This window comes from Xanthomonas sp. 3307, from assembly GCF_014199735.1.
Classification (GTDB): Bacteria; Pseudomonadota; Gammaproteobacteria; order Xanthomonadales; family Xanthomonadaceae; genus Xanthomonas_A; species Xanthomonas_A rydalmerensis.
The window spans coordinates 228,956-343,984 of record NZ_JACHOG010000003.1 but is presented as its reverse complement, the minus strand read 5'-3'; the positions used below and the strand labels follow the sequence as shown (position 1 = coordinate 343,984).

Sequence of the window (115,029 nt, the reverse complement as noted above, 5' to 3'; positions counted from 1 at the left end):
GACCGGCCAGCGCATGGGCCACATGAGCATCGATGGCGAGGCGGGCACCCTGCGCGCCTTCGCCGACCTGCAGGTGGCACGCAAGGTCTTCATCCACATCAACACCACCAACCCGATCCTCGACGCCGGCTCCCCCGAGCGCGCCACGGTCGCCGCGCACGGCTGGGACGTGGCCCACGACGGCATGGAGATCGCACTGTGATCCCGCACCACACAGCCCCTGCGAGACCGAGCCCGTGACCACATTGCTCAGCCCCGAGCAGCTGGAAACCGCGCTGCGCGCGATCGGCGCGCGGCTGTACCACGACCAGCATCCCTTCCACGCCCTGCTGCACAGCGGGCGCCTGAACCGCGGCCAGGTCCAGGCCTGGGCGCTGAACCGCTACGAGTACCAGCGCTGCATCCCGCTCAAGGACGCGGCGATCCTGGCGCGCATGGACGACCCGGCGCTGCGCCGGATCTGGCGCCAGCGCATCGTCGACCACGACGGCAGCGCCGACGGCGAAGGCGGCATCGCCCGCTGGCTGCACCTGACCGACGCGCTGGGATTGGATCGCGAGTTGGTGCAGTCCGGCCGCGGCCTGCTGCCCGGCACCCGCTTCGCGGTGCAGGGCTACCTGCACTTCGTGCGCGAAAAGAGCCTGCTCGAGTCCATCGCGTCGTCGCTCACCGAACTGTTCGCGCCGGGCATCATCAGCCACCGCGTCGCCGGCATGCTGCAGCACTACGATTTCGTCTCGCGCGAGGCACTGGCGTACTTCGAGCATCGCCTGCACGAGGCGCCGCGCGATTCGGACTTCGCCCTCGACTACGTCAAGCGCCACGCCGACACCGTGGAGAAGCAGCAACTGGTGCAGGACGCGTTGCGCTTCAAGTGCGGCGTGCTGTGGTCGCAACTGGATGCGCTGCACTTCGCCTACGTGCAGCCGGGCGTGGCCTGGCCGGACGCATTCGCCCCGGACCCGGCGCAGGCCCCGGCATGAGCGTACTGGACGCCAGCAGCCAGCCACGGCTCGCCGCCGGCGTGCGCCTGCAGCACGACCGCGCCCGCGCGCAGTGGGTGTTGCTGGCGCCGGAGCGGGTGATCGAACTGGACGAGATTGCCCACGCCATCGTCTCGCGCTGCGATGGCAATCGCAGCCTGGCGACGATCGCCGCGGAACTGGCCGCCGAATTCGAGGCCGAGCCGGACGAGGTCGCACGCGACGTGTGCGAGCTGGCGCAGCAGTTGCACGCCAAGCGGTTGCTGCGCGCATGAGCGCGCCGGTGCCGCCGCCGCTGTCGATCCTGCTGGAGCTGACCCACCGCTGCCCGCTGGCCTGCCCGTACTGCTCCAACCCCATCGAACTGGCCGGCCTGCGCGAGGAACTGGACACCGCTGGCTGGCGCTCGGCGCTGGACCAGGCCGCGGCGATGGGCGTGCTGCAGGCGCATTTCTCCGGCGGCGAACCGATGCTGCGCAAGGATCTGCCCGCGCTGGTCGCGCATGCGCGCGCGCTGGGCCTGTACAGCAACCTCATCACCTCCGGCGTGGCCGGCGGCGCGCCGATGCTGGCCGCCCTGGCCGCGGCCGGGCTGGAACACGTGCAGTTGAGCATCCAGGACGCCGACGCCGCCGGTGCCGACCGCATCGCCGGCTACCGCGACAGCCTGGCGAAGAAGCGCGCGTTCGCCGCGGCAGTGCGCGCCCTCGACTTGCCGCTGACGATCAATGCGGTGATCCACCGCCACAACGCCGAACGCGTGCCGGCGATGATCGAGCTGGCGCTGGACCTCGGCGCCGAACGCCTGGAAGTGGCCCATACCCAATACTACGGCTGGGGCCTGCGCAATCGCGCCGCGCTGATGCCCAGCCGCGCGCAGATCGACGCCACTGTCGCCGTGGTGGACGCCGCCCGCCAGCGGCTGCAGGACCGCCTGCACATCGATTTCGTCACCCCCGACTACTACGCGCACCGGCCCAAGGCCTGCATGGGCGGCTGGGGCCAGCGCTTCGTCAACATCTCCCCGCGCGGCGACGTGCTGCCCTGCCATGCCGCCGAGACCCTGCCGGACATGGTGTTCGAGAACCTGCGCACGCGCCCGCTGGCGGCGATCTGGGAAGACGGCGAGGCCTTCGTGCGCTTCCGCGGCAGCGCGTGGATGCCGGAGGTGTGCCAGGGCTGCCCGAAGCGCGAGATCGACTGGGGCGGCTGCCGCTGCCAGGCGCTGGCGCTGAGCGGCGACGCCGCCACGCTGGACCCGGTCTGCGAACGCGCCCCGGCGCACGCCGCGCTGCAGGCGCTGGCGCAGCGCGAGGCCGCCGCGCCGGCACCGGCCTTCGTGTACCGGCGGCCGCCGCGCGCGCCGGCCACAGCCGCCGCCAACGACGACTGAGCTGTCGAGCCGGCGTGGCCGGCGGCAATCTTGCCGGCTACGCGCCGTCACGACGTGCGGCTACATTGCAGCGCATTCCGCTGCCCGGATTGCCGCCACGGCCATTGCGCGCCTGGCTTCCAAGTTGAAGAACCACGGCTTCTTCGGCGCCGGCACCCACGATGGAAAGTACAGGCGGCAAAAAGCAACGTCATTTCGAAAGACGACCGGGGCGCGGAAGCTTTTCCCTCATCCCGAAAACCAGGCGCAGCCATGCAAACCTGCGCAGGCTTCCCTCGTAGAGCACAAGGCACGCGGCCATGCTGAGGAGCAGGATGACGACGTATTTGATCCAGGGCCCCCACGAACACTGGATGACGTAGTAGCCGAGGATGACAATGATCGTCTGGTGCAGGATGTAAACGGGATAGCTGGCGTCTTTCGCCCAGGCAAGCAACCGGTTCGTCCGCGAGAGATAGCGGTAGCCGTAACCGAGAAACACCATCATCCACAGCCAGGTGAAGACATTGGCGCCCACCTGATCGATCAGGGAGTCGTGCTCGATGACCCCCAGACTGAACAGCGAGATCAACAAGAAGAACGCCGCCAGCCCCAGGACCAGCGACCACCTGCGCATATCGGAGAGCCACTTCCAGACACCGGGCATGGATGCCATGAAGTATCCATATACCGTCAGCAGCAGGTATTGGCCGAAGATGTACCAATCGCTGACGAAATTGTGCGTCTCCGGGAACCGCGGCTTCAGCAGGGCTTCGTTGATGCCGAGCGGAATTCCCAGCAGGAACAGCCACGTTCCTGGCACGATCTGCCTTGCGGCTCGCCTCCACCACAGCATCCCGGGAAGCAGCAACAGGACGTACGCGTAGAGGTACAGGATGAACCATAGATGGTGCCAGCCGAAATCCCCGGCCGGGTAGAACTTCAATTGCAGAACGCGTGTCAGGTAGAAATCCAGATAGCGTCCGCTCCATTGTCCATGCAGCAGCCGCTCGTAGTAGATCTGCGGCGGCACGACCAGGAACATGCCGACGATCAGCGGCAAAAGCAGCTTCTTCGTCCGTTCCTGCAGGAACTGCCCGGTACTGCGCCGCTGCAGCGCGAACCACATGCCGGCCCCTGCGACGACGAACAGCAACGGCATGCGCAAGCGGTGGGCGATATCCATCGGCCATTGCAGCGACGGAATGGTCTGGCTGTTGACGATATGCCAGCCCCAGCCGACGAAGATCATCCCGGTATGGAAGAAGAACAGGACGAAAATGGCGATGACGCGCAACCAGTCCAGGAAATCGTAACGCTCCTGCGGGCGTGTGGTGGCAAGCATCGATTGGGCCCCTGTTCTCCGCGATACCGGGGAGCCTGAGCGAACGGCAGCCGGCCAGCAGCGGATTTGGGGTGAAAGGAGGCCCGCCGGGGCGAGGCGGACGCTACCCGCCCATGCGCGCGAACAAGGCGTCGCGATAGCGCCGGCTGAGCCGCAGGGTGCGGCCGTTGCGGAGATGGAGGTCGTAGTCGCCCTTGAACAGCGGCGTCAGCGATCCAATGCAGGCGAGGTTCGCCGCGGCCGACCGGTGGATGCGGACGAAGCGCTGTTCGCCCAGCTGCGCCAGCAGGTCCTGCAGCGTCCTGCGCATCAGATAGGTGCGCGCGGGGGTATGCACATGCACGTAGTTGCCGTCTGCCTCCAGCCATTCGATCGAGGTCGCATCGATCAGCTGTAGCCGCTCGCCATCGGGCACCAGCAGGCGCTCGCATGCAGGGGTGCGCGCGCGTCCCATCGCCACCGCCGCGGCCCCGGACTCGTGCGCGCTGAGCCGCTCGCGCACACGCTGCACGGTCAGCGCGAGCCGGTCGCGGTCGTAAGGCTTGAGCAGGTAGTCGATCGCATTGAGGTCGAACGCCTTCACGGCATGCGCATCGAAGGCGGTCACGAACACGATCAGCGGCGCGCTCGACGGCTCGAGCTGCGCCGCGACCTGCAGCCCAGACAGCGTCGGCATCTGGATGTCGAGAAAGGCCACGTGCGGGCGCTGCTGCTTGATGCACAGGGCCGCGGACAATCCGTCCTCGGCCGATCCGACCACCGCGATGCCGGGCTGCTCCGCCAACCAGCGCTCGAGCTTTTCGCGCGCGGGCGCTTCGTCGTCGGCGATCACGGCGCGGATCATCGCCTGGGCTCCGCCAGCGGGATCGAGACGCGCGCGGCAACGCCGTCGCCTTCGTTACGCACAATCAAGGAGGCGGCAGCGCCGTAGAGGATGCCCAGGCGCGCCCGGCAGGTGCGTAACCCCACCCCGTCCTGCGTCCCCGGCGCCGACGCCGGCAGGGCGGAGCAGGAATTGTGGACCACGATCTCCAGCGAGCCGCCTGCGTGTCGCGCACTGACCGCAATGGCGACGGGCACCAACGTGGGCTCGACGGCATGTTTGAACGCGTTCTCCAGTAAGGGCTGCAGCAGGAGCGCAGGGACACTGGCATCGAGCAGTGTGGGGTCCACCTGCCATGTCAGCGTCACCCGATCGCGGAACCTCTCGCGCATGATGTCCGCATAGCGCTCGAGTGTGCGCAGTTCCGCGGACAGCGGCGTCATCTCGTTCTCGATGGTGCCAAGGCTGGTGCGCAGCAGGTCGCCGAGTGCGGCCAGCAGGCGGTCGGCGCGTTCCACGTCGCTGTGCATCACGGAGGAGACCGTATTGAGCGCGTTGAACAGGAAATGCGGCCGCAGCTGCCCCTGAAGCTGCGCCAGCTGTGCCTCGGCCAGCGCCTTCTGCGTCTGCAGCAGACGGTTCCGCTGCAGTTGCCACTGGTCATGGGACTCGAGTCCGAACAGAATCCCCAGCCACAGGCCGACAAAGACGCTCAGCTTGGTGGTCTCGTACACGAACAGGGAGCGCCAGCCCGGATGCTCGTAGGTGAAGCCCATTGCGGCATAGATCCCGTGCCGCAGCGCATACACCGCCACGATGAAGGTGACGGCGATCACCGGCAACCAGCGCAGGTAGCTGCCGAACCAGATCAGCGGCCGGTCCAGATAGGCCGCATAACGTCCGCGCACGCGCACAGCGAGCCAGATCCAGCCGGTCGCGACCACCGCGGAACTTCCCTCCGACAGCACCCCTTCCCACCAGTGGGTCTGCGGGTTGCTCAGGCGCTCCTGCACGGACACGCCGATCATGAGCAGCCAGAACGCCACCCACAACCCGGTCAGCGCTTTCGGAGTGGACATCGCACCGCTGGCAGCGAGGGCGCCTGCCCGTGGCGGACAAGAGGGCGGGTTCATGATCGGCAAGTGTACCCACGGCGTTCCAGGCGGACGTGCCCTGTGGGGCGAGCGGGACATATGCGGGGCGAAAGGGCCGATTGCGTGGACAAGCGCCGTGGCACCCATCGACCGGCATCTGGCGACGCGAACGGACCCGGGGCTGGGCCGATTGGCCGCCGCGGGCGTCAGACACCGCGCGCTTGCGACTACACTACGGCGCATCCCACTGCCCGGATCCCCGCCATGTCCCTTGCGCGTCTCGCCCCCCTGGCCCTGTGCGCGGCGCTCGCCGTGTCCGCAACCCCGGCACTCGCCCAGCGCACCGTCTCCGGCGATCTGCAGACGCAGATGTCGCCGCAGGAATTCAAGGCCGCCGGGCTGGACAAGCTGTCCCCGCAGGAACTGGCCGCGCTGAACGACTGGTTGCAGGGCAAGGTCGCCAAGGAAACCGCGGTGGCGCTGGAAAAGGCCAAGGAGGAAGGACGCCGCGAGGTGATCACCAAGAACCGCGGCTTCTTCGACTTCGGCAGCGCCGAGCCGATCGAGAGCACTCTGGTTGGCGAGTTCTCCGGCTTCGCCAAGGGCCGCAAGTACGTACTGGCCAATGGCCAGGAGTGGGAGCAGACCGAAGCGGCGAGCCTGCCCGGCGTGCACCGCAGCGCGCCCAAGGTGAAGATCACCCCCGGGATCATGGGCGTGTGGTACATGCAGATCGACAACTACAACACCCGCGCCAAAGTTCGTCGCGTCAAATAGGAACGCGTGTCGTGAACCTGCGTCCGCGGCCGGGTCTGGCCGACGCCTCGCACAGCCTCGCCGATGCGCTGCGCCGGCGCCTGCGCGCCAGCGATGTGTGGTTCATCGCCCTAGCGCTGCTGGTCGGGGTGATCGCCGGCCTGCTGACCCTGCTGCAGAGCAGCCTGGCGCATGGTGCGCAGGCCTGGCTGTATGGCCTGGAGGCCGACGAGCGGCTCAGCGCCATGTCGGACCTGAGCGTGCAGCAGTTGCTGGTGCTGCCGCTGGGCGGGCTGCTGGTGGGCCTGCTCGGCATGGCCGCGCGCGCGCGCAAGCGCCAACTGGTCGACGCCGTCGAAGCCAACGCGCTGTACGGCGGACGCATGTCGATGCGCGACAATCTGATCGTCTCCGTGCAGACCCTGTTCTCCAACGGCGTCGGCGCCTCGGTCGGCCTGGAAGCGGCGTATACGCAGATGGGCGCCGGCAGCGGCTCGCATCTGGGCCGGGTACTGCGACTGCGCCGTGCCGACATCCGCACCCTGGTCGGCGCCGGTGCCGGCGCGGCCATTGCCGCCGCCTTCGGTGCGCCGCTGGCCGGGGCGTTCTATGCGTTCGAGATCGTGATCGGCGCGTACTCGCCGTCGGCACTGGCGCCGGTGGCGGTGGCCTCGCTGGGCGCGGTGTTCGTGTCGCAACTGGCCGGGGTGCAGCCGTACCTGCTGCCGGCCTCGGCGGCCTCGGCGCTGGAGGCGCGCGACTACGTGCTGTACGCGCTGCTGGGCGTGCTCTGCGCCCTGCTGGCGGTCGCGGTGATGCGCCTGATCGGCGCGATCGAACAGGCCATCAACCACAGCCCGCTGCCGCGCTGGGCGCGCCCAGTCGCCGGCGGTCTGCTGCTGATTCCGCTGGCGCTGATCACCCCGCAGGTGCTGTCCTCCGGCCACGGCGCACTGCACCTGGACCTGACCAGCCCGACCTCATTGCGCTGGCTGGGCATCCTGTTGCTGCTCAAGTGCCTGGGTTCGGCCATCTCGCTGGGCTTCGGCTTCCGCGGCGGCCTGTTCTTCGCCTCGCTGTTCATGGGGTCGCTGGTCGGCGGGCTGTTCGCCGGCGTGCTGAATCTCGGCAGCGGCATGGCCCTGGTCGACGGCACGGCCGCGTCGCTGGCCGGCATGGCGGCGATGGCCGCCGCGGTGATCGGCGCGCCGATGACGATGGCGATGCTGGTGCTGGAAGGCACCCACGATTTCGTACTGGCCAGCGCGGTGATGGTCGCCGTGCTGGTGGCCAACACCATCGTCCGCCAGATCTTCGGCTACTCGTTCTCCACCTGGCGCCTGCACCTGCGCGGCGAAACCATCAGGAGCGCGCGCGACGTGGGCTGGGTCAAGCACCTGAGTGCCGGGCGGATGATGCAGAAGGACGTGCATCCGCTGGCCGCCACCACCAGCGTGGCCGAGTTCCGCCGCCGCTTCCCGCTCGGCTCGGGCACCCGCGTGGTGCTGGAGGACGAGAGCGGCCACTACGCCGGCCTGGTCACCCTGGCCGCCGCCTATGCCGACGGCGTCAACGCCGACGCAGCCATCGTCGACTACGCCGGCAACCGCGACGTGGCCCTGCCCGCCGACACCGACGTGGTCACCGCCATGCGCCAGTTCGACCTGACCCAGAGCGACGAACTGGCGGTGGTCGACGAACAGGGCAAGGTGCTGGGCGTGCTCAGCGAAAGCTTCGTGCGCAAGCGCTACGCCGAGGAACTGGACAAGCGCCAGCGCGAGCTGATGGGCGAGCGGGTAGATGATTGAGGGGCGGGGATTGGGGATTTGGGAGTGGGGATTCGCAGCATTCCTGCAGGCTGAAGCGTCGCAGGGCAGCCACCGCATGTCGTAGGAGCAGCTTCAGCCGCGACCGTGTTGGTGCCATGCGTCGCGGCTGAAGCCGCTCTTACCAGCGCAGCAGCAAGATACTGACCGCCTCGGTGCTTGGCACCAAAAAGACGCGCCATTGCAGCGCAAGTAGCTTGTTACTCGACCCGGCGCATTTCTTTTGTGGGAGGGACTTCAGTCCCGACGCATTGCCGCCAGAAGCGTCGGGACTGAAGTCCCTCCCACAACGAGCGACACCGATGCGCTGAACGCGACAGCACGCGACGGACCCGTAGGAGCGGCTTCAGCCGCGACGCATGGCACCCACATGGTCGCGGCTGAAGCCGCTCCTACGACGGTATCGGCACGATTCCACTGCGATCTGCTGCATTCGCAGGAGCGAGAACGACGAATCGTTGCAGGGCGGTTGGCCGTCACCACACCCAGGCGGCCTATCTCTTTTGTGGGAGGGGCTTCAGCCCCGACGCATCGCCGCCTTAGCGTCGGGGCTGCGGTCCTTCCCACAAGAAAGCTGCCAACGCCGGCAGCGCGGTCATCACGGACAACCCGAAAACAGCGCGGAAACCCCGCCACCAATCCCCAATCCCCACTCCCGAATCACCGCAGTCCAGCCACCCGCTGCGCCAGCTTCTTGGCCGAAATGCCCGCGCGGGCACCCAGCTCCTGCGCGAACAGCGACACGCGCAGTTCTTCCAGGTCCCAACGCAGCGCCTGCCACTGTGGATCGCCGCTGCGGCCGGCCGCGGCCGCGTCGGCCAGTGCGTCGACGAAGGGCTTCAGCTCCAGCATGCGCGCCTGGTCGCGAGCCGGATCGCGCTTGGCGCGTTCGGCGCGCAGGATCATTGCCCGCAGATAGCGCGGGAACTGCGCCAGCGCGGTGGCCGGGGTCTCGCGCAGGAAGCCCGCATGCAGCAGCGCCGCCAATTGCGCGCGCAGGTCGTCGAGGTTGCCGCTGGCCCAGCCCATCAGCGGCGATTCCAGTTGCGGCTTCAACTCGGCGGCCGCGCCCATGATCGCCTCGGCCAGCTTCAGCCGCTCCATCGCCTCGCCGAACAGCTGCTTGGCGGCGGCATCGCGACGCTGGGCGAAACTGTCCGCGTCGCGGATCGCCTCCAGCCCCTGCTCCAGCAGCGCATTCAAGGCCGCCTCCACCAGATCCCCGCGCAGGCGTTCCTGCGACTCGATCGCCGCATACAGCAGCCCGGTCTTGGGCGACACCGGCAACTGCTTGCGCGCCTGCTTGACCTTGTCGGCCAGGGCGATCTCCAGCAGCCGGCGCACGCCACGCGGATGCGCCGCCTCGGCCTGCGCACGGTCGGCGAAGATGCGCAGCGCGGCGCTGTCGCCCTCGTCCACCAGGGCCGGATAGGCCGGCACCCCGGCTTCGCCGGGGACCTGCTGCGGGATCGGCGTCGCCGGGAACTCGCGCAGCCCGGTCGCGGCCATGGCGCGGCCGGCCCGCGCGGCGAAGGCTTGCCCGGCGCGTTCGCCGAAGCGCGCACGCAGCGCGTCCAGGTCGCGCGATTCGGCCAGCACCTTGCCGGCATCGTCGCGCAGGCGCAGGTTCATGCGCAGATGCGGCTCCAGCGTGCTCTCGTCGAACTCCAGCGCGCTCAGCGGCGCACCGGTGGCACGCTGCAGGAAGCGCGCCAGCTCGCCGCGGAGATCGTCGGCGCTGGGCTGCGGGAACGCCTCGGAGAACGCACGGGCGAAGTCCGGCGCCGGCACGTAGTTGCGCCGCAGCGCCTTGGGCAGGCTGCGGATCAGCGCCGCCGCCTTGTCGGTGACGAAGCCCGGCGCCAACCACGACAGCCGCGTCGGGTCCAGCGCGTTGAGCAGATGCACCGGCACCTCCAGGGTCACGCCGTCGTCGGCCGCGCCCGGTTCGAACCGGTAGTGCAGCGGCAGCCGCGCATCGCCCAGCGGGAAGTACTTGGGATAACGCTCGGCCTCGCTGCCCTCGCCCGGCAGCAGGTCGGCGAGCGACCAGTGCAGCGTGCGCCGCTGCTCCGGCGCCAGCGCCTTCCACCAGGCGTCCAGGCCGGAGGCGGAGTGGATCTCGCCGGGAATCCGGTCCAGGTACCAGCGCGCCTGCCAGTCCTCGTCGGCGACGATGCCGGCGCGGCGCAGCTTGGCCTCTTCCTCGTGCGCCTGCGCCAACACTTTCTGGTTGTCGGCGACGAAGCTGGCGCGGGTGTTGATCTCGCCCGGCACCAGGCCCTGCCGCACGAACAGCTCGTGCGCGCCGGGCGGATCGATGCGGCCGTAGTGCACCGGCTTCTTCGGCGCCAGCACCAGCCCGAACAGGCTGATCTGCTCGGAGGCCAGCACCTGCCCCTGCGCGCGCGACCAGTGCGGATCGAAATGCTTGCGCGCCAGCAGGTGCGGCAGCTCGGCGATCACCCAATCCGGCTCGATCGCGGCGTTGGTCAGGCCCCACACCTTCTGCGTGTCCAGCAGCGTTGCCGGCAGCACCCACGGCGGCGGCTTGCGGGCAAGCGCCGAACCGGGGAACAGCAGGAAGCGACGCTGCCGCGGCGCCAGGAAATCGCCCTTTTCGGTGCGGTGGCCGACCTGTGTCGGCAGGCCGGCCAGCAAGGCGCGGTGCAACGCCTGGTAGGCCGCGGCGCGCTCGCGTTCGCTGGCACGCGGCGCCTCGCCCGCATCGGCGGGCGCCGGCGCTGGGGTCGGGGCCGCCGCCGACACGGGCGTGTTCGGCGCGCTGCGCCCTTCGCGGGCCAGACGCGCGGCACGGTGCAGTTGCCCGCGGGTGGCGCGCGCCGCGGTCTCGGCATCGCGCGCCGGCGCCGGCGCGGCGGCGCCGGCCAGCAACGGTTGCAGCGAGGCCGCCACCGGTTCCTCGGTCCAGCCCAGCTCCGCGCACAGCAGATGCAACTGGCGGTGCAGTTCGCGCCACTCGCGCATGCGTAGGAAGCCGAGGAAATGCCGCCCGCACCAGTCGCGCAGCTTGGATTGGGTCAGGTCCTCGTGCGCCTGCCGGTAGCCGTCCCACAGGCGCAGGATGCCGACGAATTCCGAGCGCGCATCGGCGAACTTGGCGTGCGCGTTGTCGGCGGCCTCGCGCGCCTCGGGCGGGCGCTCGCGCGGGTCCTGGATGCCCAGGAACGCGGCGATCACCAGCATCGGCCGCAGGCAGCCGTGCTGCTGCGCCGCCACCAGCATCCGCGCCAGCTTCACGTCCACCGGCAGCCGCGCCATCTTGCGGCCGATCTCGGTGAGCTTGCGCAGGCCATGCCGGTCCGGCTCGCCGACCGCCCCCAGTTCCACCAGCTGCTGCCAGCCATCGGCCACCGCGCGCTCGTCCGGCGGCTCCAGGAACGGGAAATCCTCGATCCGGCCCAGCCCCAGCTGCAGCATGCGCAGGATCACCCCGGCCAGGCTGGAGCGGCGGATTTCCGGATCGGTGAACGCCGGCCGCGCCTGGAAATCCGCCTCGGCATACAACCGGTAGCAGATGCCCTCGGCGATGCGGCCGCAGCGGCCCTTGCGCTGGTTGGCGCTGGCCTGCGAGATCGGTTCGATGTGCAGCCGGTCGAGCTTCTGCCGCGGGCTGTAGCGCTTGACCCGCGCATAGCCGGGGTCGATCACGTAGCGGATTCGCGGCACCGTCAGCGAGGTTTCGGCGACGTTGGTGGCCAGCACCAGGCGCCGGCGCGGGCCGGGGTTGAACACCCGGTCCTGGTCGGCATTGGAGAGACGCGCGTACAGCGGCAGTACCTCGGTCTCGCGGTACTTGCGCCGTTCCAGCGCATGGTGCGCATCGCGGATCTCGCGCTCGCCGGGCAGGAACACCAGCACGTCGCCGCGCGGATCCAGCCGGGTGATCTCGTCCACCGCCGCCACGATCGCGTCGTTGACTGAGAGGCCGGGAGTGGGGATTCGGGATTCGGGATTCGCTGAGGCGGTTCGCGGCGAACGTTGGGGCTCGCGCGCTTCTTCCAATCCCAAATCCCCACTCCCCAATCCCGGCTCCTCAAGCGGCCGATAACGCACCTCCACCGGATAGGTACGGCCTTCCACGCTGATCACCGGCGCATCGTCGAAATGCGCGGCGAAGCGCGCGGTGTCGATCGTTGCCGAGGTCACGATGACCTTCAGGTCCGGGCGCTTGTGCAGCAACTGCTTCAGATAGCCGAGCAGGAAATCGATGTTGAGGCTGCGCTCGTGCGCCTCGTCGACGATGATCGTGTCGTAGCTGGACAGCCAGCGGTCGCTGGCGATCTCGGCCAGCAGGATGCCGTCGGTCATGAACTTGATCCGGGTCTGCTCGCCGACCCGGTCGTTGAAGCGCACCTGGAAGCCCACCGTCTCGCCCACCGGCGTGCGCAGCTCCTCGGCCACGCGGCTGGCCACCGCACGCGCGGCGATGCGCCGCGGCTGGGTGCAGCCGATCATGCCGGCGGCGCCGCGACCGGCGGCCAGGCACAGCTTCGGCAACTGCGTGGTCTTGCCCGAGCCGGTCTCGCCGGCGATCACCACCACCTGGTGCTCGCGGATCAGCGCGACGATGCGCTCGGCCTCGCGCGCGATCGGCAACTGCGGGTCGAGGGTGATCGCCGGGTGTTGCGCCGCGCGCGCGGCACAGCGCGCCTGCGACGTCTGCAGCGCCTGCTCGAACGCCGTTTCCAGCGCGGCATTGCCGGGCGCGGCCTGCCAGCGCGACCATAGGCCCAGCAAGCGGCCGCGGTCGCGGGTCAGCGCGCCGTCGATCGCGGCGCGGCGTTCGCGCAGGCGTGCCGGCACGGAAGGTTTTTCGATAGCGTTCATCAATCGGATGCCATTGAACGTTGAATCACAGCACATGCTTTAGTCTGTCTATTGTGACGCCATCTCGTCCGTAACCCCCAGGAGGAACTCCAATGGCCAAGAGCAAGACCCCCGGCAAGACCAAGAACTCCACCAGCAAGGCCCTCGCCGGCCAGCCGCTGGCCGGGCTGGCGCCGTCCGCGCCCAACATCGATATCGGGATCGGCGGCGGCGATCGCAAGAAGATCGCCGACGGCCTGTCGCACTACATGGCCGACGCCTTCACCCTGTACCTGAAGACCCACAACTTCCACTGGAACGTGACCGGGTCGATGTTCAACTCGCTGCACCTGATGTTCGAGACCCAGTACACCGAGCAGTGGGCGGCGCTGGACGACGTCGCCGAGCGCATCCGCGCCCTGGGCTTCAACGCCCCCGGGTCGTACAAGGAGTACGCCGCGCTGACCTCGATCCCGGAAGAGGAAGGCCTCAGCGACAGCGCCGACTGGCGCGAGATGGTGCGCCAGCTGGTGGTCGGCAACGAGGCGGTATGCCGCACCGCGCGCAAGGTGCTCAAGACCGCCGACGACGCCGGCGACGACCCGTCGGTGGACCTGCTGACCCAGCGCCTGCAGACCCACGAAAAGTACGCCTGGATGCTGCGCTCGCTGCTGCAGTAAGCGGTATCGCCCTGCCTGCTTGGCAGGCAGGGCACGCCGAGCTGGGCCAGGCGACGCTGCGCGCGCTCCGTCGCCCGGATTGGGCGTGCATGCCGAGCGCTGCCTTGTCACGCCTGGCTCCCTTGTAGGAGCGGCTTCAGCCGCGACCGGCGCGCATGACCAGGCCCCGTCGCGGCTGATCCCCAAAGGAGCCAAGCGCCGCTCCAACCGGAACCTGCAGGGCGCTAGCTGGGTGCACTGTGGGAGGGACTTCAGTCCCGACGCCTTGCAAGGTCGGGCCAGGCAGGCTTGGTTCGTCACGGCCGCAGGGCAGTTGAATCCTACAGAAAGCCGCACCTTCGCCTGATACCCGCTTGCGGACATCCGGAAGCCAACCGCCCTTGCGCGGCAAGGTATCCTAGACGGATGTCTTCCCCCGCCCATGCCTTGCTCAGCCGCGTCTTCGGCTACGACCAGTTCCGCGGCCCGCAACAGGACATCGTCGAACACGTCGCTGCCGGCCACGACGCGCTGGTGCTGATGCCCACCGGCGGCGGCAAGTCGCTGTGCTACCAGATCCCGTCGCTGCTGCGCGACGGCACCGGTATCGTCATCTCGCCGCTGATCGCGCTGATGCAGGACCAGGTCGAGGCGCTGCGCCAGCTCGGCGTGCGCGCCGAGTACCTCAACTCCACCCTGGACGGCGAGACCGCGCAGCGGGTCGAGCGTGCCCTGCTGGCCGGCGAGCTGGACCTGCTGTACGTCGCCCCGGAACGGCTGCTGACCCCGCGCTTCCTGTCGCTGATCGAGCGCAGCCGCATCGCCCTGTTCGCGATCGACGAGGCGCACTGCGTATCGCAATGGGGCCACGACTTCCGGCCCGAGTACCGGCAGCTCACCGTGCTGCACGAGCGCTGGCCGCAGACCCCGCGCATCGCCCTCACCGCCACCGCCGACCCGCCGACCCAGCGCGAGATCGCCGAGCGCCTGGACCTGGCGCAGGCCCGCCACTTCGTCAGTTCCTTCGACCGCCCCAACATCCGCTACACCGTGGTGCAGAAGGACAACGCGCGGCGCCAGTTGCTGGATTTCCTGCGCGCACACCGTGGCAGCGCCGGCATCGTCTACTGCATGTCGCGGCGCAAGGTCGAGGAGACCGCCGAATTCCTGGCCCGCGAAGGCCTGAACGCCCTGCCCTACCACGCCGGCCTGCCGGCCGAGGTGCGCGCCGACAACCAGCGCCGCTTCCTGCGCGAGGACGGCATCGTGATGTGCGCCACCATCGCCTTCGGCATGGGCATCGACAAGCCCGACGTGCGTTTTGTCGCCCACACCGACCTGCCCAAGTCGCTGGAGGGTTACTACCAGGAGACCGGCCGCGCCGGCCGCGACGGCGAGGCCGCCGAGGCCTGGCTGTGCTACGGGCTGGGCGACGTGGTGCTGCTCAAGCAGATGATCGAGCAGGGCGAGGCCGGCGAAGAGCGCAAGCGCGTGGAACGGCGCAAGCTCGACCAGTTGCTGGGCTACTGCGAATCGATGCAGTGCCGCCGCCAGGTGCTGCTGGCCAGCTTCGGCGAGACCTATCCGCAGCCCTGCGGCAACTGCGACAACTGCCTGCAGCCGGCCGACGCCTGGGACGCCACCGTGGCGGTGCAGAAGGCGCTGAGCTGCGTGTACCGCAGTGGCCAGCGGTTCGGCGTCGGCCACCTGATCGACATCCTGCGCGGCAACGAGGGCGAGAAGATCAAGCAATTCGGCCACGACCAGCTCAGCACCTATGGCATCGGCAAGGACCTGGACGCGCGCGCCTGGCGCGGCGTGTTCCGGCAACTGGTCGCCACCGGCCTGCTGGAGGTGGACAGCGACGCCTACGGCGGCCTGCGCCTCACCGACGCCAGCCGCCAGGTGCTCAAGGGCGAACGCAAAATCATGATGCGCCGCGAACTGCCCAGCCGCGGCCGCGAGCGCGGCGACCGCAGCGGCAGTCCACGTACCGGCGTGCCGGTGCAGGCGCAGGACCTGCCGCTGTTCAACGCCCTGCGCGACCTGCGCGCCGGCCTGGCCAAGGAGCAGAACGTGCCGGCCTTCGTGATCTTCCACGACAGCACCCTGCGCAACATCGCCGAGCAGCGTCCGACCAGCCTGGACGAACTGGCGCGGGTGGGCGGCATCGGCGGCAGCAAGCTGGCCCGATACGGCCAGCAGTTGCTCGACGTGGTGCACGCGCAGGGCTGAGGCGCGGCACAGGCGCCTGCATCGCCGGCCGTCGGCCCTGCGCAGAGCGCCCGCGGCGCCGACAGGCCGGGTTCAACGTGGTATTGATAGCGTCAGCGTCATGGCGGAGCGTTAAACCGGCCCCGCCCGGCCCCTCTCTTCTGGCAGATGCCCGATGAACCGCAGCCTCCTTCTCCTCGCCTGCACCCTGCTTGCCGGCCCGGCCCTGGCCCAGACCGCCGATGCCACCAGCGACAGCGAGGCGGCCAAGCGCAAGCTCGACCTCAGCGTGCCGCAGCAGCCGATCACCTATGCCGATCCCGGCACCAAGGCCGATCCGCCGGGTGCCTACTACGGCGATACCAGCGGCACCTCGGCCTCGGCGCAGAAAGCAGCCGCCGACCAGGCGCGCGCCGAGGCCCTGCAGGCGCAGGCCGACCGCTGCAACGGCGACGTGCACGGCAGCGTCGCCACCGGCATCGGTTATTCCACGCATGGCGGCAACAGCAACTACCAGGCCGCCAATCTGAACCTGTGCAAGACCTCCTACACCGACGACGGCAAGCCGCGGCAGATGGGCATCAGCATCAGCGTCGGCCGCGGCGATGGCCCGGTATTCGGACGCGGCTACTACCCCGGCGCCTACGGCCCGCCGCCGTTCGGCTGGTAAGCGCGGCCAAACGCAGCGCGATACCGCGTCACCAAGCGAGTGCGAGCGTTGCCTGGAAGCTTCGGTCGCGGGCTTTCCTGTTCCGTCCGCAGTCTTCACACCCGGCAGCTCTTCGTGTGTTGCCGGCAGCGCTGTATCCAGCCACGTCCCTGCCTACGCTGTTTCGCAAGTCGACGCGCCCGATCGTGCCGCAATGCCTGCCGCTCTCATTGCAACCGCGACGCGCGCGGTCGCACAAGCGTGCCGGTGGTCACGCTCATGGCTACGGGATCGACCGACTTGCCACCGCACGCGCGACCACGCCGCATCGCGTCTACAATCGCGCTGCACCGCGTTCCGCGCGCGATGGCCACATGCAACAGCGTGCGCCTCGGCGGCGGGCTCCGAGCAGATGTCCCCCTTCATTGGCACCGCTTTCCCCCGAGCTCACGCCATGTCCAACGTAGTCCGGCTGCACAGCGCCCGCGAACGCGAGCAGCGCCTGCACGATGACGTCCTCGATGCAGCCGAGCGCTGCATCGTCGAGAACGGCCTCGGCGCCACCACCTTCGAACTGATCGCCAGTAGTGCCGACGTTTCGTGCAGCGCGGTGCGTCGGCAATTCGACGACAAGCGCAGCCTGGTCCAGGCATTGATGGAACGCGGCTACGAGCGCGCGATCCGCACGATGTGGCTGCTGCAACCGCCACCACACCAGGACGCGACCGCCTTCATCGCCGGTGCCCTCGAAGACTGGCTGGTGACCGACGCCAACCAGCGGCGCCGCCGCCTGGACCTGGAAATGGACCTGGCCGCCGCGCGCGATCCCGAACTGGCGCAGTACGCGCGCCGGCTCAACGTGTCGCTGGTGCAGAACCTGGGCGACCTGCTGCGGCGCATGCTGCGCGACCATGGCTGGAGCGGCAGCGAAGCGGAGTTCCAGGCCCGCGTCTACGCGGTCGCGGCGATGTGCGGCGGCCTGCACATGATGATGACCACCGGCGTGGAGCTCAACCGCATGCACCTGCAGTTGATCCTCAGCGAAAGCCTGGCCGGGATCTTCAGTACCGCGCGCGGATAGCGCGGCTTGGGTCCGCTCGACGCTCGAGCCTCGGGCGTCTACGGCGCGGGACATCGATGAACCACCCGCGTGCCAGCCAGCGCGCGTTCGGGTTGATTGCGTGTACCGCGCATGGTCGACCGCCGCCGATGCACGCGTGGTCGGCGAAGTGGGTGAGCTGCCAGGACGCGATAAGCGGTCAACGAAACATGTCGGTTGATCCACAGCGCGGCATCCGATCACCGATCTCCGCGATCCCAGAACGCAACCGCGTAAGCGCTCAACCCGCATCACCGCCGCACGGCATTGCGCAGAACCGATCAGACCGGCCGCAGACGCCCATGCATGCGCTGCGCCGCACTGCGTATGGCCTGGCCGATCTGTTGCAGGGTCCTGGAACGGACTGCGACGTGCTGCCAGTACAGCGGCACGTCGAGCCAACGCTGCGGGTCGACGACGACGATCTGCCGTTGGCGCAAGGCGGCCGCAAGCATCTGTTCCGGCGCCAGGCACCAGCCCAGCCCACGCGCGGCCGCTTCGACGAAACCGACGGAGGTTGGCAGGTAGTGCATCGGCGGGCTCAGCCGCGAGCGGGTGATGCGGCGCACGAAGCGCGCCTGCAGCGCGTCCTTGCGGTTGTAAACGATCATCGGGGCGCGGGCCAGCGCCGCCGCATCCAGGCCGTCGGCGAAATAGCGGTCGAAAAAGGCCGGCGAGGCGATCGCGCGGTAGCGCATCGCGCCCAGCGGCAGCACATTGCAGCCCTGCAAGGCCTGACCGACGGAAGTAACGGCACCGAGCACCGCGCCACTGCGCAGCAGCTCCAGCGTGTGGTCCTGGTCATCCACGCGGATGTCGAACAGGAACCCGTGCGCGTCGTGCAGGACCGCCAGCGCATCCAGGAACCAGGTCTGCAACGAGTCGTCGTTGACCGCGATCGCGATGCTGCGCGCGGCGGCGCTGCCGGCGGGCGCGGGCAGCAGGTCGGCCACTGCCTCGGTCTCCAAGACCTGCATCGGTCGCACGCTACGCAACAGGCGCTCGCCGGCGGGCGTAGGCCGGCATGGGGCCAGGCGCACGATCAGCACCTGGCCGAGCCGGTCCTCCAGCGCCTTGATCCGCTGCGACACCGCCGACGGGGTCAGCGCCAGGCGGCGCGCGGCGGCCTCGAAACTCCCTTCTTCCAGCACGGCGGCGAAGGCGGACAACTGGGGGTGGAGCAGGTCCATGGCAGCGATACAGATTAGGGATTCTTCACAGCCTACAGAAAAATGAGTTTGGCTAATCATGGCGTGGCGTGCAGCATGCTCGCCCCACCCACCAGGACATCGCGCATGTGGCTGCACGCACTGTTGGCCGGCCTCGTCGCCGGCGCCGGCCTGATCGTCGCGATCGGCGCGCAGAATGCCTTCGTGCTGCGCCAGGGGCTGCAGCGTCGGCATGTCGGCCTGGTCGTAGCCGTCTGCGCCGCCAGCGACATCGCGCTGATCGTCCTCGGCGTATCCGGCATCGGGGCCGTGGTGGATGCCTGGCCGGGCGTGCTGCAGGCATTGCGCTTCGGCGGCGCGGCCTTCCTCGGCGCGTACGCGTTGCTGGCGGCGCGACGTGCCTGGCGCGGCAGTGGCGGCCTGCTGGCGCAAGGCCAGGATCAGCGGAGTTGGCAGCGCGTCCTGCTGACCTGCCTGGCCTTCACCTTCCTCAATCCACATGTCTACCTGGACACCATGGTGCTGCTGGGCAGCCTCTCCACCCGCTACCCAGGACACTTGCGCTGGGCCTTCGCCCTTGGCGCCTGCCTGGCCAGCGTGACCTGGTTCTGCAGCCTGGGCTATGGCGCGCGGCTACTGCAGCCGGTGTTCCGCAAACCCGCTGCATGGCGGCTGCTGGATGCGGCGGTCGCACTGTTCATGCTGGGGCTGTGCGTCTCGTTGCTGCTGCAGCCTTTGGGGTGAGCGACCGGGAGGCGTCGGCGGTCGATACGATGGCTTCCACGCCGACGTCCGAGGCCGTGCCTGCCCTACCCTGGATTGCTCCCCGATTCAAAACGCTCATACCGACCGATGATGGCGTGGTTGCATGCTCTCCGCTGTCCGCCTGCGCGCAGATGAGAAGCGCGCAACAAAAACCCCGGCGCGTGGCCGGGGTTCGGAAGGTGCTGAGGGGTGGCGCGTGCCGCGCCGCCGGGTCAGTCCCAGAAGTTGTTGTAGTCGCGCGCCTTCTTGTCTGGTGCCTGGGAGCTGACCAGTTCGCAGTTGGTCGAGACCGGCGGGTTGCCCGTGTCGATCGAAGCACAGACGAAGCGCGCTAGGTCGCCGAGCTTGGCACCCGTCGCAGGGACGCGAGCACCACCTTTCAGGGTGGTGCTTCCCGCGCCGACTTCAACGACGGTCCCGACGATCTGTGGGCGCATGTCGTCGTCCGGCATGCTGGCAATCGTGAGTTGTTTGCGCACGACCATATAGCGGTCAGATTGGGCGGCGTGGACGGACACGGAAAAAACCGCCAGGACGGCGGTGAAAACAACGGCCTTCGATCGCATAGCAAGCCCCCTGTAGACAAAACCCATGGTAGCAGCTTCATCGCAGCGTTCAGATGCGGGGACATGCGTATGGCATCGGCAGCTTCTGCAAAAGCGCTTCGCCAAGTGCGGCCAAGGACGGCGTCATCGCCGCTGGTCATCGCGTTGCGGCGCACGGCCCCGACGCATCGAAGCCACCATGGGTTCGGAGGACGAGGGCCCAGGCGGCCCAAAATCAAGTCGATGCGGCAACGCGACGAACACGCGATGCCGAGCGTGGAACCAGCGAAACTGCCGGAGTTTTCAGGAGGATTTTCAGGAGGTGGTGAAAAAACCGCCAAAGGCGATACCTAACCCGCTGAGAGGAGTGGTGGGCCGTGATGGATTCGAACCATCGACCAAAAGATTAAAAGTCTTCTGCTCTACCGACTGAGCTAACGGCCCAAAACAAGACCCCGGCGTTGCACCGGGGCGCGTAGTCTACCCCAGGGCGGGGCGTTTCGCGAAATCAGGCGTAGCGGGTCGGGTCGGCGACGCCGGCATCGGCGAAGCCGGCCGCGCGCAGGCGGCAGGCGTCGCAGTGGCCGCAGGCACGGCCGGCGTCGTCGGCGCGGTAGCACGACACGGTCAGGCCGAAATCCACGCCCAGGCGCACGCCCTCGCGCACGATGTCGGCCTTGCTCATGTGCTGCAACGGCGCATGCACCCGCAGCCCGGCGCCCTCCACCCCGGCCTTGGTCGCCAGGTTGGCCAGGGTCTGGAACGCCTCGATGAACTCCGGGCGGCAATCGGGATAGCCGGAGTAGTCCACCGCGTTGACCCCGCAGAAGATGTCTGCCGCTCCGAGTACCTCGGCCCAGCCCAGCGCCACCGACAGCATGATGGTGTTGCGCGCCGGCACGTAAGTGACCGGGATGCCGTCGCCACCGGCGTCCGGCACCTCGATGTCGTCGGTCAGCGCGGAGCCGCCAATGCTGCGCAGGTCGACGTTGACGGTCTTGTGCGCCACCGCGCCGAGCGCCGTGGCGACACGCGCGGCCGCATCCAGTTCGGACGTATGGCGCTGGCCGTAGCGCACGCTCAGGGCATGCACGGCGAAACCCTGCGCACGGGCGATGGCGACAACGACGGCGGAGTCCATGCCACCGGACAGCAGGACAACGGCATTTTTCATTGGGAGGCCGGGATTGGAGATTGGGGATTGGGGATTCGCAAAGCTACAGCACGTGACAGGTGACCGGGAGGGCTTCTACGAATCCCGAATCCCCGATCCCCAATCCCGGCTTCTCAACGGCCCGGCTCGTCGTTCCACAGCAGCTTGTGCAACTGCATCTGGAACCGCACCGGCAGGCGATCGGCGACGATCCAGTCGGCCAGGTCGCGCGCGGTCAGTTCGCTCTTGCTCGGCGAGAACCAGACGGTGCAGCGCGTATCGAGCCGATGTTCGGCGACCACGCCACGCGCCCAGTCGTAGTCGGCGCGACCGCACAGCACGAACTTGATCTGGTCGCGCGCGGTCAGCAACGGCAGGTTCTCCCAGCGGTTGCGATGCGCTTCCTGCGACGCCGGGGTCTTGATGTCGACGACACGCGACACGCGCGGGTCGACCTCGGCGATGTCCAGCGCGCCGGAGGTCTCCAGCGACACGTCGTAGCCGGCGTCGCACAGACGCTGCAGCAGTTGCAGGCAGCGCTTCTGCGCCAGCGGCTCGCCGCCGGTCACGCAGACGTGGCGGACGCCGTGGCGCGCCACCTCTTCGAGGATCGCGTCGATGTCCCACCATTGCCCGCCGTGGAAGGCATAGGCGGTGTCGCAGTAGCTGCAGCGCAGGGGGCAGCCGGTCAGGCGCAAGAACACGGTGGGCCAGCCGGCGCTCTCGGCCTCGCCCTGCAGCGACAGGAAGATCTCCGTCAGCTTCAGGCGGGGCAGCGGGCTTTGGACGATATCGCTGGGAACGGCGGCCATGGCGGGAGAAGAGTGCTCCCGCGACAGCGGCGGCAGCGTAAGGGGCTCAGCGCAACTGCTGGCCGATACGGATCGACTGCAGACGGTCCTGCGCGGTCCGCGCGGCATCGGACCCAGGATACTTCGCGCCGACCTGTTGCAGGGTCTGCTCGGCGTCCTGGACACGGCCTTCGCCGTACTGGGACAGGCCCAGCTTCAGCAGGGCGCCCGGCGCCTTGTCGTGGGTCGGGTAGCGGCCGATCAGGTCCTGGAACTGGGCCTCGGCCAACTGGAAGTTCTTGGTGGCGTAATAGCTCTCGCCCAGCCAGTACAGCGCGTTCGGCGCATACACGCCGTTCGGGTAGGCCTGCAGGAAGCTCTGGAACAGGTTTGCCGAGTCGGCGTACTTGCCGGCCTTCAACGCATCGAAGGCGACGTTGTAGGCCGCCCGCTCGTCGCCGGCGGCCGCCAGGGTGCCGGCGTCGCCGTGCACGGACGGCGGCGGCTCGGCGGCGGCGGCCGGCTTGCCCGCAGGCGCGGCGGGTGCGGCAGCCGGTGCAGCGCCATTGGCCGGCGGCAACGGCGGCGTCGCCCCTGCCCCCGCACCACTTTCGAGCCGGCCCACGCGGCCATCCAGGTCCAGATACTGGTCCTTGATCTGCTGCTTGAGCTGGTCGTTGTTGTGCTGCAGTTGTTCGATCGTGGCCTCCATCGACTGCATCTGCGTCCGCAGCTGGTTGAGCTGGTTCAGGATGTCGGTGTTGGCCTGGGAATTCATGGCCTGCTGCTCGAGCGCGGAAACGCGGTCGGCCAGGCTCGCGCGCTGCGCATGAGCCGGCGCGGCGGCCACGAGGGCCGCCGCGACGATCATCGATGTAAGGACACCGATACGCATCTTTTCTTACTGCGCCGTGTAGACGATCTCGACGCGACGGTTCTGCGACCAGCAGGACTCGTTCGACTCGGTGCAGACCGGACGCTCTTCGCCGTAGCTGACCACGGTCAGCTGCGCAGCCGAGCCGCCGTTGGCCTGCAGCGCCGAGGACACGGCGTTGGCACGACGCTCGCCCAGGCCCATGTTGTACTCGCGCGAACCGCGCTCGTCGGTGTTGCCCTGCAGGGTGATGCGCGAGGACGGACGGTCACGCAGGTACTTGGCGTGGCACGCCATGATCGCCTGGAATTCCGGCTTCACGGCATCCTTGTCCAGATCGAAGTAGACCACGCGCTGACGCAGGCAGGAATCGGTCTCCAGGTCGCCCGGGCCGTACAGACCGGAGGTCGACGGGCCGGTCGGGGCGGTGGTGCCGGTGGTGCCGGTGGTGTCGGTCTGGGGCTGTTCCTTGACCTTCTTGGCGCAGCCGGCCAGAGCTGCAACGGACAACAGCGAAACAAGCAGAACGCGGGTGGTCTTGTTCATGGGGATACCTTGTGGCTCCTGGGCCGATGAGGGGTTCAACAGCGAAATATTAACACCAAACTTACATGTCAACGTGCAGTGCGATACGGCGACCAGGACGGCTCGCGCACGTCGCCATCGGCGAGCACCAGGCGCTGCCGCACGCGGGCATCGGCCGAGACCGCGTACAGCACGCCACGGCCGCCTTCACGCGCCGCATACAGCACCATGCTGGCGTTGGGGGCAAAGCTCGGCGACTCGTCCAGCGAACCGGTCGACAGGGTGCTCCAGCGCGGCGAACCCAGGCTGCGGTCCATCATCGCGATCTTGTAGGTGTTGCCGCTGCCCTGGGCCACGACCAGCTTGTTGCCGTCGAAGGACACGCTCGGGGTGGCGTTGTAGTTGCCCTGGAAGGTGATGCGGGTGGCGCTGCCGCCGGTCGCCGGCACCTGGTAGATCTGCGGGCGGCCACCGCGGTCGGAGGTGAAGTAGATGCTGTTGCCGTCCGGCGCCCAGGTCGGCTCGGTGTCGATGCCGAAGTGGTTGGTCAGCTGGGTCAGCTGCTTGCTGCCCAGATCCATCACGTAGATCTCCGGGTTACCGCTGCGCGACAACGCCAGCGCCAGCTTCTTGCCGTCCGGCGAGAACGACGGGGCGCCGTTGATGCCGCGGAAGCTGGACACCAGCTGGCGGGCGCCGGTGGCGATGTCCTGGATGTAGATGGAGGAGTTGCCGCGCTCGAAGCTCACGTAGGCCAGCTTCTTGCCGTCCGGGCTCCAGTTCGGCGACAGCAGCGGCTCGGCCGAGCGGACGATCGTCTGCGGGTTGTAGCCGTCGGAGTCGGCGACCATCAGCGCATAGCGCATCGCCCCGCCCTTGCCGCTGGCGGTGACGTAGGCGATGCGGGTCCAGAACGCGCCACGCACGCCGGTGATCTTCTCGTAGATGGCATCGGCCATCTGGTGGGCGACGTCGCGCATGGCGTTGGCGCGGGCGGTCATCGCCAGACCGAGCATGCGCTCGCCCTTGCCCACGTCGAACAGTTCGTACTCGACGCGGTAGGCGCCTTCGCCGGCATCCATCACCCGACCGACGACCAGATAGCTCTGCTTGAGCGCGCGCCAGGTGGCGAACTGCACCTCGCTGCCGCGGGTCGGGCGCTCGACGATCTGCGACTCGGGCAGATTGCGGAACTGGCCGGAGCGATCCAGGTCGGCGCGGACCACGGCGGCGACGTCGGTGCTCGGCGGAGTCGCCGATCCCTGGTACGGCATCGGCACGACGGTGATCGGGGTCGCCGAGGCATTGCCGCCAACGATGTCGATTTCCAGGCCCTTGTCCTGCGCGGATGCGGCGAGAGGCAACAACAGGGCGGTAAGAACGGCAAGCCAGCGCGGCAGTTTCTTCATGGTTCGCTCAGCAGGATCGGAAAGGCGCAAGAGATAGCAATGCGCGGGTGAACGTATTCGCAATCATGAACCATCGCCATGTGAAGCCGATGGCAGGACGATCTCCATTATCGCCCATCGCCTGTCCGGTGGATGGCCTGCCGCACGCAAACACATCGGCGGCGGCCGGGCTCATTGGTCCTGGGCGGTGAAGTTGAAGGTCAGAGTGCGCGAGAAAACGGTCTCGAAGCCCCGATAAGGCAGTGGCTGCGCACGCAACACCGCCGCTTCGATCGAGCGCCGGCCGGCCTCGTCGTAGGGACAGTCGGGGCTGACCTTGGCCTCCATCACCTGACCACCGGGAATCTGCGTGATCACGATCTTGCACTTCTGTCCCAGCGGCACCGAATCCGGGCGCACCCACTGACTCAGCACGGCCTGCTGGATCGCCGCGGCGTACTTGGCCTGCAGGTCGGTGTTGGTGCCGTTCTGGCCCGGCGCCTGCTGCGGCGTGGTGGCCGCAGCCGCCGACGCCTTCTTGGCGTTCAGGTCGGCGATCTGCTGCAGCTTCTGCTCGGCCAGCTTGGCCTCGCGCTGGGCCTGCTCGCGCTGCTTGCGGATGTCGGCGATCTTCTTCTGCCGCTCCTCTTCCTGCTGCGCGGCCAGGCGCTGCTTCTGCTCGGCCTCCTGCTGGCGCTTCTGCTCGGTCAGGTCGATCTGTTCCTGGCGGCGCTTGGCCTCCTGCTCCTGCTTCTCCTTTTCCTGGGAGATCGCGGTGCGGGTGGCGCGGTCCTGGTCGACCTTGTCGGGCACCGGGACGAAGTCCTGCGCCTTCTGCTGCTGCGGCGTCGGCGCCTGCTGCGGCTTGGGCGTGGGGAGCGGCTGCGGCGGCGGCACCGTGTCTTCCTCGGCGACGTCCTTGACCGGCTCGGGCAGCGGCTCGGGCAAGGGCTTGGGCGCGTCCTTGACCGCCTTCTGCGCCGAGCGCACGTCGGCGGCCGAGACCACCAGCGAGGCCTCGACCATCGGCGAACCGGCGGCCGGTTCGACCTGGCGCACCGGCGACCACCACCAGGCCAGGAAGAACAGCAGTGCGATCAGCACATGCACCAGCAACGCCAGGGCGACCCCGAAGATCAGCCCTTTGTCGTCGCCGCGGTGCTGCGGCGGGCGGGAATCGGCTTCAGCGTGCATTGTTTCCGGGCTGACTCATCAGGCCGACCTTGGGAACGCCGGCCTGCTGCAGCATGACCATGGTGTCCATGACCAGTTGATAGTTGGAACTGCCGGGCGCGGCGACGAACACCGGCACGTCCTTGTTCTGGCCGACGAAGGCCTGGATCTTCGCCTTCAGTTCCGGCGCGGCGATCTTCTCCGGCTTGCCGTCCTGCAGGGTCAGCGTGTAGTGGCCCTGGGCATCGACGGTGACGATCACCGGGTCCTTCTTGCTTTCCACCGAGCGCGCGGTGGAATCGGGCAGGTCCACGTCCACGCTCAGGCTGAGCAAGGGCGCGGTGACCATGAAGATGATCAGCAGCACCAGCATCACGTCGATGTACGGCACGACGTTGATCTCGGACTTGAGCTTGCGGCGCTTGCGGCGGGAAATGGCGGCAGTCATGCGGGAATCCTGGGAGTCGTGGACAGGCGGGCGACGCTCAGTCGCCGCTGGCCTGGCGCTGCAGGATGGAGCTGAACTCTTCGGAGAAGGTCTCGAAACGCACCGCCAGCCGCTCGACGCGGGTGGTGAAGCGGTTGTAGGCCCACACCGCCGGGATCGCCACGAACAAGCCGATGGCGGTGGCGAACAGCGCCTCGGAGATGCCCGGCGCGACCGCGGCGATGCCCGCCTGCTGGCCGCTGTTGATCATGTCGTGCATGGTCACCATGATGCCGAACACGGTGCCGACCAGGCCCACGTAGGGCGCGGTGGAGCCGATATTGGCGAGCAGTTCCAGGTTGCGCTCCAGGCGGTCTACTTCGCGCGCATAGGTCGCGCGCATCGCCCGCTGCGCGCCTTCCAGCTGGATGCGCGCATCCAGCCGGCGCTTGTCGCGCAGGCGGGCGAACTCGCGGAATCCGGCCTCGAAGATCGCCTCCAGCCCGCCGACCACGCGGTTGCGGTCGGTGGCGCCGGCGTAGAGCTTGCTGAGGTCGGTGCCGGACCAGAAGCGGTTCTCGAAGTCGTCGGCCTCGCGGTTGGCGTTCTTGAACACCTTGCCCTTGCGGAAGATGATGACCCAGCTGATCAGCGAGCCGAGCAGCAGCAGCAGCACGATCACCTTGACCGGCAGGCTGGCCTTGACCATCAGGTCCAGGTAGTTGATGCCGCCGTGGGCGGCAGTGTTGGCGACGGCCTGGGTGGCGGTCTGGGTCACGTCCTGCGGCAGCGCCTCCACCACCGTGTCCTGCAGGGCCAGGAGCAATGCGATCATCCGTCGTTCCTCAGTAATTCGGCTTCAGTGATTTCAAGAACTTTCAATACATCGTGCAGCGCGTCGTCCATGCCGCGCGGGCGGAAGCTGCCGGCGCTGAGCGCCGCCACCCGCACCTGCGCGCGCAACAGCAGCTCCCCGTCGTCGCGGCGGATCGGCTGCGCGAACACCAGGCTGGCGCGCTTGCATTGCGACAGCGCGACGCCGACCTGCAGGGAATCGTCCAGGCGTGCCGGGCGCAGGAAGTCGAGCTGCATCGCGCGCACCGCGAACACCAGATCGTGTTGCAGGCGCAGACGCTCCTGACCATACCCCAACGCCCGCAACCACTCCGTGCGCGCCCGCTCCAGGAAGGCCACGTAGCGCGCGTGGTAGACCACGCCACCGGCGTCGGTATCTTCCCAGTAGACGCGTGTCGGCCAACTGAATAGCCGCGGGGATTGGGGATTCGGGAGTGGGGATTCGCCGCGCAGAGGCGCGTTCGGGTCGATCGCGGTCAAAACAGCGCTCCTGTATCGCCAATCCCCAATCCCGAATCCCGCTTGGGCTGCAAGCCCAAGTGCAGATACGCCTTGTTGGTGGCCATGCGCCCGCGGGCGGTGCGGATCAGGTAGCCCTGCTGGATCAGGAAGGGCTCGATCACGTCCTCCAGGGTCCCGCGCTCCTCCGACAGCGAGGCGGCCAGCGACTCGACGCCGACCGGGCCGCCGTCGAAGTACTCGATGATGGTGCGCAGCATGCGCCGGTCCAGCTCGTCGAAGCCCTCGGCGTCGACCTTGAGCATCTGCGTGGCGGCCTGCGCCACCGCCAGGTCGATCTGCCCGCCGGCGCGCACCTGGGCGAAGTCGCGGACCCGCCGCAGCAGGCGGTTGGCGATACGCGGGGTGCCGCGCGCGCGGCGCGCGATCTCGGCGCAGCCGTCGGCGTTGCAGGCGATGCCGAGGATGCTGGCGGAGCGGCGCACGATCTGCGCCAGCTCGTCCGGGGTATAGAAGGCCAGGCGCTGGACGATGCCGAAGCGGTCGCGCAAGGGCGCGGTCAGCAGGCCGGCGCGGGTGGTGGCGCCGATCAGGGTGAACGGCGGCAGGTCGATCTTGATCGAACGCGCGGCCGGGCCCTCGCCGATCATGATGTCGATCTGGAAGTCTTCCATCGCCGGGTAAAGCACTTCCTCGACCACCGGCGACAGCCGGTGGATCTCGTCGATGAACAGCACGTCGTGCGGCTGCAGGTTGGTCAGCAGCGCGGCCAGGTCGCCGGCCTTCTCGATCACCGGGCCGGAGGTGACCCGCAGGTTGACCCCGAGCTCATTGGCGATGACGTGGCTGAGCGTGGTCTTGCCCAGGCCGGGCGGCCCGAAGATCAGCACATGGTCCATCGCCTCGCCGCGCGCCTTGGCCGCTTCGATATAGATCGACAGCTGCTCGCGCACCGGCTGCTGGCCGAGGTAGTCGTCCAGTCGCTTGGGGCGGATGCTGGCCTCGGCGACCTCATCCTCGCGGGTGGCGCTGCTGGCGATGATGCGGTCCATTTAAAGCCGGGATTGGGGAGTGGGGATTCGGGATTGGTAGCGCAATAGTATCGGCTGTGGGACGGTCTCGGCGCCATGGCCTTGACCAATCCCGAATCCCCACTCCCCAATCCCGGCCGCCGCAGGCGGCCTCAGATCTCCACCTGCGCGCCCAGTTCCACCAGGCGGTTGCCGGGGATGCGGAAGAAGCCGGTGGCGGGGGCGGCGTTGCGGTGCATGACCGCGAACAGCTTGTCGCGCCAGATCGGCATGCCGCGGTTGGCGCTGGCCACGATGGTCTCGCGGCTGGCGAAATAGGTGGTGTCCATCGGGTCGAAATAGATCCCGCCCTGGTCGCAGGAGCGCATCAGCGCCAGCGGCACGTCCGGGGTCTCCATGAAACCGAAGCGCACGTAGACCCGGTAGAACTCGTCGCCGATCGCGTCGATCTTCAGCCGCTGCCCGGCGGCCGCGTACGGCACCTGCAGGGTTTCGACGGTCAGGAACACGTTGCGCTCGTGCAGGACCTTGTTGTGCTTGAGGTTGTGCATCAGCGCGTGCGGCACCACCATCGGGTCGGCGGTCAGGAACACCGCGGTGCCGGGCACGCGCACCGGCGGCGCCAGCATCAGCCCGGGCAGGAAGGTGTCGAGCTTGATGCCGTCCTTGCGAATCTCGTCGTGCAGCAGCTTGCGGCCGCGGCGCCAGGTGCGCATCAGGGTGAACAGGATCAGGCCCAGCAGCAGCGGGAACCAGGCGCCGTCCAGGAACTTGATGATGTTGGCGTAGAAGAACGCGCAGTCCACCGCCAGGAACACCAGCCCGAACAGCCACAGCAGCGGCGCCGGCACGCGCGGGTTGGCCCGCGCGTAGATGATCATCAGCACGGTGGTGATCAGCATGGTGCCGGTGACCGAGACGCCGTAGGCGGTGGCCAGCGAGGTCGAGTCGCCGAAGCCAATCACCGCCACCACCACCAGCGCCAGCAGGCACCAGTTCACCGCCGGCACGTAGATCTGGCCGATGGTGGAATGAGAGGTGTGGCGGATGTGCATGCGCGGGATGTAGCCCAGCTGCATGGCCTGGCTGGCCACCGAATAGGCGCCAGTGATCAGCGCCTGCGAAGCGATCACCGTGGCCGCGGTGGCCAGCACGATCATCGGATACAGCGCCCACTCCGGCACCGCCTCGTAGAACGGGTTGCTGACCGCGGCCGGGTCGCGCAGCACCAGCGCGCCCTGCCCCAGGTAGGTCAGGGTCAGCATCGGCAGCACCAGGAAATTCCACGAGCGCCGGATCGCCTTGGCGCCGAAATGGCCCATGTCCGCGTACAGCGCCTCGCCGCCGGTCACCGCCAGCACCACCGCGCCGAGCACGAACACCGCATGCCAGTTGTGTTCGGCGAAGAAGCGCACGCCCCACCAGGGGTTCAGCGCCTGCAGCACTTCCGGCGCGCGCGCCATGTTGTAGACGCCGATCGCGCCCAGCGCCAGGAACCAGACCAGGGTGATCGGCCCGAACGCCTTGCCCACCCGCTCGGTGCCGTAGCGCTGGGCCATGAACAGCATCCCCAACACCACCAGGGTGATCGGCACCACGAACGGTTCCAGCTTGGGCGCGGCCACCTCCAGGCCTTCCACCGCCGACAGCACCGAGATGGCCGGGGTGATCACGCCGTCGCCGAAGAACAGCGAGGCGCCGAAGATGCCGAGGATGCCGACCACATACATCGAGCGCGAGCCGCCCGGCAGGGTGCGCTGCGCCAGCGCGGTCAGCGCCATGATGCCGCCCTCGCCATCGTTGTCGGCGCGCATGATCACGGTGACGTACTTGAGCGTGACCACCAGCATCAGCGCCCAGAACACCAGCGACAGGATGCCCAGCACGGTGTCGTGGTCCGGGGACAAGCCGTAGTGCGGCGAGAACGCCTCCTTGAGCGTGTACAGCGGACTGGTGCCGATGTCGCCGAAGACCACGCCGATGGCGGTCAGCATTACCCCCAGGCCCGTTTTGGCATGCGGATCGTGGCTGCCCGGGCGGGCGGCGGAACTGGAGGAGCTGGACATGGTGGGAAGAGTAGCGCCAGAACGTGAAGAAAGAGCGGGAGGCCGAGCCGACCGGGCGGTCAGCGCAGGGCCGCTTGCAGGGCCTTGCGGATCACCGTGGCGACCTCGTCGCCGTCGGCGGCGGCGTCGCGCGCCATCTTCGCCGCCTCGGCCGGCTTGTAGCCGAGCTGCTGCAGCGCCACCGTGGCCTCGGAGACCGCGTCGGGGCCCAGTTGCCCGGTCACCGGCGCGCCGCCGCTGAAGTCGGCCGCACGGTCGCGCAGTTCCACCACCATGCGCTCGGCGGTCTTCTTGCCGATGCCGGGGATGCGGGTGAGCGCGGTGACGTCGCCGGCGGTGATCAACCGCGCGAATTCGTCGACGCTGACCCCGGACAGCACCGCCAGTGCGATCTTCGCGCCGATCCCGCTGACCCGCTGCACATCACGGAACAGGCGCCGCTCGCCCTCGCGCAGGAAGCCGTACAGCGACACGCTGTCCTCCTTCTGCGCATAGTGGGTGAACAGGATCACGTCGCGACCGACGTCGGGCAGGTCGTAGAAGGTGCTCATGGGCGCCTCCAGCTCATAGCCCACCCCGCCCACATCGATCACCAGCCACGGCGGCTGCTTGTAGGCCAGGATCCCGCGCAGACGGCCGATCATTGGGCGCCTCCTTGGAGGCGCCGGGATTGGGGATTAGGGATTGGAGATTCGTCAAAGCGGGGCCGGCGCGCACGCGCGCGGCTGTTGCCAATCCCCAATCCCGAATCCCGAATCCCCGCTCCACTCATTTTCTACTCCAAGCCTGCTGCGTGCTGACGCCCAGGCGCTGCGCGGTGGCGCGCACGTGGGCATGGGTGATGGCGACGGCCAGCGCGTCGGCGGCGTCGGCCTGAAGTTTGCCGGTCAGGCTCAGCATGAGACCGACCATGTGTTGCACCTGTTGCTTCTCCGCCGCGCCCTTGCCGACCACGGCGAGCTTGATCTCCTTGGCGGCGTACTCGTGCACGGGCAGCTCGCGCAGCACCGCCGCGCAGATCGCCGCGCCGCGGGCATGGCCGAGTTTCAGCGCCGCGTCGGCGCTCTTGCCCATGAACACCCGCTCGATCGCCACTTCCTGCGGCCGGTATTCCTCGATCAGCGCATCCAGCCCGTACAGCAGGCGCTTGAGCCGCAGCGCGAAATCGCCCTCGCCCAGCAGCAGCAGCGGGGCGTGGTGCACGTGGCGGGTGCGGCCGGCCGCGTCCACGTCGATGATGCCGACGCCGGTGCGCTGCGAGCCGGGGTCGATGCCGAGGATGCGGGTGGTGGTGGAGCCGGGATTCGGGAATCGGGATTCGGGAATCGGGAAAGCAGTGCCCGTGCGGGCAGCGATGCCCGTGGCCGCCATCGACGTCTGCAATGCCTCCGGCATCGGCACAGCGGCCTTCCGGGTCCGGGGTCCCGGGCCACGGGCCCCGGGTTTCATGATGTCAGCCACCGTCACTCAGCGCGGCCTGGTCCACGTTGGAATAGACGTTCTGCACGTCGTCCAGGTCTTCCAGCATGTCCAGCAGCTTGCGCACCTGCACCGCGGTGTCGCCGTCCACGGCGATGTCGTTGTCGGCGCGGAAGGTGATGTCGGCGTGGTCGGGGGACAGGCCGGCCGCGTCCATGGCGTCCTTGACCGCCTGGAACGCCTCCGGCGCGGTCAGCACGTCGATCGCGCCGTCCTCGGGGTAGACCACGATGTCGTCGGCACCGGCCTCGATCGCGGCCTCGGTGATCTTCTCCTCGTCGGCGCCGGCGGCGAAGCTGAGCACGCCCAGGCGCTTGAACATGAAGGCCACCGAGCCGTCGGTGCCCATGTTGCCGCCGCACTTGCTGAAGGCGTGGCGGACGTCGGCCACGGTGCGCACGCGGTTGTCGGTCAGGCAGTCGACGATCACCGCCACCCCGCCCGGGGCATAGCCCTCGTAGCGCACTTCCTCGTACTCCACGCCTTCCAGCTCGCCGGTGGCCTTCTTGATCGCACGCTCGATGACGTCCTTGGACATGTTCGAGGCCAGCCCCTTGTCCATCGCCACGCGCAGCCGCGGGTTGTTGGACGGATCGCCGCCGCCGGCGCGCGCGGCGACGCCGATCTCGCGGATGATCTTGGTGAAAATCTTGCCACGCTTCGCATCGGATGCGTTCTTGCGGGCTTCGATCGAGGGGCCTCTACCCATGGGGCGTTCCGGACAGTTGTAAGGACAAGGCGCAGATTTTACCTGATGCCGCAGGCATCCCGGGGTCCGGCCGCGCCGACGACCGACCGCGCATGCGACCGGCGCATGCAACCCGTTCCCCCGGCGGCGCCCGCTCCAGCGCGCGCGGCCCCGTGCTGCCCATCAATCCTTGGCGGACTGTCTACCCATGCGCGCCACATCGCTGCCAGAACTGTAAGGCCCCACCTGGAGGCTGAACGCGCAAATCGCGCCCGCGTTCCTTCGCACCAAAGGAGATCCCACATGTTCCGCAGCCCCTCCGCCCCCGCCCCGTTCCTGTCGCTGGCCCTGCGCTGCCTGGGCCTGCTCGCCCTCGCCGCCCCGGGCCTCGCCAGCGCCCAGACCGATGCCTTCAGGGGCAGCTACAGGGCCGGCTTCACCACCTATTCGATCAGCGGCCAGGAACCCCGCGCGGCGGGCAAGTACCCGGTCTATGTGCATATCGGCGGGACCGGCGAGAACTACCAGAGCAATTGGGCGATGGCCGCAGTGAATGCCGCGGCGGCCAAGGGCTTCGTGGCCGCCTCGGTGGAGTACGACAACGCCAGCTTCGGCAGTTGCGGCGTCATCGGCAACCGCGCCAAGGCCATCTTCGATGCGCAGAATCTCAACAGCGCCATCGCCCAACTCTGCGCCCGCGGCAAGGCCGATTGCTCCAAGGGCGTGGTAACCGGCGGCCTCAGCCAGGGCTCGATCATCTCGGTGCTGGCGCACGACTACGACCCCCGGGTTGCCGCCTCGTTCGGCCAGGGCACCGGCACGACCTACACCGCCTACTACAACCTGGCGTCCTGCATCGCCGACGGCAACCACAGCCTGCCCTCCGATCGCCTGCGCATCATCAACGGCGAGCGCGACATGTTCGTCGGCGGCACCGAGAACATCGCCCGCACGCAGGCGCAACTGGTCACCGGCCTGCGCTGCGACGGGCAGCAGTCGTGCTTCCGCAGCAACGGCAGCGGCTGGTACGTCGTCAAGGACCGGGAAGTGCAGGACCTGTACGCCGACCACTGCTTCATGGGCTTCGGCGGCTATCCCGGCACCCAGTGCACGGGCATTCTGGTCGACAGCAACTACCGCAGCGGCACCGCCGCCTGGGCGCTCAACCCGACGCTGGACTGGTTGAAGACCTTCGTGACGCCCTGAGGGACGGGATCGCCCCGGCTGGCGCCGCGTCGTGGCGGACACCCCGACGCGGCGCCGGCCGCTGCCGCGGGATGGTCGGTTCCGACAAATCGACTCAGGCAGCGAAGCGTCCGTCGCGCAGGAAGGCGGCGGTCTGCCGCGCGGCGTCCGCCGAGAACAGCAGGCCGCTGTGGCTGGCGCGGACCTGGCAGTGATCGCCAAGACCGGGCACGCGGGTCTCGGCCAGGGCCACGCTGCCGTCGGACTCGGGGCCCAGCGCGGCGAAGCGAGCGCCCAGCCCGCGCGCCACGGTGCCGGCGATCATGCCGACCTCGGCCGGCCCGTCCCAACGCGCCACGCCCTGCTGCAACAGCGCTGCGCTGCGGCCCAGCGCCACGCCGAGCCGCCGCTGCGCCAGGGCGCGCGCGGCGGCACTGCCCGCCAACGGACTGCCCAGGCACACCACGCGGGTCACCGGCAACGAGGGCGCCTGCCGCAAGGCCTGCAACGCGATCAGGCCGCCGAGGCTATGCCCGACCAGGGCCACCGGGCCGGCAACGGCCAGGCGCTCGATGCGCGCGTGCAGCCGCGGCAGCGCGGCCTCGGCGCCGCCGACGGCGGTCGAATAGCCGAAACTGGCGACCCGCCAGCCGGCGCGGCGCAGGCGTAGCGCCAGCGGCAGCAGCCACGGCCGCGCGTTCCAGATGCCGTGCAGCAACAGCACCTGCGGCGCGGCGGCCATCGGCGGCTCAACCGCAGGTGGTGCGGACGATGTGATTGCTGCCATCCAGGAACACATTGAGCCGGTCAAGGCGCAGGTCGCGGGTCACCGCCTGGCCGGGCGCGATCGGCCGCACCACGCCGGCTCCGCTCTCCTTCCAGACCCGGCTCATGGTCGCCTGGGTGGCTTCCTGGCCGACGGCCCAGGCCACCGCGTCGACATTGCAGCGGCCATCGCCCTGCACGGTCGGGCCGGCACTGGCCGGCTGCAACGATGCCGGCGGCGCGCACGCGGCCAGCAGCGGCAGCACGGCGGCGATTCCCATCCACGGTCGGAACATGGCGCGTTCTCCTGCAGGCTGGACAGGCCTGCACTCTAACGCGCCCTCGTTGCCGCGATGTCGACGCGGCGGTGCCGGGACCGTGCCCGGCCGCACGGCGTCAGGCCGCGCGCGGCGGCCGGCGCAGGATGAATTCGAGATCGCGCACCTGCCCCACCGGGAATTCGTAGGTGCCGACCTTCTCGAAGCCGTAGCGCGCATAGAAACGCTGCGCCCCCAGGTTCTCCGACCACACGCCCACCCACAGCGTGCGCGGGCCGTCGCGTTCCAGCCAGGCCAGGGCGGTATCGAACAGCCGCGCGCCCCAGCCGCCGTTCTGGTGTGCGCGCAGCAGGTACAGCCGCTTCAGTTCGCCGTCGCCGGGGCGTACCTCGGCGTGCGGCAGGCCACAGGGGCCGGCCGCGGCATGCCCGACCACCGCGCCGTCGTGCTCGACCAGCCAGATCGCGTAGTCCGGATGCGCCAGCACGACCTGGGCACGCTCCAGCGAATAGGCCTCGTCGAGGAAGGCCTGCAGGTCCTGCGCGGGATACAGATGGCCGAAGGTTTCGCAGAAGGTGGCCGTGGCGATGCGGGTCACCGCCGCGGCATCGTCCGGCGTGGCGCGACGGATGCGCACGGCTCAGCGCGCCGGGTGCGCGGGGTCGGCGTCCTCGACGTCGTCCTCGTCTTCGTCGTCGCCTTCCTCGTCCTCGTCCTCTTCTTCCTCTCCCTCTTCGTCTTCCTCGTACTCGTAATCGTCCTCGCCGAAGTCCTCGCCGTCCCAACGGCCCTCCGGATCCGGCACGAACGCCAGCGGCGCGTTGGCGCCGCTGCCGGCGCGCACCAGCCAGCCGCCGAACACGCGCGCGCGCTGGGTGACGATGGCCTCCATTGCGCCCTCGTTGCCGAGGGTTTCCCACTCCAGATTGAATGCGGTCTCGCTCATGTGTCGGCCTGCGCTACGGTTGGAGGAAAGGAGTCACTGCGTCCGCGGGCGCACCTGCACGTGCACTTCGGCCAGCTGCGCGTCGGCGATCGGCGACGGCGCGTCGGTCATCAGGTCCTGCGCGCCGGTGGTCTTGGGGAACGGGATCACGTCGCGGATCGACTCGGTGCCGGCCATCAGCGCGGCGATGCGGTCGATGCCGAAGGCGATGCCACCGTGCGGCGGCGCGCCGTAGTTCAGCGCATCGAGCAGGAAGCCGAACTTGGCGCGCGCTTCCTCGGCACCGATGCCGAGCAGTTCGAATACCGCGCTCTGCATGTCCGGGCGATGGATGCGGATCGAACCGCCGCCGATCTCGTTGCCGTTGAGCACCATGTCGTAGCCGCGCGACACCGCGGTCTTGGCATGCGTGCGCAACTCGGCGATGTCGTCCACCGCCGGCGCGGTGAACGGGTGGTGCAGGGCGACGTAGCGCTGCGCCTCCTCGTCCCACTCGAACATCGGGAAGTCGGTGACCCACAGCGGCCGCCAGCCGTCGGCGACCAGGTTGAAGTCCTTGCCGGCCTTCAGGCGCAGCGCGCCCATGAAGTCGGAGACCTTGCCGTAGGCGCCGGCGCCGAAGAACACGATGTCGCCGTTGCCGGCGCCGACGTGGGCGAGCAGCGCGGCGAACGCGGCCTCGCCGAAGAACTTCTGAATCGGCGAGCTGATCTCGCCGCTGTCGGCGATCTTGACGTAGGCCAGGCCCTTGGCGCCGTACTTGGCGGCATGCGCGGCGTACTCGTCGATCTGCTTGCGCGAGAGGCTGGCGCCGCCGGGAATGCGCAGCGCGGCGACGCGGCCGTCGGGATCGGCGGCCGCGGCGCTGAACACTGCGAAGTCGCTGTCCTTGACCAGGTCGGCCACGTCGGTCAGCTCCAGCGCGATGCGCAGGTCCGGCTTGTCCGAGCCGTAGCGGCGCATGGCCTCGGCCCAGGTCATGCGCGGGAATTCGGCGTCCAGCTCGACGTCGACCACCTCCTTGAAGATGGCGCGGACCATGGCTTCGACGAAGTCCTGCACGTCGCGCTCGCGGACGAAGGCGAACTCCATGTCGAGCTGGGTGAACTCGAGCTGGCGGTCGGCGCGCAGCGCCTCGTCGCGGAAGCAGCGCGCGATCTGGTAGTAGCGGTCGAAGCCGGCCACCATCAGGATCTGCTTGAACAGCTGCGGCGACTGCGGCAGCGCGTAGAACTCGCCCGGATGCATGCGCGCCGGCACCAGGAAGTCGCGCGCGCCTTCCGGGGTGGCCTTGGTCAGGATCGGGGTCTCGATGTCCTGGAAGCCGCGCTCGTCCAGGTAGCGGCGCAGCGCCTGCACCAGCTTGATGCGGGTGCGCTGCATGCGCTGCATCTCCGGACGGCGCAGGTCCAGGTAGCGATACTTCAGGCGGGTTTCCTCGCCCGGGTTCTCGTGCGCATGGAACGGCAGCGGCGCGGCCTTGTTGAGCACGGTGATGGACGTGGCGATCACTTCGACCTTGCCGCTGCGCAGCTTGTCGTTGACCGCATGCCGCGCACGCACCACGCCCTCGACCTGCAGCACGTCCTCGTAGCCGAGGCTGGCGGCGACCTTGAACACCTCCGCGTTCTCCGGCTCCACCATCACCTGCACGATGCCTTCGTGGTCGCGCAGGTCGATGAAGCACACGCCGCCGAGATTGCGGGCCACGTCGGTCCAGCCGGCCAGGGTGACGGTTTGGCCGATCAGGGTCTCGTCGACCAGGCCGCAGAAGTGGGTACGCATCGCTAGCTCCAAACAGGGGGCGGCCGGCGCAGAAGGCGCCGGCAAGCCCGGTATTCTGCGGCGGCGCGTCGGCGCGGGCAAATCGCGCATGGCTCATCCTGGCTTAAGTTGGCCTGCGGCTATAGTCCGCGCACCATTCACGGGGAGGAGAGAACCCATGTTGAAGCACCTTGGCGGTTGGCTGGTGATCGCCGCACTGGCCCTCACCAGCGCACCTGCGGCGGCCCAGAGCGCCCGCGCCTACGCCCCGCAGGACCTGCGGCAACTGTCGGTCCCCGGCCGGGTCCGGGTGATCGAACGCGAGTACGCCGACCAGTCGCGCGGCCGGCAGATCCCCGACGATCAGCTCGAGTTCTACCTGGACCAGATCGACCGCGGCTGGGGCTTCGGCAACATCCAGCAGGACATCGCCACCTCGCTGCGCGGCAACGGCAGCGGCTGGCGGCAGGAACCGGGTTTCGACGGCCGCACCGTCGCCTGCTCCAGCAACGACCGCCGCCGCCAGCAATGCGCAACGCCGTTCCGCGGTCCAGCCCGGCTGGTCGGCACCCTGTCCGATTCGCCCTGCATCGAAGGCCGCACCTGGGGCTCCGCACCCGGCGTGGTGTGGGTGGACCAGGGCTGCCGCGGCCGCTTCGTCGAAGGCCGCGGCGCACCAGGCGGCAACTGGGGCGGTGGCGGTGGCGGCGTGGCCGGCACTGTGCGCTGCGAAAGCCAGGACCAGCGCCAGCGCGTGTGCCCGACCGGCTGGCGCAACGCCACGCTGGTGCGGCAGCTATCCGACACCCGCTGCATCGAGGGCCGCACCTGGGGGTCGCGCGACGGCGCGGTGTGGGTCGACGACGGCTGTCGCGGCGAATTCGCCGAGGGCCGCGGCGGCGGTGGCTGGGGACCAGGCCGGCCGCCGCTGGACAACGGCTACACGGTGACCTGCAGCAGCGACGACAAGCGCCTGCGCACCTGCGCCTGGGACCGCCGCCAGGGCCGCCCGGTGCTGATCGAACAACTGTCCGGCACCACCTGCGCGGAAGGCCGCAGCTGGGGCTACGAAGGCAATACGGTGTGGGTCAACGGCGGCTGCCGGGCACGCTTCGGCGCGCGCTGAGCCAGGGCGAACGCCGGGCCGCGCGGCCCGATGCATGGCGTGATATGTCGAGTTAGGGGCGGCGCTTGCCGCTCTTTTGGATTAGCCGCGACCGGGTAACGCCTGGTCGCGGCTGAAGCCGCTCCTACGAAGAGCGAAGCGACCGGGCAGTTGGCCGAGGCGCGACTCAGGTCGCCGCAGGCTTAGCTGCGGTGGGCGCCGCGGCGGGCGTGGTCGCCGCCGCGGGCTTGGCCGGTGCGTCGGACGCCGCAGCTGCGGCTGCGGGCTTGCTGTCCCCGCTACCGCCCGTGCTGCCCGACTCGGCGAGGTTGCGCTTCTTGTCGCCGTCCTTCTTGAAGTCGGTCTCGTACCAGCCGCTGCCGGACAGGCGGAACGCCGGCGCGGTGAGCTGGCGCTTGACCGCCTGGGCGGCGCAGGACGGACAGGTCTCCGGATCGGGATCGGACAGTTTCTGCAGGCGGTCGAAGCTGTGACCGCATGCGGCACATTGGAAAGCGTAGATCGGCATGGCGGCAAAAACGCGATAGCAACGGAGGCGGCCAGTATGGGGGCCGCACGCCGGCTTTCAAGCGTCTTCGCTCATGCCGGCCCGGGCTGGGGCCGCGGCGCCGTCTCCGGCACGCCCGCGGGCAGCGTCGGCGCAGGCGTCTCGGACGCCTCCGCCACCGGCTCGGCCGGCGCCTGCGCAGACGCGGCATCCGCCGGTGCAGGCGGCGCCGCTTCCAGCGGACTGACGTCGAAGGGCATGCGCAGCAGCAGCGCCGGCAGCAGCGTGGTCAGGGCCGCGTACAGCAGCAATGCGCCGAACAGCGCGTCGGCGATGGCGAAGCGGTCGCGCAGGATCCCGGCCAGGACCAGGGTGAAGATCAGCGTCGGCGACAGGGCCAGCGACACCCGCAGGCTGCTGCGCGCGCCCTCGCCGAACAGCACCCGCCGCTGCAGCCAGAGGATGCCGATGCGCAGCGGCAGCACGCAGGCGGTCAGGGCCAGGCCCAGGCCCAGCGCCTGCAGGCTCAGCGCCCCGCTCGGCACCTTGGTGCCGGCATTGAAGAAGTAGAACGGCACGAAGAACGAGGCGAACAGGCGCACCGCCTGCAGGTTCTCGTCGGAGGCCAGCAGCGGCATGCGCTGGCGCAGCAGCCGCGCCACCAGCCCGGCGATGAACGCGCCGACCAGGTAGTACACGCCCAGCGAATAGGTGATGTAGGCGGCGATCAGGCCGACCATCACCAGCAGCGAGAACTCCGACCCCGGCGCCTGCGGCGCCACCCAGCGCCCCAGGGCCACGAACAGCAGGGGGAGGCCGACCAGCATCGCCACCAGCGCCAGGCTGGACAGGCCCATCTGCCAGGGATCGCCGGCCTGCAGGATCACGAACAGCGCCGCCAGCGCCAGCAACTCGCCGGCGATGGCCTTGCTGGTGACCCAGAACCGCTCTTCCTCGTCCAGCCCCAGCCGCCCCAGCGACTCGATGATGAAACCGGTGGACGGCGTCAGCAGGGCCAGCGCCAGCAATCCGGCCGCCTGCCACGACAACCCGGCGTAGCGCCAGGCCAGCCAGCCGACACCGAACAGGGTGCCGCCGCGCACCACCAGGTGCAGCAGCAGCGGCCACAAGCCGCGGCGCAGCGCCTTCGGGTCCACTTCCAGGCCGGCGAACAGGAACAGCGAGGAAATGCCGAGCGTGGCCAGCAGGGTCACCACCGGGTCGTGCGCACGCGGCCCCATCGCCAGCATCGCGATGATGCCGAACAGCAGGCAGGTCAGCGGCGCCGGCATCTTGAAGCGCTGCAACGCGCGCGGGATCACCAGCAGGGCGAAGATCAGCAGCAGGTAGATCAGTTCGTGGCTCATCGGGCAGGAGGTTCCAGTGCGGGCCCGCCGGCGGCGGCAGCGGGCGATGATGCCGGTTTGCTCGTGTGGTGCGCCATCACGGCCGGACTCCGGGCGCGGTCGCGCGCCCGTGCTGCGCCGGAGGAGGCTGCACGTCTACGCGAGGACAGGGCCTCGCTGCGAAGAAACCATCGCGCATGCCGGCAGTCGTGCCTGACGCGGGCGCCAACGGCGGCGTCGCACACGCAGCGATTTCGCTGAAGGGCAATCCTAGCGGCCAGCCGTCCACCATCTGGGTGGCGCGCGCCAACGCCCCACGCCCGGAAGGCGGCGCAAGCGCCGCCACGCCGCTTCGCACGCCGCCGCATCGCGCCAGGCTCGTCTTTCATGCCGATTTGCGCATGATGCATGAATTCGCAAGATCGCGGTCACACGCACGAAACCGCTCGATCGGACCATGAGCGCCCCTCACGCAAGCCGCGCACCCGATGACCGTTTCGGCGTATTTCCGCACCCCTGCCCCGACCCTGCTGGCCCTGGCGCTGGCCACCAGCCTCGGCTGCGCCCACGCCGCCGAGGCCAGCGACGGCGCCGACGGCACGGCCCCGTCCGACAGCAGCGACCGGGTCTCGACCCTGGACCAGGTGCAGGTGCTCGGCCAGGCCACCACCTACGCCAAGATCAACGTCAGCAAGGAGGCGCTGGACCGCCAGTTCGCGATGAGCAGCGTCAACGATGCGCTCAACGAACTGCCCGGGGTGATCGCCACCGAGGCCGATGCGTTCGGCTCCTCCGACTGGGGCACCCAGATCAGCATGCGCGGCTTCGTCACCAACCGCGACGACCAGCAGATCGGCACCACCATCGACGGCGTGCCCAACGGCGGTTCGGCCTACGGCGGCGGCGCCAAGGCCAACCGCTTCATCGACACGCTGGACCTGGAGACGGTGGAGGTCAGCCAGGGCACCGCCGACATCGCCTCGCGCTCCAACGAAGCGCTGGGCGGCACCCTCAACTTCCTCACCAGCGAGCCGCTGGACCAGCAGCGCGTGCGCATGGCCTTCGGCATCGGCGACAACCAGGCGCGCAAGTACTACGCGCGCTACGACAGCGGCGACCTCGGCGGCACCCGCGCCTGGGTCAGTGGCTCGCACGCCAGCAACGACGACTGGATCGACGGCAGCGGCCACACCACCCGCGACCACCTGGCCGGCAAGTTCGTCAGCGACCTCGGCGCGTGGACACTCAGCGGCTACCTGTCCTACGACGACGCCAACGAATCGGAATACAGCAGCGTCACCCCGGCGCAGTTCGCCACCGATCCGGACCACGACCTGCTCACCGGCAGGCTCACCGGTATCCCCTACTACGACCAGAACTACCGCTCCGGTTCGCGCGCGCTGCGCAAGAACACCTTCGGCTACCTGCGCGGCCAGTTCGATGGCGGCAACGGCTTCAAGGCCACCCTGACCGGCTATGGGCACGGCATGAAGGGCCGCGGCGACTGGATCCCGCCCTACCTGGTGGACGTCACCAACGACGGCGCCGGGCGTCCGGAATCCGAATACACCGGCGGCCGCACCGTGTACGGCGGCAATGCCCTGGGCAAGCTCTACTTCGTCACCCCGAGCGGCGCGGCCGCGAGCATGCTGCCGGGCTGCGCCGACACCGCGACCCTGCCGGCCGAGTCCAACCCGGCCTGCTATCCGGCCGGCTCGCTGCCGGTGCAGTCCTACCGCCACAGCCACTACGACAACCAGCGCGGCGGCATCACCGCCGACGTGGAATGGGCACAGGACGTCGGCGGGCTGCACAACACCGTGCGCGGCGGCCTGTGGCTGGAACGCTACGACCGCAGCGTCACCCGCGACTGGCACCGCCTGCTCGACGTCGGCACCAACATCGCCTTCGACCACGTGCCGTACTGGGTGCAGTTCAAGGACGACTACCGCACCGACGAGCAGATGTACTACGCCGAGGACGTGATGCGCTATGGCGACTTCGCCTGGCGCGTGGGCGTGAAGCAGTTCTTCGTCGACCAGACCCGCGACCGCCGCATCGGCGACGCCGCGCACATCGAATCGAATTCGCACTCCGATCCGCTGGTCTCCGCCGGCCTGACCTGGACCACGCCGCTCAAGGGCGTGGAGGCCTTCGCCGGCTTCTCGCAGAACTTCGCCGCGATCCCCTCCGGCGTGCTCGGCGAGACCGATCCGCTGGTGCTGAGCAAGGTCAAGCCGGAAACCGCCGACAACGTCGAGGTGGGCCTGCGCATGAGCCGCTGGCCGCTGACCGGCAGCATCACCCTGTACGACATCCGCTTCGACAACCGCATCGTCTACGTGCCGGCCAACTTCGTCACCGGCATCGACTACCTGGGCGAGACCGACGGCGTCTACGAGAACTTCGGCGGCGTGCACGCGCGCGGCGTGGAACTGGCGCTGGGCTACGCCTGGGACAACGGCTGGCGGCTCAACGGCGCCTACACCTACAACAAGGCGACCTACCTGGGCAGCGGCAACGCCGCGCGCGACCAGGCACTGGAGATCGCACCGGGCTCGCAGGTGATCGGCCAGCCGCGGCAGACCCTGGTGCTGTCGGCCGACTGGCAAGGCCAGCGCTGGCACGGCGGCCTGTCCGGCCGCTACCTGGGCCGGCGCTACCTGGACGCGGCCAACAGCGCGGCGCTGGATGCGGTGACCACCTTCGACGCCAATCTCGGCATCGCCCTGGGCGGGCTTTCGCCGCAGTTGCAGCAGGCCAAACTGGACCTGGTGATCAGCAACCTCACCGACAAGCGCTACCTCAACGGCGTGGACGGCAGCGACAGCGCCTTCATCGCGCCACCGCGCACGGTCGGCCTGACCTTCATGGTCGACCTGTAACCGGCGCCGTGGCAGTCTCGCGGCGGCAGCCGATCGCGGCTGCCGTCGTTTTGTGTTTCCCCGGACCGCCATGACCGACCAGACCCGCCGCCGGCTGCTCCGCGCCGGCCTCACCGCCAGCGCCGCCGGACTGCTGCCGCCGAGCATCGCCCGCGCCGCGGCGATCGCCCCGGACGTGCGCAGCGGCACCCTCGACGATCTGCAGCACGTGGTGATCCTGATGCAGGAGAACCGCGCCTTCGACCATTACTTCGGCAGCCTGGCCGGCGTGCGCGGCTTCGGCGACCGCTTCCCGATTCCCGCGCCGACGCTGCCCGGCATCGCCGCGCGCACGGTGTGGCTGCAGCCCAGCGCCGACGGCAGCCGCCCGTTGGCACCGTTCCCGCTGCGCACCGCGCAGAACTTCGCCACCATGCGCGTGCAGGGCACCCCGCATACCTGGCCGAACGCACAGCAGGCCTGGGACCACGGCCGCATGGGCCAATGGCCGGCGGCCAAGCGCGACCACGCACTCGCCCACTACGAACGCGACGACCTGCCGTTCCAGTTCGCCCTGGCCGAAGCCTTCACCGTGTGCGACGCCTACCATTGCGCGATCCAGGCCGGCACCAATCCGAACCGCGTGTTCCTGTGGACCGGGCAGAACGATCCGCACGCCCGCGCCGGCGGCCCGGTCATCGCCAACTCGCACGACAACTTCCCGGAACTGGGCGGCGCCCCGGACGACTACCGCTGGCCCAGCTACGTCGAGGCGCTGCAGCAGGCCGGCGTGTCCTGGCAGATCTACCAGGACATGGCCGACAACTTCACCGACAACCCGCTGGCCGGCTTCGCGCCGTTCCGCGCGGCCTGGCGCGGTGCGCCCGGGCACGATCCGCAATTGCGCGCACGCGGCGTTTCCAGCCGCAGCTTGACCCAGTTGCGCGAGGACGTGCTGGCCGCGCGGCTGCCGTCGGTGAGCTTCATCATCGCCGACGCCGCCGGCAGCGAGCATCCCGATCCGTCCAGCCCGGCGCAGGGCGCGGCCTACACCGCGCGCGTGCTCGACGCGCTGACCGCCGATCCCAAGGTGTGGGCGCGCACCGCGCTGCTGCTGATGTTCGACGAGAACGACGGCTTCTTCGACCACGTGCCGCCGCCGGCCCCGCCCTCGCCCGACCCGTCCTCGGCCGGCGGCTGGGCCGGCGCCTCCAGCATCCCCACCGACGACGAATACCACCTGCACCCGGCACCGGGCGACGCCAAGGCCGACCCGCCGGAGCTGCGCGGACGCCCCTACGGCCTCGGCCCGCGCGTGCCGCTGTACGTGATCTCGCCATGGAGCCGTGGCGGCTGGGTCGATTCGCAGGTCTACGACCACACCTCGGTGCTGCGCCTGCTGGAACGCCGCTTCGGCGTCGCCGCCGCCGGCCTGACCCCGTGGCGCCGCGCGGTCTGCGGCGACCTGCTCGACGCCTTCGACTTCCGCCAGGCCGACACCCGCCCCTTCGTCGCCGACCTGCCGGATGTGCGCGAGGCGGCAGCGCGAGCCGCGGCGCTGCACGAGCATGCGCTGCCGCCGCTGCCGACGCAGTTGCAGGCGCCACGACAGGCGTTCGGCGTACGCCGTTCGCGCGCGCTGCCGTATCGGCCGACGGTGCAGTTGCAGTACGTGCTCGAGCGCGGCGAAGTGCAGTTGCGCATGACCAACACCGGCGCCGCGGCGGTGCTGCACGTCTACGACCGCTACTTGCTGGAGTCGATCCCGCGCCGCTACACGGTGGGCGCCGGTGCAAGCCTGGACGGCACCTGGACCACCTACGACGGCGATTACGACCTGTGGCTGCTCGGCCCCAACGGTTTCCACCGCCACTACCGCGGCGATCTGAGCGCTCCGCTGCTGCAGGCCGACATCGTCCAGGACCCGGACGACGCGCAGACGCTGTGCCTGGTGCTGCGCAATCCCGGCCCCGACCCGCTCAGCGTGTCTCTGGAACCGGCCGCCTATGCGCAGGCACAGCCGCGCCAGCAGGTGACGCTGGCGCCCGGCGCCGAGCAGCGCATGCGCTGGAGCGCCAAGCCGAGCGGCGGCTGGTACGACCTGTGGCTGGTCCAGGACCACGCGCGTCAGCGCCTGGCCGGCCGCGTGGAAACCGGCAAGCCCGGCATCAGCGACCCGGCGATGGGCGGGCCGGCGCGGCTGTATCAGGAGGGCCCGCCCAACTATCAAGGACCGGGACCCGTCTGAGGCGGGCGGGATTGGGGAGTCGGGATTGGGGATTCGTGACAACGTCCGGGATTTGGGATTTGGGATTTGGGATTCGTGAAAGCGCAATCCGCGCGCTGACACGCTTTTGCCAATCCCGACTCCCTAATCCCGGCTCTCAAGCATCCCGATCGTATGCAGCCAGGTCTCCACCAGTTGCGGCCACTGCGCGATCGGCAGGTTCTTGGCGCGCAGACCGAAAGCGTGGCCACCCTTGGCGTAGATATGCATTTCCGTCGGCACGTCGGCGTGGTTGAGTGCGACGAAGTACGCCAGCACCTGCGAGATGCCGTCCACGTAGTCGTCCTGCGCCTGCAGCAGGAAGGTCGGCGGGGTGTCGGCGACGACGCGGATGTCCGGACGCAACGCCAGATCAGTGAAATCGCGGGTGTCGGCGTCCTCGTCCTCGTGCACCCACAGATGGCCCGGGTACACGGCGATGGCGAAGTCCGGGCGGCAGCTGACGCGATCGGCGGCATCCACCAGCGGATAGGTGCGCTGGGCGAAGTGCGTGCTCGCCGCAGCCACCAAGTGGCCGCCAGCGGAAAAGCCCATCACCCCGATCTTGTGCGGGTCCACGCCCCAGGTCGCGGCCTGCTGGCGCACCAGGCCCAGCGTGCGCTGCGCGTCCTGCAGTGCGGTCTGCACCTTGGGGTAGTAACGATGGCCATCGACCCAGGTCGGGCCCGAGTTCGGCACGCGGTACTTCAGCAACACGCAGGTGATGCCGCGCGAGGTCAGCCAGTCGCAGATGTCCGTGCCCTCCAGATCCATCGCCAGCATCTGGTAGCCGCCGCCGGGAAACACCACCACCGCAGCGCCGGTGTTGTGGCCCTGCGCCGGATAGACCGTCATGGTCGGCCGGCTGACGTTGTCGATCCTGGCCCCCGGACCGGCCGTTTCCGGCTTCGGATGCGGCAGGGCGTTCGGCACCGCGCCGGGCCAGATCGGCACCTGCACGTGGCCGGGCGAGGGTTCCCAGACCCGTGCCTGCGCGGCGTGGGCGAACAGCCCGAGGGCGATGGCGAACGAACAGCACACGAATCGACGCATGGGACGCTCCGAACAGGAAGGGACTGGAAGGGACCGCACGATCAGGTGGCACGGCCGCGGCGGCTGTGGCCGTTGGGTACAACGCAGGCGATCGCGCGCGACATAGACAGAATGGCGACGCCGATGATCGCGAGCAGCGTCGAGCAGGAACGGCTGTTGTCGCCTTTTGTGGGATCAGCCACGACGGACCTTCCCAGTAAAGCCCGTCGCGATTGAAGTCAGCCCTACGGAGAGCGACTAGGCGGCGCGCGGCGCCTGCGCCGGCAGCGTGGCCACCACCGCCTGCGCCACCGCTTTCAGCGCCGCATCGCGCGCGGCGCCGTCGACCGTGGCGCCATTGAGATAGGCGGTCAGCAGCAGCGGCGTGGGCCGTCCTGGCGCCCACACGATGGCGATGTCGTTGCGGGTATCGGTGCCGTTGCTGCCGGTCTTGTCGCCGATCTGCCAGCCCGCCGGCAGGCCAGCACGCAGGCAATCCTTGCCGGTGCGGTTGTCGCGCATCCAGCCGATCAGGCGCTGCCGCGAGACGGGTTGCAGCGCCTCGCCGAGCAGCAGGGTGCGCATCGTCGCCGCCATCGCCGCCGGCGTGGTGGTGTCGCGCGGATCGCCGGCGACAAAATCGTTCATGCCCGGCTCGTTGCGATCCAGTTGGGTCTGCGTATCGCCCAGCGCACGTAGGAAGCGGGTCACGCCGGGCGGGTCGCCGACCAGCGGCAGCAGCAGGTTGGCCGCGGCGTTGTCGCTGTAGATCATCGCCGCACGGCACAGCTCGGCCACGCTGAGCGTGCCGCCCACATGGCGCTCGGACACCGGCGAATTCCCCAGCAGATCCGCCTTGCGCACCGGCAGGCGCCGCTCCAGGGTCAGTTCGCCGCGATCGACCCGCTGCAGCACCGCCCCCGCCAATAGAAATTTGAAGGTGCTGCACAGCGGGAAGCGCTCGTCCTGGCGCTGTCCGCCGAGCACCGCGCCGCTGCCGTCGAGCAGGCTCACGCCGAGCCGGCCACCGCTGCGCCGCTCGATCTCGGCCAGTCGCTGCTGTAGCGTTGGCGCCTTGTTTTGCGGCGCTTTTGCCTGCACTGCAGCCACCGCCAGCAGGCTCGCGCCCATGCCCACGCCCTGCAGGAACCATCGTCTCGTCAGCATCGTCCACCTCCGTCGGGAGCCAGGATGATGGCCGCATTGACCTGCCCCCACCAGCGAGGTTATTCAATCGCACCCATGAGCCCAATTGATACCTGGCAATGATCCGTCCGCACCTGCCGCTGAACGCCCTGCGCGCCTTCGAGGCCGCGGCGCGGCACCAGAACCTCACCCGCGCCGCGGCCGAGCTGTGCGTGACCCAGGCCGCACTGAGCCACCAGATCAAGCAACTGGAGGCGCGCCTGGGCGTGGTGCTGTTCCAGCGCCTGCCGCGCGGCGTGGCCCTGACCGACGAAGGCCTGCGCCTGCATCCGGTGCTGACCGAGGCCTTCGACCGCATCGCCTCCACCCTGCAGCGCTTCGCCGGCGGTCGCTATCGCGAGACGCTGAGCGTGGGCGTGGTCGGCACTTTCGCGGTGGGCTGGCTGCTGCCGCGGCTGGACGCCTTCCACGCCGCGCACCCGGGCATCGAACTGCGCGTGTACACCCACAACAACCGGGTCGACCTGGCCGGCGAAGGCCTGGACCTGGCGATCCGCTTCGGCGACGGCGACTGGCAGGGCCAGTACGCCACGCCGGTCCTGGATGCACCGTTCGCACCGGTGTGCGCACCGGCACTGGCGCCGCTGCTGCGCACGCCCGCCGACCTGGCAAGGACCAACCTGCTGCGCTCCTACCGGCTGGACGAATGGCCGCGCTGGCTGCAGGCCGCCGGCGCGCCCGAGGTGCAGGCCGGCGGCCCGATCTGCGATGCCTCGCTGACCCTGGCCAGCATCGCCGCGACCGGCCACGGCGTGGCCCTGCTGCCGCTGCGGCTGTTCGCCCAGGACCTGGATGCCGGGCGCCTGGTATGCCCGTTTCCGACCCGCATCGACCTGGGCCGCTATTGGCTGACCCGATTGCGCTCGCGGGCGGAAAGCGACGCGGGGCGGCGGCTGCGCGAATGGTTGCTGGCCGAGCAGGCCGCACATCCCGACTGAGCGGCAGGGCCAGTGCTGCACGTCGCCTTCCACGCCACCTGCGCACATCCGGCACGTGCCTTGCTACGCCTACCAGCAGGCTTTGACAGCCATGTGAAGATTTTGTGCACTGCCGCTTGGCGGCCGTGCAAGCCCGAAATATGATCCCGGTCGCAGTCGCAGTGTGCGCCGGGGAAGGCGCCTATCGTCCAGGGGGAAACATGTTGATGAACCGTGGTGTCCTGACCACCCGTCCGGGCCTGGTCTCGCGTGACGTCGTGCTGGCCGCCGTACTGGCCTGTCTGTGTGTGCTGCATCTGGCCTATTTCCTGCGCGGTGGCGCCAGCGAATGGCATTGGGCGCTCAGCGCCGCGGGCCTGGCGCTGATGGCGCTCAAGGCCGGCCTGCGACCCACGCCGACCGCCCGCCCCTCACTGAAGAGCCTGCGCTCGCGCACGCCGCTGGACTGGGCAGCGATCGCCGGCGGCTTGCTGGTCGTGGCCAGCGCCGCTGCCTGAGCACCGCAGGCCGGCGCAACGCGCCGGCCGAACCGACCGTCCTCTTCTAGCCGACACACCCATCGCGACCATGGCGCTGGGGCACGTGTGTCACTGCCGCCAGAGCGTCCGCGCTGGCCACGCGCAGCGCCCGGGCCCTGGGCGCTTGCGCATGCCTTGCGGGTGGGGCTTTCCGTCGGCTGGGACAGTGAGGCGTCGGGGCTGAAGCCCCTCCCACAGGGGGTGTGCCCACTCGCGCTCCGGCGTGCCTGGACCAAGCGCGGACATCCACATCGCATGCATGTCCAGCGCACGCCGCAACCTGAGCGCCTGCTACACGGTGGACTTGCCAGTTCCGGTTCCCACCCGCGCCGCCAGCCGCCGGAACGCGTCGCGCTGTGCGGCGTCGGCAAACCATGCCGTCGGCACCACGTCGAACATGCCGTCGTTGTGGTACAGCAGCAACACCCGCGGACTCTCGCGATACCGGACGTAATCGCGCCAGCGGCGGTGTACCTCGCCGTTCGGCCAGGTGATGCGGATGCCCACCTGGTCCCATGCATAGGTGAAGCGATGCCGCAGCGACTCCTGCTGCGCGTAGAGGAACAGCAGCTTGCTCGGCACGACCCAGCCGTACCACAAGGCCAGCCAGATCGGAGCACCGCAACTGAAGAAGACCAGCGCCTCGCCCAGGACGCTCGCCCAGCCACCGCGCGCGTCAGACAACAACAGCAATACGCCGAGCAGGAACGCACCGCCCATCCGCATCAGTGCGCGGCGCAGCTTGTATCGATGATGCAGGCGTTGCGCAGCGCGGAAATCGTCCAGGCGGATGGTGCCGCTGATCATCGTCGTCGCTCCATGAAGGCATGACCGCGCCGGCCGGGCCTGCGGGATGGGGCGTCGGCCGCGTTGCGCGCGGCCGGCCTGTGCGATGCCATCAGGCGCCGTCGATCAACTCCATCCACGCCTGCTCGGCCTGCGCCAGATCGCGCGCGGTCGCTTCGCGGTCGCGGCCCAGCACCGCCATCTTCTCCGCATCGGCATAGCTGCGCGGGTCGGCGAGCTGGCGATCGAGCTCGGCCAGGGTGGCTTCCAGTTCGCCCACGCGCTTCTCCGCGGCGGCCAGCTTGTGCGGGTTCGGCGGCTTCTTCGCCGGCAGCGGCTTGACCGGCGGCGGCGGGGTCGGCGCGGCCTCGGCCAGTTTCTGCTTGGTGCCCTGCGCGGCCGGCCGGGTGCGTAGCCACGCGGCGTAGGCGTCGAGGTCGCCGTCGAACGGCTCCACCACGCCGTCGGCCACGCGCCAGAAGGTATCGCAGACCAGGCCGATCAGGTGGCGGTCGTGCGAGACCATGACGATGGCGCCGTCGAAATCGGCCAGCGCCTCGGCCAGCGCCTCGCGCATTTCCAGGTCGAGATGGTTGGTCGGTTCGTCCAGCAGCAGCACGTTCGGCTGCTGCCAGGCGATCAGCGCCAGCGCCAGGCGCGCGCGCTCGCCGCCGGAGAAGCCGTCCACCGGCTCGAACGCACGGTCACCCGGGAAATTCCACTTGCCGAGGAAGTCGCGGAACGCCTGGTTCGGCGCATCCGGGGCCAGGTCGCGGAAGTGTTCCATCGGCGACTGGCCTTCATGCAGCGATTCCACCGTGTGCTGGGCGAAGTAGCCGATGCGCAGGTCCGGATGGGCGGCGCGTTCCCCTGCAAGCGGCGCCAGCTCGCCCACCAGGGTCTTCACCAGCGTGGTCTTACCGGCACCGTTCGGGCCGAGCAGGCCGATGCGTTGGCCGGCTTCCAGGCCGAAGCCCACGTTGTGCAGAATGACCGCGTCGCTGCCGTAGCCGGCCTCGACATGGTTCAGGCGGATCAGCGAGAACGGCAGTTTGGCCGGCGGCGCGAATTCGATGCGGAACTCGCGCTCGGCGCGCACCGCTTCGGTACCGGCCAGCTTGGCCAGACGCTTCATCCGGCTCTGCGCCTGCGCGGCCTTGCTGGCCTGGGCCTTGAAGCGGTCGATGAAGCTCTGCAGGTGGGCGCGCTCGGCCTGTTCCTTCTCGTGCGCGATTTGCTGCTGGCGCAGTTGTTCGGCGCGCTGACGTTCGAAATCGGTATAGCCGCCCGGATAGAGCTTGGCGCCGCCACCGTGCAGGTGCAGGGTGTGGGTGGCGACGTTGTCGAGGAACTCGCGGTCGTGCGAGATCAGCAGCAGCGTGCCCGGATACTTCAGCAGCCACTGCTCCAGCCAGTACACCGCGTCCAGGTCGAGGTGATTGGTCGGTTCGTCGAGCAGCAGCAGGTCGCTGGGCATCATCAGCGCGCGCGCCAGGTTCAGGCGCACGCGCCAGCCGCCGGAGAACGAGGACACCGCGCGGTGATGGGTCTCGGCCGGGAAGCCGAGGCCGTGCAGCAGCTTGCCGGCACGCGCATCGGCGTCGTAGGCGCCCATCTCGGCCATCTTGGTGTGCGCGGCGGCGACCGCCTCCCAGTCCTCGCGCGCGGTCGCCTCGGCCTCTTCGCTCAGCACCGCGGCCACCGCGGTGTCGCCACCGAGCACGAAGCTCAGTGCCGGGTCCGGCAGCGAGGGGGTTTCCTGGGCGACGCTGGCGATGCGCACCTTGCCGGGCAGGTCGACGTCGCCCTTGTCGGCCTCCAGTTCGCCCTTCACCGCCGCGAACAGGCTGGACTTGCCGGCCCCGTTGCGGCCGACCACGCCCACCCGGTAGCCGGCATGCAGGGTGAGGTCGACATTGGACAGCAACAGCCGCTCGCCGCGGCGCAAGGCGAAATTACGTAGGGAAATCAAGGCAGGGCACTCGGCTAGCGAGGCGGAAGTGTAGCCGCTTCGCCGACGCCGGCCCACCCGGGCGGCGACGCGGCATCGTCCGGGGCGGCACCCGGGGCACCGAGAAAATCCGACCCAGGTCCGTTTTTGTATACGCGCCGGCGTGAAAAACGGATTTCAATCCGATGGCAATCGCTGCACCGCAGCATTGCCCCGCCCACACCGGAAATCGCCAGACCCACGCCAATCCTCCCAGCCACTGGAGTCTCCGCCCGATGACGCAACGCCGCCTCCCCCTCGTCAGTGCCGTCCTGCTCGCGCTCGCCTCCGCCAACAGCCTCGCCCAGTCCCAGCAGGCACCGACCACGCTGGACAACATCATCGTCACCGGCACCCGCATCTCCGACCGCACGGTGGCCGAATCGCAGTCGCCGATCGACATCATCGCGCCCGAGGCGCTGCAGGCCACCGGCGCCAGCGACCTCGCCAGCGCCCTCGGCAAGTTGTTGCCGTCGCTGAACTTCCCGCGCCCGGCGATCAACGACGGCAACGACGCGCTGCGCCCGGCGACCCTGCGCGGCCTGTCGCCGGATGCGGTGCTGGTGCTGCTGGACGGCAAGCGCTACCACACCACCTCGCTGGTCAACTACAACCCCTCGGTCGGGCGCGGCTCGGCGCCGGCCGACCTCAACTCGATCCCGATGTCGGCGATCGCGCGCATCGAGGTGCTGCGCGACGGCGCCTCCGCGCAATACGGCTCCGACGCCATCGCCGGCGTCATCAACATCGTCCTCAAGCACGGTGCCAAGGCCGGCAGCAACAGCGTCGCGGTCAACGGCGGCATCATGGACAAGGGCGACGGCGCGCAGAACGGTATCGACGGCTCCTACGGTCTGGCCTTCGGCGGCGCGGCCGGCGGCGAGGCGCCGGGCTGGGTGCGAGTGTCGTGGAACTACCAGAACGCGATGAACACCAATCGCGCCGAGAACACCGACAAGGCCACCACCCTCGCCGGCGCCGCCAACCCCAGCGGCGTGCCCTACGAGCGCTACGGCGACCCGGCGGTCAAGACCTACCAGGGCTTGGTCAACTTCGGCTATGCGCTCACCCCGCACGTCGACCTGTACGGCTACGCCAACTTCAGCCGCCGCGAGGTGCTGTCCAACGGCTACTACCGCGCCTGGGACAACAGCGACCGCAACGTGCAGGCGGTCTATCCCAACGGCTACCTGCCGCAGATCTACAACCCCTCCAACGACCGCGCCGCGGTGCTCGGCGTCAAGGGCAGCACCGACAACGGCTGGACCTGGGACGTCTCGGCCGACTACGGCAAGAACGACGTCACCTTCGACCTGCGCAACACCATCAACACCAACCTGTACTGGAGCACCGGCGCCTCGCCGACGCGCTTCAACGCCGGCGGCTTCCGCAACGAGCAGAACGCGCTCAACGCCGACTTCAGCAAGTCGCTGGACTGGGGCCTGGCCTACCCGGTGAACCTCGCCTTCGGCGCCGAATACCGGCAGGACAAGTACGCCGTGGTGGCCGGCTCACCCACCTCGATCTACTTCGATCCGAACGCCATCAACCCCGAGACCGGCGCGCCCTACCCCGGCGGCTCGCAAGTGTTCCCCGGCCTGTCGCCGACCGTGGCCGGGCAATTCCAGCGCCACAGCAAGGCGGTGTACGCCGACCTGGAAGCGGACCTGACCGAGCGTCTGTCCGGCGGCGTGGCCGCGCGCTACGAGGACTACAGCGATGCCGGCACCACCCGCTCGGGCAAGCTGTCGGCGCGCTACCAGCTCAACGACGCCTTCGCCATCCGCGGCACCATCTCCAACGGCTTCCGCGCGCCCTCGTTGGCGCAACAGAACTACGCCTCGGTGGTGACCCTGCCGGTGGACGGCGTCCTCAGCCAGATCGGCACCTACCGCACCTCCGATCCGGTGGCCATCGCCCTCGGCGCCAAGCCGCTGGCGCCGGAGAAATCCACCAACTACAGCATCGGTGCGGTCTGGCAACCGGGCGGCGGCTTCAACGCCACCCTGGACCTGTACCAGATCCGCATCTGGGACCAGATCCTGTATTCGGACCAGATCTCGCTGGCCGAGCCGATCGGCCAGGTCAGCGCCGCACAGTTCTTCGTCAACGGCGCCACCACCCGCACCCGCGGCGTGGACTGGGTGAACAATTACCTGCTCGACCTCGACCGCGCCGGCACGCTCAACCTCAGTTTCAGCGCCAACTACAACAAGATCGAGATCCTGGAGATCTCCGATCCGAACTTCGGCCGCGCCAGCCAGGGCCTGCTGACCGATGCCACGCCGCGCACCAAGTACGTGCTCAGCGGCGACTGGAGCCTGGCCGGCTGGACCCTGCACGGCGACGCCACCCGCTACGGCGCCATCACCCGCCGCGGCGACGAGGCCGACGGCAGCCAGGACCAGGGCTTCGCCGCACGCTGGCTGCTGAACCTGTCCACCAGCTATGCCTGGCACGACCTGACCTTCACCGTCGGCGCCGACAACGTCACCAACCAGTACCCGACCCGGACCGCGCTCAACAACATCTACGACGACCGGCCCAACGGCCTGCAGTACTCGCCGCTGTCGCCGTTCGGCTTCAACGGGCGCTACTGGTACGGACGGGTGAGTTACCGCTTCTGAGCGAACCTGGCGGGCGTCGCCGCGACAAGCGGCGACGCCCTGCCACGCGTGACTTCGCGCGGCCAACAGGCCGATGCCGCAGCTGTCCCGATGGGGCGCGGACGCTGCTCGGCCTGCATAGCCGCCTCGCCATTGCGACTGCCGTCCGCTCTCGGCGGCGGCACGCGGCGTTCTGCCGACCCTTAGAACGTAATGGAATAAGAACATGCGCTTGCATCCTGCGACGCAGCACGCATGTTAAAAAATAATTAGACATCCCTGAGGACGCGGCCCGCCGGCCTTGCCGGCCGCCGCGGCCCCGCCTGCCGTTTCGGCACCTGTTGGAGTTTTCATGAACCGTCCGTTGTCGCTGCTGGCGAGCGCCGTGCTCGCCGCCCTCGCCGTCCCCTCCTTCGCCCAGACCGCGCCCGACGCGCCGAGCACGCCCAGCACGCCCAGCACGCTGGACACGGTGATCGTCACCGGCACCCGCGTCAGCGACCGCACCGTCGCCGAGTCGCAATCGCCGATCGACATCATCACCCCCGAAGCGCTGCAGGCCACCGGCACCTCGGAATTGGCGACCGCGCTGTCGCGCGCGCTGCCCTCGCTGAACTTCCCGCGCCCGGCCTTGACCGACGGCACCAGCGGCATCCGCCCGGCGCAGCTGCGCGGGCTCTCGCCCGACCAGGTGCTGGTGCTGGTCAACGGCAAGCGCCGCCACACCTCGGCGATGATCAACGTCAACGGCACCATCGGCCGCGGTTCCTCGGCGGTGGATCTCAACGCGATCCCGATCGCCGCGATCGAGCGGGTGGAAGTGCTGCGCGACGGCGCTTCGGCGCAGTATGGCTCCGACGCCATCGCCGGCGTGGTCAACATCGTGCTCAAGGGCGCCGGCGAAGGCGGCAGCCTGGCCGTGGAGCACGGCCAGTACTCGGCCGGCGACGGCGCCAAGTCGCAACTCTCCGGCGACGCCGGGGTCGGCTTCGGCGATGGCCGCGGCAGCCTGCACGTGGCCGGGCAGATCAGCCAGCAGGACGCCACCAACCGCGCCGGCCCCTACCAGGGCACCGCGCCGAACACCGGCAACTACCCCGGCATCGGCCAGACCACCTTCGTCTACGGCGACCCCAAGGTCGACGCCACCGCGGTCTCGGCCAACGGCGAGTTCCGCTTCAGCGACAACCTCACCGGCTATGCCACCGCGATCGCCAGCAACCGCGACATCACCTCGTTCGCGTTCTACCGCTCGCCCAACCACAACGGCCAGACCGCGCTGCTGGCGCAGGTCTATCCCGACGGCTACGTGCCGCAGATCGAGCAGTACTCCAAGGACCGCTCGCTGGTCGCCGGCCTGAAGGGCAGCACCGCCGGCGGCTTCACCTGGGACGTCAGCTACAACTACGGCTACAACAAGGTCGACTTCCACACCGCCAACAGCATCAACTACAGCCTCGGCGTCGACAGCCCGAGTCGCTTCTACGACGGCGCGCTGGAGTACACCCAGAACGCAGTCAATGCCGACTTCACCCAGCCGCTGGAGTGGGGCCTGGCCTATCCGGTGACGCTGTCCTTCGGCGCCGAATACCGCCAGGAGAAGTGGAACCAGTCGCCGGGCGAGCCGGCCTCGTACACCGGCACCACCGGCGGCGCGCAGGGTTTCGCCGGCTTCGCGCCGCTCAACGCCGTGCATTCGGACCGCCACAACTACGCGGTGTATGCGGGGCTGGAAGCCGACCTCACCGACAAGTTCTCCGCCGGCCTCACCGGCCGTTACGAGGACTACTCGGATTTCGGCAGCAAGACCTCCGGCAAGCTGTCGGCGCGCTACGCGTTCACCGACAAGGTGGCGCTGCGCGGCACTGTCGCCAGCGGCTTCCGCGCGCCGTCGCTGGCGCAGCAGCAGTACCAGGCGGTGACCAGCAGCTACATCAACGGCAGCTTCTTCGAATCCGGCACCTTCCCGGTGAACAGCGCCGTGGCCCAGGCGCTGGGCGCCGCGCCGCTGAAGGCCGAGACCTCGCTGTCCTACAGCCTGGGCCTGGTGCTGCAGCCGGTCGAGCGCCTGTACCTGACCGTGGACGCGTACCAGATCGAGATCGACGACCGCATCCTGCTGTCGTCCAACCTCAACGACGCGGCGGTGCTGGGACAACTGCGCGGGCTCGGCTACAGCAACGTCACCAGCGTGCGTTACTTCAGCAACGCCGCCGACACCCGCACCCGCGGCGTCGACGTGGTCGGCACCTACAGCATCCCCTTGGCGGCCAGCACGCTGGACCTCACCGCCAGCTACGGCTACAGCAAGACCGACATCACCCATGCGGTGACCCAGCCGCAGGCGCTGGCCGCCATCGGCTCGACCCAGACCACCCTGGGCCGCGACGAGATCGGCCGCCTGGAAGACAGCTACCCGAAGGACAAGCTGATCCTCAGCGGCACCTGGAAGCTGCCGAAGTGGGACCTGAGCCTGGCCGCCACCCGCTACGGCGAGTTCACCGTGCGCAATTCGGCCACCGCCACCCGCGACCAGACCTACGGCGCGGACTGGGTGGTCGACGCATCGGCCAGCTTCAAGCCGAGCACGAACTGGACGCTGACGCTGGGCGCGGACAACGTGTTCGACCAATACCCGGACAAGACCGACAACCTGATCAACTCCACCTACGGCATGCTGCCGTACAGCAACTACTCGCCGTACGGCTTCAACGGCGCCTACGTGTACGGGCGGATCAATTACCGCTGGTGATCGCATGAGTGGGCGTCGATCGCGCCTACGTTGAGCGGCATGACGACGGCCCGGGTTTCCGGGCCGTTGTTGTTGGGGCGGAGATTGGGGATTGGGGATTGGGGATTCACCAGCCTGCGACGTTTTCGCCGGCCTGAACTTTTTTGCAGGGGCGGCTCCGGCCACGGCAAGATGCTGTCTATGGGTCGCGGCTGAAGCCGTTCCTGCGGCGCATGGATCGGGCGTCCTTGTGGGAGGGACTTCAGTCCCGACGCATGAAGGTGCCAGGTGGCGTTGGACTTCACTCGTCGCGGCTGAAGCCGCTCCCACAAGCGCCATACGCATGGCTCGCGAGATGCTGCGCTCGTGGTAATCGCGACGCGCCCAACACCGTGCTCTGCCTCGTGCCGCCGCCAGCATCCCGCACATTGCGCTGCGAAAAACGCCACAGCGGCCGCGCGCAGGCACGACCGCGTGCACCACGCCCACGCGTATCGCCGGCATTTTGTCTACGAGGCCTGAAAATCCGGAGATTCGCGCTGCCGCAACGCCTGCAGCGGTGGTTGCAATTGCAACCTCAGCGCTGCCCTTAACGGAATATTGACTCCACTGACATCAACCGGTAATCCCTAGGGAGCGTCGCCGCATCCGCCAGGGGACAGGGGAATGCGCATGCAGCGGCGCCCTTCCCCACTTCTGGAGCCGCCTCCCCCATGACGCGCACGCTCACTCCGCTCGCCCACGCCGTCGCCTTGTGCCTGGCGACGTCCGCCGTTTCCGTCCACGCGCAGAACGCCGGCAACGCGCAAACGCTGGACACGGTCATCGTCACCGGCACCCGCGTGGCCGACCGCACCGTGGCCGAATCGGCCTCGCCGATCGACATCATCTCGCCGGAGACATTGCAGTCCACCGGCACCACCGAACTGGCCACCGCGCTGTCGCGCGCAGTGCCCTCGCTGAACTTCCCGCGCCCGGCGATCACCGATGGCTCCGATGCCGTGCGCCCGGCGCAGTTGCGCGGGCTCTCGCCGGACCAGGTGCTGGTGCTGGTCAACGGCAAGCGCTACCACACCACCGCCCTGGTCAACCTCAACGGCGCGCAGGGCCGCGGCTCTTCGCCGGCCGATCTCAACACCATCCCCATCGCCGCGGTCGAGCGCATCGAAGTGCTGCGCGACGGCGCCTCCGCGCAATACGGTTCCGACGCCATCGCCGGCGTCATCAACATCGTGCTCAAGGGCAGCGGCACGGGCGGCAGCCTGGCCGGGCGCTACGGCAAGTACAGCGCCGGCGACGGCGAGCAGTACCAGCTCTCCGGCGATGCCGGCCTCACCTTCGCCGAGACCGGCAGCGTGCACTTCGCCGCGCAGGCCGGACACCAGGACCAGACCGACCGCGCCACGCCGTACCAGGGCCAGGTGCAGCAGCGCTACGGCGACCCGGACGTGGACCAGGGCGCGTTCTCCTACAACGGCCAGTACAGCCCGGCCGACTACATCACCTTCTATTCCTACGCGATGCTCAGCCGCCGCGAAGTGCTGTCCAACGGCTACTTCCGCTGGTCCGGCGACAACCGCAACCGCCCGGAGATCTACCCCGACGGCTTCCTGCCGCAGATTTACAACGTCAGCAAGGACGTGTCCTGGGTCGGCGGGGTCAAGTCCAGCACCGCCGGCGGCCTGGCCATCGACCTCAGCTACAACTACGGCCGCAACGACCTGAGTTTCGACGTGCGCCACAGCCTCAACAACAGCCTGGGCCTGGCCAGTCCCACCGAGTTCTATGCCGGCGCGCTGCAGGTCACGCAGAATGTGCTCAACGCCGATTTCAGCAAATCGCTGGAGGTCGGCCTGGCCTATCCGGTGACCCTGGCTTTCGGCGCCGAATGGCGCGGCGAGAAGTTCAACGAATCGCCGGGCGAGCCGGCGTCCTACGTCAACGGCGGCATCCCCTCGGCCAACGGCACCCTGCTGCCGGGTGCGCAGGTGTTCGCCGGCTTCAAGCCCAGCGATTCCGGCCACTACGACCGCAACAGCTATTCGGCCTACCTCGACCTGGAAGGCGACATCACCGACAAGTTCTCCGCCGGCCTGGCCGGGCGCTACGAGAACTACAGCGATTTCGGCGACACCGCCACCGGCAAGCTGTCGCTGCGCTACGCCTTCAGCCCCAAGGTCGCGCTGCGCGCCACCGCCTCCACAGGCTTCCGTGCACCCTCGCTGCAGCAGCAGTATTTCCAGTCGGTCGCCACCAACTTCATCAACGTCGCCCAGCCCGACGGCAGCATCGCCGCCACGCCGTTCGAGATCGGCACCTTCCGCACAGACAACCCGGCGGCGATCGCGCTCGGCGCCGAACCGCTGAAGGCCGAGAAATCCAAGAACTACGGCCTGGGCCTGGTGTTGCAGCCGGTGGACGCGCTGTACATCACCCTCGATGCCTACCGCATCGACATCGACGACCGCATCGTGCTCTCGGAGAACCTCACCTCCACGGCCGTGCGCAACTACCTGCAGGGCAACGGCTACGCCGGCATCGGCGGCGGCCGCTATTTCACCAATGCCATCGACACCAAGACCCAGGGCGTGGACGCGATCGGCACCTACAAGCTCGCGCTGCCCGCCAGCAGCCTCGACCTCACCGCCGGCTACAACTACAACAAGACCGACATCGAGAAAATCGCCGGCAACCCAGCGGTGCTGGAAGCGATCGACCCGACCGCGGTGCGCATCGGCCGCGCCGAGATCGGCCGCATCACCCGCGGCTCGCCGCGCGACAAGTTCTTCCTGAGCAGCGTGTGGTCGCCGGGCGCCTGGGCCTTCACCGCCACCGCGACGCGCTGGGGCGAGTTCACCGACTTCGGCACCACGCCCGCCGCCGACCAGACCTACGCGGCCAAATGGACCCTGGATCTGTCGGCCGCCTACACGCTGGGCCGCTGGCGCGTGACCGTCGGCGGCGACAACGTGCTCAACGAATATCCCGACCGCTCTCGCGCCGGCGCCGGCACCCGCACCTATCTGCCGTACAGCACGTCCTCGCCATTCGGCTTCAACGGCGCGTTCGCCTACGCCAACGTCAACTACAGTTGGTAAGCGCATGCGGCGGCAGTGTTCCGGCACCGCCGCCGTCTTCGCCACCGGCGACGTCGCGACCGCACCGGCGGGATGCCGGTGTGCGATGGCAGGCGAGGCCACTGCCATGCCTTGGGAATTGGGATGCGCAGCAATGCCGTGGCGAGGAAGATTCGGCAGGCCACATGTACGCCGGCATGGCAGACGCGGTTCGGCAGCGCGCGGCGCACCTTGGCCATCGCCATGCCCATTGCGTTTTAAACCGCCGCCTCGACCGATCACGGCAGCACGACGTAAATGCGTCAAGCATTCGTCGCACGATAGAAATACATCAGGTTATTGAGTAACAGTCACTTCGCCACATTCAATCAGCGCGATGCCCGGCACGGGAACGCCGTGCCGCGTTCGAGAAACTCCCTGTGGCGGCGATTGTTTTCCCAGCGCTATAGAACGCAGGCGATAGACGGCGGCATTCGATCCGGCGCACCGCCAACAAAGACCGCCTATGCGCACATGCGCGACAAGGCGACAGGCCGCACCCGGCGGCTATGCCGCGCAGGCGTGACCGCCCTGAGTGGCATGGAAACTGCAGTGAGCACAGCGCCCGACGCCCCCGGCGATGCCGGACTGGTCCCACGCGATGGTGCGTGACCTTGGGGCCATACCTGAGCAGTCGATGCGGCGCACTTTTCCGGGACTCATTCCCGAATATATAAAAGTGATACGCATCACAAGTATGAATCGATTGATTATTTGTCAACAGTGGCCTGTTGCGATTCGCGTAATGTGGAATCGCCTGAACGGCAGGCAAAAAAACCCCAACAGGGGAAGGATCGTGTCATGTGGAAAACTTCGAAAATAGCGGTGCTATCAGGCATCGTGGCGTGTTCGGCGCTTGCGTCGAGCGCCTATGCACAAAGCTGTTGTCCGAGCGGCGGCAACGGTAGTCCGATCGCCATCCGCGGCCTGGGTGAAAGCGCGCCGGCGGCGACCAATCTGTCCACCAATGCGTCGGCGCGCATCTATCAGTTCGAGCGTAACGGCGTGACCTACCTGCAGATCAACGACAGCACCGGCCAGGTGCGTGGTGCGGTCGGCCGGGTCGGCGACACCGCATGGGTGACGCCGATGGGCAAGGACGTGGATCGCGTGAGCACCGTCGATACCTTCGACAGCAGCCGCGGCACCGTGGTCTACGACGCGCGCTACTTCACCGTGCAGCTGGCCAGCAGCGCCAACGGCGACGTCTGGACGGTGACCGTCAAGAAGTAACGGTCCTTTCCAGCGGTTCGGAGATCAGGAAACTGATCTTTCGCTCATGACGGCGCCGGCAGGTGCCGTCATGAGCCTTCAACCGGCTGGCCAACTCCCAGTCCATCTCGTCGGCGTTGTGGTGCTTGCGGCCGGCACCCGGCATCGCCGCATCGGCTTCCAGGGTCACCACTACGCCACGCTTGCCACGCGCCGACCAGACCCGTGCCGTGATCGTATGCCGGCCCGCGTCGGGCAGGATTTCCATGGCATTGAGCACGCAGCGATACGCCGCCAACTGCAGCCCGATCGACAGCCGCCGCGAATCACCGTGCAGGCGCGCCTCGACCTCGGTATCGCAGGCGTTGGCGAAGGCGACCGAATTCAGCGCGCCGTACAGGCCATGGGTTTCGATATCCAGCGGATACAGGGCGGCGACATAATCGTCCAGCAATTGCGCCTGGATCACCCCGGTGCGATTCATTTCCATCGCCGCGGCATAATGGCCGTGCTGCTTCAGTGTGGTGGCGATGTCGCGGCGCAGCTTGTTGATGTGTACGTGGATGTCGGTGTACTCGATCACCCGGTTGCGGAGGGTACGCTCGGCCGACATGTAGCTTGCCTGGGCGACCTGCAGCGCTTCCTGTTCGGCGAAGCCCAGGCGTCGGGCCTGCTCCATCACCCCGGCGATACGGGTGCCAAGCACGAACAGCGTAGTGGCGGCGAACGACACCAGCATCTGCACATAGAACATTTCAAGGTCGAACGCACCGGCTTGATGCGACTTCGCCAGCGCCATCGCCACCGCGATGTCGGCCATGACGATGCCGACGGCCGCACCGCGCCACTCGTGGCCAAGGGTCAGCCAGAAGCCCGGTACGATCATCATCACCAGCAGGAACTGCCGCGCGACCCCGTCCGGTACGTTCATCGCCGCCGCGAACAGGGCCCCCACCATCAGCGCAGCGCGCAGGCTGTCGTGCATCAGGCCGCGCGACATCAGCGCCGTGCCTTCGCGACGCACCCACAGTAGCGCCGGCAACACGAACACCAGGATGCCGAGATAATTACCGACCCAGAACTTCAGCGCGTTCTCGACGTTGATGTCGGTCACCGGCCCATCCAGCAACCAGTTCAGCACCTTGTTGATCAGCACGCCCCACAGCGCCATGCCGAGCACCACCGGCAGCAACCGCTGCTGCCAGACCATCACATCGGGCACGCGGCGTCGGAACCACAGCGGCACTAGCGCCGACAACGGCATCAGCAGCAGCGGACTCAGATATGCCCAGGTCGCACTCTGGCCCTCGTCAATCAGCGGCACACGCAACGCCAGTAGCGCTGCGGCATCACCGAGCAACAGATAAGGCCAAAGCCGCAGCGGCATGAACAGCAACACGGCCGCACGCAGGCCGGCCGGCAAGAACCATTGGTCCAAAGACAACCGCCACGCCACCAGATAGCCGGCGCAGTACACGGCGCTCAGGAGGAGTCCCTTCGCGAAAGTAGTCAATCTAGCCATGCCACCCTGTCCCGCAGGACGCCCGATGGGGCGCAACAAGTGGCGCAAACATACACCAGGGAATGGGCCGAAACAGTAGACAGTTAACGTCCATCATGCGGTGTAATGCCTTTCCTGACAGGGAGTTGCGTGCGCCCCCCGATCGCTGCGACCTCCATCCCATTCAGGGTGTCGGGGAGTAGGCCCGCAGGGGTATGGTGCGGGACCGCCACGGGCCAACTGCGCAGCGACGGACGCCTGGCCGCCCCTCCTTCCCTGCCTGATCCGGACCGGCGCGTCACGGGGACGGGCCAACCCCTCCAGCCAGCCTCAGCTGATCCGTTCAGGCCATGACAGGTCGAGCCTGGCCGGGCACCGGACGCTGGCCGGTCGCTGTCAGTCGAACCACCCACCCCGCGCGCAACGCCCCAGACGCGCGCGCACCAGGCGCGGGCAGCCACTGCCGCCGCTCCACCCCCGTCACACCGATTTGCCGACAAAAGCCCCGATCGGCGACACTCGGGGCCTACTTGTTCTGCGATCCTGAATGCATCACGACACCAGTCTCATCGACATCATCGCGGTCGGGCTCGCGCTCGCCTTCATCCTCGGCACGCTCGCCCACCGTCTCAAACTCTCGCCGCTGGTCGGTTACCTGGTGGCGGGCATCTGCGTGGGCCCGTTCACGCCCGGCTTCGTCGCCGACCAGGCCCTGGCCAACCAGTTGTCGGAACTGGGGGTGATGCTGCTGATGTTCGGGGTGGGGCTGCACTTCTCGCTCGAAGACCTGATGGAAGTGAAGTGGATCGCGATCCCTGGCGCGCTGGCGCAGATCGCGGTCGCCACCCTGCTCGGCTGGGGGCTGGCCTGGAGCATGGGCTGGCCGACCCTGCACGGCCTGGTATTCGGCCTGGCGCTGTCGGTGGCCAGTACGGTGGTGCTGCTGCGGGCGATGGAGGAGCGGCGCCTGCTGGAAACGCTGCGCGGGCGCATCGCGGTCGGCTGGCTGATCGTGGAGGACCTGGTGATGGTGCTGGCGCTGGTGCTGCTGCCGGCGCTGGCCGACGCGCTCGGCGGCAAGGGCGCCGACACCGGCGCGATCCTCGGCGCGCTCGGCATCACCCTGCTGAAGATGGCCGCGTTCGTGGCGGTGATGCTGGTGGTCGGCCGCCGCGCCATCCCGTGGGCGCTGGAGAAGGTGGCCGCGACCGGTTCGCGCGAGCTGTTCACCCTGTCGGTGCTGGCGATCGCGCTGGGCGTGGCGTTCGGCTCGGCCACCCTGTTCGGCGTGTCGTTCGCGCTGGGCGCGTTCTTCGCCGGCATGCTGCTGAAGGAGTCGGAGCTCAGCCACAAGGCCGCCAGCGACTCGCTGCCGCTGCGCGACGCCTTCGCGGTGCTGTTCTTCGTCTCGGTGGGCATGCTGTTCGATCCGCACATCCTGCTCGAGCATCCGTGGCAGGTGCTGGCCACGTTCCTGACCATCACCGTCGGCAAGTCGCTGGCCGCGTTCGTGATCGTGCGTGCGTTCGGCCATCCCACCGGCATCGCCCTGACCATCTCCACCAGCCTGGCGCAGATCGGCGAGTTCTCCTTCATCCTCGCCGGCCTGGGCGTGAGCCTGGCGATCCTGCCCGAGACCGGCCGCGACCTGATCCTGGCCGGCGCACTGCTGTCGATCATCGCCAACCCGCTGCTGTTCACCTGGCTGGACCGCTGGCAGGCACGGCAGGCGGTGGAGGCGCCGGTGACCGTGGAGCCGGAGTTGCCGCCGGGCCCGTCGCTGGACCTGGTCGACCACGCCATCGTGATCGGCTACGGCCGGGTCGGCAGCGCGCTGGCGGCGGTGCTGCGCGAGCGCGGCGTGCCGGTGCTGGTGATCGACGACAACCGCGACCACGTCGAGCGCGCCCATGCCGACGGCATTCCCGGCATCCGCGGCAGCGCTGCTGCCGACCGGGTGCTGGCCGAGGCGCATCCGGACAGGGCCAAGATCGCGATCCTGGCAATCCCGCAACCGCTGGAGGCCGGCGAAGCGCTGGCCAAGCTGCGTGCGCTGAACCCGGCGCTGACCCTGCTGGCGCGCGCGCACAGCGATGCCGAGGTCAAGCATCTGCTCGACCACGGCGCCGACGGCACGGTGATGGCCGAGCGCGAGCTGGCCTATTCGCTGGCGGAGATGGTGATGGCGACGCCGCCGTACCGGGGGATGCGCGCCGCCGGGCAATAAGCGCGAACGCCGCTCGCGCTCAGCACTAGAAGACTAGAAAGGCTCCCATCTAACAAAAATTCGGCAACGCTGTTGCCATGAATAAAAACGGGCCGCGAGGCCCGTTCTTCAAGCGGATCGGCCACACTTGGATCAAGCGCCACCCGATCCAGAGCCACACGCCATCTGATTGTACTTGTAGCTGGTCAGAACCCATGTTCCACCCGCAGAGTTCGAAACCCAAGTATACGACCAAGTCTGGTTAGTCCCCCGGGAGCAAGATGAGACCGAGATCGTGTCACCAGGACGGCCACTTGCGGGCAACGGAACCGGCGGACCATCGCCCGGAGACTGAGGATAGGCGCGCCCAGCCTCAGTTTCACGGCTGTAGGTGACGGTGACATCGCCAACCCGGTCAAACTCGCCAATAAGTTTTCCGTTTACATGCTCAGCATGCTGCTGAAGCCAAGCCACAACGGCCTGCTTTTCAATAGATTTTTCGGTGTAGGTCGAGGTGGTCACTACAAATTGGGACGTCGTCGCCGCGCTCACGATAAACGGAGCCACTACCAACTGGGCAGCGACCACTGCTCGTGCAAGAAGCTTTTTCAATTCCATGTGATGTCCTTTGGACCGGATGTCCGTCTCATACGTTACGCCTAGCCAGGTCCGGGTTGCCTGTCGGCACAACTTGTCTACATTTTGCACAATGCGAGCGAACTCCTGCATGGAGAGGGCGCTGCCCCTGCGTTGCTCGGATAACGCCCACAAATTGCTGAAGGGAGAACACGTGCCCGCAGCGAATCTTCTTGATAAGCATTCTCGTTTGCGGCAGGATTGCGCTCCCTTCCCCAGTTCCGCTCGCCCTCCCCCCATGGCCTGCCAGATCGGGTTGCTCAACTCCGTGCCCAGTGCCCTGCTGTGCGAGATGTTCGGGCATGTCGGCTACGACTTCGCGGTGCTCGACCTGGAACACGTGCTGCGCTCGCCGGCCGAGCTGGAACACGCCATCCGCGCCTGTGAGCTGGGCGGCTGCGAACCCTGGGTGCGCGTGCCCGAGGTCGATGCCAAGCTGATCGGCCGGGTGCTCGACGCCGGCGCCCGCGGGGTAGTCCTGGCCGGGCTGGACAGCGCCGAGCAGGCCGAGCGCGCGGTCGCCGCCGCGCACTTCCCGCCGCATGGCCGCCGCGGCATCACCGGCGGCCGCGTCACCGGCTTCGGCAGCGTGGGCCTGGCCGACTACATCGCCCGCAGCCGCGCGCGCCTGCGGGTGATCCCGATGATCGAGAGTGCTGCCGGCGTGCGCGCGCTGCCGCAGATCCTGCAGGTGCCCGGCGTGTCGCTGGTGATGGAAGGGGCGCTGGATCTTGCGCTGGACCTGGGAGTCGGCCCGCACCCCACCCATCCGCAGGTCTGGCAGCAACTGCTGGCGATCGACGCGGCCTGCCGCATCGCCGGCGTTCCCTTCTGCCCCAATCCCCGCGACGCCGCGCAACGCGCGCACTGGCTGGCGCAGGCGGACCTGCAGTGGCTGTTCGCCGGCGAAGACCGCGCGCTGCTGCAGGCCGCGTTGCGCCAACGCGCGGCCGACCTGCGCAGTCCCTGACCGTTTTCGTGCCCTTGGAGTCGTCGTCTTGATCGCTTCGCTTTCCCCTTCGCTGCTGGCCGTCGCCCTCGTCGCCGCCATGCTCGCCCCCTCCAGCGCGCGCGCCGAGGACACCCCGCCCGACGCCGACGCGCAGGCGCGGATCCGCCAGCTCGACGCGGTGCAGGTGCAGGGCAGCCTGCTCGGCCGCTCCACTGTCGAAGACGTGCAGCACTACGCCGGCAGCCGCCAGGTGATCGACAACGCGCAACTGCGCAACGGCGCCAACCGCTCCCTGGACGACGCGCTGCAGAAGGTGCCGGGGATCAAGGTGTTCGACGAGACCGGCACCGGCGCGCTGCCGCAGATCATGCTGCGCGGCCTGTACGAGAGCCGCAGCGGCCGCGTGCAGGTGCTGGAGGACGGCATTCCGCTGGCGCTGGCGCCATACGGGCAGACCAGCCTGTCGCTGTTCCCGGTCGGCCTGAACCAGGTCGACCGCATCGACATCGTGCGCGGCGGCGCGGCGGTGCAGTACGGCCCCAACAACGTCGGCGGGGTGATCAACCTGATCAGCCCGGACATCCCCACCACCTGGACCACCACGCTGGGGCAGAAGGTCACCGCCGGCGGCGCCGGGCATTACCTGAGCGATACCGCGATCAGCACCGGCGGCTACGCCAGCGATACCTTCGGCCTGCAACTGGACGCCAACTGGACCAAGGGCGACTACTGGCGCGAGCACAGCGCCACCGACATCAAGAACCTGCGCCTGCGCGCGGAATGGTGGCTGGCGCCGGACAAGCTGCTCAAGGCCAGCGTGCAGCGCTACGTTGCCGACATGGACATGGCCGGCGCCTTGTCCACCGCGGACTACCTGCGCGATCCGCGCCAGTCGACGCGGCCGCTGGACGAATTCACCGGCCGCACCACCCGCGCCTCGCTGGTCTACCAGCAGGACTTCGGCGACGTGGGGCCGCTCCAGGACCTGCGCCTGGACTGGAGCAATTTCAGCGCTCGCAGCAGCCGCAACTTCATCGTCGGCATGCGTTCTTCGGCCAGCGAGACCTGGCGCCCCGACCTGCCGCCGCAACTGCGGCAGAGCGCGCCGCGCGATTTCCGCGTCTACGGCAGCGAGCCGCGACTGAGCTGGAAGATGGGCTCGGGCGCGGTGACCCAGCAGTGGACGCTCGGCGCGCGCGCCATCAACGAGGACATCGATTTCCTGGTCGGCAACACCCGCCTCAGCGACGGCCTGTACACCCTGGTGCGCGACTGGCGCTTCAAGGACCGCGGCGCCGCCGCCTACGTCAGCGACGCGATCGCCTTCGCCGACGGCCGCGTCACCGTCACCCCCGGCCTGCGCTACGAGCAGGTCGATTCGCGCTACTACAACCTGGCCAGCGGCGCGCGCACGCGCAACAAGACCGACGACGTGCTGCCCGGCCTGACCCTGGGCTTCCAGGCCAGCCCGCAGTGGTACCTGTACGCCGACGGCCAGCGCTCGCTGCGCGCGCCGCAGGTCACCCAGATCATCTTCGGCGACAACCTCGACGCCGAACTGGCCTGGAACTACGAGGCCGGCGCGCGCTACCAGCCCAACGAGCGCACGCGCGTGCAGTTCGGCGGCTACCTGATCGACTTCGACCAGCAGATCCAGCTCGACAACACCACCCGCACCTACCGCAACCTCGGCAAGACCCGCCACCAGGGCGGCGAAGTGGAACTGCAGTGGAGCCCCGCGCAACTGCGCGCGCTGACCCTCAACGCCGGTTACGCCTACCTGGACGCACGGCAGAAATCGGGCGTGTACGACGGCCTGCGCGTGCCCTACACCTCGCGCAACCAGCTCACCCTCGGTGCGTCGTACCAGCCCGAATCCGGTCATACCACCGTCGCCGTTTCCAGCTATTACTTCAGCCGCGCCTTCAGCGATGCGGCCAACACCGTGCAGGAGAACGCGATCGGCTCGGTCGGCGAACTGCCCTCCTACTGGGTGTGGAACGCGCAGCTGAGCCAGGTGCTCAGCGAAGGCGCCAGCGGCAAGCTCAGCGCGTCGCTGGCGGTCAACAACCTGTTCGATCGCAAGTACTGGTACCGCGGCATCGACACCAGCCCCTGGGGCCGGCAGCCGGCGCCGGGCCGCAGCGTCACCGTCGGCCTCGAGTACACGTTCTGATCCACGCCGGCGTCGGACGACGACGCCGGCCGCCGCACCACCGCGCGCCACCACGGCGCGCCGCCGCCCGCGGGAGACGCGGGCCAGTGCAACGGACGCAGCCGCGTCCTTTCCCACCCAGCGCGCGCCCGATGCGATGCGCCAGGCAACCACGCGACCCTGCCGCAGCCGCGGCGCATGCCTCCCGTGTCCGCCTCCGCGCGGCCGCGCCGGCGGCGTGCGTGCGCCTGCGCCCGACGAGACCCGCACATGACCTCGCACGACGCTCCTCTGCTGATCCTCAGCCACGTCTGCCACCCGGCGGTGACCGATGGCTTCCTCCCCGCCGCGCAGCGCCTGGGCGTGCCGGTGCTGCTGCTGACCGACCATCGCCACGCGCACCTCGACCACTTCCGTCGCCATCCGCCGGCCGCACCGGTGCAGGTGCTGGAGTGCGACGTGTTCAATCCGCTGGGCGTGCTCGACCTGCTCGGCAGCCTGCCGCAGCCGCCGCGCGCGGTGTTCAGCAACAGCGACCACCTGCAGACCAGCGCCGCCGTGGTCGCCGCCGCGCTCGGCGTGCCGGGCAAGGATTGGCAGGTCTGCTACGCGGCCAAGAACAAGGCGGCGATGCGCCAGCGGTTGCGCGCGCTCGGCCTGCCGGCGCCGTGGTTCTGCAGCCTGGCGCCGGGCGCGATGCCGCCGGCGCAGGCACCCTGGCCGTTGATCGCCAAGCCGCGCGAAGGCGTGGCCAGCCTGGACGTGCGCCACTGCGCCGACGCGGCGGCGCTGCAGGCTTACCTCGATGATTTCTGGCAGCGCCACCCGCAGCGCAGCGTGCTGCTGGAGAGCGTGCTGGAGGGCCCGCTGTTCACCCTGGAAACGCTCGGCGACGGGCGCACCCTGCAGCCGGTCGGCGGCTTCGACGTGCGACTGTCGGCGCCGCCACACTTCGTCGAGTGCGAGGCGCGCTGGCGTAGCGCCATCGACACCCCGGTGCTGCAGCAGGCGCTGGCGCAACTGCAGGCGTTCGGCATCGGCTTCGGCGTGTGCCACAGCGAGTTCATCCTCACCGCCGACGGCCCGGTGCTGGTGGAGATCAACTACCGCAGCATCGGCGACGGCCGCGAGTTCCTGCTCGATCGCCTGTTCGGCGGACACTGGTTCGACAGCGTGCTCGGCCTGCACCTGGGCCGGCCGCTGCCCACACTGCAGGCGCGCCGCGCACAGGCGCTGGTGCGCTACTACGTGGCCGAGCACGACGGCACGCTGGCGGTGGCCAGCGCCGACCACGGCAGCAGCGACGCGCATTGGGAAGCGCGCTACCGGCGCCTGCGGCAACCCGGCGACGCGATCCGCCTGAGCCATTCCAACAAGGATTACCTGGGCGTGCTGGACGTGCTCGCCGACACCGAGTCGGACCTGCAGCAGGCGCTGGCCAGCACCGAGGCGTCGCTGCACTGGCGCATCGACACCACCACCGGAGTGGCGGCATGAGTCAGGACGCCGACCGCCGCTACATCGACCTGCGCGTGATCGACGCCTGCCTGCGCGAGGACCTGCGCGGCATCGTCAGCCGCGGCGCCGCCGCCACCCCGCCGCCGGCGGTGCTCGCCGCCTGGGCGCAGGCGCCGCTACCCGCGGACGCCACCTGGTGGCGCATCGCGCACCTGCCCGATGGCGAGCTGTGGCTGCCGCTGCGCCGCGCCGGTTACCTGCAGACCGTAAGCGCCTGCAGCGACGGCTGGGTCCTGCACACCGCGCAGCACGGCGCCTACGAATCCGGCGCCGCGCAGTGGCTGGCACGCCTGGGCGCCGGACTCGACGCGGAGACCCAGGCGCTGCACCGCGCCTATGTCGAGGAAGCCGACTGCGCGGTGCGCCAGCGCGCGCTGGCGCGGCAGGCCTACGCGCAGCAACGTCCGCTGCTGGCCACCGCGCTGGACGCCGCCGACGCGCACGAACGCGCCTACCGCTGCGAACAGCTGGCCAGCCACCGCGACCACCCGTTCTATCCCAGCGCGCGCGCCAAGCTCGGCCTGGACGACGCCGACCTGCCGCGCTACGCACCGGAGTTCGGCCCCAGCTTCGCGCTGCGCTGGCTGGCGCTGCCGGCCGCGCAGGTCACCCAGACCACGCCGCCGCCGGCGTTCTGGCCGCGCCCGGGCATGCTCGGCCTGGACCCGGCGCTGGACGCCGACCACGTCGCCTGGCCCGTGCACCCACTGATCTTCGCGCGGCTGGGCGAGGACGGCTTCGCCCTGCCGGGCGGCGCGATCGCCGCGCCGCAGCCGTGGCTGCAGGTGCGCCCGTCGCTGTCGCTGCGCACGGTGATCCCGCTGGCGTTTCCCGATCATCATCTGAAGCTGCCGGTACCGATGCGCACCCTCGGCGCGCTCAACCTGCGCCTGATCAAGCCGTCCACGCTGTACGACGGACACTGGTTCGAACGCGTGTTGTGCGACCTGGCCGCGCACGATCCGGCGCTGGGCGAACGCTACCTGCACGTGGACGAGGCGCATGCCGGCCACGTCGGCGAGACACGGCATCTCTCCTACCTGCTGCGCCGCTATCCGGCACTCCCGGAGGCGACCCTGGTGCCGGTGGCCGGCCTGTGCGCGACGCTGCCGGACGGGCGGCCGCTGGCGGTGCACCTGGCCGAGCGCTTCCATGGCGGCGACCTCACCGCCTGGTGGGACAGCTACCTGGCGCTGATGTGCCAGGTGCACCTGCGGCTGTGGCTGCGCTACGGCATCGCGCTGGAGGCCAACCAGCAGAACAGCGTGCTGATCTACGCCGCCGGCCGCGCGCCGCGACTGCTGCTCAAGGACAACGACGCGGCGCGGGTGATGCTGTCGCGGCTGCACGCGCAACGACCGGCGCTGGCCGCCTTGGGCACCCCGCGCGACGTGCGCATCCTGGTACAGGACGACGACGCGCTGGCGCGGATGTTCTGCACCATCATTCTGCAACTGGATCTGCAGGCGGTGCTGGAAGGGCTGGCGGAATGGCAGCCGGGGCTGCGCGCGCCGCTGTACGCACTGCTGCGCGCGCGCCTGCACGGCACCCTGCGCGCGCTGCGAGAAGAAGGCATCGACACCGCGCCGGCGCAGGCGCTGCTGGACGCCCCCACGCTGCCGGTGAAGTACCTGCTCAGCGCCGGCAGCCTGCTCGGCAAGCAGATCACCGGTGCGGCGGACATCAACAAGTTCTACGGCGACAGCGCGCCCAACCTGCTGCGCGAGGATGCGCTGGCGGCGCGCGCGGTCGCGGCCGGGGCGGCGCGATGAAGCGCCTCCTCGGCCCGGTGCTGGCCGCGCACTATCTGGCCGCCTTCACCGCGCTGGGCATGCCGCTGTTCCTGCCGCAGGTCCTGCAGCAACTCGCGCCGGGCGCGGCGATCGGCTGGAGCGGCGTGCTGTACGTGCTGCCGACCCTGTGCACCGCACTCACCGCCAGCGCCTGGGGCCGGCTGGCCGACCGCTACGGGCGCAAGCGCTCGCTGCTGCGCGCGCAACTCGGCCTGGCGCTGGGCTTCCTCATGGCCGGCTTCGCGCCGAACCTGGGCTGGCTGGTCGCCGGCCTGGTCGTGCAGGGCGCCTGCGGCGGCTCGCTGGCCGCGACCAACGCCTATCTCAGCAGCCAGGCGCAGAGTGGCTCGCTGGCGCGGGCGCTGGACTGGACCCAGTTCTCGGCGCGGCTGGCGATGGTCACCGCCCCGGCGCTGCTCGGCCTGGCCACCGCGCTGGGGCCGGCGCAATCGCTGTACCGCTACCTGGCGCTGCTGCCGCTGCTCGCCTTCGCGCTGAGCTGGCGGTTGCCGGCCGATCCGCCGCGCGCGCCGGCGACAGCCGCATCCACACCCGCCATGCCACACGCGGATGCGGCGCAGCGCCGCCAGCGCTGGGCGCTGTGGGCCACGCAGTTCCTGTTCTGCTTCGCGATGGTGGTGACCTTTCCCTATTTCCTGCCGTACGCGCAGGCGCACGGCATCGGCAGCACTGCGGTCGCCGGCCTGCTGTACAGCCTGCCGCACCTGGTCTACCTGGTGCTGATGCCATGCTGGCGCGGTCGCGACCACCGCGTGTCGCCGCTGCCTGCGGGGCTGGCGCTGTTCGCACTGGCCTGCCTGCTGCAGATGGCGCCGCCGGCGCCCGGCTGGCTGATCGCGGCGCGGCTGCTGTTCGGCCTGGGCATGTGGATGGCGTTGCGCGGCCTCAACCGCAGCCTGGCCGAGGTTGCGGGCGGGCGCGGCGCGGGCCAGCTGTTCGGCCGCTTCGATGCCGCCGGCAAGTACGCCGGCGTCGCCGGCGGTGCCCTCGCCGGTGCCCTGGTGCAAGGCCATGGCCTGGCCGTTCCGTTCCTCGCCGCCGCCGCGGCTGCCCTGCTGGCGCTGCTGCCGGCCCTGATGCTCACGTCCGTTCGGAGAACCGTCCATGTCCCCGTTGCCGATGCATGACCCGTGGTACGACAGCCTGGCGCAAGCGCAGGCGATCACCTGCTGGCTCAACTGCTACCTGCGCGAAGTCGCGCTCGATCGCGGCCTGGCCGACTTCGACTATCGCGGCCGGGACCGGCCCGGTGTGGCCGCTGCGGGCGAACGCTGGCTACGCCTGCAGTTGCCCTCGGGCGCGACCCTGTGCGTGCGCCTGGCCCATGCCGACCGCCTGGGCCGCTGTCGCTTCGCTTCGGCGCCCTACCTGAAGGCCGACGGCCGTCCGTGGCACTGTCTGGACGCAGAGGCGCTGGTGCGCCTGCTGCTGCAGGAACTCAGCGAAGGCGAGCAGGCGCCCAACCTGGAACTGCTGGCGCAGAGCGCCAACAGCGTCGCCATCACCGCGCAGCTGCTGCGCCAGGCCGACGCCGCGCCGCCCACCGGCGAGGCGCTGATCGATGCCGAGCAGTCGATGCTGTGGGGCCACGCTTTCCATCCCACGCCCAAGAGCCGCGAGGGCGTGCCGCTGGACCAGGTGCTGGCGTGCGCGCCGGAAGCGCGCAGCGCGTTCCCGCTGTTCTGGTTCCGTATCGACCCGCGCCTGTACCGCGCGCAGGGCGATGACGTGCGCGCCGCGCTGGCGCAGGCCGGCGGCGGCGCCGACCTGTATCCCTGCCATCCATGGGAAGCCGAGCGCGTCCTGGCGCATCCGCTGCTGCGCCAGGCGCAGGCGCGCGGCTGGATCGAACCGCTGGGCGAACGCGGCCTGGCGCTGCGCCCGACCTCGTCGGTGCGCACGCTGTACCACGCCGATCTGGATTATTTCCTCAAGCTGTCGGTGCACGTGCGCCTGACCAACTGCGTGCGCAAGAACGCCTGGTACGAACTGGAGAGCGCGGTGGCGCTGACCCGTCTGCTGGCGCCGGACTGGCAGGCGCTGGCGCAGCGCGTGCCCGGCTTCCACGTGCTGCTGGAGCCGGCCGCCACCGACCTGGATTTCTCCGCACTGGACGCCGATGCGCAGGCCTGCCGCGAGTTGGGCGAGAGCTTCGGCGTGCTGTACCGGCAGGCGATCCCGGCAGCGCAGCGCGCGCGCTATCGCCCGCAGGTGGCCGGTGCGCTGTTCACCAACGATGCGCGCGGCCAGCCGGCTTGCGCCGCTGCGCTGAAGACCCTGGCGCAGCGCACCGGCAGCAGCGCGGACGCGGCCACCGCGATCTGGTTCCGTGCCTACGCACAGCTGCTGCTGGACGGGGTGTGGAGCGCCTGGTTCGGCTACGGCATCGTGCTGGAGCCGCATCTGCAGAACACCGTGATCGGCTGCGAAGACGGCCTGCCGACGCAGGTGTGGATCCGCGACCTGGAGGGCACCAAGCTGCTGCCGTCGCGCTGGCCGGCCGCGCGCCTGCCCGGCATGTCCGAGACCGCGCGGCAATCGCTGTACTACAGCGCCGAACGCGGCTGGAACCGCATCGCCTACTGCGCGCTGGTCAACAACCTGGCCGAAGCGATCTTCCACCTCGCCGACGGCCACGACCGCCGCGAGCACCAGCTGTGGCAGATCGTAGGCGACATCGCCCGCCGCTGGCAGCAGCGCCACGGCGCACAGCCGGCGCTGCAGGCCCTGCTCGACGGCGCGCCGTTGCCGGCCAAGAACAACCTGCGCCTGCGCCTGCTGCAACGTGCCGACCGCCATGCCGACTACAGCTTCCTGCCCAACCCGATCGGCAGCGCCGCGCTGCGGCAGGCGGCGGCATGAGCCTGCGCATCGATCCTGCCCCACTGCAGGCGGCGCTGGCGCGGCTGCGCGCGCAGGCAGACGGCCCGGTCTGCGCCTACGTCTACGACCTGGCGGCGCTGCAGGCGCACGCGGCGATGCTGCGCGCGCACCTGCCGGCCGAGTGCGACCTGTTCTATGCGGCCAAGGCCAACGCCGAGCCCCCCGTGCTGCGCACGCTGGCACCGTGGGTGGACGGCTTCGAGGCGGCCTCCGGTGGCGAGCTGCAGTGGCTGCACACGCATCAGCCGGGGCGCCGGCTGCTGTTCGGCGGCCCCGGCAAGCTCGACGCCGAACTGCAGCTGGCCGCCAGCCTGCCCGACTGCAGCGTGCACGTGGAAAGCCTGGGCGAGCTGCAGCGGCTTGCCCGCATCGCCGCGGCGCGAACGCGGCCGCTGTCGGTGTTCCTGCGCCTGAACATCGTGGTGCCGGGCATGCAGGACACGCGCCTGGTGATGGGCGGGCGGCCCTCGCCGTTCGGCCTGGACGTGGACGACCTGGACGCGGCCATGCAACTGCTGCGCGGCGCGACCGGGCTGCGCCTGGAAGGTTTCCACTTCCACCTGCTGTCGCATCAGCGCGACGCGCAGCTGCAGTTGCGCCTGATCGCGCACTACCTGCAGACCGTGCAGGGCTGGCGCCAGGCCTATGCACTGGGACCGCTGACGGTGAACGCCGGTGGCGGCTTCGGCGTGGACTATGCCGATCCGGCGGCCTCGTTCGACTGGGCCGCGTTCTGCGCGGGATTGCCGGCGCTGCTGCGTACGCATGGCGAAGGCCTGCGCCTGCGCCTGGAGCCGGGCCGCTACGTCAGCGCCGCCTGCGGCTGGTACCTGATGGAGGTACTGGACATCAAGCGCAGCCATGGCGCGCACTTCGCCATCGGCCGCGGCGGCACCCATCATTTCCGCACGCCTGCCGCGCAAGGCCACGATCATCCGTTCCTGGTCCTGCGCGGCACGCAGCCGCCGGTGCTGCGCGATGCGCGGGTGACCCTGGTCGGGCAACTGTGTACGCCCAAGGACGTGCTGGCCCGCGACCAGCCGGTGGGCGCGCTGGCGCCGGGCGACTGCCTGGCATTCCCGCTGGCCGGCGCCTATGCCTGGAACATCTCGCACCAGCAATTCCTGATGCATCCGCCGCCGCAGATGCTGTTCCTCGATGGCCCGGCGCAGGCCACCGATGCCATGCCGCAGCGCCGCATTGCCGACCCGGCCGCCGCCGCGTCATGATCCGGTCACCCGTGCCGGCGCACCCTGCCGGCACACCCAACCGGAGCTGCCGCCATGACCCGTTGCGCCCGTCTCGCCGCTACCTGTTTGCTGCTGAGCTTCACCGCCGCACCGCTGCTGGCCACCGCCGCGACCAAGCCGCAGACCGCGCAACAGACCTTGATGGCCAAGTGCTCGGCCCAGAACAAGGGCAAGAAAGGCGATGAGTACAAAAGCGCGCAGAAGGCCTGCCTCAGCGGCGGCACCGCCCCGGCGGCGGGCAACGCCTCCCAGCAACGCATGAAAGACTGCAACGCCCAGGCGGCCACGCAGAAACTGCAGGGCGATGCCCGCAAGACCTTCATGAGCGGCTGCCTCAAGAAGCAGTGAGCCCACTGGCCCCTCTCCCATCGGGAGAGGGGTTGGGGTGAGGGTACGGCGCGCAGCGTCTCGCGATGTTTGGGTGCACGAGGCTGCGCCCTTACCCTCATCCGCCCCTGCGGGGCACCTTCTCCCGGAGGGAGAAGGGAAAAGCTGAGCCCCTCTCCGGTTGGGGTGAGGGTACGACAGCCAACTATGCTGGCAACGGTCGTATTGCTAAACGCCACCGCTCCTACGAATCCCGAATTCCCAGTCCCGAATCCCCGCCGCCCACCGGCAACCCCGCATGATCCACCGGAATCGGCGCGTAGTCCTCGCCGAACGCCACCTCGCCCGGCGTCCATCCGGAGCGGCGCCGGACCGCGCCCCAGAAGCGCTTGAGTCCTTCCCACTGCAACGCGACCAGGCCCAGCTCGTTGTCGCGGTCCACCATCGGATCGCCCACTCCGGTCGGCCGCACCGGCTCGCCGTACAGCGCCGTGCCGAACAGCACGTCCCAGAACGCGAACACCTGGCCGAAGTTGCAGTTGTGCAGGCCGGGCCGCTCCGGGTCCACGCGCATGTGGTGCAGGCGATGGAACGGCGGATCGACCAGGAGTTTGTTGAACACCGGGCCGAAACCGAAGCGCACGTTGGCGTGCGACAGGTTCTGCACCAGTTCGCCGAGCAGCATCAACCAGGCGAACTCGTCGGCCTCGATGCCGAAGGCGATGCCCACCGCAGCAAGCACGAACGACTGCAGCATGCCGTCCAGGTAGTTGCTGCGGTCGTTGGCCCAGCAACTGAGCTGGCGTTGGCTGTGGTGCATGCTGTGCATCGCCCACCACCACGGCATCCAGTGCTGCACCCGGTGCATCCAGTAGTAGGTGAAGTCGTAGGTCAGGTAGTACAGCGCGAACAGCACCAGCGGATGCTGGTCCAGCCATGGCCAGGCATGGCGCAGGCCCGTCTCCGGCGCCGCCGCGGCATTGGGGTCGGCGCCGCCCAGTGCGTTGACCACCGGCGTCAGGATCAGGAACGAGAACAGCGGGAACACCCCGATCAGCATCAGCCAGGTGTAGTGGAAGTCGATGCGCGCCAGGCGCCGGTGTTCCCAGCGCTCGGCCGGCCACAGGCTCTCCAGCGGCCGGAACAGCACGCCGATGATGGACAGCTGCAGGGCCGCCACCAGCAGCGAGGCGGCGATGTCGTTCGGATCGTCGCTGAGCCCGGTCAGGTGCAGCGCCGCCAGCAGCGGCGCGACGGCGTGGCTGGCGACCAGATCGACCAGCGTGGACCAGGCGTGGGCAATGGACGAGACCATGGCGATGACAGGCATGCGAAGACGGCGATGGGGGCGCGACAGCATGCTGCCGCTGGCTTTCGCCAAGCTGTCCGTACCGGCGGAGGCCGGTCGCGACCGCCGCGCTACTGCGCCGCAGCGGCGCCCGGGCGCCGGCTCGGCAGAAACGCCGCGACGATGCCCAGCAACGGCAGGAACGACATCACCTGGTACACGAAGACGATGCCGCGGTGGTCGGCGAGCAGGCCCAGCACCGCCGCGCCCAGCCCGCCCATGCCGAAGGCGAAGCCGAAGAACAGCCCGGAGATGGTGCCGATACGTCCGGGCATCATTTCCTGCGCGTACACCAGGATCGCCGAGAACGCCGAGGACAGCACGAAGCCGATCAGCACGGTCAGCGCGGTGGCCGCATGCAGGCCCACGTGCGGTAGCGCCAGCGCGAACGGCGCCACGCCCAGGATCGACACCCAGATCACCGGCTTGCGGCCGATGCGGTCGCCGACCGGGCCGCCGATCAGCGTGCCCAGCGCCGAGGCCAGCAGGAACGCGAACAGGTGCAACTGCGCGCTCTGCACCGAGAGGCCGAAGCGCTGGATCAGGTAGAACGTGTAGTAGCTGCTCAGCCCGGCGATGTAGAAGTACTTGGAGAAGATCAGCAGCAGCAGGATGCCGACGATGCGCACCACCGTGGCGCGCGGCAGCGCCGGCACCGCGGCGACCGGGCGCGGCGCCGCGCGCGCGGCCTGCAGGTGCAGCGCGTACCAGCGGCCGACGTAGGACAGCAGGGCGATGCCGAGCAGCGCCGCGCCGCCGAACCAGGCCACGCTGTGGCGGCCGTTGGGCACGATCACCGCCGCGGCGATCAGCGGCCCCAGCGCGGTGCCGGTGTTGCCGCCGACCTGGAACACCGACTGGGCCAGGCCGTGGCGGCCGCCCGAGGCCAGCCGCGCGATGCGCGAGGATTCGGGATGGAAGATCGCCGAGCCGATCCCGACCAGGGCCGCCGCCAGCAGCACCATGCCGAAGCTGGGCGCATAGGCCAGCAGCAACAGGCCGCACAGCGTGGAACCCATGCCCATCGGCAGCGAATACGGCGCCGGCCGGCGGTCGGTGCGCAGCCCGATCAGCGGCTGGAACAGCGAGGCGGTGATCTGGTACGTGAGGGTGATCAGGCCGACCTGGGCGAAGCTGAGCTGGAACTGGCCCTTGAGCACCGGGTACAGCGCCAGGATCAGCGACTGCATCATGTCGTTGATCAGGTGCGAGGAGGTGATCGCGGCCAGGACGCCGGAGGCGAGCTTGCGCGGGGCGGCGGGGCCAGTAGCTGAGGAAACGACGGGCGCAGCAGGACGCAGAGTGGACATGGCGGGACGGGCATTGCCGGGAGTGCGTGCATGGTAGGCTTCCCTGCCCCGACCTTCTTGCGCGACATGCCCAGCAACCATCGCAAAAAGGGCGCACTGGTACCGCGCTCCACCCGCAATGCGGACGACGCGCCGGCCGACGTGGTGTGCAAGGCCGTCGACTACGCACCCGACAGCGCGATCGCCCCGCACCGGCATGCGCGCCATCAATTGATCTACGCGGCGTCCGGACTGATGGTGGTGCGTTCGGGCCAGGGCCACTGGGTGGTGCCGAGCACGCGGGCCCTGTGGATCCCCGCCGGCACCGAGCACAGCGTGCGCTGGATCGGCAGCTTGCACATGCGCAGCCTGTACATCCGTCCCACCGCCATCGCCGGCATGCCCGACACGCCGGCGGTGATGGCGGTGGAGCCGCTGCTGGAAGCGCTGATCCGCAGCGCCGCGGAGATCCCCTGGGACCATGCCGCCGACTCGCGCGACGGGCGGCTGATGCGGCTGATCCTGGACGAACTGCATGCGCTGCCGGCGCTGCCGCTGTACCTGCCGCAGCCGCGCGATCCGCGCCTGCTGCGCATCGCCGCCGCGCTCGACGCCGACCCGGCCGATGCCACCACCCTGCACGCCTGGGCCGCGGAACTGGGCGTGGACGTCAAGACCATCCAGCGCCTGTGCCAGCGCGAACTGCAGATGCGCTTCGGCCAGTGGCGGCAGCAGTTGCGCCTGCTGCGCGGGCTGGAGCGGCTGGCCGCCGGCGACCGCATCATCGACGTGGCGGTGGAACTGGGCTACGACAGTCCCAGCGCGTTCACCGCCATGTTCAAGCGTCAGTTCGGGCAGCCGCCGAGCCAGTTCTTTCGGTAGCGACGCAGGCGTCGCGGCGGCGACAGCGCATCGACAGGGCGACGGCTAGCACCGGGCCAACACGACCGCGCTGTTCGCGCAGCCAGGCGCATGCGTCGAGACCATGAGCACCGCTGGCGGCCATGCCGCTGGCGATCAGGCGTCAGCTTTGGATTCGGAGACGGCGGACGCGCGACGCTCGCTGATGCGCTCGACCATCTGCATGTGCTGCGTGCCCCACTCGCACAGCCCTACCAGCGCCGCCGCCAGGGATTGCCCGAACGGCGTCAGCGAGTACTCGACCCTGGGCGGGATCTCCTGGAAGTCGATGCGCGCAACGATCAGGTCGCGTTCCAGCTCCTTGAGTTGCTGGATCAGCACCTTGTCGGTCACCCCGCCGATGGCACGCCGCAACTCGCCGTAGCGGTGAACGTTCATCGCCAGGTTGTAGAGAATCAGCGGCTTCCACTTGCCGCTGAGCACGGACAGCGCGGCCTCGAGACCGCAACGGAATGTAGGGTTGGCCATGATCGTTCGCTCCGAAGGCACTTACCAAATGGTGCATACTATTCAAAATAATAGCTCAGATCTACAGTGGCGCCTCCCCATTCTCTGGAGCGCAGCATGAGCAGGCTCAACGGCAAGATTGCAGTGATCACCGGCGGCAACAGCGGCATCGGTCTGGCAAGCGCGATTCGCTTCGCGGCCGAAGGCGCACAGGTCGTCATCGTCGGGCGTCGGCAGGAGGAACTGGACAAGGCGCTGCGCCTGATCGGCGCCGACGCCATCGCCATTCAGGGCGACATTTCGAAGCTGGAGGATCTGGACCGCGTCTTCGCCCAGATCCAGGCCGAAAAGGGCCGCATCGATGTGTTGTTCGCCAATGCCGGGCTGGGCGACTTCCTGCCGCTGGGCGCGATCACCGAGGAATCGTTCGACCGCACCTTCGGCATCAACGTCAAGGGCACCCTGTTCACCGTGCAAAAGGCCTTGCCGCTGATGCGCGCCGGCGGTTCGGTGATCCTCACCGGCTCGACCGCCGGCAGCACCGGCACGCCGGCCTTCAGCGTGTACAGCGCCAGCAAGGCCGCGCTGCGCAATTTCGCCAGGACCTGGGCGCTGGACATGAAGGGCACCGGCATCCGTGTCAACGTGCTGTCGCCGGGACCGATCACGACGCCGGGCCTGGACACCGCCCTGTCCGGCACCGGCCAGCAGGACGCGATCCTCGCCGACATGACCGCGCAATTGCCGCTGGGTCGCATCGGCCGTGCAGAGGAAGTGGCGGCCACGGCCCTGTTCCTGGCCTCGGACGAGAGCAGCTTCATGACCGGCAGCGAAGTGTTCGTGGACGGCGGCCTCGCCCAGGTCTGAACGCCACGCGGCGCCGGAGGCCGACCTGGATCGGCGCAGCCCGGCCTGGCGGTCGAATCGCGCGCCGATCAGGACTGCAGCGGCGCCGAGGGCATCAGCGGCGCCTGGAGTTGCACGTTTTCCCAGGCGCCGGCCTGGAGATACTCGCGCACGCAAAGCGCCATGTCCCACAGCAGCATCGCCGTGTGCCAGTGCGCCTGGGCCTGCACGTCCTGGCGGTCGCCGGCCAGCGCTGCATGGTGGCGCGCCGCGCGCATGGCCTGCTGCGCCACGCCCGGCAGGTCGCCGCGCGCGAGCCGGCGCAGCACCGCACGCACGCGGGGCCCCGGCGTGCCACCGGTCCGTGCCAGATCAAGCGCGTCGCTGCCCACGCCCAGCGCGCCGAGCAAGGCAGCCAGGTCGCGCTGCAGCGCCGTCTCCGGCAACGCGGCGGCCAGGCCCAGGCGCGCGCGCATGCGGTCGGCCATCAGGCCGAACCATGCCCGTCGTTTCATGCGCCCCGGATGACGCGCGATCGCCGCGAGATCGGCATCGACCGAACGTCGCAGTCTGCGCACGTACCGCTCGGCCCCACTGGGCAGCAGCACGGTGAACATCAGCACGCCGATGCCGATCCCCAGCAAGAGCGTCAACGCGCCGTTGAACAGTTGCACCACCCCGGTATTGGTGCCATTGAGCGGCCCCACCAGATCGAGGAAGAAGATCGAGCCACTGGCGCCCAGCGCGGCGGTCGACGGCCGCCGCATCGCCACACCGGCCAGGATCAGGAACGGCGCCAGCACCACCGCCAGTCCGGCGAAATCCTCCACCCACGGCAGCAGCCAGACGATGCACACGAAGGCCGCCAGCGCCGCCAGCGCGGCACCCTTGAGGAAGCCGAGACTGCCGAACACCGGATCGGGTCGGGTCGCATACAGCGCGCACACCACGCCGACGATGGTCACCATGCCCGAACCGGCACTCCAGCCGCTGTAGACCCAGAACAACGATGCCACCCCCACTGCCAGGAAGGCGCGCCATCCGTTGTAGAACGCCTCGTGCAGGTCCCGATGGCGGCGCGTGGCGAAACGGCGGCGCGACGGCTGGCCCTGTTCGAACGCCGCCTGTTCGCGCTGGCTGGCCTGCATGTCGCGCACGATGTTGCGCGCGTGTTCCAGCGCGAAGGCACGGTCGAAGGCCTCGCGCCGATGCGCGCACAGCCGGCGCAGGCGGCGATGGCGCCGGTCGAGCAACCCCAGCGCGGCGGCCAGTTCTTCCTGGCCGGGCAACCGGCCCTCGGCACGCTGGACCAAGACGTCGTGCACGCCGCGCAACGCACGCGAAGGCGCGCGTCCATCCAGGCCGATCCGGCACGATTGCGCCGCCAACAGTTGCGCCAGCATCAGGTAACTGATGTGGCGCAGGCGCCCGCCCAGCCGCGCGATCTCGCGCGAGCGCGCGGCGGCATAGTCGACCGCATCGTTGAGCGCCAACGCGCTGGCGAAGAAGCCGTGGATCTGCGTGCCTGTCGCCTCGCCGCGCAGCAGGCGCGCGGCCAGCGCGCTGCCCTGGCGCAGGTACGCCTCCAGCCGCGACTCCAGTGCCGGGCGCGGCGACGCCGGCGAGAAGACCGACGCCATCGCCCCTTCGACCACGATGCCGAGCAGGATCTCGGTGGCGCGCGCCACGGCGATGTCGAACACCTGCTGCGGATGGGCGGTGGAGGACATGCCCACGATCATCGCCGTGTAGCCGGCCAGCACCACGCCATAGCTGCGGAAGGGCGATACCAGGTTGGCCATGCCGGTGCACGCGCCCAGCCACAGCGCCAGCGCGATCATGAACAAGGGGGGCGCCTGGCCGAACAGGCCCATCAAGACCACCGCCACGCTGGCACCCGCCAGCGTGCCGACGATGCGGTTGCGCGCCTTGACCACGCTCATGCCGCGGTCGGACTGGGCCACGATGAAGACCGTCATCGCCGCCCACTTGGGGTCTTCCATCGAACACAGCAGCGCGATGGCCAGCGCCAGCAGCGCGGCGGCCGTGGTCCGCAGCGCGAACCACAACGCGGGCGAAGGACGGAGACGGACCATCGACACCGGGTCGAAGCAGGGCAGGCGCATGGCCGTCATCGTAGAAGCAGACGGCCTGCAGGATAATGGCGCCAGAGATGGATAGACTCTTGCCAGAAACGGGAGAAACCAGGCGCGCCGCCAGCGTGGACTTCGACAGCGTGCGGCTGTTCCTGCGCGTGGTCGAACAAGGCAGCCTGACCGCCGCCGCGCGCCAGGCGCGCGTGCCGCTGACCAGCGTCAGCCGCCGCATCAAGGCGCTGGAACAGGCATTGGGCGTGCAACTCCTCCACCGCACCACCCGTCGGCTGGCGGTGTCCGAGGCCGGGCGCGCCTTCTATGCCCGCTGCGTGGAGGCCGAGCAGACCCTGCAGGATGCCGTGCAGGCCGCGCGCGACCTGCGCGCTCAGGCGCGCGGCACCCTGCGCGTGCTTGCCCCCTATGCGCTGGGCCTGCTGGTGCTGGAGCCGCAACTGGCGCGCTTCCGCCAGCGCCACCCAGGCGTGCAACTGGCGCTGACCTACGACGATCAGCCGCTGGACCTGCTCAGCCATGGCCTGGACGTTGCGGTCCATGTCGGGCCGCCGGCCCACGCCAGCTACGTGGCGCGGCCGTTGGGCGCCTCGCGCGGGATCCTGGTGAGCAGCCCCGAGTATCTGGCCCGCGCCGGCACGCCCACCCACCCCAGGGAGCTGCTCGGCCACGCCGTGCTCGCGGTGGGCGCGGATGCGCCGCTGGTCCTCTGGGCATTGCGGCACAGCGCTGGCGAATCGATCGAGCTGACCCTGCGACCGGTGCTGATTTCAAACGAATCGACCACGGTGATCCGCCAGGTCGTCCAAGGGACCGGCATTGCCCTGCTCTCCCAGCCGCTGGTGCAGGCGCGGCTGGACCAAGGCGAGCTGGTGCGACTGCTTCCAAGCTGGCAGCGCTGGCCGGACCTGGAGATCACCGCGCTGTATCCGCGTCGCGCCACCCAGGAACGCAAGGTACGCGCCTTCGTCGACTTCCTGCTTGAGATCTTCGCCGATTGGCGCGTGTCCGATTGAAAGGCGCCTCTCATCACCTGCCTCCGGCACCATCGAGCCGGACGCGAGTTGCCCGGTAGGCGCGGCTTCAGCGGCGACGGGCTTTCCCGGCAACGCCCCGTCGCGGCTGAAGCCGCTCCTACAGGACACTTCCTTGGGGTATTAGAGGTGCCCTGACGTCAAGCAGGTTGCAGACGCCGCCATCGCGGCGATGCGGCCTCGCACTCAGGCCTGCGCCAGCGCCTGCTGCAGGTCGGCGCGCAGGTCGTCGATGTGCTCGATGCCCACCGACAGGCGCACCGTGTCCTCGCTGACGCCGCTGCGCTGCAGTTCCTCGGGCGAGAGCTGGCGATGCGTGGTGGACGCCGGATGCGTGGCCAGCGACTTGGCGTCGCCGATGTTGACCAGGCGGGTGAACAACTGCAGCGCGTCGAGGAAGCGCGCGCCGGCGGCACGGCCGCCGCGCAGGCCGAAGGTGAGCACGCCGGAGCCGTGCCCACGCAGGTACTTCTGCGCCAGCGCGTGTTCGGGATGGTCGGACAGGCCGACGTAGTTGACCCACTCCACCTTGGCTTCGCCCTGCAACTGCCGCGCCAGCGCCAGCGTGTTCTGGTTGATCCGGTCCATGCGCAGCGGCAGCGTCTCGATGCCCTGCAGGATCTGGAAGGCATTGAACGGCGACAGCGCCGCGCCGGTATTGCGCAGCGGCACCACCCGCGCGCGGCCGATGTAGGCGGCCTCGCCCAGCGCCTCGGTGTAGACCACGCCGTGGTAGCTCACGTCCGGCTCGTTGAGGCGACGGAAGCGCTGTGCGTGCGCCGCCCACGGAAAGCGCCCGGAATCGACGATCGCCCCGCCCAGGCTGGTGCCGTGGCCGCCCAGATACTTGGTCAGCGAATGCACCACGATATCGGCACCGAAGTCGAACGGCCGCAGCAGGTACGGCGTGGGCACGGTGTTGTCGACGATCAGCGGCACGCCGTGCGCGTGGGCGATGGCGGCGACCGCTTCCAGATCGGTGACATTGCCGCGCGGGTTGCCAATCGACTCGACGAAGATCGCCTTGGTACGGTCGTCGATCAGCCTGGCGAACGCGTCGGGATCGCGGTAGTCGGCAAAGCGGGTGTGGATTCCGGACAGCGGCAGCGTATGCGCGAACAGGTTGTAGGTGCCACCGTACAGCGCGCTGGAGGAGACGATGTTGTCGCCGGCCTCGGCGATGGTCTGGATGGCGTAGGTCACCGCCGCCTGCCCGGAAGCCACCGCCAGCGCACCGATGCCGCCTTCCAGCGCGGCGATGCGCTGCTCCAGCACGTCGGTGGTGGGGTTCATGATGCGGCTGTAGATGTTGCCCTGCACCTTCAGGTCGAACAGGTCGGCGCCGTGCTGGGTGTCGTCGAAGGCATAGGCCACGGTCTGGTAGATCGGCACCGCCACCGCGCGGGTGGTCGGATCGGGACGGTAGCCGCCGTGCACGGCGATGGTTTCCAGCTTCCAGTTCGGGTCGGACATGGGCAGGTCTCGGCAACGGGAGCGCAGACGATAGCGCCGCGCGCGGCAGCGAATGCAAACCTGCGGTTATGAGGCCATGCCGTGGGGTTGTCAGCGCTCACGGGCTGTGCGGTTGGTCAGCCGCAACGCGACGGTGCCGGCGCGGCCTATGATGGACCACTCTTCCTGCGGGACGTTTGCGATGAAAGACGCCATCCGCTGCCTGCTCTGGCTGGGTTTCCTGACGTTGCCCGCGACTGCAGCGGCCGCGCCGCCGGCCTACGCGATGGAACCCTGGAGCCAGCCCGGCATCTGCCAGGCGCAGCACCAGCGCCGGCTTGACGCTGCGGCGTACGCCGACAACGTCTCCACGCAGGTCTTGATGCACCGCTTTCTCGACGTGCTCGACGCGGTGGTTGGCGGCGACACGACGGCGCTGAAGCTGGCCCATCTGTGCGATCGGCTCGATGTCGATCTGGTTCCCGGCGTGCTGCCGCCGTCGCGCCCCGAGCCGTGGAATCCCGCACCACCGCCGCCAGTCGGCTACGTCTTCACCGCGTATGCCGAGGCCGCCGGCACGGCATTTCGGCAACGGATCGAAGCCACGTATACGCCGGAGCAGGCGGTGCTCTCGCTCTCCACCAGTTCGCCAGAGGACGCGCCCGTGGCCTCGGGGAGCGAGCTCGGCTTCCGCTATCGCGACATGCGCGATGCCTGCCCATTGCGCCTGGGCCAACTGGCGGACAGGCTCGCAGCCGCCGGATTCTCCAAGGAGTACTACGCGCTGGAGCCGCCCGCGCCGGACGCTGCCGACTCCGATTTCGGGGTCAGCGCCAGTTTCCGCCGCGACGCCCTTGCCGTCGGCGCCGTGCTGCAGGGGCCGTTCGTCGACCAGCGCGCCCACCCGGAGGCGGCCTGCGTCGCGGAGATCACGCTGTCCCTCGCGAAATAGGCGCACGCGCCGGCACCTGACGAGACACGAACGCCAGCGCCGGATACGGCCGAGACGGTCTTGCGCGGCAGCAAAGGCGGGTCGTCGCCGGCCGGGCCCACCCAGCTCGCTGTCAGCGTCGCCAATGCCACGCGGGTCCAGAGAATCGACGTTGCGGCACCGAACCCTGCGCCGGCGGGTGCGGGAAGATGCGTCGCTGCCGTGGCCGAGCGGGTTCAGTCGTCGCCGAGCGCACCCTGCGCGAGCAACCAGGCCCGCAATGCCGCGGCGTCCACGTAGCGCTCGGCGCGCAGGCCCAAGGCGCGTGCGGCCTCGATATTGGCAGCGGTGTCATCGACGAACAGCACCTGGTCCGCGGCCATCCCGAGCTGCGCCAGCGCATGCAGGAAGATCGCCGGCTCCGGTTTGATGGCGCCAACCTCGCTCGAATTCACCACTGCATCGAATGCATCGGCGATGCCGAGTGCGTCCAGATCGCGCGGCAGCCGCGAAGTGGCGTTGCTCAGCAACACCACCGGCATGCGCTGCCGCACGTCCCGCAGCAGCGCCAGCACGGGCTGATTGAGGCGGGCCGCCGTCGGCGCGGACCATGCGGCGACCAGCGCGGGGGCGTCCGCCTCGGGCGCCAGCGCAGCGATGCGCGCGGCCACCTCGGCAAGCCATTGCGCGTCGCTTGTGGTCCCGCGGATCGCCGGCTCCAGCAGCGCCGGCGCGAACGCCACCGCGCGCAGGCTGCCTGGCGGCACGCCGTGCGCGCGCTCCAATGCTGCGTCGTCGTCGGGCCACAGCCGCAGCACGCCGTCCATGTCCACCAGCAGCGCGCGCGCCGCAGACGCGGCGGAACGCGCCTGCGGCGCCTGCCCGACGGGGCCCATCAGGCCTTCTCGAACACCAGGCGGCCGCCCTCGGCCTCGACCTTGATGGTGTCGCCGCTGAGGAACTGGCCGGACAGGATCTGCTGCGCCAGCGGATTCTCCAGTTGCGCCTGGATCGCGCGCTTCAGCGGGCGCGCACCGTACACCGGGTCGAAGCCGACATTGCCGAGCAACTCCAGCGCACGCTCGCCCAGCTCGATCTTCAGCCCGCGCTCGGCCAGGCGCTTCTCCAGGCCGTGCAACTGGATGCGCGCGATCGACTTGATCTGCGCCTTGTCCAGAGGATGGAACACCACGATGTCGTCCAGGCGGTTGATGAACTCCGGGCGGAAATGCGCCTGCACCACGCCCATCACCGCCGCCTTCATCTGCGTGTAGGCCTCGGCGCTGCCGTCGCCGCTCAGCTCCTGGATCTGGTGCGAGCCCAGGTTGGAGGTCATCACGATGACGGTGTTGCGGAAGTCCACGGTGCGGCCCTGGCCGTCGGTGAGGCGGCCGTCGTCGAGCACCTGCAGCAGGATGTTGAATACGTCGCTGTGTGCCTTCTCGACCTCGTCGAGCAGGATCAGCGAATACGGCCGGCGCCGCACCGCCTCGGTGAGGTAACCGCCTTCTTCATAGCCGACGTAGCCCGGAGGCGCGCCGATCAGCCGCGCCACCGAGTGCTTCTCCATGAACTCGCTCATGTCGATGCGGATCATCGCGTCGCTGCTGTCGAACAGGAACTCGGCCAGCGCCTTGCACAACTCGGTCTTGCCGACGCCGGTGGGGCCCAGGAACAGGAACGAGCCGCTGGGCCGGTTAGGATCGGACAGGCCGGCACGCGAGCGGCGCACCGCGTCGGACACCACCTTGATCGCCTCTTCCTGGCCAACCACGCGCTGGTGCAGTTCGTCCTCCATGCGCAGCAGCTTGTCGCGCTCGCCCTCGAGCATCTTGTTGACCGGGATACCGGTCCAGCGCGACACCACCTCGGCGATCTCCTCGGCGGTGACGCGGTCCTGCACCAGCTTGAAGTCGTGCTGCTCGGCCTCGTTGGCCGCGGCCAGCTGCTTCTCCAGGTTCGGCAGCAGGCCGTACTGGATCTCGCTCATCTTGGCGTAGTCCTGGCGCCGCTGCGCCGCCTCCAGTTCCACCCGCGCCTGCTCGATCTGCTCCTTGATCTTGGTCGCGCCCTGCAGCGCGGCCTTCTCCGACTTCCACACCTCGTCCAGGTCGGAGAACTCGCGCTCGAGCTTGTCGATGTCGCTTTCCAGGTCGGCCAGGCGCTGCCGGGAGGCGTCGTCCTTCTCCTTCTTCAGCATCTCGCGCTGGATCTTGAGCTGGATCAGGCGCCGCTCCAGGCGGTCCAGTTCCTCCGGCTTGGAGTCGATCTCCATGCGGATGCGGCTGGCCGCCTCGTCCATCAGGTCGATGGCCTTGTCCGGCAGTTGGCGGTCGGTGATGTAGCGATTGGACAGGGTGGCCGCGGCGACGATCGCCGGGTCGGTGATCTCCACGCCGTGGTGCACCGCGTAGCGCTCCTTGAGCCCGCGCAGGATGGCGATGGTGTCCTCCACCGACGGCTCGCCGACGAACACCTTCTGGAAGCGCCGCTCCAGCGCCGCGTCCTTCTCGATGTACTTGCGGTACTCGTCCAGGGTGGTGGCGCCGATGCAGTGCAGCTCGCCGCGCGCCAGCGCCGGCTTGAGCATGTTGCCCGCGTCCATGGCGCCATCGGCCTTGCCGGCGCCGACCATGGTGTGCAGTTCGTCGATGAACAGGATGATCTGGCCTTCGTTCTTGGACAGGTCGTTGAGCACACCCTTGAGCCGTTCCTCGAACTCGCCGCGGAACTTGGCGCCGGCGATCAGCGCGCCCATGTCCAGCGACAGCACGCGCTTGCCGCGCAGGCCTTCCGGCACCTCGCCGTTGACGATGCGCTGGGCCAGGCCCTCGACGATCGCGGTCTTGCCGACGCCGGGCTCGCCGATCAGCACCGGGTTGTTCTTGGTGCGCCGCTGCAGCACCTGGATGGTGCGGCGGATTTCCTCGTCGCGGCCGATCACCGGATCGAGCTTGCCGCTCTCGGCGCGCGCGGTGAGGTCGATGGTGTACTTCTCCAGCGCCTGGCGCTGTTCCTCGGCGTTCTCCGACTGCACGGTCTCGCCGCCGCGCAGCTTGTCGATGGCGGCCTCGAGCTTCTTCTTGTCGGCGCCGGCGGCGCGCAGCGCCAGGCCCAGCGCACCGCTGTCGTCGGCGGCGGCCAGCACGAACCACTCGCTGGCGATGAACTGGTCGTTGTGCTGCTGCGCCAGCTTGTCGGTCTGGTTGAGCAGGCGGCTGAGGTCGTTGCCCATCGACAGGTTGCCGGGCTGGCCGCTGACCTTGGGCAATTTCTCCAGCGCCTCGCCGAGCCGCTCGCGCAGCACCGGCACGTTGACGCCGGCCTGTGCCAGCAACGGCCGGGTACTGCCGCCGGCCTGGTCGAGCAGCGCGACGAACACGTGCACCGGCTCGATGATGGTGTGATCGCGGCCCACGGCCAGCGACTGCGCGTCGGCCAGGGCCTGCTGGAAGCGCGAGGTGAGCTTGTCCATCCGCATCGGGAAGTCCTCTGTCATGAAGGGCCGGCCGTGCCGGCATGCCAGCAAAATGCGGCTGTCCGCCCCTGTTTCAAGGCCGGCGGCGATCGCCGTAGACGGCGGACGGCCATCGCCGCGGTCCAGGGCCGCCGCGGCCGCCGCCTCCCGGCGGTCACACGCCGCTACCGGAACGGCGGCTACCCTCGGCGCTCCCGTCCCCACGCGCAGGAGCCGCCATGCACTATGAGCTTTACTACTGGACCGGCATCCAGGGCCGCGGCGAGTTCGTGCGGCTGGCGTTGGAGGATGCCGGCGCCGGCTATCGCGACGTGGCCCGCGAGCAGGGCGACGCGGCGATGCAGCCCTTCCTCGACGGCGCTCATGCCGGTGCGCGCCCATTCGCGCCACCGTTCCTCAAGGCCGGCCGGCTGGTGATCGCGCAGGTCGCCAACATCCTGCACTTCCTCGGTCCATCGCTGGGCCTGGTGCCGGACAGCGAATCGCGGCGACTGCAGGCGCTGCAACTGCAATTGACCATCGCCGACCTGGTCACCGAAATCCACGACAGCCACCACCCCATCGCCAGCGGGCTGTACTACGAAGACCAGCAAGCCGAAGCGCGGCGCCGCGCCGAGGACCTGCGCACGCAGCGGCTGCCGAAGTTCCTGGGCTATTTCGAGCAGGTGCTGGACCAGGGCGGCGGGCGCCACGCGCTGCGCGAGCATTCCTACGTGGATCTGTCGTTGTTCCAACTGATGAGCGGGCTGGACTACGCGTTCCCGCAGGCGATGAAACGGCTCTCGCCGAAGTTGCCGCGGCTGCGCGCGTTGCAGCAGCGCGTGTGCGAGCGTCCGGGCATCGCCGCCTACCTGGCCTCGCCACGGCGCCTGCCGTTCAACGAGAACGGCATCTTCCGGCATTACCCGGAGTTGGATGGTTGAGCGGGGCTGCGCGTCCGGCATCGGCCTGCCACGTCCGTTGAAAAACAGCCGTCATGCCGTGGTGATCTCCCACTTGGCAATGACAGGGATGGTGTAGCGCGTCGGGACTGAAGTCCCTCCCACAAGGGCGCTTCAGGCGTGGCCATATGCGCTTCCCGCCGGAGCGGCTCGACATGGCCTCGGGCCATCGGCCGCGACGGGCGTTACCGGTAATGCCCATCGCGGCTGAAGCCGCTCCTACAAAAAACAAAAGACCCGCAGACGCGGCCGCATGGCGCGGTAGGCGCCTCCCCTGGATCGCCCTGTCGCTCAGGTCCGCGTCAGCGCCTCGCGCACCGCACGCAATTGCGCCTTGACCGCAGCGGCCTGGGTCGGGCCCATGCGCAGCAGCGCCTTCTGCCCGATCGACAGCGACTCCAGCGCCGGATCGACGAAGCCGTACTTGCCGCGCACCGGATCGACCGCCACCGCCAGCGGACCCTTCGGCGTCGGGGTCTGCAGCAGATGGTCGATCACCTGCACCAGGCGATCGTTGAAGTAGCCCTGCGGATAGCCCAGTTCCACGTAGGCCTGCTGGAACAGCGGATAGAAGCGCCGGTAGGCCGCCACCGCCGTCGCCGGATCGGCGCGGGTGAACGCCTCCACGTAGGGCGCATAGCGTTGTGCGTTGGCGTCGGCAATCACACTGACGCCGCTCGCGTCGGTACTTACCTGCAGCTCGCCCGGCACCGGCTTGAGCGCCAGCGCGCGCGAGGTGACGCGGCGCTGGGTCAGGTTGTCGACCATGGTCACCAGGCGCTGGATCAGGTGGTCGCGCAGCAGCAGCGCCAGCGGCCCATCGCCGCCGGCCAGCGCGCTCAGTGCCGCCCAGGCGGCATCGTCGCTGGCGGACAGGGCCGGAATCGCCGCATCGGCGGCTTCCGCCGCATCGATGGGGTGCTGGATCGGCGGTGGCGTTGCGGCCGCGGCCGGCGCGTCGGGTGCTGCAGGCGGGGCGGCGGCGGGCGCTGGCGCGGCCGCGGCAGGTGCCGGCGCGGCGGTGGGCCACAGCGCCGCGATGTTGTCGCGGAACAACCACGCCGCGGCGGCGGCCACCAGCACGGCGACCAGGATCCACGGCCAGAACGAATGACGCGGCTGCATGGGATGCACATCTCCATTGGACAGTGAAGGTGTGACCGCGGCGGTGCGCCCCGGTTCCAGCGCGGGACGGCCAGCGTTCAGCCTGGGCGCACATCAATCGAAGAACGCTTTCACTGTTGTCGCGGTACGGCGCGCCATGGGAGGTGATGACTGGCAGACCTCAAGCATTCGGTCTGCGACGCATCCTCGCGCCGCAGGGCGCTAGCTGCGCGGCGGCGGGGCACTATCCGGGAGGCCGCAGCGACGCGCGCACCAGCAACGAAGCGACCACGGCCGGCTTGCGATCGAACGGCAGCCGCACGACCACCGCACGCGAGGCGGAAAGCGTGCCGCAGCGCCGCTCACTCCACCAGCACCGCGCGCGGCTTCTGCAGCGAGAGCAGGCCGAGCAGTGCGGCCAGCACCAGGTAGCCGCCGACGAACTGCCAGGCGATCAGCTTCGGCACGCCGCTCAGGGTCCACGGCAGGTACAGGCCGCCGCGCGGGTCCACCGAATGGATCAGCCCGAACAGGGTCAGCCCCGCCGCCACCAGCAGGAACACCGCGGCACGGCGCAGGCGGCCGTCGACCATCGCCGCCACCGTGGCGATCCACAGCATCGCGGTGATGATGAAGCCGTTGCCCAGGGTCAGGATCACCGCCAGTTCCGGCAGCCCGTGGCCATCCAGGGTGGTGGTGAGTTTGGCCAGCTGCTCCGGGGCGATCCAGCCCGGCGCCTTGATCGCCAGCAGGTACGCCACCGACGGCAGGAAACCCAGCACCATCGCCCCGGCGTGGCGCTTGGGCGTGGCCTGGAAGGCCTGGGTGGTGATGTCGATGGCGACGTAGACGATGATCGGCGCGAGCACCGCCATCGGCAGCCACTGCACCAGGCCGGCGACCAGCCCGAACATGCCGCCCAGGCCGATGAACAGGCCGGTCAGCAGGGTGTAGCCGCTGCGTGCGCCCATGTGCTTGTAGGCCGGCTGGCCGATGTACGGCGTGGTCTGGGCGACGCCGCCGCAGACGCCGGCGATCAGGGTCGCGCCGGCTTCGACCAGCAGGATGTCGCGGGTGCGGTAGTCGTCGCCGGCGGCGCGCGCGCTTTCGCTGACGTTGATGCCGCCGACCACCATCAGCAGACCAAACGGCAGCAGCAGCGGCAGCAGCGGCACCGTGTCGGCCAGGCCGGCGACGAAGCCCAGGCTCGGCCACGGCAGCACCAGCTGCGGCGCGATCCACTGCGGCGCCTGGTGGCCGGGAATGCCGAAACCGGCCGCATTGGCCCAGTAATACAGGCCGGTGCCCAGCGCCAGCGCCAGCGGCACGCCGGGCAGGCGCCACGGCAGCCGCCCCTTGGCGATCAGCACGTACAGCAGCAGGCCCAGCACCACCAGCCCGACCAGCGGCGTGCGCAGCGTCTCCAGCAGCGGCAGGAAGCCCATCAGCACGATCGCGATGCCGGCGATGGAGCCGAGCAGCGCGGCGCGCGGCAGCGCGCGGGTCACCGCATCGCCGAAGAACGACAGCACCGTCTTCAGCGCGCCCATCACCACCAGCGCGGCCATGCCCAGGTGCCAGGTGGCCAGCGCCGCGGCCTGCGGATCCAGGCCCTGCTGTTTGTAGCGCACGAAGGCCGGGCCGAGCACCAGCAGGGCCATGCCGATGCTGGTCGGTGCGTCCAGGCCCAGCGGCATCGCGGTCACGTCGCTGCGCCCGCTGCGCGCGGCCAGCCGCCGCGCCATCCACGTGTACAGCAGATTGCCGACCAGCACGCCGAAGGCGGTGCCGGGAATCATCCGGGTGTAGATGACCTCGGCGGGGAACTGGAACAGGCCGACCAGGGCCAGGGTGATGAAACCGAGGATCGACAGGTTGTCGACCACCAGGCCGAAGAAGCCGTTGAGGTCGCCGGCGACGAACCAACGCGGACGCGGCGAGACAGGAGCGGGAGTGGACATGCGGGCAGTGGCGGCGTTGGGAGTCGAGGGATGGTAAGGGGAAGCGGTGCCGCAAGAACGCTGCACGCGCAGGATGCCGTTTTCCGGCGACGGCGCGCCGCTACGGCGACAGCGGCAGATGCAGGAATTGATTGAACGCACTCGGCACGTAGTCGCCGAACGCCGGCCCGTTGCGGAAGCCGCGCCGCCGGTACAACGCCAGCGCCGCCTCGAACGCCGCGCCGCTGCCTGTTTCCAGGCTCAGCCGCGGCAGGCCTTCGGCACGCGCGACCGCGATGAGGTATTCGAGCAGGGCCGCGGCCGCCCCCTGGCGCAGGAACGCCGGGTGCGTGCGCATCGACTTCAGTTCGCCGCCGCCCGCGTCCAGCACGCGCAGCGCACCGACCGCAGCCAGCGCGTCGTCGCGCCACACGCTCCACACCCGCACGTCGGTGCGCCGCAGACCGGCAACATCCAGCGCATACACGCTCCCCGGCGGCGACTGCGCGTGCATCTGCTGCAGGTGGTACTCCAGCAACCCACGCACCGCCGGATCGTCGAGATCACCGGGCCGAATCACGAACGGCCCCACCATCACCGCAGCACCCCGCCCTTGCGAATCCCCAATCCCCACTCACGAATCCCCGCCGTCAAAACGACACGTCCACCGGCGACCGCGCCCACAGCACCGACTGGTGGCCGGTGGCCTGCTTCCACGCCAACCGGATCGCCTCGATGTCGGCGCGGCGCTGCGGCGTGTCCTCGTGCAGGATCACCAGCACCTTGGTGTTGAGCCGGTTCGGCTCCTTGGCGCCGCGGAACAGCCACTGGCCGTAGGCGTCGAACACGGTCAGGCCATCGGGAAAGCGTGGCGTGACCTCCTGGTCCAGGAACGCGCGCCAGCGCGCCTCGCTGATCGGCTCGGCCTGCGGGCGGTCGGCCGGGCCGCTCTCCTCGCCCACGCCGAAGTACAGCTCGCTGCGCACCCAACCACTGGCCTGCCCCGGCCGCGCCGCATCGCCCTGCAGCGTCGCGCTGACCTTGCTCGGCGCGGTGGACGCGGTGGGCGCGACGCTGGCGCAGGCGCTCAGGGCCAGGAGGACGGCGATCAACGGGGCACGCAGCAGCATCGGCAGGGTCTCGGTCGGAACGGAAAGGGAGCAGGCGATCGTAGGCCAGGCGCGGTGCGAGGCCGGATAACTGCCGGGCATGAGCTCATGCCCGAAGCACCGAATACGCGGCTCGCACATCGCCTTAACGTCGGGCTAATATATCGCTTCATCCGGATGGATGCAGCAACCTTTGCCGACCCCAGTCGCCGCCACGGCCGGCGCGGCCGGTCTTGATGGTCATCGTTTCAGGAGAGAACCCCCATGTCGTCCCCGTTCGTCAGGCCGCTGAGCCTGGCCATCGCCCTGGCCCTGGCGGCCCCCGCGTTCGCCCAGGAGGCCGCCCCGGCCACCGCGACCAACCTGGACACGGTCATCGTCACCGGCACCCGCGCCAGCGGCCGCACCGTGCTCGAATCCACCGCCCCGGTGGACGTGCTCAGCGCCGAGGACATCCGCAAGGCCGGCGTGGTCAACGGCGAACTCGGCAGCGCGCTGCAGGCGCTGCTGCCCTCCTTCAACTTCCCGCGCCAGTCCAACTCCGGCGGCGCCGACCACGTGCGCGCCGCGCAGCTGCGCGGACTCTCGCCCGACCAGGTGCTGGTGCTGGTCAACGGCAAGCGCCGCCACACCTCGGCGCTGGTCAACACCGACAGCAAGATCGGCAAGGGCACCACGCCGGTGGACTTCAATGCCATTCCGATCAGCGCGATCAAGCGCATCGAAGTGCTGCGCGACGGTGCCGGCGCGCAGTACGGCTCCGACGCGGTGGCCGGAGTGATCAACGTGATCCTCGACGACGACCCGGACAGCGGCGCGCTGGAGGCCAGCTACGGCGCCAACCACACCGACGTCAAGCCGATCCACCGCACCCTCACCGACGGCCAGACCGGCTATGCCAGCGGCAAGGTCGGCACGCGTCTGGGCGAGGACGGCGGCTTCTTCAAGGTCGGCCTGGAGCTGAAGAACCACGAGGCCACCAACCGCGCCGGCTTCGACCAGATCCCGCCGTTCGAGGAGCAGACCCCGGCCAACCTGGCGCTGGCCGGCAAGCGCAACTATGAACTCGGCGACGGCGCCAGCAAGGACCTCAACGCCTGGATCAACGGCAAGCTGCCGTTCGGCCAGGGCGGCGAGGTTTATGCCTTCGGCACCTACAACCAGCGCGACACGCAGGGCGCCAACTACTTCCGCTACCCCGACGGCGCCGCCAACTGGACCCAGGTGTATCCGCAGGGCTACCGCCCGGTGTCGCTGGGCGAGAACCGCGACCTGCAGGCCGTGCTCGGCGCGCGCGGGCAGTGGGGCGAATGGGCCTACGACGCCAGCCTCGACTACGGCCGCAACGACTTCACCTACCGGCTCAAGCACTCGCTCAACGCCTCGCTGGGCCCGGGTAGCCCGACCCGCTTCAAGACCGGCGACTACGCGTTCGCGCAAGGCGTGGCCAACCTCGACCTGAGCCGCAGCTTCGACGCCGCCGGCGCCACCCACACCGTGGGCACCGGCGTGGAGCTGCGCCGCGAGCACTACCGCACCCGTCCGGGCGACCCGGCCAGCTACGCCGCCGGTCCCTACACCGACCGGCCCACCGGCGCCCAGGCCGGCGGCGGCCTGACCCCGCAGGACGCGGCCGACCTGTCGCGCAACGTCGCCAGCGTCTACGCCAGCGTGTCCAGCCAGTTCGGCGACAAGCTCTCCACCGACCTGGCCGCGCGCTACGAGCACTACCAGGACTTCGGCGGCGAACTGACCGGCAAGCTGGCCGCGCGCTACGAGTTCGTCCCGGCGTTCGCCCTGCGCGGCGCGATCTCCAACAACTTCCGCGCACCGTCCTTGAGCCAGATCGGCTACGAGGCCAGTTCCACCGGCTACAACGCCAACGGGCAGCTGCTGCAGGGCCGCCTGCTCTCGGTCGACAACCCGATCGCGCAGGCGCTGGGCGCCCGCACGCTGCAGCCGGAAAAGTCGCGCAACTACAGCCTGGGCTTCACCAGCCGCGTCGGCAGCCACTTCGACCTGTCGCTGGACCTGTTCCAGATCGACATCGACAAGCGCATCGCGCTGTCGGAAAGCATCGACGGCGACGCCCTGACCGACTTCGTCGCGCAGCGCTTCGGCATCACCGGCCTGCAGAGCGCCAGCTTCTTCGTCAACGCCGCCGACACCCGCACCCGCGGCGCCGAGCTGGTCAGCAACTGGCGGCAGGCGCTAGGCCAGGGCCAACTGCAGTTGACCGGCACCTGGAGCTACGCCAAGACCGAGCTGGAGAACGTCGTGGCCACGCCGGCACAGTTGCTGGCGCTGAATCCGGACTACGTGCTGTTCGGCGTGGAAGAGCGCAACACCCTGACCGAGGCGACCCCGCGCACCCGCGCGCAGCTGGCGGCGAACTGGAGCGACACGCGCTGGTCGCTGCAGACCCGTGTCACCCGCTACGGCAGCGCCACCCGCGTGTTCGACTTCGGCGACGGCTTCGCCCCGGAGCAGACCTACCGCGCCAAGTGGCAACTCGACGCCGAGGTCGAATACCACCTCACCCCGCAGTGGAGCGTGGCGGTGGGCGGCCAGAACCTCACCGACGCCTACGCCGACCGCTCCAAACCGGACATCGCCTACTTCGGCAACCTGCCCTACGACGTGCTGTCGCCGATCGGCAGCAACGGCGCTTACTACTATGGGCGGGTGCGGTACACCTTCTGACTGAGGTGCCGGGATTGGGGAGTCGGGATTGGGGAGTCGCAAAAACAGCCGGGATTCGGGAGTGGGGATTGGGGATTCGTAAAAGCGGCGCGTCGGCACTCGTGGAGCGCTACCCAAGCACGAATCTCCACTCCCAATCCCGGCATCTGCAGACAACCGCAGCCGCTGGGCGCCCGCTGTTGCGAATCCCCAATCCCCACTCCCGAATCCCCGCCCCCAATCCACCTGGCGCTAACGCTGTCTCGTTCATCATGGCCTGATGGCAGACGCGCTCCCCCTCCGACCGCCGCCGCCGCGTCTGGACGATGCCTGCGCATTGTTCCTGGACGTGGACGGCACCCTCATCGCCTTTGCCGAACGCCCCGACCAGGTGCAGTTGCTGCCCGAGGTCCGCGAGGCGATCGGCCGCCTGCACCAGCGCCTCGGTGGCGCGGTGGCGCTGGTCAGCGGACGTCCGCTGACGCAGCTCGACGCGTTGTTCGCGCCGCTGCGGCTGCCCGCCGCCGGCTTGCACGGCCATGAGCTGCGCAGCGACGCCGACGCGCAGGCGGCGATGCCCGCCGAGACCTCCGACTTTCTCCATGCGCTGCATGCGCGCGCCGCGCACCTGCGCCAGGCGCATCCGGGCGTGCTGGTCGAAGACAAGGGCGCCAGCATGGCGCTGCATTGGCGTGCGGCACCGAGCGCGGCCGACGCGGTGCTGGCGTTCGCGCACGAACACATCGCCGACCTGCCCGGCTACCGCCTGCAGCCCGGCGACCACGTGGTCGAGTTCGTGCCCGAGGGCAGCGACAAGGGCGTGGCGCTGACCACGCTGCTGCAGCAGCCGCCGTTCCGCGGGCGCCGCCCGGTGTTCGTCGGCGACGATCTCACCGACGAATTCGGCTTCGCCGCGGCCAACCAGGCCGGCGGCTGGAGCGTGCTGGTCGGCACCCGCGCCGACAGCGTCGCCACCTATGCGCTGCCCGATCCACACGGCGTACACGCCTGGCTGCGCGATAACGCCGGATGAGGGCGCCACCGCGCCCGCCCGCCTGCGCCCCGTGGCCGCTTCCCCCACTGCTTCCGCACAAGGACCCGTCCGCTCCATGAGTTCCCCCAATCTCGACCTCGGCGTCATCGGCAACGGCAGCTTCGGCGCCCTGATCGACAAACGGGCCAGCGTGGTGTGGAGCTGCCTGCCGGCCTTCGACGGCGATCCGGCGTTCTGCGCCCTGCTTTCCCCGCGCGCGCATCCCGGCGGCGATTTCAGCATCGAGCTGGAAGATTTCGTCGACAGCGACCAACACTACCTGGCCAATACCGCGATCCTGCGCACGGTGCTGCGCGACGCCCATGGCGGCGCGGTGGAGGTGATCGACTTCGCGCCGCGCTGGCGCAACCACGGCCGCTTCTACCGCCCGGTCAGCATCATCCGCCAGGTACGGCCGCTGGCCGGTAACCCGCGCATCCGCGTGCTGGCCAGGCCGCTGGCCGACTGGGGCGCGCGCCAGCCGGAGCGCACCTGGGGCAGCAACCACGTGCGCTGGCTGCTGCCGGACTTCACCCTGCGCCTGACCACCGACGTGCCGGTGCGCTTCATCCGCGACGAGCTGCCGTTCGTGCTCAACCACCCGGTCAACCTGATGCTGGGCGTGGACGAATCGCTGACCCGTTCGCTCACCGGCTACATCCAGGAAGCACAGGAGCGCACCGAGGAATACTGGCGCGAGTGGGTGCGCTACCTGTCGGTGCCGCTGGACTGGCAGGACGCGGTGATCCGCAGCGCGATCACCCTGAAGCTGTGCCAGTACGAGGACAGCGGCGCGATCATCGCGGCGATGACCACCTCCATCCCGGAAGCGCCGGACACCCCGCGCAACTGGGACTACCGCTATTGCTGGCTGCGCGATGCCGCCTTCGTGGTGCGCGCGCTGAACCGGCTCGGCGCCACCCGCACCATGGAGCAGTTCCTCGGCTACATCTTCAACATCGCCACCACCGACGGCAGCCTGCAGCCGCTGTACGGCATCGGCTTCGAGGCGGCGCTGGAAGAACACGAGGTCGAGTCGCTGGCCGGCTACCGCGGCATGGGCCCGGTGCGGCGCGGCAACCTGGCCTGGATCCAGAAGCAGCACGACGTGTACGGCAGCGTGGTGCTGGCCTCCACCCAGCTGTTCTTCGACCTGCGCCTGAAGGATCCCGGCGACACCCACACCTTCCTGCGCCTGGAACCGCTGGGCGAGCGCGCGTTCGAACTGCACGACGTGCCCGACGCCGGCCTGTGGGAATTCCGCGGCCGCGCCGAGGTGCACACCTACACCAGCGCGATGTGCTGGGCCGCCTGCGACCGCCTGGCCAAGATCGCCGCACGGCTGGGCCTGGACGAGCGCGTGGCGCACTGGCGCGAACGCGCCGACCGCATCCACGCGCGCGTGCTGGCCGAGGCCTGGAACGCGGAGCTGGGGCACTTTACCGACACCTTCAACGGCCACCGGCTGGACGCCTCGCTGCTGTTGCTGGCGGACATCGGCTTCATCGCCCCGGACGATCCGCGCTTCATCGCCACGGTCGAGGCGATCGGCCGCGACCTCAAGCATGGCGATGCGCTGTACCGCTACGTGGCGCCGGACGATTTCGGCGAACCGGAGACCAGCTTCACCATCTGCACGTTCTGGTACATCGATGCATTGGCCGCGATCGGCCGCAAGGACGAGGCGCGCGAACTGTTCGAGCGCATCCTCGCCCGGCGCAATCACCTGGGCCTGCTGTCGGAGGATCTGGCCTTCGACAACGGCGAGGCCTGGGGCAATTTCCCGCAGACCTATTCGCATGTCGGCCTGATCATCGCCGCCATGCGCTTGTCGCGCAGTTGGCAGGAGGCATCATGAGCAGATTGGTGGTGGTATCCAACCGTGTGGCCTTGCCCGGCGAGAACCGCGCCGGCGGCCTGGCGGTGGGCTTGCTGGCGGCGCTGAAGGAGCGCGGCGGCGTGTGGTTCGGCTGGAGCGGCAAGACCGTGCGCGGCGACAGCGGCGCCATGCACGAACAGACCCAGGGCGATATCCGCTTCGTCACCATGGACCTGAATCGCGCCGACCTGGACGCCTACTACAACGGTTTCGCCAACCGCACGCTGTGGCCGCTGCTGCACTTCCGCCTGGACCTGGTCGACTACGACCGCGCCACGCGCGAAGGCTACCGCCGGGTCAACGCCATGTTCGCCGACAAGCTCGCGCCAATGCTGCGCGAGGACGACACGGTGTGGATCCACGACTATCACCTGATTCCGCTGGCCTCGCTGCTGCGCGAACGCGGCATCGGCTGCCGCATCGGGTTCTTCCTGCACGTGCCGTTCCCCTCGGCCGACCTGATCCAGGCGCTGCCGGACCACGCACGACTGTTCTCCGGCTTCTACGCCTACGACCTGATCGGCTTCCAGACCCGCCGCGACGTCGACCGCTTCCAGGCCTACGTGCGCCTGTTCGGCGGCGGCAAGGTGATCAAGGACGGCGTGCTGGAAGCCCCGGGCGGCCGCCGCTTCCGCGCCGCGATGTTCCCGATCGGCATCGACACCAACCTGATCGCGCAGCAGGCGCGCGCGGCAGTGAGCAAGCCGGCGGTACGCGATTTGCGCAACAGTCTGCGCGATCGCCAGCTGGCGATCGGCGTGGACCGGCTGGACTACTCCAAGGGCCTGCCGGAACGTTTCCTCGGCTTCGAACGCTACCTGGAACGGCATGCCGACCAGCGCGGCAGCCTCACCTACCTGCAGATCGCCCCGGTCTCGCGCGGCGACGTCACCGAATACAAGCAGCTGCGCAACCAGCTCGAACAGATCGCCGGGCACATCAACGGCGGCCATGCCGAGCCGGACTGGACCCCGCTGCGCTACGTCAACCGCAACTTCACCCACGCCACCCTGACCGGCTTCTACCGCGCCGCGCAGGTCGGCCTGGTGACGCCGCTGCGCGACGGCATGAACCTGGTGGCCAAGGAGTACGTGGCCGCGCAGGATCCGGAGAATCCCGGCGTGCTGGTGCTGTCGCTGCTGGCCGGCGCCGCCGACGAACTGAAGGAAGCGCTGCTGGTCAATCCGCACGACCTGGACGGCGTCGCCGACGCCATCGCCACCGGCGCCTCGTTGCCCAAGGCCAAGCGCATCGAACGCTGGCAGGCGATGATGGACCACCTGCGCAAGCACGACATCAATGCCTGGCGCCAGCGCTATCTGCAGGCGCTGGAAAGCCTGCGTTAGCGGCGGCGCGCTTTCGCACGACGCGCGGCCGGCCCCTGCGCGCCGCGCGCTCCCCGCGAGATATCGCCATGCGGCGTCCACCACGGCGCCGCATGACGCAGTGTTCCGCGTGCCATCACGGCCCGACGACCTGCGCCGCTTAAAATAGCCCCACGCGCCGCGCCGGTTCTATGCTTTCCGAGAACGCAGCGGCGCGGTCGCTGCCTTGCGATGCGCGCCGTCCTCGCGGCCCCGCCCTCGCCTCTCCCCCCACGATCCGCCTGCACCGCCGCCATTCGCGCCACGCGCCAGGGATCCTCGTCGGATGTTTCGCTCATGACTGCTTCTTCCTCCCCACACGGACCCGGTCGCTGGCTGTTCGCCGGCTACGCCGTCCTCATCGCCGTGATCGGCGTCGCGCTCGCCGTCATGGGCGGGCAACTCGTCGCCGTCGGCGGCTCCTGGTACTACCTGCTCGCCGGCGTGGCACTCGCCGTGTCCGGCTTGCTGCTCGCGCTCGGCCGCCGCGTCGGCCTGTGGCTGTTCGGCGTGACCCTGGCCGCGACCATCGCCTGGGCCCTGGCCGAGGTCGGCCTGGACGGCTGGGCGCTGATCCCGCGCCTGGCGATGATCTCGGTGCTCGGCCTGCTGCTGTTGCCGTTCTGGAAGGTCGCACGCTGGCGTCTGGCGCCCGTCTCCGGCATCGGCTATCTGGTGGTCGCCGGCGTGCTGCCGGTGCTGGGCGCGGCCCTGGTGTTCGCGCCGCTGCTGTTCCCGCGCACGGTGGAACTGGCCGATCCCAGCCTGGCCGCGCAGCGCCCGCAGGCCGCCTTCAGCCGCGCCACGGTGAACAGCCCCGATGGCAACGTCGCCGGCAACCACGACGCCGGCAACTGGACCGCCTATGCCGGGTCCAACCTGTCCAACCACTACAGCCCCGGCGCGCAGATCACCCCGGACAACGTCAAGGATCTGAAGGTCGCCTGGGAATTCCACACCGGCGACCTCAAGCCGGCCGGTTCCAAGCTCGGCTACGCGTTCCAGAACACCCCGCTGAAGGTCGGCGACCTGGTCTACATCTGCACGCCCACGCAGAAGGTGATCGCGGTCGAGGCCACCACCGGCAAGGAGCGCTGGCGCTTCGATCCGCAGACCAATCCGAAGGCGATGGCCGGCGTCGCCGCCACCACCTGCCGCGGCGTGTCCTATTTCGAGGCGCCCACCCCGGTCGCCGAATGCGCCAAGCGCATCTTCTGGCCGATGGTGGACGGGCGCCTGGGCGCGCTCGACGCACTCACCGGCAAGCTGTGCGATAGCTTCGGCACGCACGGCTACGTCGACCTGAACAAGGACACCGGCAACACCAAGCCCGGCTTCGTCGGCCCCACCTCGCCGCCGGTGGTGATGCGCGGCGTGGTGATCCAGCCCACCGGGCAGATCCGCGACGGCCAGGAACGCGACGCGCCGTCCGGCGTGGTACGCGCTTTCGACGCGATCAGCGGGCAGCTGCGCTGGGCCTGGGACCTCGGCAATCCGGCGATCGACGCGGCGCCGCCGGCCGGCCAGACCTACACCCGCTCGACCCCGAACGTGTGGTCGCTGATGGCCGCCGACGACCAGTTGGGCCTGGTCTACCTGCCGACCGGCAACGCCTCCGGCGATTTCTTCGGCAAGCAGCGCACGCCGCAGGAAGAGGAGTACACCGCCTCGCTGGTCGCGCTGGATGCGGCCACCGGCAAGGAGCGCTGGCATTTCCGCACCATCAACCACGACCTGTGGGACTACGACATCGGCCCGCAGCCGAACCTGGTGGATTTCCCGGTGCCCGGCGGCGGCACCCGCCCGGCGGTGATCCAGGCCACCAAGTCCGGCCAGGTGTTCGTGCTCGACCGCGAGACCGGCGCGCCGATCATGCCGGTGCAGCAGCTCCCGGTGCCGCAGGGCACCGACCACGGCGACTGGACCGCCAAGACCCAGCCGGTGTCGCCGGGCATGCCCAACACCGTGGGCGCGCCGAGCAAGGACTACGAGACCCTCGTCGAATCCGACGCCTGGGGCATCACCCCGTTTGACCAACTGGTATGCCGCATCCAGTTCAAGCGGCTGCGCTACGAGGGCATGTTCACCCCGCCCAGCCTGGGCGGCTCGCTGGCCTTCACCGGCAACCACGGCGGCATCAACTGGGGCGGCGTGTCGGTGGACCTGCAGCGCGGCATCATGGTGATGAACAGCAATCGCCTGCCGTACACCGAACACGTGTATCCGCGCCAGGAAATGCAGGCGCTGGGCGTGGTGTCTGTGTTCAACGGCAAGAGCAAGACGCCGGGCTACATGGCCCAGGAAGGCCTGCCCTACGGCGCGCGCAAGGAGCCGTGGATGTCGCCGCTGAACACCCCGTGCGTGGCGCCGCCGTGGGGCTATATCTCCGGCGTGGACCTGCGCACCCAGCAGGTGATCTGGCGGCGTCCGCTGGGCACCGGCTACGACCAGGGCCCGATGGGCATTCCGTCGAAGATGAAGTTCGAGCTCGGCACGCCCAACAACAGCGGCTCGCTAGCCACCGCCGGCGGCGTGACCTTCATCGGCGCGGCGCTGGACGACTTCCTGCGCGGCTACGACACCCAGACCGGCAAGCTGCTGTGGGAGGTGCGCGTGCCGGCCGGTCCGCAGGCCGCGCCGCTGAGCTACACGGTCGATGGCAAGCAGTACATCGTCGCCGCGATCGGCGGCCACGACCGCATGGACACCAAGGCCGGCGACAGCGTGATCGCCTGGACCCTGCCCGACGCAGCGACGCCGGCGAAGTAAGCAGCCCGCCCCGTACCACCCCGCCACCGGCCGCGCAGATGCGGCCGGTGGCGATGACGGCCTGCCCGGCCATGGCCGGGCCGGCACGCTCGCCTGGCCGACCGCACGTCCGCCCGCGACGCCCATCCTGCTGCAGCGCAGCACGTACCTTGCCCAGCGGGCGACGGGTGTCCAGGCCATGTGAAGTTTCCGACGAACGGCAGGCGCCTGCGATCAAGCACGCCTGGCGATGCGCCGATACTGGGTGTACCCCCCGCGAGATCGCGTCGCCCCGCGGCGTTGCCCGTTGTTTCCCAACCGGTGCACACCATGCCCTCGCCATCTGCCGCTCTCCGCCCGACCTCCCCTTCCTGGCTGCGCCCGCATTCGGCGCTGCTCGCCCTCGCCCATGTGCTGGTGCTGCTGGCGCTGGCCGGCTATGCCGTGCATGTCGGCCGCACCGCCGGGCCGACCGGATCGGCGCTGCCGCGCTTGCTACCAGCACTGCTGGGTGCCGCAGCCGTGGCGGCGACGCTGGCCTGGGCCGGCAGACGCAGCGCGCCGCGCTCGCTGGAGCGGGCCACGCAGGCGCTGCAGGCGCTCGGCGAAGGCCGCTTCGAGCAGCGTGTGGACCTGACCGGCGACGCCGCCGAGGTGGCGCTGTTGCGCGCGGTGCAGCACGCGCAGCAGGCGCTGGCCGCGCGCCAGGCGCAGACCGAAGCGGAACTGCAGCATGGCCGCTTCGTCATCCAGGCGCTGGACGATCTCGACACCATGGTGCGCATCGCCGACGACGATGGCCGCGTGCATTTCGCCAACCGCAAGCTGCTGCAGATGCTGCGCACCATCGAGCCGGACGTGCAGCGCTTCCGCCCGGAATTTCGTGCCGAACAGTTCGTCGGCGGCAGCATCGGCGACATCTACCCGGACAGCCAGGCGGCGATCGACCGCATGCGCGCGCTGACCGGCTCCAAGCGCGTACGTGCGCCGTTCTTCGGCCGCCAGATCGATTTCGTGTACAGCCCGATCAACGGCGCCGACGGCCGCCGCCTGGGCACCATCGCGCAATGGGAGGAAGTGACCGCACAGGTCGCCGCCGAACAGGCGCTGGCGACGGTGATCGAGGCCGCCGCGCGTGGCGATTTCAGCCAGCGCATCGACACTGCGGCGATGGACGGGGTGCTCAAGTCGCTGGCCGAAGGCGTCAACCGGATCGCCGACGCGGTGGAGCGCAACCTGGCGGAACTGGCCGGGGCGCTGACGGCGCTGGCCGAGGGCGACCTCACCCACCGCGTCGACGGCCAGGCGCAGGGCGTGTTCGCACGGTTGCGCGATGACACCAACCGCACCGTCGCCAAGCTCACCGAGATCATCGTCGGCATCCAGGACGCGGCCGAGACCATCCGCCGCGCCGCCTCCGAGATCGCCGCGGGCAACACCGACCTGTCCGATCGCACCGAACAGCAGGCGGCGAGCCTGGAAGAGACCGCCAGTTCGATGGAGGAACTGACCTCGGCGGTGAAGCAGAACGCCGACAACGCGCAGCAGGCCAACGGCCTGGTGCAGAACACCGGCGAGGTCGCCCGTTCCGGCGGCCAGGTGATGGACGAGGTGGTGGCGACGATGCGCGCGATCAGCGCCTCCTCGCAGCGCATCGGCGAGATCATCGGCGTGATCGACGGGATCGCCTTCCAGACCAACATCCTGGCGCTCAACGCCGCGGTGGAGGCGGCGCGCGCCGGCGAACAGGGCCGCGGCTTCGCCGTGGTCGCCGCGGAAGTGCGCTCGCTGGCGCAGCGCTCGGCCGATGCGGCCAAGGAGATCAAGGACCTGATCGAGGCATCGACGCGCACCGTCGGCGAAGGCGCGGCGCTGGTCAACCGCGCCGGCGCCACCATGCACGAGATCGTCGGCTCGGTGCAGCGCGTGACCGGCCTGATCGGCGAGATCAGCGCCGCCAGCGGCGAGCAGTCCAGCGGCATCGAACAGGTCAACCGCACCGTGGCGCAGCTGGACGAAGTGACCCAGCGCAATGCCGCCCTGGTCGAGGAAGCCACCGCCGCCGCGCGCAGCATGGAGGAACAGGCTGGCGGCCTGGCCGCCGCGGTCGGCGTGTTCCGCCTCGACAGCGGCCGCGCCGGCGGTACCGACGGCAAGGTGGTGCCGTTCGCGCGCGGCAGCGGCTGAGCCGGGCGGCGCGCCGCGCTCAGTCCAGAAACCGCGACCGCTGCGCCGGCTCCGGCAGGAAACACTGCGCGCTGGTGCCGAACCAGCGATGGCGGTTGCGCGCCAGCACCCGATAGCCGGCATCGCGCCAGCGCCGCGGCAGCAGGCGCAGCACCGCGACGCTGCGCCACACTCCACCGAGCCCGGCGATCACCGCGATCGCCGCGTCCGAATCGGTCAATGCGCCATGCCGGGTCAGCAGCAGGAACGACAGCGGATCGGCCGGATCCAGCCCGTGTTCGCGCAACAAGGCGCTGCCGCGCGGCGACTGCATCGCCGCAAAGCGGTAACGACCGCGGCGGTCATGGTGCAGCAGGAACCGCACCCAGCGGCTGCACAGCGCACACACCCCGTCGAATACGACGATGGCCGCGTCCTCCGGCGCCGTGGGCGTCGCGACCGGCGGCGGCTCAGGCCGGCGCAAGCCAGCCCTCGTAGCGGATGAACGGCCCGATCCACGGCAGGGTCACCGCGATCACGAACGCATAGCGGCCGTCGCGCTGGTCTTCGCGGCAGTGCACGCCGGCCAGCCAGCGCCGTGGCAGCGGCAGCACGCCGAAGGCCCAGGCCCGCGCCGCGCGCCATTCGATGCCGGCGCCCTCGATCCGCAGCGCGAATTCGAAGACCACGGCACCCAGGCGCTCGCGCAGGCGGCCACGGTGCAACCACAGCCGCGAGGGCATGGCATGCGTGCCGAAGCGGCGCTCCCAGCGCTCGCCGTGCGCATCGGCGCGGAACACCACCTCCACCGGCGTCGCCGGCCCGGTGCGCGGCAGCCGTACCAGCCACGCGCACAGCGGCAGCAACGGATGCTGGCCGCGCTGCACCACGGCCTGACCGACATAGCGCGACTGCGACGACGGGGTGTGCAGCGCGCGCAGCACCGGCGGCAATTGCGCGAACGCCGGCCCCAGCAGCTGCGCGAACAACGGCGGGGTCAGGGCGCGATCCACGCCAGGGTCGCCATGCGCCCGCTGCGGCGGTCGCGCCGATAGGAGTAGAAGCGCTGCGCATCGGCGATGGTGCACAGGCCGCCGCCGTGGATCTGCTCCGGCGCCATGCCGGCCGCGACCAGGCGCTGCCGCGCCAGCGCGTACAGGTCCACCCGCCAGTGTCCGGGCCGGGTGTCCACGAACGCCGCGGCGGCAGCCGGATCGTGGCGCAGGAACGCCTCGCGCACCTCGCTGCCGATCTCGTAATGCTGCGGTCCGGCCGCCGGGCCCAGCCAGGCCTGCAGGTGTGCCGCCGGCGTGCGCAGCGCGGCCACGGTGGCCTCCAGCACGCCGCCGGCCAGCCCCTGCCAGCCGGCGTGCGCGGCACCGACCTCGCTGCCATCGCGCGCAGCGAACACCACCGGCAGGCAGTCGGCGGTCAGGATCGCCAGCACCACGCCCGCTTCGGCGGTGACTGCTGCATCGGCGGTCGGCTCGGCGTCGATGCCGGTACCATGCGGCGGCCCGTCGAAGCGCAGCACCTGCACGCCGTGCACCTGGCGCAGCCAATGCGGCGGCGTCGGCAGCGTCAGCCGATCCGCCAGCTCGTCGCGGTTGCGCTGCACCGTGGCCGGGTCGTCGCCGTCGGCGGCGCTGCGGTTGCCAAGATTGAAATGGTCGAACGGCGGCCGCGAGACGCCGGCGCCGTGGCGCAGCGTGGTCAGGGCGCGTACGCGCGGCGGGGCCGGCCAGTCGGCGTGCAGGGCGAAGTCGGTCATCGGCGGCACGCTCGGCCGGCAGCGGCTGCCGCGTCGCCGCGGACCGGCCGTCCATGCGCCAGGGCCGGACCGCAGGCCAGCAGGGCACGGGAGACGGGCGACCTGGCCATGCTCAGCGCCGCGTCCGCTCGGCGGCCGCCTGCACATCCGCACGCAAGGAGGCCATCAACTGCTGCAGGTCGGCCGGCACCGCCGCGGTGGCGCGCACCGGCTCGCCGCTCGACGGATGCTTGAACTCCAGGGTCTCGGCATGCAGTGCTTGGCGCTTGAAGCCGCGCAGCTCGCCGATCAGCTCCTCGCTGGCGCCCTTGGGCAGCTTCAACGGGCCGCCGTACAGCGGGTCGCCGACGATGGGGTGCTTCAGGTGCGCCATGTGCACGCGGATCTGGTGGGTGCGGCCGGTCTCCAGGCGGCATTCCAGGGCCGTGTGGGCACGGAAGCGCTCGCGCAGCCGGTAGTGGGTGACCGCGTCGCGGCCGTCCTCGCGCACCGCCATGCGCAGGCGGTCGCGCGGATGGCGGTCGATCGGCGCGTTGGCGGTGCCGCCGGAGACCAGCGCCCCGACCACCACCGCCAGGTATTGCCGGTGCACATCGCGCGCGGACAGCTGCGCCACCAGCGAGGTGTGCGCCTGCAGGGTCCGCGCCACCACCATGGCGCCGCTGGTGTCCTTGTCCAGGCGGTGCACGATGCCGGCGCGCGGCAGCGCCGACAGCCCCGGATCGCGGTACAGCAAGGCGTTGACCAGGGTGCCGCTGGGGTTGCCGGCGCCCGGATGCACCACCAGCCCGGCCGGCTTGTTCAGCACGATGACCTGGTCGTCCTCGTACAGCACCTCCAGCGGGATGTCCTCGGGCAGGGCGTGGGTCTGGGTGTCCAGCACCGCGTGCAGGCTGGCGATCTCGCCGCCGCGCAGCGCATCGCGCGGCCGCGCCGGGGCGCCGTCCAGCAGGGCGTCGCCGGATTTGATCCACTCGGCCAGGCGCGAGCGCGAGTATTCGGGGAACATTTCGGCCAGCACCGCGTCGAAGCGGCGGCCGGCGGCGTGATCGGGGACGCGCGCCTGGCGCGGGCCGTCGCTGACGGCGTCCTCGGGGAGATCCGGGGGGGTATGGGGCATGGCAGAGGCACGGCTTGGGTCGGAAAAAGGGGGTCGCGGCGGCCATAGTCAGTCGCAGGACAGGCCACTAGGCTATCATCGCCCCTTCGTATTCCTGCCCTGCCGCGCCCGAACCCATGATCCGACGCTCCGTCCCGCTGTCCGCGCACGTCCGTTTCATCGCCCTGCTGCTGGTCACGCTGGTCGTGGCGACGGGTTGCCACCGTCAGAAGAAGAACCCCGAAGAGGGGATGCCGGTGGAGCAGCTCTACCAGAAGGCGCATGCGCAGATGGAGAGCGGCAACTGGGCCGGCGCCGAGAGCAGCTTCAAGCGGCTGATCGCGCAGTACCCGTACGGCAACTACACCGAGCAGGCGATGATCGAGAGCGCCTACGCCCAGTACAAGGCCGGCAAGCACGACGACGCGGTGTCCACCATCGACCGCTTCATCCGCACCTACCCGACCCAGCGCAACATCGCCTACATGTACTACCTGCGCGGGTTGTCCAACTCCAACCGCGACACGGTGTTCCTGCGCCGGGTGTGGTCGCTGGATGCCAGCCGCCGCGACCTGTCCACCCCGCAGCAGGCCTATGCCGACTTCAACACCGTCGCCGAGCGCTACCCGAACAGCCGCTACGCCGCCGATGCGCGCGAGCGCATGATCGCCCTGCGCAACGTGTTCGCCCAGCACGAGCTGGACAACGCGCTGTACTACCTGCGCCGCGACGCCTGGGTGTCGGCCGCCTCGCGCGCCACCTACCTGCTGGAGACCTACCCGCAGAGCGCGTACCAGTACGACGCGGTGGCGGTGCTGGCCGATGCCTACACCCACCTGGGCAACAAGACCCTGGCCGCCGACGCGCGCCGCGTGCTCGAGCTCAACGACCCGCAGCATCCGTGGCTGACCGGCAACTGGCCGAAGTACCCGTGGATGATCCGCAAGCTCAACCCGTTCGCCGGCGAGAAGTCCGCCGCCACCGGACAGTCCAACTCGCAGATGCAGCGCTGATCCACCGCGCCGGCAACACGCACACCGACAGGGGCCGCAAGGCCCCTGTCGCGTTTGAGGGCTGCCGATTGGACCTCTGCCGACTGGTCGGCGCGTGTGTTCGGCCGCCGGGGAAGACTGTGGCGACGCGCCAGGGCGCACAGAGGCCGGTGCCTACGCAGCAGGGCTGCCCTGGCCACAGGGCGCACAGCCGTGCGCGCGCTTCCAGACCAGGCACTGCGGAGTGCGACCCGCACCGCAGTCCCGGGAATTGGTGCCGACGCCGCCGGCCGCGCTTGCTAGGCTGCCTCCACGCCTCCTCCGTGCCGATCCGCTGGGACCCATGCCCATGCCCATCCTGCGCCCGCTGCTGTGGTTGTTCGCCGCCGTTCTCGCCTCTGCCGCCCTTCCGGCCGCCGCGGCACCGGCCATCGTGTACGGGGTCAACGGCCACGACGGCCGCCAGGCCTATCCGCTCAGCCAGAGCGAGGCGGTGTTCCGCCTGCTCGACCAGCGCAACCTGCGCAGCTACCGGTTCGACGTGGACCCGCGCAACTTCACCGTGCTCGACCAGTTGGTGCAGCTCTCGCGCAAGTACAACATCGCGCTGCGGCCGATGGTGTATCCGATGTCGCGCGAGATCGGCTACGCGCTGGCGCGCCGCTACGCCAACGACATCAAGGTCTGGGAGATCGGCAACGAGCAGGATCTGGACCGTGCCGCCGCCCCGGCGCGGATCGCGGCGATGACCACGATGTACCGCGGCATGAAGCAGGCATCCGACGAACTCGGCGCCGGCCTGCAGTTCACCATCAACATCACCGCCTGCAACAGCGACGATCACTCGGCCAACGCGCGCTGCCCCGGCGACCGCAACGGCTCGCTGTGGTTCCTGGACCAGGCCAAGGCGGCCGGCTTCGACTTCGACCGCATCAGCTTCCACTACTACGCCTTCCACGGGGAACGCGGCTACTGGATGGACCTGTATCTCGGACAACTGCGCGCCGCCGCGCAGAAGTACGGCACCAAGGTGTACGTCAACGAACTCAACTGCGCCGAGGTGTACACCGGCAACACCGATGGCGGCCATCCCGGCGACGGCGCCTGCTACGACAGCGTGGCGGACCTCCTGCAGACACTGCGCAGCGATTACGCCGACGTGGTCGCCGAGGTCAATCTCTACGAATTGCTCGACCAGCCGGACCAGCAGGTCGCGGAAGCCCATTTCGGCCTGATGTACGACCTGAGCCGGCCGAAACCGACGTTGGACCTGCTGACCGACGCCGCCCGCTGACGTCTTCGCGCGGCGTGGTCGCCTCCTGCGGCTATGCTGCGGCGATGTTCGAACTGCATCGGGTCACCCGCCGCTACGGCAACACGCTGGCACTGGACCGGGTCGATCTGCGCATCGCCCCGGGCCGCACCACCGCGTTGATCGGCCCCAGCGGCGCCGGCAAGTCCAGCGTGCTGCGCCTGCTGCTGGGGCTGGAATGGCCGGACGCCGGCGAAGTGCGCTTCCAGGGCGAACCGCTGCGCCGCGCCACTCTGCTGGCGCAGCGCCGGCGCATCGGCTACGTGATCCAGGAAGGCGGCCTGTTCCCGCACCTGAGCGCGCGCGACAACGCCGCCTTGCTGGCCCGCACGCTGGGCTGGACAGGGCCGCGCATCGAGGCGCGCCTGCACGAGCTGGCCGAATTGTGCCGCCTGCCGGAAGCGCTGCTGGCGCGCTACCCGGCCGAGCTGTCCGGCGGCCAGCGCCAGCGCGTGGGGCTGATCCGCGCGCTGTTGCTGGACCCGCCGGTGCTGCTGCTGGACGAACCGCTGGGCGCGCTCGACCCGATCGTGCGCCACGAGCTGCAGACGCAGATGCGCGAGCTGTTCGCGCTGCTCGGCAAGACCGTGGTGCTGGTGACCCACGACGTCGCCGAGGCCGCCTACCTGGGCGATACCCTGGTGCTGATGCGCGGCGGCCGCGTGTTGCAGGAAGGCAGCGCACGCACCTTGCTGGAAGCGCCGGCCGATCCGTTCGTCGGCCAGTTCCTGCAGGCGCAGCGCACCCTGGAGGATGCGCGGTGACGTCGCCGGGCGCGCGCTGGCGCGCGATCGCGCTGGTCGCCCTGGGCGGCCTGGCCAACCTGCTGGGCGCGCCGGCCGCGGCCGCCGACGCCAAGGTGGTGGTCGGCTCGAAGAACTTCACCGAAGCGGTGGTGCTGGGCGAGATCGCCGCCGGCGCCGGGCGCCAGGCCGGCGTCGAGGTCGAGCACCGGCGCCAACTCGGCGGCACCCGCATCCTCTGGCGTGCGCTGGAGCAGGGCTCGATCGACGCCTACGCCGAGTACACCGGCACCCTGGCCGCCGAGCTGCTGCAGATGCCTGGCGCCGACGACGCCGCGCTGCGCAAGGCGCTGGCGCAGCGCGGCCTGGCGATGAGCGCGCCGCTGGGCTTCGACAACACCTATGCGTTCGGCATGCGCCGGCAACGCGCGCAGGCGCTGGGCATCGCACGCCTGTCCGACCTCGCCGCACATCCGACGCTCAAATTCGGGCTGAGCAGCGAATTCGTCTCGCGTGCCGACGGCTGGCCCGGCGTGCGCGACGCCTACCGCCTGCCGCAGACCCCCACCGGCCTGGACCACGACCTCGCCTACCGCGCGCTCGACAGCGGCGCGATCGACCTCACCGACCTGTACAGCACCGATGCCGAGATTCCGGCGCACGGCCTGCTGGTGCTGCAGGACGACAAGCATTACTTCCCGCGCTACGCCGCAGTGTTCCTGTATCGCGCCGACCTGGCGCAGCGCGCGCCGCGCTTCGTGCAGGCGCTGCAGGGACTGGGCGGACGCATCGACGCGGCGACCATGCAGCGCCTCAACGCCGAGGCCAAGCTCGACAAGCGCGCCGAAAG

At 69.5% G+C, this 115,029-nt stretch carries 94 protein-coding genes and 1 tRNA gene (2 of these 95 only partly in view); 45 read left to right on the top strand and 50 right to left on the bottom strand.

All coding sequences use genetic code 11. The features are described 5' to 3' along the window. The 4 genes in view from pqqB to pqqE are tightly spaced (at most 34 nt apart) and all read left to right on the top strand, a layout consistent with a single transcriptional unit that may run on beyond the window. A protein-coding gene (pqqB, locus tag GGR64_RS10115) for a pyrroloquinoline quinone biosynthesis protein PqqB (protein WP_184645594.1) crosses the window boundary here: on the top strand, positions 1–202 show its end. Its footprint begins 698 nt before the window's first position; only the last 202 of its 900 coding nucleotides appear in the window; its start codon lies off the left edge, out of view; the stop codon is at positions 200–202. A 34-nt stretch (positions 203–236) separates the two neighbouring features. Further along, the gene (gene pqqC / locus GGR64_RS10110) at positions 237–983 is read left to right on the top strand and encodes a pyrroloquinoline-quinone synthase PqqC (RefSeq protein ID WP_184645592.1); all 747 of its coding nucleotides are present in this window, start codon (positions 237–239) and stop codon (positions 981–983) included. After that, on the top strand, positions 980–1,258 hold the full coding sequence (pqqD, locus tag GGR64_RS10105) for a pyrroloquinoline quinone biosynthesis peptide chaperone PqqD (protein WP_160969795.1): 279 nt from the start codon (positions 980–982) through the stop codon (positions 1,256–1,258). Before pqqC ends, pqqD begins: the two co-directional genes overlap by 4 nt. Beyond that, a complete protein-coding gene (gene pqqE, locus GGR64_RS10100; protein WP_184645590.1) occupies positions 1,255–2,376 on the top strand; it encodes a pyrroloquinoline quinone biosynthesis protein PqqE in 1,122 nt (373 codons plus the stop codon). The genes pqqD and pqqE overlap by 4 nt, the downstream gene beginning before the upstream one ends. 190 nt (positions 2,377–2,566) lie before the next feature. On the opposite strand, the gene GGR64_RS10095 is transcribed toward pqqE, so the two are convergent. The 3 genes from GGR64_RS10095 to GGR64_RS10085 all read right to left on the bottom strand — a co-directional run bounded on the left by GGR64_RS10095 (position 2,567) and on the right by GGR64_RS10085 (position 5,602). Next, a complete protein-coding gene (locus GGR64_RS10095) occupies positions 2,567–3,700 on the bottom strand; it encodes an acyltransferase family protein (RefSeq protein ID WP_184645588.1) in 1,134 nt (377 codons plus the stop codon). A gap of 103 nt (positions 3,701–3,803) precedes the next feature. Then, complete coding sequence (locus GGR64_RS10090; protein ID WP_160969799.1) at positions 3,804–4,544, bottom strand: LytTR family DNA-binding domain-containing protein; 741 nt, start codon at positions 4,542–4,544, stop codon at positions 3,804–3,806. Beyond that, positions 4,541–5,602: a histidine kinase gene (locus GGR64_RS10085; RefSeq protein ID WP_184446941.1), complete on the bottom strand. Its 1,062-nt coding sequence runs from the start codon at positions 5,600–5,602 to the stop codon at positions 4,541–4,543. Before GGR64_RS10085 ends, GGR64_RS10090 begins: the two co-directional genes overlap by 4 nt. Positions 5,603–5,881: 279 nt before the next feature. On the opposite strand from GGR64_RS10085, the gene GGR64_RS10080 reads away from it, so the two are divergent. Both GGR64_RS10080 and GGR64_RS10075 read left to right on the top strand, forming a co-directional pair. After that, entirely contained in the window at positions 5,882–6,394 is a 513-nt protein-coding gene (locus tag GGR64_RS10080; RefSeq protein WP_184645586.1) for a hypothetical protein, read from the top strand. Positions 6,395–6,405: 11 nt separating this feature from the next. Next, on the top strand, positions 6,406–8,181 hold the full coding sequence (locus GGR64_RS10075) for a chloride channel protein (RefSeq protein ID WP_184645584.1): 1,776 nt from the start codon (positions 6,406–6,408) through the stop codon (positions 8,179–8,181). A 678-nt stretch (positions 8,182–8,859) separates the two neighbouring features. On the opposite strand, the gene hrpA is transcribed toward GGR64_RS10075, so the two are convergent. After that, positions 8,860–13,050 carry an ATP-dependent RNA helicase HrpA gene (gene hrpA, locus GGR64_RS10070; RefSeq protein WP_184645582.1) on the bottom strand — a complete coding sequence of 1,397 codons (4,191 nt, stop codon included), beginning with the start codon at positions 13,048–13,050 and terminating at the stop codon, positions 8,860–8,862. A gap of 92 nt (positions 13,051–13,142) precedes the next feature. Here hrpA and GGR64_RS10065 point away from each other — a divergent pair, with 92 nt between their 5' ends. The 4 genes from GGR64_RS10065 (at position 13,143) to GGR64_RS10050 (ending at position 17,632) form a co-directional block, all read left to right on the top strand. After that, positions 13,143–13,709, top strand: coding sequence for a Dps family protein (locus GGR64_RS10065; RefSeq protein ID WP_184645580.1), 567 nt, complete (start codon positions 13,143–13,145; stop codon positions 13,707–13,709). A 405-nt stretch (positions 13,710–14,114) separates the two neighbouring features. Continuing rightward, positions 14,115–15,923 (top strand): DNA helicase RecQ, encoded by a 1,809-nt coding sequence (gene recQ, locus GGR64_RS10060; protein WP_160969805.1) that lies wholly within the window; start codon positions 14,115–14,117, stop codon positions 15,921–15,923. A 154-nt stretch (positions 15,924–16,077) separates the two neighbouring features. Further along, positions 16,078–16,572 (top strand): hypothetical protein, encoded by a 495-nt coding sequence (locus GGR64_RS10055; RefSeq protein ID WP_160969806.1) that lies wholly within the window; start codon positions 16,078–16,080, stop codon positions 16,570–16,572. 433 nt (positions 16,573–17,005) lie between these two features. Further along, entirely contained in the window at positions 17,006–17,632 is a 627-nt protein-coding gene (locus GGR64_RS10050) for a TetR/AcrR family transcriptional regulator (RefSeq protein ID WP_184645578.1), read from the top strand. Positions 17,633–17,931: 299 nt separating this feature from the next. On the opposite strand, the gene GGR64_RS10045 is transcribed toward GGR64_RS10050, so the two are convergent. Then, positions 17,932–18,840, bottom strand: a complete 909-nt coding sequence (locus GGR64_RS10045) for a LysR family transcriptional regulator ArgP (protein ID WP_184645576.1) — start codon at positions 18,838–18,840, stop codon at positions 17,932–17,934. A gap of 105 nt (positions 18,841–18,945) precedes the next feature. Here GGR64_RS10045 and GGR64_RS10040 point away from each other — a divergent pair, with 105 nt between their 5' ends. Beyond that, positions 18,946–19,563, top strand: coding sequence for a LysE/ArgO family amino acid transporter (locus GGR64_RS10040; RefSeq protein ID WP_160969809.1), 618 nt, complete (start codon positions 18,946–18,948; stop codon positions 19,561–19,563). 233 nt (positions 19,564–19,796) lie between these two features. Here the strand turns inward: GGR64_RS10040 and GGR64_RS10035 are convergent, their stop codons facing one another. From GGR64_RS10035 to GGR64_RS09960, 16 genes are all read right to left on the bottom strand, one after another. Next, positions 19,797–20,177 carry a hypothetical protein gene (locus GGR64_RS10035; RefSeq protein ID WP_184645574.1) on the bottom strand — a complete coding sequence of 127 codons (381 nt, stop codon included), beginning with the start codon at positions 20,175–20,177 and terminating at the stop codon, positions 19,797–19,799. A 320-nt stretch (positions 20,178–20,497) separates the two neighbouring features. Further along, positions 20,498–20,573, bottom strand: a tRNA-Lys gene (locus GGR64_RS10030). Positions 20,574–20,637: 64 nt separating this feature from the next. Beyond that, a complete protein-coding gene (gene queC / locus GGR64_RS10025) occupies positions 20,638–21,303 on the bottom strand; it encodes a 7-cyano-7-deazaguanine synthase QueC (protein WP_184446951.1) in 666 nt (221 codons plus the stop codon). A 113-nt stretch (positions 21,304–21,416) separates the two neighbouring features. Next, positions 21,417–22,094, bottom strand: a complete 678-nt coding sequence (queE, locus tag GGR64_RS10020; RefSeq protein ID WP_184645572.1) for a 7-carboxy-7-deazaguanine synthase QueE — start codon at positions 22,092–22,094, stop codon at positions 21,417–21,419. 46 nt (positions 22,095–22,140) lie between these two features. Continuing rightward, on the bottom strand, positions 22,141–22,968 hold the full coding sequence (gene ybgF, locus GGR64_RS10015) for a tol-pal system protein YbgF (RefSeq protein WP_184645570.1): 828 nt from the start codon (positions 22,966–22,968) through the stop codon (positions 22,141–22,143). A gap of 6 nt (positions 22,969–22,974) precedes the next feature. Continuing rightward, positions 22,975–23,493, bottom strand: coding sequence for a peptidoglycan-associated lipoprotein Pal (gene pal / locus GGR64_RS10010; RefSeq protein ID WP_048491898.1), 519 nt, complete (start codon positions 23,491–23,493; stop codon positions 22,975–22,977). 68 nt (positions 23,494–23,561) lie between these two features. Beyond that, positions 23,562–24,881: a Tol-Pal system beta propeller repeat protein TolB gene (tolB, locus tag GGR64_RS10005; protein WP_148828954.1), complete on the bottom strand. Its 1,320-nt coding sequence runs from the start codon at positions 24,879–24,881 to the stop codon at positions 23,562–23,564. Positions 24,882–25,052: 171 nt separating this feature from the next. Further along, a complete protein-coding gene (gene tolA, locus GGR64_RS10000) occupies positions 25,053–26,054 on the bottom strand; it encodes a cell envelope integrity protein TolA (RefSeq protein ID WP_184446954.1) in 1,002 nt (333 codons plus the stop codon). Then, complete coding sequence (tolR, locus tag GGR64_RS09995; RefSeq protein WP_160969813.1) at positions 26,044–26,481, bottom strand: protein TolR; 438 nt, start codon at positions 26,479–26,481, stop codon at positions 26,044–26,046. The genes tolA and tolR overlap by 11 nt, the downstream gene beginning before the upstream one ends. Positions 26,482–26,518: 37 nt before the next feature. Continuing rightward, positions 26,519–27,295 carry a protein TolQ gene (gene tolQ / locus GGR64_RS09990; protein ID WP_184645568.1) on the bottom strand — a complete coding sequence of 259 codons (777 nt, stop codon included), beginning with the start codon at positions 27,293–27,295 and terminating at the stop codon, positions 26,519–26,521. Continuing rightward, positions 27,292–27,768 carry a tol-pal system-associated acyl-CoA thioesterase gene (gene ybgC, locus GGR64_RS09985; protein ID WP_184645894.1) on the bottom strand — a complete coding sequence of 159 codons (477 nt, stop codon included), beginning with the start codon at positions 27,766–27,768 and terminating at the stop codon, positions 27,292–27,294. Before ybgC ends, tolQ begins: the two co-directional genes overlap by 4 nt. A gap of 23 nt (positions 27,769–27,791) precedes the next feature. Then, complete coding sequence (gene ruvB, locus GGR64_RS09980) at positions 27,792–28,826, bottom strand: Holliday junction branch migration DNA helicase RuvB (protein WP_184645566.1); 1,035 nt, start codon at positions 28,824–28,826, stop codon at positions 27,792–27,794. Between the two features lie 131 nt (positions 28,827–28,957). After that, positions 28,958–30,799: a potassium transporter Kup gene (locus GGR64_RS09975; protein ID WP_255421580.1), complete on the bottom strand. Its 1,842-nt coding sequence runs from the start codon at positions 30,797–30,799 to the stop codon at positions 28,958–28,960. A 131-nt stretch (positions 30,800–30,930) separates the two neighbouring features. Beyond that, positions 30,931–31,515, bottom strand: a complete 585-nt coding sequence (gene ruvA / locus GGR64_RS09970) for a Holliday junction branch migration protein RuvA (RefSeq protein ID WP_160969820.1) — start codon at positions 31,513–31,515, stop codon at positions 30,931–30,933. Positions 31,516–31,639: 124 nt separating this feature from the next. After that, complete coding sequence (ruvC, locus tag GGR64_RS09965; protein ID WP_221236170.1) at positions 31,640–32,242, bottom strand: crossover junction endodeoxyribonuclease RuvC; 603 nt, start codon at positions 32,240–32,242, stop codon at positions 31,640–31,642. Between the two features lie 82 nt (positions 32,243–32,324). Beyond that, positions 32,325–33,059, bottom strand: a complete 735-nt coding sequence (locus tag GGR64_RS09960; RefSeq protein WP_160969051.1) for a YebC/PmpR family DNA-binding transcriptional regulator — start codon at positions 33,057–33,059, stop codon at positions 32,325–32,327. A gap of 282 nt (positions 33,060–33,341) precedes the next feature. Here GGR64_RS09960 and GGR64_RS09955 point away from each other — a divergent pair, with 282 nt between their 5' ends. Then, positions 33,342–34,244, top strand: coding sequence for a hypothetical protein (locus GGR64_RS09955; protein ID WP_184645564.1), 903 nt, complete (start codon positions 33,342–33,344; stop codon positions 34,242–34,244). Positions 34,245–34,338: 94 nt separating this feature from the next. On the opposite strand, the gene GGR64_RS09950 is transcribed toward GGR64_RS09955, so the two are convergent. The 5 genes from GGR64_RS09950 to aspS all read right to left on the bottom strand — a co-directional run bounded on the left by GGR64_RS09950 (position 34,339) and on the right by aspS (position 37,997). Next, complete coding sequence (locus GGR64_RS09950; RefSeq protein WP_184645562.1) at positions 34,339–34,965, bottom strand: alpha/beta fold hydrolase; 627 nt, start codon at positions 34,963–34,965, stop codon at positions 34,339–34,341. A gap of 7 nt (positions 34,966–34,972) precedes the next feature. Beyond that, a complete protein-coding gene (locus GGR64_RS09945; RefSeq protein ID WP_260302980.1) occupies positions 34,973–35,284 on the bottom strand; it encodes an I78 family peptidase inhibitor in 312 nt (103 codons plus the stop codon). Positions 35,285–35,384: 100 nt separating this feature from the next. Continuing rightward, positions 35,385–35,903, bottom strand: coding sequence for a GNAT family N-acetyltransferase (locus GGR64_RS09940; protein WP_160969054.1), 519 nt, complete (start codon positions 35,901–35,903; stop codon positions 35,385–35,387). Positions 35,904–35,906: 3 nt separating this feature from the next. Continuing rightward, entirely contained in the window at positions 35,907–36,212 is a 306-nt protein-coding gene (locus tag GGR64_RS09935; RefSeq protein ID WP_184645560.1) for a DNA primase, read from the bottom strand. Between the two features lie 33 nt (positions 36,213–36,245). Next, positions 36,246–37,997, bottom strand: coding sequence for an aspartate--tRNA ligase (gene aspS, locus GGR64_RS09930; protein ID WP_184645558.1), 1,752 nt, complete (start codon positions 37,995–37,997; stop codon positions 36,246–36,248). Positions 37,998–38,391: 394 nt separating this feature from the next. Here aspS and GGR64_RS09925 point away from each other — a divergent pair, with 394 nt between their 5' ends. Further along, positions 38,392–39,102, top strand: coding sequence for a DUF3011 domain-containing protein (locus tag GGR64_RS09925; protein WP_326520328.1), 711 nt, complete (start codon positions 38,392–38,394; stop codon positions 39,100–39,102). Positions 39,103–39,268: 166 nt separating this feature from the next. Here the strand turns inward: GGR64_RS09925 and GGR64_RS09920 are convergent, their stop codons facing one another. Further along, positions 39,269–39,610, bottom strand: a complete 342-nt coding sequence (locus GGR64_RS09920) for a zinc ribbon domain-containing protein (RefSeq protein ID WP_184645554.1) — start codon at positions 39,608–39,610, stop codon at positions 39,269–39,271. A 71-nt stretch (positions 39,611–39,681) separates the two neighbouring features. Further along, positions 39,682–40,956: a cation:proton antiporter gene (locus tag GGR64_RS09915; RefSeq protein WP_184645552.1), complete on the bottom strand. Its 1,275-nt coding sequence runs from the start codon at positions 40,954–40,956 to the stop codon at positions 39,682–39,684. Positions 40,957–41,423: 467 nt separating this feature from the next. Here GGR64_RS09915 and GGR64_RS09910 point away from each other — a divergent pair, with 467 nt between their 5' ends. Continuing rightward, on the top strand, positions 41,424–43,820 hold the full coding sequence (locus GGR64_RS09910; protein ID WP_184645550.1) for a TonB-dependent receptor: 2,397 nt from the start codon (positions 41,424–41,426) through the stop codon (positions 43,818–43,820). 70 nt (positions 43,821–43,890) lie between these two features. Next, entirely contained in the window at positions 43,891–46,047 is a 2,157-nt protein-coding gene (locus GGR64_RS09905; RefSeq protein ID WP_184645548.1) for a phospholipase C, phosphocholine-specific, read from the top strand. 123 nt (positions 46,048–46,170) lie between these two features. Here GGR64_RS09905 and GGR64_RS09900 read toward each other — a convergent pair whose 3' ends face one another. From GGR64_RS09900 to bla, 3 genes are read right to left on the bottom strand one after another with little or no spacing between them, the layout of a single operon-like run. After that, positions 46,171–47,118 (bottom strand): alpha/beta hydrolase, encoded by a 948-nt coding sequence (locus GGR64_RS09900; protein ID WP_184645547.1) that lies wholly within the window; start codon positions 47,116–47,118, stop codon positions 46,171–46,173. Positions 47,119–47,159: 41 nt separating this feature from the next. Further along, on the bottom strand, positions 47,160–47,300 hold the full coding sequence (locus GGR64_RS09895; RefSeq protein ID WP_184645544.1) for a hypothetical protein: 141 nt from the start codon (positions 47,298–47,300) through the stop codon (positions 47,160–47,162). Positions 47,301–47,355: 55 nt separating this feature from the next. Beyond that, entirely contained in the window at positions 47,356–48,264 is a 909-nt protein-coding gene (gene bla, locus GGR64_RS09890; protein WP_184645542.1) for a class A beta-lactamase, read from the bottom strand. A 98-nt stretch (positions 48,265–48,362) separates the two neighbouring features. Between bla and ampR the strand changes: the two genes are divergently transcribed. Both ampR and GGR64_RS09880 read left to right on the top strand, forming a co-directional pair. After that, positions 48,363–49,241, top strand: coding sequence for a LysR family transcriptional regulator AmpR (gene ampR / locus GGR64_RS09885; protein WP_184645540.1), 879 nt, complete (start codon positions 48,363–48,365; stop codon positions 49,239–49,241). A 206-nt stretch (positions 49,242–49,447) separates the two neighbouring features. Further along, positions 49,448–49,738: a hypothetical protein gene (locus GGR64_RS09880; protein ID WP_260302979.1), complete on the top strand. Its 291-nt coding sequence runs from the start codon at positions 49,448–49,450 to the stop codon at positions 49,736–49,738. A 312-nt stretch (positions 49,739–50,050) separates the two neighbouring features. On the opposite strand, the gene GGR64_RS09875 is transcribed toward GGR64_RS09880, so the two are convergent. Both GGR64_RS09875 and GGR64_RS09870 read right to left on the bottom strand, forming a co-directional pair. Next, on the bottom strand, positions 50,051–50,566 hold the full coding sequence (locus GGR64_RS09875; RefSeq protein ID WP_184645536.1) for a YcxB family protein: 516 nt from the start codon (positions 50,564–50,566) through the stop codon (positions 50,051–50,053). 91 nt (positions 50,567–50,657) lie between these two features. Next, positions 50,658–52,517 carry an ABC-F family ATP-binding cassette domain-containing protein gene (locus GGR64_RS09870; RefSeq protein ID WP_160969073.1) on the bottom strand — a complete coding sequence of 620 codons (1,860 nt, stop codon included), beginning with the start codon at positions 52,515–52,517 and terminating at the stop codon, positions 50,658–50,660. A 254-nt stretch (positions 52,518–52,771) separates the two neighbouring features. Here GGR64_RS09870 and GGR64_RS09865 point away from each other — a divergent pair, with 254 nt between their 5' ends. The 4 genes from GGR64_RS09865 (at position 52,772) to GGR64_RS09850 (ending at position 62,221) form a co-directional block, all read left to right on the top strand. Continuing rightward, on the top strand, positions 52,772–55,162 hold the full coding sequence (locus GGR64_RS09865; protein ID WP_184645534.1) for a TonB-dependent receptor: 2,391 nt from the start codon (positions 52,772–52,774) through the stop codon (positions 55,160–55,162). Between the two features lie 331 nt (positions 55,163–55,493). After that, positions 55,494–57,893: a TonB-dependent receptor gene (locus tag GGR64_RS09860; protein ID WP_184645532.1), complete on the top strand. Its 2,400-nt coding sequence runs from the start codon at positions 55,494–55,496 to the stop codon at positions 57,891–57,893. Positions 57,894–58,585: 692 nt separating this feature from the next. Next, on the top strand, positions 58,586–60,970 hold the full coding sequence (locus GGR64_RS09855) for a TonB-dependent receptor (RefSeq protein ID WP_160969076.1): 2,385 nt from the start codon (positions 58,586–58,588) through the stop codon (positions 60,968–60,970). Between the two features lie 819 nt (positions 60,971–61,789). Beyond that, positions 61,790–62,221 carry a hypothetical protein gene (locus GGR64_RS09850; protein WP_184446971.1) on the top strand — a complete coding sequence of 144 codons (432 nt, stop codon included), beginning with the start codon at positions 61,790–61,792 and terminating at the stop codon, positions 62,219–62,221. On the opposite strand, the gene GGR64_RS09845 is transcribed toward GGR64_RS09850, so the two are convergent. Next, positions 62,211–63,722: an MASE1 domain-containing protein gene (locus GGR64_RS09845; protein ID WP_184447438.1), complete on the bottom strand. Its 1,512-nt coding sequence runs from the start codon at positions 63,720–63,722 to the stop codon at positions 62,211–62,213. The genes GGR64_RS09850 and GGR64_RS09845 overlap by 11 nt on opposite strands. A gap of 526 nt (positions 63,723–64,248) precedes the next feature. Between GGR64_RS09845 and ybaL the strand changes: the two genes are divergently transcribed. Next, positions 64,249–65,928 carry a YbaL family putative K(+) efflux transporter gene (gene ybaL / locus GGR64_RS09840; protein ID WP_184645530.1) on the top strand — a complete coding sequence of 560 codons (1,680 nt, stop codon included), beginning with the start codon at positions 64,249–64,251 and terminating at the stop codon, positions 65,926–65,928. A 132-nt stretch (positions 65,929–66,060) separates the two neighbouring features. On the opposite strand, the gene GGR64_RS09835 is transcribed toward ybaL, so the two are convergent. Beyond that, the gene (locus GGR64_RS09835) at positions 66,061–66,525 is read right to left on the bottom strand and encodes a hypothetical protein (RefSeq protein WP_184645528.1); all 465 of its coding nucleotides are present in this window, start codon (positions 66,523–66,525) and stop codon (positions 66,061–66,063) included. A 256-nt stretch (positions 66,526–66,781) separates the two neighbouring features. Between GGR64_RS09835 and GGR64_RS09830 the strand changes: the two genes are divergently transcribed. The 8 genes from GGR64_RS09830 to GGR64_RS09795 all read left to right on the top strand — a co-directional run bounded on the left by GGR64_RS09830 (position 66,782) and on the right by GGR64_RS09795 (position 77,463). After that, a complete protein-coding gene (locus tag GGR64_RS09830) occupies positions 66,782–67,513 on the top strand; it encodes an aldolase/citrate lyase family protein (protein WP_184645526.1) in 732 nt (243 codons plus the stop codon). Between the two features lie 79 nt (positions 67,514–67,592). Next, complete coding sequence (locus GGR64_RS09825) at positions 67,593–69,671, top strand: TonB-dependent siderophore receptor (RefSeq protein ID WP_184645888.1); 2,079 nt, start codon at positions 67,593–67,595, stop codon at positions 69,669–69,671. A gap of 249 nt (positions 69,672–69,920) precedes the next feature. Continuing rightward, the gene (locus GGR64_RS09820) at positions 69,921–71,147 is read left to right on the top strand and encodes a siderophore biosynthesis protein PvsA (protein WP_184645524.1); all 1,227 of its coding nucleotides are present in this window, start codon (positions 69,921–69,923) and stop codon (positions 71,145–71,147) included. After that, positions 71,144–72,940, top strand: coding sequence for an IucA/IucC family siderophore biosynthesis protein (locus GGR64_RS09815; RefSeq protein ID WP_184645522.1), 1,797 nt, complete (start codon positions 71,144–71,146; stop codon positions 72,938–72,940). The genes GGR64_RS09820 and GGR64_RS09815 overlap by 4 nt, the downstream gene beginning before the upstream one ends. Next, the gene (locus GGR64_RS09810) at positions 72,937–74,109 is read left to right on the top strand and encodes an MFS transporter (RefSeq protein WP_184645520.1); all 1,173 of its coding nucleotides are present in this window, start codon (positions 72,937–72,939) and stop codon (positions 74,107–74,109) included. The genes GGR64_RS09815 and GGR64_RS09810 overlap by 4 nt, the downstream gene beginning before the upstream one ends. Further along, on the top strand, positions 74,087–75,844 hold the full coding sequence (locus GGR64_RS09805; protein ID WP_184645518.1) for an IucA/IucC family protein: 1,758 nt from the start codon (positions 74,087–74,089) through the stop codon (positions 75,842–75,844). The genes GGR64_RS09810 and GGR64_RS09805 overlap by 23 nt, the downstream gene beginning before the upstream one ends. Next, a complete protein-coding gene (locus GGR64_RS09800; RefSeq protein WP_184645516.1) occupies positions 75,841–77,094 on the top strand; it encodes a type III PLP-dependent enzyme in 1,254 nt (417 codons plus the stop codon). The genes GGR64_RS09805 and GGR64_RS09800 overlap by 4 nt, the downstream gene beginning before the upstream one ends. A gap of 54 nt (positions 77,095–77,148) precedes the next feature. Next, a complete protein-coding gene (locus tag GGR64_RS09795; protein WP_160969092.1) occupies positions 77,149–77,463 on the top strand; it encodes a PsiF family protein in 315 nt (104 codons plus the stop codon). Between the two features lie 223 nt (positions 77,464–77,686). On the opposite strand, the gene GGR64_RS09790 is transcribed toward GGR64_RS09795, so the two are convergent. Beyond that, the gene (locus GGR64_RS09790; RefSeq protein WP_184645514.1) at positions 77,687–78,772 is read right to left on the bottom strand and encodes a sterol desaturase family protein; all 1,086 of its coding nucleotides are present in this window, start codon (positions 78,770–78,772) and stop codon (positions 77,687–77,689) included. A gap of 89 nt (positions 78,773–78,861) precedes the next feature. After that, positions 78,862–80,100, bottom strand: coding sequence for an MFS transporter (locus GGR64_RS09785; protein WP_184645512.1), 1,239 nt, complete (start codon positions 80,098–80,100; stop codon positions 78,862–78,864). Positions 80,101–80,130: 30 nt separating this feature from the next. On the opposite strand from GGR64_RS09785, the gene GGR64_RS09780 reads away from it, so the two are divergent. Continuing rightward, positions 80,131–80,961 (top strand): helix-turn-helix transcriptional regulator, encoded by an 831-nt coding sequence (locus tag GGR64_RS09780; RefSeq protein WP_255421549.1) that lies wholly within the window; start codon positions 80,131–80,133, stop codon positions 80,959–80,961. A 135-nt stretch (positions 80,962–81,096) separates the two neighbouring features. On the opposite strand, the gene GGR64_RS09775 is transcribed toward GGR64_RS09780, so the two are convergent. Continuing rightward, positions 81,097–81,468, bottom strand: a complete 372-nt coding sequence (locus GGR64_RS09775; RefSeq protein ID WP_167087993.1) for a helix-turn-helix domain-containing protein — start codon at positions 81,466–81,468, stop codon at positions 81,097–81,099. Between the two features lie 96 nt (positions 81,469–81,564). On the opposite strand from GGR64_RS09775, the gene GGR64_RS09770 reads away from it, so the two are divergent. After that, positions 81,565–82,314 (top strand): SDR family oxidoreductase, encoded by a 750-nt coding sequence (locus GGR64_RS09770; protein ID WP_184645510.1) that lies wholly within the window; start codon positions 81,565–81,567, stop codon positions 82,312–82,314. 68 nt (positions 82,315–82,382) lie between these two features. On the opposite strand, the gene GGR64_RS09765 is transcribed toward GGR64_RS09770, so the two are convergent. Further along, positions 82,383–84,419 (bottom strand): FUSC family protein, encoded by a 2,037-nt coding sequence (locus tag GGR64_RS09765; RefSeq protein ID WP_184645508.1) that lies wholly within the window; start codon positions 84,417–84,419, stop codon positions 82,383–82,385. Positions 84,420–84,466: 47 nt separating this feature from the next. Here GGR64_RS09765 and GGR64_RS09760 point away from each other — a divergent pair, with 47 nt between their 5' ends. Next, entirely contained in the window at positions 84,467–85,417 is a 951-nt protein-coding gene (locus GGR64_RS09760; protein ID WP_260302978.1) for a LysR family transcriptional regulator, read from the top strand. A gap of 204 nt (positions 85,418–85,621) precedes the next feature. Here the strand turns inward: GGR64_RS09760 and GGR64_RS09755 are convergent, their stop codons facing one another. Beyond that, on the bottom strand, positions 85,622–86,908 hold the full coding sequence (locus GGR64_RS09755; RefSeq protein WP_184645506.1) for an O-acetylhomoserine aminocarboxypropyltransferase/cysteine synthase family protein: 1,287 nt from the start codon (positions 86,906–86,908) through the stop codon (positions 85,622–85,624). A 181-nt stretch (positions 86,909–87,089) separates the two neighbouring features. On the opposite strand from GGR64_RS09755, the gene GGR64_RS09750 reads away from it, so the two are divergent. Beyond that, positions 87,090–87,839 carry a hypothetical protein gene (locus GGR64_RS09750; protein WP_184645504.1) on the top strand — a complete coding sequence of 250 codons (750 nt, stop codon included), beginning with the start codon at positions 87,090–87,092 and terminating at the stop codon, positions 87,837–87,839. Between the two features lie 215 nt (positions 87,840–88,054). Here the strand turns inward: GGR64_RS09750 and GGR64_RS09745 are convergent, their stop codons facing one another. Both GGR64_RS09745 and clpB read right to left on the bottom strand, forming a co-directional pair. Next, positions 88,055–88,714: an HAD-IA family hydrolase gene (locus GGR64_RS09745; RefSeq protein ID WP_184645502.1), complete on the bottom strand. Its 660-nt coding sequence runs from the start codon at positions 88,712–88,714 to the stop codon at positions 88,055–88,057. Continuing rightward, complete coding sequence (clpB, locus tag GGR64_RS09740; protein WP_160969132.1) at positions 88,714–91,299, bottom strand: ATP-dependent chaperone ClpB; 2,586 nt, start codon at positions 91,297–91,299, stop codon at positions 88,714–88,716. Before clpB ends, GGR64_RS09745 begins: the two co-directional genes overlap by 1 nt. 215 nt (positions 91,300–91,514) lie before the next feature. Here clpB and GGR64_RS09735 point away from each other — a divergent pair, with 215 nt between their 5' ends. Then, positions 91,515–92,219 (top strand): glutathione S-transferase, encoded by a 705-nt coding sequence (locus GGR64_RS09735; RefSeq protein ID WP_184645500.1) that lies wholly within the window; start codon positions 91,515–91,517, stop codon positions 92,217–92,219. A 309-nt stretch (positions 92,220–92,528) separates the two neighbouring features. On the opposite strand, the gene GGR64_RS09730 is transcribed toward GGR64_RS09735, so the two are convergent. The 4 genes from GGR64_RS09730 to GGR64_RS09715 all read right to left on the bottom strand — a co-directional run bounded on the left by GGR64_RS09730 (position 92,529) and on the right by GGR64_RS09715 (position 96,411). Next, positions 92,529–93,362, bottom strand: coding sequence for a DUF3014 domain-containing protein (locus tag GGR64_RS09730; protein ID WP_184645498.1), 834 nt, complete (start codon positions 93,360–93,362; stop codon positions 92,529–92,531). Between the two features lie 341 nt (positions 93,363–93,703). After that, the gene (locus GGR64_RS09725) at positions 93,704–95,302 is read right to left on the bottom strand and encodes a hypothetical protein (protein ID WP_160969114.1); all 1,599 of its coding nucleotides are present in this window, start codon (positions 95,300–95,302) and stop codon (positions 93,704–93,706) included. A gap of 100 nt (positions 95,303–95,402) precedes the next feature. Further along, the gene (locus GGR64_RS09720; protein ID WP_326520326.1) at positions 95,403–95,861 is read right to left on the bottom strand and encodes a GNAT family N-acetyltransferase; all 459 of its coding nucleotides are present in this window, start codon (positions 95,859–95,861) and stop codon (positions 95,403–95,405) included. A 70-nt stretch (positions 95,862–95,931) separates the two neighbouring features. Beyond that, positions 95,932–96,411, bottom strand: a complete 480-nt coding sequence (locus GGR64_RS09715) for a DUF3574 domain-containing protein (protein WP_184645885.1) — start codon at positions 96,409–96,411, stop codon at positions 95,932–95,934. A 243-nt stretch (positions 96,412–96,654) separates the two neighbouring features. Between GGR64_RS09715 and GGR64_RS09710 the strand changes: the two genes are divergently transcribed. The 6 genes from GGR64_RS09710 to GGR64_RS09685 all read left to right on the top strand — a co-directional run bounded on the left by GGR64_RS09710 (position 96,655) and on the right by GGR64_RS09685 (position 108,283). Beyond that, complete coding sequence (locus GGR64_RS09710; RefSeq protein WP_184645494.1) at positions 96,655–99,093, top strand: TonB-dependent receptor; 2,439 nt, start codon at positions 96,655–96,657, stop codon at positions 99,091–99,093. Between the two features lie 259 nt (positions 99,094–99,352). After that, the gene (gene otsB, locus GGR64_RS09705; protein ID WP_184645492.1) at positions 99,353–100,105 is read left to right on the top strand and encodes a trehalose-phosphatase; all 753 of its coding nucleotides are present in this window, start codon (positions 99,353–99,355) and stop codon (positions 100,103–100,105) included. A 76-nt stretch (positions 100,106–100,181) separates the two neighbouring features. Next, the gene (locus tag GGR64_RS09700; RefSeq protein WP_184645490.1) at positions 100,182–101,963 is read left to right on the top strand and encodes a glycoside hydrolase family 15 protein; all 1,782 of its coding nucleotides are present in this window, start codon (positions 100,182–100,184) and stop codon (positions 101,961–101,963) included. After that, positions 101,960–103,330 carry an alpha,alpha-trehalose-phosphate synthase (UDP-forming) gene (otsA, locus tag GGR64_RS09695; protein WP_160970931.1) on the top strand — a complete coding sequence of 457 codons (1,371 nt, stop codon included), beginning with the start codon at positions 101,960–101,962 and terminating at the stop codon, positions 103,328–103,330. Before GGR64_RS09700 ends, otsA begins: the two co-directional genes overlap by 4 nt. A gap of 354 nt (positions 103,331–103,684) precedes the next feature. Continuing rightward, on the top strand, positions 103,685–106,117 hold the full coding sequence (locus GGR64_RS09690; protein WP_184645883.1) for a membrane-bound PQQ-dependent dehydrogenase, glucose/quinate/shikimate family: 2,433 nt from the start codon (positions 103,685–103,687) through the stop codon (positions 106,115–106,117). Between the two features lie 309 nt (positions 106,118–106,426). Continuing rightward, positions 106,427–108,283: a methyl-accepting chemotaxis protein gene (locus GGR64_RS09685; protein ID WP_184645488.1), complete on the top strand. Its 1,857-nt coding sequence runs from the start codon at positions 106,427–106,429 to the stop codon at positions 108,281–108,283. A gap of 19 nt (positions 108,284–108,302) precedes the next feature. On the opposite strand, the gene GGR64_RS09680 is transcribed toward GGR64_RS09685, so the two are convergent. From GGR64_RS09680 to rluD, 4 genes are all read right to left on the bottom strand, one after another. Continuing rightward, positions 108,303–108,746: a thiol-disulfide oxidoreductase DCC family protein gene (locus GGR64_RS09680; RefSeq protein WP_184645486.1), complete on the bottom strand. Its 444-nt coding sequence runs from the start codon at positions 108,744–108,746 to the stop codon at positions 108,303–108,305. Further along, positions 108,733–109,275 carry a DUF4166 domain-containing protein gene (locus GGR64_RS09675; protein ID WP_184645484.1) on the bottom strand — a complete coding sequence of 181 codons (543 nt, stop codon included), beginning with the start codon at positions 109,273–109,275 and terminating at the stop codon, positions 108,733–108,735. The genes GGR64_RS09680 and GGR64_RS09675 overlap by 14 nt, the downstream gene beginning before the upstream one ends. Beyond that, positions 109,260–110,033, bottom strand: a complete 774-nt coding sequence (gene pgeF, locus GGR64_RS09670; RefSeq protein WP_184446994.1) for a peptidoglycan editing factor PgeF — start codon at positions 110,031–110,033, stop codon at positions 109,260–109,262. Before pgeF ends, GGR64_RS09675 begins: the two co-directional genes overlap by 16 nt. A 112-nt stretch (positions 110,034–110,145) precedes the next feature. After that, on the bottom strand, positions 110,146–111,153 hold the full coding sequence (gene rluD, locus GGR64_RS09665; RefSeq protein WP_184645482.1) for a 23S rRNA pseudouridine(1911/1915/1917) synthase RluD: 1,008 nt from the start codon (positions 111,151–111,153) through the stop codon (positions 110,146–110,148). A 116-nt stretch (positions 111,154–111,269) separates the two neighbouring features. Here rluD and GGR64_RS09660 point away from each other — a divergent pair, with 116 nt between their 5' ends. The 4 genes from GGR64_RS09660 to GGR64_RS09645 all read left to right on the top strand — a co-directional run. Then, entirely contained in the window at positions 111,270–112,145 is an 876-nt protein-coding gene (locus GGR64_RS09660; protein ID WP_160970943.1) for an outer membrane protein assembly factor BamD, read from the top strand. 322 nt (positions 112,146–112,467) lie between these two features. Continuing rightward, positions 112,468–113,418: a hypothetical protein gene (locus GGR64_RS09655; protein ID WP_184645480.1), complete on the top strand. Its 951-nt coding sequence runs from the start codon at positions 112,468–112,470 to the stop codon at positions 113,416–113,418. Positions 113,419–113,462: 44 nt separating this feature from the next. Continuing rightward, positions 113,463–114,200, top strand: coding sequence for an ATP-binding cassette domain-containing protein (locus tag GGR64_RS09650; protein ID WP_184645478.1), 738 nt, complete (start codon positions 113,463–113,465; stop codon positions 114,198–114,200). Between the two features lie 32 nt (positions 114,201–114,232). Beyond that, positions 114,233–115,029 carry the 5' portion of a glycine betaine ABC transporter substrate-binding protein gene (locus GGR64_RS09645; protein ID WP_184645881.1) on the top strand. Its footprint extends 670 nt past the window's final position, so 797 of the gene's 1,467 nt are visible here — the first part of the coding sequence; the start codon lies at positions 114,233–114,235; the stop codon falls past the right edge of the window.

What these genes read in the sequence shown, in the direction of transcription:
- aspS (WP_184645558.1), bottom strand. Translation starts at nt 37,997, where the DNA reads ATGCGTACCCACTTCTGCGGCCTGGTCGACGAGACCCTGATCGGCCAA.
- GGR64_RS09715 (WP_184645885.1), bottom strand. Translation starts at nt 96,411, where the DNA reads ATGCTGCTGCGTGCCCCGTTGATCGCCGTCCTCCTGGCCCTGAGCGCC.
- GGR64_RS09655 (WP_184645480.1), top strand. Translation starts at nt 112,468, where the DNA reads ATGCCCATGCCCATCCTGCGCCCGCTGCTGTGGTTGTTCGCCGCCGTT.
- pal (WP_048491898.1), bottom strand. Translation starts at nt 23,493, where the DNA reads ATGAACAAGACCACCCGCGTTCTGCTTGTTTCGCTGTTGTCCGTTGCA.
- rluD (WP_184645482.1), bottom strand. Translation starts at nt 111,153, where the DNA reads ATGCCCCATACCCCCCCGGATCTCCCCGAGGACGCCGTCAGCGACGGC.
- GGR64_RS09725 (WP_160969114.1), bottom strand. Translation starts at nt 95,302, where the DNA reads ATGTCCACTCCCGCTCCTGTCTCGCCGCGTCCGCGTTGGTTCGTCGCC.
- GGR64_RS09845 (WP_184447438.1), bottom strand. Translation starts at nt 63,722, where the DNA reads ATGGCTAGATTGACTACTTTCGCGAAGGGACTCCTCCTGAGCGCCGTG.
- GGR64_RS09975 (WP_255421580.1), bottom strand. Translation starts at nt 30,799, where the DNA reads ATGCTGACCGCCATCGGCGTGGTCTTCGGCGACATCGGCACCAGTCCG.
- queE (WP_184645572.1), bottom strand. Translation starts at nt 22,094, where the DNA reads ATGGCCGCCGTTCCCAGCGATATCGTCCAAAGCCCGCTGCCCCGCCTG.
- GGR64_RS09825 (WP_184645888.1), top strand. Translation starts at nt 67,593, where the DNA reads ATGCTCGCCCCCTCCAGCGCGCGCGCCGAGGACACCCCGCCCGACGCC.
- GGR64_RS09875 (WP_184645536.1), bottom strand. Translation starts at nt 50,566, where the DNA reads ATGATCAGCGGCACCATCCGCCTGGACGATTTCCGCGCTGCGCAACGC.
- GGR64_RS09945 (WP_260302980.1), bottom strand. Translation starts at nt 35,284, where the DNA reads ATGTTCCGACCGTGGATGGGAATCGCCGCCGTGCTGCCGCTGCTGGCC.
- GGR64_RS09795 (WP_160969092.1), top strand. Translation starts at nt 77,149, where the DNA reads ATGACCCGTTGCGCCCGTCTCGCCGCTACCTGTTTGCTGCTGAGCTTC.
- GGR64_RS09750 (WP_184645504.1), top strand. Translation starts at nt 87,090, where the DNA reads ATGAAAGACGCCATCCGCTGCCTGCTCTGGCTGGGTTTCCTGACGTTG.
- GGR64_RS09765 (WP_184645508.1), bottom strand. Translation starts at nt 84,419, where the DNA reads ATGCGCCTGCCCTGCTTCGACCCGGTGTCGATGGTCCGTCTCCGTCCT.
- otsB (WP_184645492.1), top strand. Translation starts at nt 99,353, where the DNA reads ATGGCAGACGCGCTCCCCCTCCGACCGCCGCCGCCGCGTCTGGACGAT.
- GGR64_RS09810 (WP_184645520.1), top strand. Translation starts at nt 72,937, where the DNA reads ATGAAGCGCCTCCTCGGCCCGGTGCTGGCCGCGCACTATCTGGCCGCC.
- GGR64_RS09660 (WP_160970943.1), top strand. Translation starts at nt 111,270, where the DNA reads ATGATCCGACGCTCCGTCCCGCTGTCCGCGCACGTCCGTTTCATCGCC.
- GGR64_RS10035 (WP_184645574.1), bottom strand. Translation starts at nt 20,177, where the DNA reads ATGGGTTTTGTCTACAGGGGGCTTGCTATGCGATCGAAGGCCGTTGTT.
- GGR64_RS09745 (WP_184645502.1), bottom strand. Translation starts at nt 88,714, where the DNA reads ATGGGCCCCGTCGGGCAGGCGCCGCAGGCGCGTTCCGCCGCGTCTGCG.
- tolB (WP_148828954.1), bottom strand. Translation starts at nt 24,881, where the DNA reads ATGAAGAAACTGCCGCGCTGGCTTGCCGTTCTTACCGCCCTGTTGTTG.
- GGR64_RS09790 (WP_184645514.1), bottom strand. Translation starts at nt 78,772, where the DNA reads ATGCCTGTCATCGCCATGGTCTCGTCCATTGCCCACGCCTGGTCCACG.
- pqqD (WP_160969795.1), top strand. Translation starts at nt 980, where the DNA reads ATGAGCGTACTGGACGCCAGCAGCCAGCCACGGCTCGCCGCCGGCGTG.
- GGR64_RS09685 (WP_184645488.1), top strand. Translation starts at nt 106,427, where the DNA reads ATGCCCTCGCCATCTGCCGCTCTCCGCCCGACCTCCCCTTCCTGGCTG.
- GGR64_RS10090 (WP_160969799.1), bottom strand. Translation starts at nt 4,544, where the DNA reads ATGATCCGCGCCGTGATCGCCGACGACGAAGCGCCCGCGCGCGAAAAG.
- ruvC (WP_221236170.1), bottom strand. Translation starts at nt 32,242, where the DNA reads ATGGCGGCCACGGGCATCGCTGCCCGCACGGGCACTGCTTTCCCGATT.
- tolR (WP_160969813.1), bottom strand. Translation starts at nt 26,481, where the DNA reads ATGACTGCCGCCATTTCCCGCCGCAAGCGCCGCAAGCTCAAGTCCGAG.
- GGR64_RS09735 (WP_184645500.1), top strand. Translation starts at nt 91,515, where the DNA reads ATGCACTATGAGCTTTACTACTGGACCGGCATCCAGGGCCGCGGCGAG.
- GGR64_RS10095 (WP_184645588.1), bottom strand. Translation starts at nt 3,700, where the DNA reads ATGCTTGCCACCACACGCCCGCAGGAGCGTTACGATTTCCTGGACTGG.
- GGR64_RS09650 (WP_184645478.1), top strand. Translation starts at nt 113,463, where the DNA reads ATGTTCGAACTGCATCGGGTCACCCGCCGCTACGGCAACACGCTGGCA.
- GGR64_RS09850 (WP_184446971.1), top strand. Translation starts at nt 61,790, where the DNA reads ATGTGGAAAACTTCGAAAATAGCGGTGCTATCAGGCATCGTGGCGTGT.
- GGR64_RS09880 (WP_260302979.1), top strand. Translation starts at nt 49,448, where the DNA reads ATGAACCGTGGTGTCCTGACCACCCGTCCGGGCCTGGTCTCGCGTGAC.
- hrpA (WP_184645582.1), bottom strand. Translation starts at nt 13,050, where the DNA reads ATGAACGCTATCGAAAAACCTTCCGTGCCGGCACGCCTGCGCGAACGC.
- GGR64_RS09775 (WP_167087993.1), bottom strand. Translation starts at nt 81,468, where the DNA reads ATGGCCAACCCTACATTCCGTTGCGGTCTCGAGGCCGCGCTGTCCGTG.
- GGR64_RS09915 (WP_184645552.1), bottom strand. Translation starts at nt 40,956, where the DNA reads ATGAGCCACGAACTGATCTACCTGCTGCTGATCTTCGCCCTGCTGGTG.
- GGR64_RS10045 (WP_184645576.1), bottom strand. Translation starts at nt 18,840, where the DNA reads ATGGACCTGCTCCACCCCCAGTTGTCCGCCTTCGCCGCCGTGCTGGAA.
- bla (WP_184645542.1), bottom strand. Translation starts at nt 48,264, where the DNA reads ATGCTGACGAGACGATGGTTCCTGCAGGGCGTGGGCATGGGCGCGAGC.
- GGR64_RS09920 (WP_184645554.1), bottom strand. Translation starts at nt 39,610, where the DNA reads ATGCCGATCTACGCTTTCCAATGTGCCGCATGCGGTCACAGCTTCGAC.
- GGR64_RS09800 (WP_184645516.1), top strand. Translation starts at nt 75,841, where the DNA reads ATGAGCCTGCGCATCGATCCTGCCCCACTGCAGGCGGCGCTGGCGCGG.
- GGR64_RS10050 (WP_184645578.1), top strand. Translation starts at nt 17,006, where the DNA reads ATGTCCAACGTAGTCCGGCTGCACAGCGCCCGCGAACGCGAGCAGCGC.
- GGR64_RS09785 (WP_184645512.1), bottom strand. Translation starts at nt 80,100, where the DNA reads ATGTCCACTCTGCGTCCTGCTGCGCCCGTCGTTTCCTCAGCTACTGGC.
- GGR64_RS10080 (WP_184645586.1), top strand. Translation starts at nt 5,882, where the DNA reads ATGTCCCTTGCGCGTCTCGCCCCCCTGGCCCTGTGCGCGGCGCTCGCC.
- GGR64_RS09820 (WP_184645524.1), top strand. Translation starts at nt 69,921, where the DNA reads ATGACCTCGCACGACGCTCCTCTGCTGATCCTCAGCCACGTCTGCCAC.
- tolQ (WP_184645568.1), bottom strand. Translation starts at nt 27,295, where the DNA reads ATGATCGCATTGCTCCTGGCCCTGCAGGACACGGTGGTGGAGGCGCTG.
- GGR64_RS09905 (WP_184645548.1), top strand. Translation starts at nt 43,891, where the DNA reads ATGACCGACCAGACCCGCCGCCGGCTGCTCCGCGCCGGCCTCACCGCC.
- GGR64_RS09830 (WP_184645526.1), top strand. Translation starts at nt 66,782, where the DNA reads ATGGCCTGCCAGATCGGGTTGCTCAACTCCGTGCCCAGTGCCCTGCTG.
- GGR64_RS09760 (WP_260302978.1), top strand. Translation starts at nt 84,467, where the DNA reads ATGGATAGACTCTTGCCAGAAACGGGAGAAACCAGGCGCGCCGCCAGC.
- ybgF (WP_184645570.1), bottom strand. Translation starts at nt 22,968, where the DNA reads ATGCGTATCGGTGTCCTTACATCGATGATCGTCGCGGCGGCCCTCGTG.
- GGR64_RS09860 (WP_184645532.1), top strand. Translation starts at nt 55,494, where the DNA reads ATGAACCGTCCGTTGTCGCTGCTGGCGAGCGCCGTGCTCGCCGCCCTC.
- ruvA (WP_160969820.1), bottom strand. Translation starts at nt 31,515, where the DNA reads ATGATCGGCCGTCTGCGCGGGATCCTGGCCTACAAGCAGCCGCCGTGG.
- GGR64_RS10055 (WP_160969806.1), top strand. Translation starts at nt 16,078, where the DNA reads ATGAACCGCAGCCTCCTTCTCCTCGCCTGCACCCTGCTTGCCGGCCCG.
- GGR64_RS10085 (WP_184446941.1), bottom strand. Translation starts at nt 5,602, where the DNA reads ATGTCCACTCCGAAAGCGCTGACCGGGTTGTGGGTGGCGTTCTGGCTG.
- clpB (WP_160969132.1), bottom strand. Translation starts at nt 91,299, where the DNA reads ATGCGGATGGACAAGCTCACCTCGCGCTTCCAGCAGGCCCTGGCCGAC.
- GGR64_RS10065 (WP_184645580.1), top strand. Translation starts at nt 13,143, where the DNA reads ATGGCCAAGAGCAAGACCCCCGGCAAGACCAAGAACTCCACCAGCAAG.
- GGR64_RS10040 (WP_160969809.1), top strand. Translation starts at nt 18,946, where the DNA reads ATGTGGCTGCACGCACTGTTGGCCGGCCTCGTCGCCGGCGCCGGCCTG.
- GGR64_RS09865 (WP_184645534.1), top strand. Translation starts at nt 52,772, where the DNA reads ATGACGCAACGCCGCCTCCCCCTCGTCAGTGCCGTCCTGCTCGCGCTC.
- GGR64_RS09955 (WP_184645564.1), top strand. Translation starts at nt 33,342, where the DNA reads ATGTTCCGCAGCCCCTCCGCCCCCGCCCCGTTCCTGTCGCTGGCCCTG.
- GGR64_RS09935 (WP_184645560.1), bottom strand. Translation starts at nt 36,212, where the DNA reads ATGAGCGAGACCGCATTCAATCTGGAGTGGGAAACCCTCGGCAACGAG.
- recQ (WP_160969805.1), top strand. Translation starts at nt 14,115, where the DNA reads ATGTCTTCCCCCGCCCATGCCTTGCTCAGCCGCGTCTTCGGCTACGAC.
- GGR64_RS09900 (WP_184645547.1), bottom strand. Translation starts at nt 47,118, where the DNA reads ATGCGTCGATTCGTGTGCTGTTCGTTCGCCATCGCCCTCGGGCTGTTC.
- GGR64_RS09770 (WP_184645510.1), top strand. Translation starts at nt 81,565, where the DNA reads ATGAGCAGGCTCAACGGCAAGATTGCAGTGATCACCGGCGGCAACAGC.
- GGR64_RS09700 (WP_184645490.1), top strand. Translation starts at nt 100,182, where the DNA reads ATGAGTTCCCCCAATCTCGACCTCGGCGTCATCGGCAACGGCAGCTTC.
- otsA (WP_160970931.1), top strand. Translation starts at nt 101,960, where the DNA reads ATGAGCAGATTGGTGGTGGTATCCAACCGTGTGGCCTTGCCCGGCGAG.
- GGR64_RS09910 (WP_184645550.1), top strand. Translation starts at nt 41,424, where the DNA reads ATGACCGTTTCGGCGTATTTCCGCACCCCTGCCCCGACCCTGCTGGCC.
- pqqE (WP_184645590.1), top strand. Translation starts at nt 1,255, where the DNA reads ATGAGCGCGCCGGTGCCGCCGCCGCTGTCGATCCTGCTGGAGCTGACC.
- GGR64_RS09855 (WP_160969076.1), top strand. Translation starts at nt 58,586, where the DNA reads ATGACGCGCACGCTCACTCCGCTCGCCCACGCCGTCGCCTTGTGCCTG.
- GGR64_RS09780 (WP_255421549.1), top strand. Translation starts at nt 80,131, where the DNA reads ATGGTAGGCTTCCCTGCCCCGACCTTCTTGCGCGACATGCCCAGCAAC.
- pgeF (WP_184446994.1), bottom strand. Translation starts at nt 110,033, where the DNA reads ATGACCGACTTCGCCCTGCACGCCGACTGGCCGGCCCCGCCGCGCGTA.
- tolA (WP_184446954.1), bottom strand. Translation starts at nt 26,054, where the DNA reads ATGCACGCTGAAGCCGATTCCCGCCCGCCGCAGCACCGCGGCGACGAC.
- GGR64_RS09755 (WP_184645506.1), bottom strand. Translation starts at nt 86,908, where the DNA reads ATGTCCGACCCGAACTGGAAGCTGGAAACCATCGCCGTGCACGGCGGC.
- ybaL (WP_184645530.1), top strand. Translation starts at nt 64,249, where the DNA reads ATGCATCACGACACCAGTCTCATCGACATCATCGCGGTCGGGCTCGCG.
- GGR64_RS09950 (WP_184645562.1), bottom strand. Translation starts at nt 34,965, where the DNA reads ATGGCCGCCGCGCCGCAGGTGCTGTTGCTGCACGGCATCTGGAACGCG.
- ampR (WP_184645540.1), top strand. Translation starts at nt 48,363, where the DNA reads ATGATCCGTCCGCACCTGCCGCTGAACGCCCTGCGCGCCTTCGAGGCC.
- queC (WP_184446951.1), bottom strand. Translation starts at nt 21,303, where the DNA reads ATGAAAAATGCCGTTGTCCTGCTGTCCGGTGGCATGGACTCCGCCGTC.
- GGR64_RS09805 (WP_184645518.1), top strand. Translation starts at nt 74,087, where the DNA reads ATGTCCCCGTTGCCGATGCATGACCCGTGGTACGACAGCCTGGCGCAA.
- GGR64_RS09710 (WP_184645494.1), top strand. Translation starts at nt 96,655, where the DNA reads ATGTCGTCCCCGTTCGTCAGGCCGCTGAGCCTGGCCATCGCCCTGGCC.
- ruvB (WP_184645566.1), bottom strand. Translation starts at nt 28,826, where the DNA reads ATGGACCGCATCATCGCCAGCAGCGCCACCCGCGAGGATGAGGTCGCC.
- GGR64_RS09730 (WP_184645498.1), bottom strand. Translation starts at nt 93,362, where the DNA reads ATGCAGCCGCGTCATTCGTTCTGGCCGTGGATCCTGGTCGCCGTGCTG.
- GGR64_RS09960 (WP_160969051.1), bottom strand. Translation starts at nt 33,059, where the DNA reads ATGGGTAGAGGCCCCTCGATCGAAGCCCGCAAGAACGCATCCGATGCG.
- GGR64_RS09815 (WP_184645522.1), top strand. Translation starts at nt 71,144, where the DNA reads ATGAGTCAGGACGCCGACCGCCGCTACATCGACCTGCGCGTGATCGAC.
- GGR64_RS09835 (WP_184645528.1), bottom strand. Translation starts at nt 66,525, where the DNA reads ATGGAATTGAAAAAGCTTCTTGCACGAGCAGTGGTCGCTGCCCAGTTG.